94 protein-coding genes and 1 tRNA gene (2 of these 95 running past the window's edge) are annotated in these 115343 nt (G+C 58.9%); 40 read left to right on the forward strand and 55 right to left on the reverse strand.

Annotation, left to right across the window (positions count from 1 at the left end):
- The 4 genes in view from ACZ0A4_RS17940 to ACZ0A4_RS17955 are tightly spaced (at most 40 nt apart) and all read left to right on the forward strand, a layout consistent with a single transcriptional unit that may run on beyond the window.
- Nucleotides 1-1329, forward strand: partial view of a putative bifunctional diguanylate cyclase/phosphodiesterase gene (locus ACZ0A4_RS17940; protein ID WP_463575818.1) — the 3' portion only. It extends 546 nt beyond the left edge of the window; the window shows 1329 of its 1875 coding nt (coding positions 547-1875); its start codon lies off the left edge, out of view; its stop codon occupies nt 1327-1329.
- 40 nt (nt 1330-1369) lie between these two features.
- A complete protein-coding gene (locus ACZ0A4_RS17945; RefSeq protein ID WP_463575820.1) occupies nt 1370-2323 on the forward strand; it encodes a cytochrome-c peroxidase in 954 nt (317 codons plus the stop codon).
- Complete coding sequence (locus ACZ0A4_RS17950) at nt 2320-4134, forward strand: DAHL domain-containing protein (protein ID WP_463575822.1); 1815 nt, start codon at nt 2320-2322, stop codon at nt 4132-4134. Before ACZ0A4_RS17945 ends, ACZ0A4_RS17950 begins: the two co-directional genes overlap by 4 nt.
- The gene (locus tag ACZ0A4_RS17955) at nt 4131-5534 is read left to right on the forward strand and encodes an ATP-binding protein (RefSeq protein ID WP_463575824.1); all 1404 of its coding nucleotides are present in this window, start codon (nt 4131-4133) and stop codon (nt 5532-5534) included. Before ACZ0A4_RS17950 ends, ACZ0A4_RS17955 begins: the two co-directional genes overlap by 4 nt.
- 7 nt (nt 5535-5541) lie before the next feature.
- Here ACZ0A4_RS17955 and ACZ0A4_RS17960 read toward each other — a convergent pair whose 3' ends face one another.
- A complete protein-coding gene (locus ACZ0A4_RS17960; RefSeq protein WP_463575826.1) occupies nt 5542-6867 on the reverse strand; it encodes an APC family permease in 1326 nt (441 codons plus the stop codon).
- A gap of 343 nt (nt 6868-7210) precedes the next feature.
- A complete protein-coding gene (locus tag ACZ0A4_RS17965; protein ID WP_463575827.1) occupies nt 7211-8032 on the reverse strand; it encodes a carbon-nitrogen hydrolase family protein in 822 nt (273 codons plus the stop codon).
- Between the two features lie 125 nt (nt 8033-8157).
- On the opposite strand from ACZ0A4_RS17965, the gene ACZ0A4_RS17970 reads away from it, so the two are divergent.
- Nucleotides 8158-8958: a helix-turn-helix transcriptional regulator gene (locus ACZ0A4_RS17970; protein WP_095048312.1), complete on the forward strand. Its 801-nt coding sequence runs from the start codon at nt 8158-8160 to the stop codon at nt 8956-8958.
- A 158-nt stretch (nt 8959-9116) separates the two neighbouring features.
- On the forward strand, nt 9117-10736 hold the full coding sequence (locus tag ACZ0A4_RS17975; RefSeq protein WP_463575828.1) for an FMN-binding glutamate synthase family protein: 1620 nt from the start codon (nt 9117-9119) through the stop codon (nt 10734-10736).
- 36 nt (nt 10737-10772) lie between these two features.
- Here the strand turns inward: ACZ0A4_RS17975 and ACZ0A4_RS17980 are convergent, their stop codons facing one another.
- The 3 genes from ACZ0A4_RS17980 to ACZ0A4_RS17990 all read right to left on the reverse strand — a co-directional run bounded on the left by ACZ0A4_RS17980 (nt 10773) and on the right by ACZ0A4_RS17990 (nt 14322).
- The gene (locus ACZ0A4_RS17980) at nt 10773-11135 is read right to left on the reverse strand and encodes a GtrA family protein (RefSeq protein WP_463577587.1); all 363 of its coding nucleotides are present in this window, start codon (nt 11133-11135) and stop codon (nt 10773-10775) included.
- 115 nt (nt 11136-11250) lie between these two features.
- Complete coding sequence (locus ACZ0A4_RS17985; RefSeq protein WP_463575829.1) at nt 11251-12735, reverse strand: glucosyltransferase domain-containing protein; 1485 nt, start codon at nt 12733-12735, stop codon at nt 11251-11253.
- Nucleotides 12736-12900: 165 nt separating this feature from the next.
- Complete coding sequence (locus ACZ0A4_RS17990; RefSeq protein ID WP_463575830.1) at nt 12901-14322, reverse strand: amino acid permease; 1422 nt, start codon at nt 14320-14322, stop codon at nt 12901-12903.
- A 490-nt stretch (nt 14323-14812) separates the two neighbouring features.
- Here ACZ0A4_RS17990 and ACZ0A4_RS17995 point away from each other — a divergent pair, with 490 nt between their 5' ends.
- Both ACZ0A4_RS17995 and ACZ0A4_RS18000 read left to right on the forward strand, forming a co-directional pair.
- Nucleotides 14813-17956: a transglycosylase domain-containing protein gene (locus ACZ0A4_RS17995; protein ID WP_463575832.1), complete on the forward strand. Its 3144-nt coding sequence runs from the start codon at nt 14813-14815 to the stop codon at nt 17954-17956.
- A gap of 192 nt (nt 17957-18148) precedes the next feature.
- The gene (locus ACZ0A4_RS18000) at nt 18149-23269 is read left to right on the forward strand and encodes a dermonecrotic toxin domain-containing protein (protein WP_463575833.1); all 5121 of its coding nucleotides are present in this window, start codon (nt 18149-18151) and stop codon (nt 23267-23269) included.
- 240 nt (nt 23270-23509) lie between these two features.
- Here ACZ0A4_RS18000 and ACZ0A4_RS18005 read toward each other — a convergent pair whose 3' ends face one another.
- The 5 genes from ACZ0A4_RS18005 to ACZ0A4_RS18025 form a co-directional block, all read right to left on the reverse strand.
- Nucleotides 23510-24013, reverse strand: a complete 504-nt coding sequence (locus tag ACZ0A4_RS18005) for a CS1 type fimbrial major subunit (protein WP_463575834.1) — start codon at nt 24011-24013, stop codon at nt 23510-23512.
- A gap of 33 nt (nt 24014-24046) precedes the next feature.
- The gene (locus ACZ0A4_RS18010; RefSeq protein ID WP_463575835.1) at nt 24047-24790 is read right to left on the reverse strand and encodes a molecular chaperone; all 744 of its coding nucleotides are present in this window, start codon (nt 24788-24790) and stop codon (nt 24047-24049) included.
- Nucleotides 24791-24834: 44 nt separating this feature from the next.
- Nucleotides 24835-26049 (reverse strand): hypothetical protein, encoded by a 1215-nt coding sequence (locus ACZ0A4_RS18015; protein WP_463575836.1) that lies wholly within the window; start codon nt 26047-26049, stop codon nt 24835-24837.
- Between the two features lie 4 nt (nt 26050-26053).
- The gene (locus tag ACZ0A4_RS18020) at nt 26054-28576 is read right to left on the reverse strand and encodes a CS1-pili formation C-terminal domain-containing protein (RefSeq protein ID WP_463575837.1); all 2523 of its coding nucleotides are present in this window, start codon (nt 28574-28576) and stop codon (nt 26054-26056) included.
- A 113-nt stretch (nt 28577-28689) separates the two neighbouring features.
- On the reverse strand, nt 28690-29181 hold the full coding sequence (locus ACZ0A4_RS18025; protein ID WP_463575839.1) for a CS1 type fimbrial major subunit: 492 nt from the start codon (nt 29179-29181) through the stop codon (nt 28690-28692).
- 509 nt (nt 29182-29690) lie between these two features.
- Between ACZ0A4_RS18025 and ACZ0A4_RS18030 the strand changes: the two genes are divergently transcribed.
- Together ACZ0A4_RS18030 and ACZ0A4_RS18035 are read left to right on the forward strand one after the other, a co-directional pair.
- A complete protein-coding gene (locus ACZ0A4_RS18030; protein WP_463575840.1) occupies nt 29691-30266 on the forward strand; it encodes a PadR family transcriptional regulator in 576 nt (191 codons plus the stop codon).
- Nucleotides 30263-31051 carry a siderophore-interacting protein gene (locus ACZ0A4_RS18035; protein WP_463575841.1) on the forward strand — a complete coding sequence of 263 codons (789 nt, stop codon included), beginning with the start codon at nt 30263-30265 and terminating at the stop codon, nt 31049-31051. The genes ACZ0A4_RS18030 and ACZ0A4_RS18035 overlap by 4 nt, the downstream gene beginning before the upstream one ends.
- A 102-nt stretch (nt 31052-31153) precedes the next feature.
- On the opposite strand, the gene ACZ0A4_RS18040 is transcribed toward ACZ0A4_RS18035, so the two are convergent.
- Nucleotides 31154-31792, reverse strand: coding sequence for a Pr6Pr family membrane protein (locus ACZ0A4_RS18040; protein WP_463575842.1), 639 nt, complete (start codon nt 31790-31792; stop codon nt 31154-31156).
- Between the two features lies 1 nt (nt 31793).
- Nucleotides 31794-32024 (reverse strand): VF530 family protein, encoded by a 231-nt coding sequence (locus ACZ0A4_RS18045; RefSeq protein ID WP_007916799.1) that lies wholly within the window; start codon nt 32022-32024, stop codon nt 31794-31796.
- Nucleotides 32025-32324: 300 nt separating this feature from the next.
- Here ACZ0A4_RS18045 and ACZ0A4_RS18050 point away from each other — a divergent pair, with 300 nt between their 5' ends.
- The 9 genes from ACZ0A4_RS18050 (at nt 32325) to cmoB (ending at nt 49562) form a co-directional block, all read left to right on the forward strand.
- On the forward strand, nt 32325-33686 hold the full coding sequence (locus ACZ0A4_RS18050) for a carbohydrate porin (protein WP_463575843.1): 1362 nt from the start codon (nt 32325-32327) through the stop codon (nt 33684-33686).
- A 224-nt stretch (nt 33687-33910) separates the two neighbouring features.
- Nucleotides 33911-36322 carry a glucose/quinate/shikimate family membrane-bound PQQ-dependent dehydrogenase gene (locus ACZ0A4_RS18055; RefSeq protein ID WP_463575845.1) on the forward strand — a complete coding sequence of 804 codons (2412 nt, stop codon included), beginning with the start codon at nt 33911-33913 and terminating at the stop codon, nt 36320-36322.
- A gap of 542 nt (nt 36323-36864) precedes the next feature.
- On the forward strand, nt 36865-37239 hold the full coding sequence (locus ACZ0A4_RS18060; RefSeq protein WP_463575846.1) for a DUF6124 family protein: 375 nt from the start codon (nt 36865-36867) through the stop codon (nt 37237-37239).
- 193 nt (nt 37240-37432) lie between these two features.
- Nucleotides 37433-43165: a membrane-targeted effector domain-containing toxin gene (locus ACZ0A4_RS18065; RefSeq protein WP_463575848.1), complete on the forward strand. Its 5733-nt coding sequence runs from the start codon at nt 37433-37435 to the stop codon at nt 43163-43165.
- A 790-nt stretch (nt 43166-43955) separates the two neighbouring features.
- Nucleotides 43956-46373: an endopeptidase La gene (gene lon / locus ACZ0A4_RS18070; protein WP_463575849.1), complete on the forward strand. Its 2418-nt coding sequence runs from the start codon at nt 43956-43958 to the stop codon at nt 46371-46373.
- Nucleotides 46374-46630: 257 nt separating this feature from the next.
- On the forward strand, nt 46631-47023 hold the full coding sequence (locus ACZ0A4_RS18075; RefSeq protein ID WP_007916811.1) for a protease inhibitor I42 family protein: 393 nt from the start codon (nt 46631-46633) through the stop codon (nt 47021-47023).
- 2 nt (nt 47024-47025) lie between these two features.
- Nucleotides 47026-47661, forward strand: coding sequence for a lysoplasmalogenase (locus ACZ0A4_RS18080; RefSeq protein WP_463575850.1), 636 nt, complete (start codon nt 47026-47028; stop codon nt 47659-47661).
- Between the two features lie 168 nt (nt 47662-47829).
- Entirely contained in the window at nt 47830-48609 is a 780-nt protein-coding gene (cmoA, locus tag ACZ0A4_RS18085; RefSeq protein ID WP_175559565.1) for a carboxy-S-adenosyl-L-methionine synthase CmoA, read from the forward strand.
- Nucleotides 48606-49562 (forward strand): tRNA 5-methoxyuridine(34)/uridine 5-oxyacetic acid(34) synthase CmoB, encoded by a 957-nt coding sequence (cmoB, locus tag ACZ0A4_RS18090; RefSeq protein WP_463575851.1) that lies wholly within the window; start codon nt 48606-48608, stop codon nt 49560-49562. Before cmoA ends, cmoB begins: the two co-directional genes overlap by 4 nt.
- A gap of 166 nt (nt 49563-49728) precedes the next feature.
- Here cmoB and tadA read toward each other — a convergent pair whose 3' ends face one another.
- From tadA to treP, 7 genes are all read right to left on the reverse strand, one after another.
- On the reverse strand, nt 49729-50229 hold the full coding sequence (gene tadA / locus ACZ0A4_RS18095; protein ID WP_463575852.1) for a tRNA adenosine(34) deaminase TadA: 501 nt from the start codon (nt 50227-50229) through the stop codon (nt 49729-49731).
- Nucleotides 50229-51605 (reverse strand): multicopper oxidase family protein, encoded by a 1377-nt coding sequence (locus tag ACZ0A4_RS18100; protein ID WP_463575853.1) that lies wholly within the window; start codon nt 51603-51605, stop codon nt 50229-50231. Before ACZ0A4_RS18100 ends, tadA begins: the two co-directional genes overlap by 1 nt.
- A 116-nt stretch (nt 51606-51721) precedes the next feature.
- Complete coding sequence (locus ACZ0A4_RS18105) at nt 51722-52012, reverse strand: PTS transporter subunit EIIB (protein ID WP_463575855.1); 291 nt, start codon at nt 52010-52012, stop codon at nt 51722-51724.
- A gap of 2 nt (nt 52013-52014) precedes the next feature.
- Nucleotides 52015-54543 (reverse strand): phosphoenolpyruvate--protein phosphotransferase, encoded by a 2529-nt coding sequence (gene ptsP, locus ACZ0A4_RS18110; RefSeq protein ID WP_463575856.1) that lies wholly within the window; start codon nt 54541-54543, stop codon nt 52015-52017.
- Nucleotides 54544-54605: 62 nt separating this feature from the next.
- Nucleotides 54606-55829 carry a carbohydrate porin gene (locus tag ACZ0A4_RS18115; RefSeq protein WP_463575857.1) on the reverse strand — a complete coding sequence of 408 codons (1224 nt, stop codon included), beginning with the start codon at nt 55827-55829 and terminating at the stop codon, nt 54606-54608.
- Nucleotides 55830-55936: 107 nt separating this feature from the next.
- Nucleotides 55937-57586, reverse strand: coding sequence for an alpha,alpha-phosphotrehalase (gene treC / locus ACZ0A4_RS18120; RefSeq protein WP_463575858.1), 1650 nt, complete (start codon nt 57584-57586; stop codon nt 55937-55939).
- A gap of 90 nt (nt 57587-57676) precedes the next feature.
- Nucleotides 57677-59119, reverse strand: coding sequence for a PTS system trehalose-specific EIIBC component (gene treP, locus ACZ0A4_RS18125; RefSeq protein WP_463575860.1), 1443 nt, complete (start codon nt 59117-59119; stop codon nt 57677-57679).
- A gap of 235 nt (nt 59120-59354) precedes the next feature.
- On the opposite strand from treP, the gene treR reads away from it, so the two are divergent.
- The 4 genes from treR to ACZ0A4_RS18145 all read left to right on the forward strand — a co-directional run bounded on the left by treR (nt 59355) and on the right by ACZ0A4_RS18145 (nt 66639).
- On the forward strand, nt 59355-60059 hold the full coding sequence (gene treR, locus ACZ0A4_RS18130) for a trehalose operon repressor (protein ID WP_034156275.1): 705 nt from the start codon (nt 59355-59357) through the stop codon (nt 60057-60059).
- A 101-nt stretch (nt 60060-60160) separates the two neighbouring features.
- On the forward strand, nt 60161-63247 hold the full coding sequence (locus ACZ0A4_RS18135; protein ID WP_463575861.1) for a membrane-targeted effector domain-containing toxin: 3087 nt from the start codon (nt 60161-60163) through the stop codon (nt 63245-63247).
- 255 nt (nt 63248-63502) lie between these two features.
- Entirely contained in the window at nt 63503-66394 is a 2892-nt protein-coding gene (locus ACZ0A4_RS18140; protein WP_463575862.1) for a membrane-targeted effector domain-containing toxin, read from the forward strand.
- Entirely contained in the window at nt 66349-66639 is a 291-nt protein-coding gene (locus tag ACZ0A4_RS18145; protein ID WP_463575863.1) for a hypothetical protein, read from the forward strand. Before ACZ0A4_RS18140 ends, ACZ0A4_RS18145 begins: the two co-directional genes overlap by 46 nt.
- Before the next feature lie 75 nt (nt 66640-66714).
- Here ACZ0A4_RS18145 and guaA read toward each other — a convergent pair whose 3' ends face one another.
- From guaA to ACZ0A4_RS18165, 4 genes are all read right to left on the reverse strand, one after another.
- Nucleotides 66715-68292, reverse strand: a complete 1578-nt coding sequence (gene guaA, locus ACZ0A4_RS18150) for a glutamine-hydrolyzing GMP synthase (RefSeq protein ID WP_463575865.1) — start codon at nt 68290-68292, stop codon at nt 66715-66717.
- A gap of 99 nt (nt 68293-68391) precedes the next feature.
- The gene (guaB, locus tag ACZ0A4_RS18155; protein ID WP_463575866.1) at nt 68392-69861 is read right to left on the reverse strand and encodes an IMP dehydrogenase; all 1470 of its coding nucleotides are present in this window, start codon (nt 69859-69861) and stop codon (nt 68392-68394) included.
- 116 nt (nt 69862-69977) lie between these two features.
- Entirely contained in the window at nt 69978-70526 is a 549-nt protein-coding gene (locus ACZ0A4_RS18160) for a sugar ABC transporter ATPase (protein ID WP_258675921.1), read from the reverse strand.
- Between the two features lie 138 nt (nt 70527-70664).
- A complete protein-coding gene (locus tag ACZ0A4_RS18165; protein ID WP_463575867.1) occupies nt 70665-71432 on the reverse strand; it encodes a sulfite exporter TauE/SafE family protein in 768 nt (255 codons plus the stop codon).
- 100 nt (nt 71433-71532) lie between these two features.
- Between ACZ0A4_RS18165 and ACZ0A4_RS18170 the strand changes: the two genes are divergently transcribed.
- From ACZ0A4_RS18170 to leuA, 4 genes are all read left to right on the forward strand, one after another.
- A complete protein-coding gene (locus ACZ0A4_RS18170; RefSeq protein ID WP_463575868.1) occupies nt 71533-72477 on the forward strand; it encodes a LysR family transcriptional regulator in 945 nt (314 codons plus the stop codon).
- A 75-nt stretch (nt 72478-72552) separates the two neighbouring features.
- Nucleotides 72553-73932 (forward strand): exodeoxyribonuclease VII large subunit, encoded by a 1380-nt coding sequence (gene xseA, locus ACZ0A4_RS18175; protein WP_463575869.1) that lies wholly within the window; start codon nt 72553-72555, stop codon nt 73930-73932.
- Nucleotides 73933-73935: 3 nt separating this feature from the next.
- Entirely contained in the window at nt 73936-74757 is an 822-nt protein-coding gene (locus ACZ0A4_RS18180; protein WP_463575871.1) for a peptidoglycan DD-metalloendopeptidase family protein, read from the forward strand.
- A 407-nt stretch (nt 74758-75164) separates the two neighbouring features.
- Complete coding sequence (gene leuA, locus ACZ0A4_RS18185; RefSeq protein WP_008082522.1) at nt 75165-76844, forward strand: 2-isopropylmalate synthase; 1680 nt, start codon at nt 75165-75167, stop codon at nt 76842-76844.
- Nucleotides 76845-77045: 201 nt separating this feature from the next.
- Here leuA and ACZ0A4_RS18190 read toward each other — a convergent pair whose 3' ends face one another.
- The 21 genes from ACZ0A4_RS18190 to trmJ all read right to left on the reverse strand — a co-directional run bounded on the left by ACZ0A4_RS18190 (nt 77046) and on the right by trmJ (nt 95894).
- Nucleotides 77046-77837, reverse strand: a complete 792-nt coding sequence (locus ACZ0A4_RS18190; RefSeq protein ID WP_463575872.1) for an amidohydrolase — start codon at nt 77835-77837, stop codon at nt 77046-77048.
- Nucleotides 77825-78973 carry a pyridoxal phosphate-dependent aminotransferase gene (locus ACZ0A4_RS18195; RefSeq protein WP_463575873.1) on the reverse strand — a complete coding sequence of 383 codons (1149 nt, stop codon included), beginning with the start codon at nt 78971-78973 and terminating at the stop codon, nt 77825-77827. Before ACZ0A4_RS18195 ends, ACZ0A4_RS18190 begins: the two co-directional genes overlap by 13 nt.
- A 151-nt stretch (nt 78974-79124) precedes the next feature.
- Nucleotides 79125-80594 carry a ribosome biogenesis GTPase Der gene (der, locus tag ACZ0A4_RS18200; protein WP_463575874.1) on the reverse strand — a complete coding sequence of 490 codons (1470 nt, stop codon included), beginning with the start codon at nt 80592-80594 and terminating at the stop codon, nt 79125-79127.
- 136 nt (nt 80595-80730) lie between these two features.
- Nucleotides 80731-81882 carry an outer membrane protein assembly factor BamB gene (gene bamB, locus ACZ0A4_RS18205; RefSeq protein WP_141128386.1) on the reverse strand — a complete coding sequence of 384 codons (1152 nt, stop codon included), beginning with the start codon at nt 81880-81882 and terminating at the stop codon, nt 80731-80733.
- Nucleotides 81875-82516, reverse strand: a complete 642-nt coding sequence (locus ACZ0A4_RS18210; protein ID WP_122599078.1) for a YfgM family protein — start codon at nt 82514-82516, stop codon at nt 81875-81877. Before ACZ0A4_RS18210 ends, bamB begins: the two co-directional genes overlap by 8 nt.
- A 41-nt stretch (nt 82517-82557) precedes the next feature.
- A complete protein-coding gene (hisS, locus tag ACZ0A4_RS18215; RefSeq protein WP_016984369.1) occupies nt 82558-83847 on the reverse strand; it encodes a histidine--tRNA ligase in 1290 nt (429 codons plus the stop codon).
- A 37-nt stretch (nt 83848-83884) separates the two neighbouring features.
- Complete coding sequence (gene ispG, locus ACZ0A4_RS18220; RefSeq protein ID WP_003227888.1) at nt 83885-84994, reverse strand: flavodoxin-dependent (E)-4-hydroxy-3-methylbut-2-enyl-diphosphate synthase; 1110 nt, start codon at nt 84992-84994, stop codon at nt 83885-83887.
- 3 nt (nt 84995-84997) lie between these two features.
- Entirely contained in the window at nt 84998-86041 is a 1044-nt protein-coding gene (locus tag ACZ0A4_RS18225) for a RodZ domain-containing protein (RefSeq protein ID WP_463575875.1), read from the reverse strand.
- Nucleotides 86041-86799: a type IV pilus biogenesis/stability protein PilW gene (gene pilW, locus ACZ0A4_RS18230; RefSeq protein ID WP_077574426.1), complete on the reverse strand. Its 759-nt coding sequence runs from the start codon at nt 86797-86799 to the stop codon at nt 86041-86043. Before pilW ends, ACZ0A4_RS18225 begins: the two co-directional genes overlap by 1 nt.
- Before the next feature lie 12 nt (nt 86800-86811).
- Nucleotides 86812-87960 carry a dual-specificity RNA methyltransferase RlmN gene (gene rlmN / locus ACZ0A4_RS18235; RefSeq protein WP_108226536.1) on the reverse strand — a complete coding sequence of 383 codons (1149 nt, stop codon included), beginning with the start codon at nt 87958-87960 and terminating at the stop codon, nt 86812-86814.
- 28 nt (nt 87961-87988) lie between these two features.
- Nucleotides 87989-88414, reverse strand: coding sequence for a nucleoside-diphosphate kinase (ndk, locus tag ACZ0A4_RS18240; RefSeq protein ID WP_007916882.1), 426 nt, complete (start codon nt 88412-88414; stop codon nt 87989-87991).
- Between the two features lie 88 nt (nt 88415-88502).
- A complete protein-coding gene (gene iscX / locus ACZ0A4_RS18245) occupies nt 88503-88703 on the reverse strand; it encodes a Fe-S cluster assembly protein IscX (protein WP_008084655.1) in 201 nt (66 codons plus the stop codon).
- A 14-nt stretch (nt 88704-88717) separates the two neighbouring features.
- Entirely contained in the window at nt 88718-89059 is a 342-nt protein-coding gene (gene fdx, locus ACZ0A4_RS18250; protein ID WP_463575876.1) for an ISC system 2Fe-2S type ferredoxin, read from the reverse strand.
- Nucleotides 89059-90924 (reverse strand): Fe-S protein assembly chaperone HscA, encoded by a 1866-nt coding sequence (gene hscA, locus ACZ0A4_RS18255; protein ID WP_463575877.1) that lies wholly within the window; start codon nt 90922-90924, stop codon nt 89059-89061. The genes fdx and hscA overlap by 1 nt, the downstream gene beginning before the upstream one ends.
- A gap of 51 nt (nt 90925-90975) precedes the next feature.
- Nucleotides 90976-91497, reverse strand: coding sequence for a co-chaperone HscB (gene hscB, locus ACZ0A4_RS18260; RefSeq protein ID WP_007916889.1), 522 nt, complete (start codon nt 91495-91497; stop codon nt 90976-90978).
- Between the two features lie 8 nt (nt 91498-91505).
- A complete protein-coding gene (iscA, locus tag ACZ0A4_RS18265) occupies nt 91506-91829 on the reverse strand; it encodes an iron-sulfur cluster assembly protein IscA (protein WP_003227904.1) in 324 nt (107 codons plus the stop codon).
- Between the two features lie 34 nt (nt 91830-91863).
- Nucleotides 91864-92250 carry a Fe-S cluster assembly scaffold IscU gene (gene iscU / locus ACZ0A4_RS18270; RefSeq protein WP_007916892.1) on the reverse strand — a complete coding sequence of 129 codons (387 nt, stop codon included), beginning with the start codon at nt 92248-92250 and terminating at the stop codon, nt 91864-91866.
- A gap of 101 nt (nt 92251-92351) precedes the next feature.
- Nucleotides 92352-93566 carry an IscS subfamily cysteine desulfurase gene (locus tag ACZ0A4_RS18275; protein ID WP_158960936.1) on the reverse strand — a complete coding sequence of 405 codons (1215 nt, stop codon included), beginning with the start codon at nt 93564-93566 and terminating at the stop codon, nt 92352-92354.
- A 47-nt stretch (nt 93567-93613) separates the two neighbouring features.
- Nucleotides 93614-94105 (reverse strand): Fe-S cluster assembly transcriptional regulator IscR, encoded by a 492-nt coding sequence (gene iscR / locus ACZ0A4_RS18280; RefSeq protein ID WP_003227911.1) that lies wholly within the window; start codon nt 94103-94105, stop codon nt 93614-93616.
- Nucleotides 94106-94343: 238 nt separating this feature from the next.
- The gene (cysE, locus tag ACZ0A4_RS18285) at nt 94344-95120 is read right to left on the reverse strand and encodes a serine O-acetyltransferase (RefSeq protein ID WP_463577589.1); all 777 of its coding nucleotides are present in this window, start codon (nt 95118-95120) and stop codon (nt 94344-94346) included.
- A gap of 3 nt (nt 95121-95123) precedes the next feature.
- The gene (gene trmJ, locus ACZ0A4_RS18290; RefSeq protein WP_463575878.1) at nt 95124-95894 is read right to left on the reverse strand and encodes a tRNA (cytosine(32)/uridine(32)-2'-O)-methyltransferase TrmJ; all 771 of its coding nucleotides are present in this window, start codon (nt 95892-95894) and stop codon (nt 95124-95126) included.
- 145 nt (nt 95895-96039) lie between these two features.
- On the opposite strand from trmJ, the gene suhB reads away from it, so the two are divergent.
- Entirely contained in the window at nt 96040-96858 is an 819-nt protein-coding gene (gene suhB, locus ACZ0A4_RS18295) for a type III secretion system regulator SuhB (RefSeq protein ID WP_008084666.1), read from the forward strand.
- 240 nt (nt 96859-97098) lie between these two features.
- Here suhB and ACZ0A4_RS18300 read toward each other — a convergent pair whose 3' ends face one another.
- The 6 genes from ACZ0A4_RS18300 to queA all read right to left on the reverse strand — a co-directional run bounded on the left by ACZ0A4_RS18300 (nt 97099) and on the right by queA (nt 103202).
- Entirely contained in the window at nt 97099-97647 is a 549-nt protein-coding gene (locus ACZ0A4_RS18300; protein ID WP_007956693.1) for a glycine zipper 2TM domain-containing protein, read from the reverse strand.
- Between the two features lie 121 nt (nt 97648-97768).
- Nucleotides 97769-98683 carry a protein translocase subunit SecF gene (gene secF, locus ACZ0A4_RS18305; protein WP_463575879.1) on the reverse strand — a complete coding sequence of 305 codons (915 nt, stop codon included), beginning with the start codon at nt 98681-98683 and terminating at the stop codon, nt 97769-97771.
- A 9-nt stretch (nt 98684-98692) separates the two neighbouring features.
- The gene (gene secD / locus ACZ0A4_RS18310; RefSeq protein WP_283439380.1) at nt 98693-100561 is read right to left on the reverse strand and encodes a protein translocase subunit SecD; all 1869 of its coding nucleotides are present in this window, start codon (nt 100559-100561) and stop codon (nt 98693-98695) included.
- Between the two features lie 64 nt (nt 100562-100625).
- The gene (gene yajC, locus ACZ0A4_RS18315) at nt 100626-100964 is read right to left on the reverse strand and encodes a preprotein translocase subunit YajC (protein WP_003227923.1); all 339 of its coding nucleotides are present in this window, start codon (nt 100962-100964) and stop codon (nt 100626-100628) included.
- 43 nt (nt 100965-101007) lie between these two features.
- The gene (gene tgt / locus ACZ0A4_RS18320) at nt 101008-102123 is read right to left on the reverse strand and encodes a tRNA guanosine(34) transglycosylase Tgt (RefSeq protein ID WP_163004910.1); all 1116 of its coding nucleotides are present in this window, start codon (nt 102121-102123) and stop codon (nt 101008-101010) included.
- Nucleotides 102124-102137: 14 nt separating this feature from the next.
- Complete coding sequence (queA, locus tag ACZ0A4_RS18325) at nt 102138-103202, reverse strand: tRNA preQ1(34) S-adenosylmethionine ribosyltransferase-isomerase QueA (RefSeq protein ID WP_463575880.1); 1065 nt, start codon at nt 103200-103202, stop codon at nt 102138-102140.
- Between the two features lie 107 nt (nt 103203-103309).
- Between queA and ACZ0A4_RS18330 the strand changes: the two genes are divergently transcribed.
- From ACZ0A4_RS18330 to ACZ0A4_RS18345, 4 genes are all read left to right on the forward strand, one after another.
- A tRNA-Leu gene (locus ACZ0A4_RS18330) sits at nt 103310-103394 on the forward strand.
- Nucleotides 103395-103498: 104 nt separating this feature from the next.
- Complete coding sequence (locus tag ACZ0A4_RS18335; protein WP_463575881.1) at nt 103499-104593, forward strand: GTP pyrophosphokinase; 1095 nt, start codon at nt 103499-103501, stop codon at nt 104591-104593.
- 361 nt (nt 104594-104954) lie between these two features.
- Nucleotides 104955-105671, forward strand: a complete 717-nt coding sequence (locus tag ACZ0A4_RS18340) for a hypothetical protein (protein ID WP_463575882.1) — start codon at nt 104955-104957, stop codon at nt 105669-105671.
- A gap of 422 nt (nt 105672-106093) precedes the next feature.
- A complete protein-coding gene (locus ACZ0A4_RS18345; RefSeq protein WP_025211987.1) occupies nt 106094-106294 on the forward strand; it encodes a KTSC domain-containing protein in 201 nt (66 codons plus the stop codon).
- 289 nt (nt 106295-106583) lie between these two features.
- Here ACZ0A4_RS18345 and ACZ0A4_RS18350 read toward each other — a convergent pair whose 3' ends face one another.
- A complete protein-coding gene (locus ACZ0A4_RS18350; protein ID WP_463575883.1) occupies nt 106584-106844 on the reverse strand; it encodes a DUF6429 family protein in 261 nt (86 codons plus the stop codon).
- A gap of 254 nt (nt 106845-107098) precedes the next feature.
- On the opposite strand from ACZ0A4_RS18350, the gene ACZ0A4_RS18355 reads away from it, so the two are divergent.
- On the forward strand, nt 107099-107428 hold the full coding sequence (locus ACZ0A4_RS18355) for a hypothetical protein (protein ID WP_463555621.1): 330 nt from the start codon (nt 107099-107101) through the stop codon (nt 107426-107428).
- Nucleotides 107429-107440: 12 nt separating this feature from the next.
- Here the strand turns inward: ACZ0A4_RS18355 and ACZ0A4_RS18360 are convergent, their stop codons facing one another.
- Both ACZ0A4_RS18360 and ACZ0A4_RS18365 read right to left on the reverse strand, forming a co-directional pair.
- Nucleotides 107441-107809: a PH domain-containing protein gene (locus ACZ0A4_RS18360; RefSeq protein ID WP_034156100.1), complete on the reverse strand. Its 369-nt coding sequence runs from the start codon at nt 107807-107809 to the stop codon at nt 107441-107443.
- A gap of 45 nt (nt 107810-107854) precedes the next feature.
- A complete protein-coding gene (locus ACZ0A4_RS18365) occupies nt 107855-108112 on the reverse strand; it encodes a hypothetical protein (protein ID WP_463575884.1) in 258 nt (85 codons plus the stop codon).
- 170 nt (nt 108113-108282) lie between these two features.
- On the opposite strand from ACZ0A4_RS18365, the gene ACZ0A4_RS18370 reads away from it, so the two are divergent.
- From ACZ0A4_RS18370 to ACZ0A4_RS18390, 5 genes are all read left to right on the forward strand, one after another.
- Complete coding sequence (locus tag ACZ0A4_RS18370; RefSeq protein ID WP_463577591.1) at nt 108283-108642, forward strand: hypothetical protein; 360 nt, start codon at nt 108283-108285, stop codon at nt 108640-108642.
- Between the two features lie 116 nt (nt 108643-108758).
- A complete protein-coding gene (locus tag ACZ0A4_RS18375; RefSeq protein ID WP_463575886.1) occupies nt 108759-109496 on the forward strand; it encodes a hypothetical protein in 738 nt (245 codons plus the stop codon).
- 72 nt (nt 109497-109568) lie between these two features.
- The gene (locus ACZ0A4_RS18380) at nt 109569-111488 is read left to right on the forward strand and encodes an alkaline phosphatase D family protein (protein ID WP_463575887.1); all 1920 of its coding nucleotides are present in this window, start codon (nt 109569-109571) and stop codon (nt 111486-111488) included.
- Between the two features lie 229 nt (nt 111489-111717).
- A complete protein-coding gene (locus ACZ0A4_RS18385) occupies nt 111718-111972 on the forward strand; it encodes a type II toxin-antitoxin system prevent-host-death family antitoxin (protein WP_086791676.1) in 255 nt (84 codons plus the stop codon).
- Nucleotides 111969-112223, forward strand: a complete 255-nt coding sequence (locus ACZ0A4_RS18390; RefSeq protein ID WP_108226058.1) for a Txe/YoeB family addiction module toxin — start codon at nt 111969-111971, stop codon at nt 112221-112223. Before ACZ0A4_RS18385 ends, ACZ0A4_RS18390 begins: the two co-directional genes overlap by 4 nt.
- On the opposite strand, the gene ACZ0A4_RS18395 is transcribed toward ACZ0A4_RS18390, so the two are convergent.
- Complete coding sequence (locus ACZ0A4_RS18395; protein WP_463575888.1) at nt 112201-113382, reverse strand: acetylornithine/succinylornithine family transaminase; 1182 nt, start codon at nt 113380-113382, stop codon at nt 112201-112203. The genes ACZ0A4_RS18390 and ACZ0A4_RS18395 overlap by 23 nt on opposite strands.
- A gap of 102 nt (nt 113383-113484) precedes the next feature.
- Here ACZ0A4_RS18395 and ACZ0A4_RS18400 point away from each other — a divergent pair, with 102 nt between their 5' ends.
- The gene (locus ACZ0A4_RS18400; RefSeq protein WP_463575889.1) at nt 113485-114387 is read left to right on the forward strand and encodes a LysR family transcriptional regulator; all 903 of its coding nucleotides are present in this window, start codon (nt 113485-113487) and stop codon (nt 114385-114387) included.
- Nucleotides 114388-114425: 38 nt separating this feature from the next.
- Nucleotides 114426-114830 (forward strand): GNAT family N-acetyltransferase, encoded by a 405-nt coding sequence (locus tag ACZ0A4_RS18405; protein WP_463575890.1) that lies wholly within the window; start codon nt 114426-114428, stop codon nt 114828-114830.
- Nucleotides 114831-114840: 10 nt separating this feature from the next.
- Here the strand turns inward: ACZ0A4_RS18405 and msrA are convergent, their stop codons facing one another.
- On the reverse strand, nt 114841-115343 hold the 3' portion of the coding sequence (gene msrA / locus ACZ0A4_RS18410) for a peptide-methionine (S)-S-oxide reductase MsrA (protein WP_463575892.1). Its footprint extends 196 nt past the window's final position; the window shows 503 of its 699 coding nt (coding positions 197-699); the start codon falls outside the window, past its right edge; it ends in the stop codon at nt 114841-114843.

Consider the following 115343-nt stretch of genomic DNA (forward strand, 5'->3'; position numbering starts at 1 on the left):
GAACTGCTCAAGGTCTCGCACCTGCTGCAATACGACAGCCTCACGGAGCTGCCCAACAGCACCTTGCTCGGTGATCGCCTGAGTCAGGCCATCGCCGTGTGCCGACGACATGACAAACAATTGGTGGTGATGTTTCTCGGCCTGGATCGCTTCAAGCGCATCAACAATGCGCTGGGCCATCCGGCGGGAGACGAGATGCTCAAACGGGTCGCTCGACAACTGTTGTCCTGCGTACGCGATGCGGACTCGGTGTTTCGCTACGGCTCCGATGAGTTCGTGGTGATCCTCGGCGACATCAACCACCCTCAGCAAACCTACGGCATCGCGGAAAAACTCCTCGCCGCCATTCGCCTGCCGCAGACGATTGCCGGCCACGATGTCCGCGTCACTGCCAGCGCCGGCATCAGCGTCTACCCCGAAGACGGCCTCGAAGCCACCGAGCTGATCAAGAAGGCCGAGACCGCGATGCGCAACGTCAAGGAACTGGGGCCTGACAACATCGGCTTTTTTATCGAGGCCATGAACCAGCACGCCCGCGAACAGCACAGCATCGAGTCGGGCATTCGCCGCGCCCTGCAGGAACATGAATTCGTCCTGCACTATCAGCCGAAAATCGACCTGCGCAGCGCCAACGTGGTGGGTGCCGAAGCACTGTTGCGCTGGCAGAAACCCGGGCATGGCTGGGTCTATCCGGCGGACTTCATCCCGGTGGCCGAGGACAGCGGCCTGATCGTGCCGTTGAGCAAATGGGTACTGGCCGAGGCTTGTCGACAGACCCGCGCCTGGCAACTGGCCGGGCTGCCGCCGATCCGTATCTCGGTGAACATTTCACCCATCGATTTTCGCCAGCGTGACTTCGTCGCCGGCATCGAGCGCGTACTGGAGCAGACAGGTCTGGCCCCTGAATGGCTGGAGCTGGAAATCACCGAAGGCGTGCTGATGCAAAACGTCGAGGCGACCATGACGGCGCTCAATCGCCTGAAGACGCTGGGCACGCGTCTGGCCATCGATGACTTCGGCACCGGCTATTCCAGCCTGAGCTATCTGCGGCGGTTTCCCATCGATGTGCTGAAGATCGACCAATCATTCATCCGCAACCTGTGCAACGAGCACAGCGATGCCGCGCTGGTGAGCGCAATCATCACCCTGGGCAAAAGCCTGGGCCTGAACGTCATCGCCGAGGGCATCGAAACCGCCGAACAACTGGCCCTTCTCAAGGCCCACCACTGTGAAGAAGGCCAGGGTTACTTTTTCAGTAAAGCGCTGCCGGCAGACACGTTTGCGCGTTTGCTCGCCGGTACGCAACCTGCGTCCTGGACGATTGGATGAGCACTGTGAAAGCGGCCTTGAGTCAGGGAGACAATTGCCGATGAGCCTTTTCCACCACGCGATGGCGTTGCTGCTATGCGGACTATGTGTCGGGACCCGTGCCGAGCCGCTGGACGAGCCGCTGAAACCGTTGCCCGCAGTGCCGCCGCAGGATGCCCGGCACGTGGAACTCGGTCGGCGCTTATTCCACGAGCCACGCTTGTCGATCAACAACACGCTGTCCTGCGCCAGCTGCCACCAACTGGACAAGAATGGTGCCGACAGCCGCCCCTTGTCCTTGGGCTTCGACGGTAAACCGGTGGCCGTCAACACACCGACCGTATTCAACGCGGCCCTCAACTTCCGCCAGTTCTGGGATGGCCGGGTCGAAACGCTGGTGGAACAAAGCAACCTCGTCATCACCAGCCCCCATGAAATGGGCAGCGACTGGAGCACCGTGATCGAACGCATCGGCAACGACCCCGACTACCGTCGCGATTTCGCCGCTGCCTACCCGGACGGCGTGACCCAGGCCAATGTCCAGCAGGCTCTGGCCAGTTTTGAACGTACCTTGTTGACGCCCGATTCGCGCTTCGATCAATACCTGCGGGGCAATACCGACATCCTCACCCTGGAGGAAAAGTACGGTTACCAACGCTTCAAGGAGTACGGCTGCATTGCCTGTCATCAGGGGGTGAACATCGGCGGCAACATGTTCCAGAAATTCGGTGTGTTCGGCGATTACGTTGCCGATCGCGGCAACCCGACCGTGGCCGATCAGGGCCGCTTCAACGTGACCGGCGACGAATCGGACCGGGCCGTGTTCAAGGTGCCGAGCCTGCGCAATGTCGCGATCACCGCGCCGTACTTTCACGACGGTTCGGCACCCAGCCTCGAACGCGCCGTGGATGTGATGTTCCAGTACCAGTTGGGGCGCATGCCGAGCGCTGAGGACAAACGGCTGATCATACTGTTTCTCACAACCCTGACTGGCCAAAGGGAAGACAAGCCATGATCAACATTTCGCGGCGACGCAGCCTGTTGTTGCTGACCCTGGTGGCCCTGGCGCTGGCCTCGATCCTGCTGTTCCTGTACTTCAAATCCAGCTCTGACCAGACCATGACGTACACCGAATCGCGGGATCTGATCCGGCAAATCAAACAGCAGAACTCGCTGTGGGAAAACGAGCTCCTCAAGGCGCGAGTGGCGCTCACCCACAACTACGATCCGCTGGTGTCACCGATGAACGAAATGAACCGGCTCTGGGAGCGCTTCGACGCGATCGAGTCCGGGCATGGGCGCAACGACTCGGCGCAATGGAACGACGCTCACGAGAGTTTCCTGCAGGCAATGCAGGAAAAGACCCGTCTGGTCGAGCAGTTCAAATCGCACAACGCGCTGTTGCGCAACTCTCTGGCCTTTTTGCCCACCGCTGAAGACGATATCCAACAGCAACTGGCCAGCCTGTCGGACTTCGATAAATTGCAGTTGCAAAACATCACCACCGACACCTACGACCTGCTGCTCAGCGCCCTCGAATTCGCCCAGGTCACCTCCGACGACCGGGCCGCCGACATCGAAGTTGGCCTGAACAAGCTGAAGGTCAACGCGCAACGCCTGCCGCCGGCGTTTCAAACCCCGATAAAAATCATGAGCAGCCATATTTCGCTGATTGCGCGCGAGCAGCCACTGGTCAATCAGTTGCTCGAAAGCATTGAAGGCATTCCCGTGGCCGACAGCCTCGACAACATCACCACCATGCTCGATCGCGATCAGCAGCGCGCCGATCAGGTCGACCGGCAATATCACTTCTACCTGCTGTTGTTTGCGGTTTTGCTGATGTTGTCGCTGGTGTGGCTGGCCATCCGTTTGATCGGTAGTTTCGCCGAGATCAACCGGGTCAATAACGCCCTGCAAACGGCCAATGATGTACTGGAACAAAGAGTCGAAGAACGCACCCGGGAACTGCGGGACGCCCAGAGCGAACTGCTTGACGCGGCACGTCAGGCCGGCATGGCGGAAATCGCCACCAATGTGCTGCACAACGTCGGCAACGTGCTCAACAGCGTGAACATCTCCAGCGACCTGATCACGCGCAAGCTGCGCAACAGCAAGACCCAGGGCCTGGGAAAGGCCATGCAATTGATCAACGAACACCCGGATGACCTCGGCCCGTTCCTCAGCGAAGACGCCAAGGGCAAATTGCTCCCCGGCTACCTCAACCAATTGGTGGTCGCGATTGCCCAGGAACAACAGGAAATGCTCGACGAATTGAACCAGATGAACAAAAGCGTCGATCACATCAAGGACATCGTCGCCACCCAGCAATCCTATGCCGGCGCCAACAGCATGACCGAACCGCTGTTCATCAACGAATTGCTCGAAGACGCGTTGCGCATGAACGCCGGTGCCCTGACCCGGCATCACGTCACGGTGGTCCGGGAGTACGCCGACGTGCCGCAGGTGATGGGCGACAAACACCGATTGCTACTGATCCTGATCAACCTGATCAGCAACGCCAAATACGCCATGTCCGACCTCAGCAACCGCCCCCGCACCATGACCCTGGCGGTCAGGATCGTCGATGACAACTTCCTTGAGATCAGCGTCAAGGATGACGGCGAAGGCATCGCCGCGGAAAACATGACGCGGATCTTTGCCCACGGTTTCACCACCCGCAAGGAAGGCCATGGTTTTGGTCTGCACAGCTGCGCCCTGGCCGCCATCGAGATGAACGGCCACCTCACCGCGCACAGCGATGGCCCGGGCCAGGGTGCGTTGTTCAGCTTGCAGATCCCCTTGATCAGCATCACGGAGAACGCATGAGCGAACTGTCGAACCGCCGCATTCTGCTGATCGACGACATGCCGTCGATTCATGAAGACTTTCGCAAGATTCTCGCGCCACCGGCGGCGCAGTCGGTGGAACTGGACGAGATGGAAGCGGCACTGTTTGGCGCTCAGGTGCGCGCCGAACGTCCGCCGTTCGAGCTGGACTCGGCCTATGGCGGCGAGGAAGGTCTGGGAAAACTGGTCCAGGCCTTGGTGGAACAACGCCCCTACGCGCTGGCCTTTGTCGACATGCGCATGCCCGACGGCTGGGACGGCGCGAAAACCATCGAGCATCTGTGGCAGCAGGATTCGCAGTTGCAAGTGGTGGTCTGTACTGCCTATTCGGATTATTCCTGGGATGAACTGCTGGAGCGTCTGCAGGCACATGACCGCTTGCTGATTCTGAAGAAGCCGTTCGACAACATCGAAGTGCAGCAGATGGCCAATACCCTGCTGACCAAGTGGCAGATGACCGAACGCGCCTCATTGCAAATGCATCATCTGGAACATCTGGTCGATCAACGCACGGCCCAGTTCAAGCAGGCCAGCGAAGAACTGCAGCGGGAAATCGATGAGCGCAAGCAACTGGAAAGTCAGTTGGTGCAGTCGGAAAAACTTGCGTCACTGGGGCAAATGGCGGCGGGCGTGGCCCATGAAATCAATAACCCGATCGGCTTCATCTCCTCCAACCTCGGCACCCTCGACGGCTACTTCAAACAATTGCTCAGCGTACTCGATGCCTGGCAGACGCTTGGCCCCACACCAGACAGCGAATCCGTGGCACGCCTTGAACAATTGCGCAGAGAAGCCGATCTGGATTTTCTCCTCGAAGACATCCCGGTGCTGATCCGCGAATCCAAGGAAGGCATTGGCCGGGTCGGGCAGATCGTCAAGGACCTGAAAGACTTCTCCCGGGTCGATAGCCATCAGCAATGGCAGTGGGCCAATCTGCAACAAGGCATCGAGTCGACCCTGAACATCGTCGCCAGCGAGCTCAAGTACAAGGCCGACCTGATCAAGGAGTATCAGCCACTGCCGGACATCGAGTGCCTGCCGTCGCAAATCAATCAGGTGATAATGAACCTGGTGGTCAATGCGGCGCAGGCCATGGGACCTGAACGCGGCACCATCACCTTGCGCACCGGGCAGCAACAAGACACGGCCTGGGTGGAGGTCGCCGACACCGGCGCGGGGATTGCGCCGGACATCCTGCAGAAAATCTTCGATCCGTTTTTTACCACCAAACCCGTCGGCCAGGGCACCGGGCTTGGCCTGTCCCTGTCGTACGGCATTGTGAAAAAGCACGGTGGCGACATTTCGGTACGCAGCGAACCGGGGGTGGGCACAACCTTTCGCGTCGAGTTGCCAATGCGTCAGAGCCGGCCCGCTGCGTGAGGGCGCCTCAGGTCGCTTCCTGAAAGTCCATTTCCGGCGGCTGCCGACGGAACCCCCCGGTGAGCACCGCCAGGTACACCACGCCGATCGCCAGCCAGCTCAGGCCCAGATAGACCGCCAGATGATCGAGGCTGACCATCAGCCACAAGTCCGCCACCAGTCCGATAAACGGGAAAACCAGAAACAGCAGCAGCTCACGCAGCCCCTTTTTCTCACCGCCGATCCAGTAATGGAAAATCACCGAGAGGTTGACCAGGCTGAACGCGAGGAACGCGCCGAAGTTGATGAACGAGGTCGAGGTGGTCACGTCGAGTTTCAGCGCCAGCAACGCCACCACGGCGCAGAGCAGGATGCTGTTGACCGGCGTACCGAAGCGCGAGTGCAGCGTACCGAAGAACGACTTCGGCAGGACGCCGTCGCGGCCCATGGCAAACAGCAACCGCGAGCCGCTGGCCTGCGCCGACAGCCCCGAGGCGAATTGGCCGACAATCAAGCCAATCAGAAAGATCGAGACGAACAGATCGCCACCGATGTTGCGCGCGATTTCATAGGCCGCCGAATCGACGCTGTCGAACTGGAACGACGGATGCGCGATCTGCACGAAGTATGAAACGCCGACGAAGATCAGCCCGCCGATCAAGGTGATCAGCATGATCGCGCGCGGGATGGTGCGGCGTGGGTCGAGGGTTTCTTCGGTCAAGGTGCTGACCGCATCGAAACCGAGGAACGAATAGCAGGCAATCGCCGCGCCGCTCATGATCAGCGGCATGTGCATGTCGCCGTTGAAGAACGGTTTGATCGACCACAAAGGTGTAGTCGCATCGCCACCGATGTAGTGCACGCACAGCGCGACGAAAGCGATCAGCACAAGGAATTGCACCAGCATCAGCAAGGCGTTGATGCCGTTGGCCAGTTTCAGGCCAATGATATTGATTGCGCTGGTGATGCCGATGAACGCCAGCACCCAGATCCATTGCGGGATCGACGGGAACGCCGATGCCAGATACGCCGCGCCGATCAGCCAGATCGCCATGGGCAGAAACAGGTAATCGAGCAACACCGCCCAACCGGCGATGAAGCCGAGTTTCGGGCTGATCGCCTTGCGCACATAACTGTAGGCGGAACCGGCGACGGGGAATGCGGCGGCCATGCGCCCGTAGCTCATGGCGGTGAAGAACATCGCCACCAGCGCCGCCAGATACGCGGCGGGCACCATGCCGGCGGTGGATTGGGCGAGGATGCCGAAGGTGCCGAGGACAATGATCGGCGTCATGTAGGCGATGCCGAACAGCACCACCGACCCTAATGAAAGGGTGCGTTGCAAACGAGCCATGGGCGACTTACTCCGAATTTTATTGGATTTATGGCAGAGCCGGGTTCGGCGAATGTTTTCGGGTGTGGCTTTGTTGTTCTGGTGTTGTTTGAGTTTTTTGTTCGGTTTGAAATCTTTTCCCCCTCACCCCAGCCCTCTCCCCCAAGGGGTAGAGGGGGAAAGGGAGCCGATCTCCGTGGGTTTCAAATCCTCGGGTCGGCTTGAATTCGCAGTTTCAAATCCTGAGTTCGATTCGCAGTTTCAACTCCTGAGCTCGACTCGGTATTTCAGGTCGGCGTACTTCGAACAAACCACTCGGTCAGTCCCCTCTCCCTCCGGGAGAGGGCTAGGGTGAGGGCAGCGGTCAACGGCGTGGAATCAACAATTCGCGAACACCATCGCCGCGCTCCACCACCTCCCCCGGCAACTTCAAGCGCTGATCATCCAGATAGCGGTAATCCCTGCGCGCAATCTCCAGTTGAGCGAAATCCAGCTCAACGCTGAACGTCCCTTCTTCGCGTCCGGCCTCGAACAACAGCGAACCCAGCGGATCGACCAGCGCGCTGCCACCGGCAAACATCAAACCGTCATCCCCCGCTTCCACGCGGTTGACCATCAGCGCAAACGCCTGATTCTCCTGCGCGCGGGCCATGATCGCGGTGCGGTGAGTCGGCGCGTACGGGTCCATGTTGCCGTTGGTCACGATCAGCAGCTCGGCACCCAGTTGCGCCAAGGCACGGGCCGACTCCGGAAACTCGATGTCGTAGCAAATCAGCAAGCCAACGCGCACACCGTTCCACTCACACGTGGCGTAGCGGTCGCCGGCCTCGAACACACCGCGATCCGACGCCCACAAATGCGTCTTGCGGTATTTCAGGGCGATACCTTCAGGGGTGATCAGCAGCGTGGTGTTGTAGAAACGACCGTTGTCGTTCTCGGCCATGCCGATCACCACGGCGATGTCGCGTTCGCGCGCGGCCGCCAACATCGCGCTGACGGTCGGGCCGTCCAGCGCTTCGGCGGCTTGCGCAACGGTCTCGGCCGTCGGGAAGCCCATCAGGTGGGTTTCCGGGAACACGATCAGTTGCGTGTCGGCAGCACATGCGGCGATCGCAGCAAGTGCGCGTTCGAGGTTGTATGCCGTGGCATTGTCACGGCCCGCCAGTTGGGCGAGTTCGACTTTCATGGGGATTCCTTGTTATGAGCGTCGGGCGCGGAAAATTTGCCCGGTGGCTGTCTGTGGGCCAGTATGCGCAGCAAGCGAGCGGCCAGGGAATCACGCGGCCGGGGTAACCCGATAGGGGTAGATCGATGACACTTTCGTTTGACGACATCACCTGGCACCGCGCCGTCGGGCAACTGATCGATGCGCTCGACAAGCCGAATTTCTGGGCACAACTGGTGCGTCTGCTCGACCAATACGTGCCGTTCGATAGCTGGGTGGTGCTGCTGTTCAGCGCCGATCAACACCCGCAAGTCTTCGCCGAATGCCCGGGCGCAGACGGTAACCCTGACCCGTTGTTTCAGGATTATCTGCGCGGCCTGTACCTGCTTGATCCGTTCTACATCGCCTGCCGCGAGCAAACGCGCACCGGTCTGTATCGCTTGTCCGAGGTGGCGCCGGAGCATTTCGAACTGACCGAGTATTACCAGCGATACTTTCGTCTGAATGTCGTGGCCGACGAAATCCAGTTCAATTGCCAGCTCGAAGGCGATCGCACGCTGTGTCTGTCGCTGGGCAGTGAAAAACGTTTCACTGGCGAACATATCGCCTTGCTGTCATTGATCCAGCCATGGGTGCTGGGCCTGCTGCGCCAACGACTACCCTATGAGATCAACGAAACCGTGGCGCTCGCCGCCGCCCCTGTCCGGGCAGACTGGCGGGTGCAACTGGAAGCGTCGGTGCAACAACTCAAAGGTGCGCAACTGACCGCCCGCGAGCTGGATGTCGGGCGTTTGATGCTCAGCGGTTGCTCCAGTAAAGAAATCGCCCGTAAGCTGGAAATCTCCGTAGAAACCGTGAAAGTCCATAAGAAACACATGTACAGCAAGCTGGGGATCAAATCCCAGTCCGAGCTGTTTTCGATTTTTCTTCAGGCACAAAACGCCTGACACAGCGCGATTTACGCTTTTTTGTGGGAGCGAGCTTGCTCGCGAAGGGGCCATCACATTCAACATTCATGTTGGCTGATCCACTGTATTCGCGAGCAAGCTCGCTCCCACAAAGAACTGCAGCGCTTATTATTCCGAGTCCGAACCAAGGAAACCGTATGAGCCTGTCACTCCTGAGCCGCTACGCCTTCTTTGCCGTCTGCGTGATTTTCACCCTCGCCAGCCTGCCTTTCCTCGAACACGACTGGCTGTGGCCGATCACCGCCGTCACCGGAGTGCTGAGCCTGATCGGTCTGTTCGACCTGCTGCAAAGTCCGCACGCCGTACGCCGTAACTACCCGATACTCGGCAACATCCGCTATCTGGTCGAAGGCATCCGCCCGGAGATCCGCCAGTACCTGCTGGAGTCCGACAGCGACGCCCTGCCCTTCTCCCGCGCGCAACGTTCACTGGTCTATTCGCGAGCGAAAAACGAAACCGCTGACAAGCCGTTCGGCACGCTGATCGATGTCTATCAATCCGGATTCGAATTCATCGGCCACTCGATGCGCCCGGCGCCACTGAGCGACCCGAGCAGTTTCCGCGTCACCGTCGGCGGCCCGCAGTGCAGCCAGCCGTATTCGGCGTCGGTGTTCAACATCTCGGCGATGAGCTTCGGCTCGCTCAGTGCCAACGCCATTCGCGCACTCAACCAAGGCGCGAAACTCGGCAACTTCGCCCACGACACCGGGGAAGGCAGCATCAGTCCGTATCACCGCGAACACGGCGGCGACCTGACCTGGGAATTGGGTAGCGGCTATTTTGGTTGCCGCACCAGCGACGGCCGTTTCGACCCGGAACGCTTCGCCACCCAAGCACAAAATCCGCAAGTGCGGATGATCGAAATCAAGATGAGCCAAGGCGCCAAACCCGGCCACGGCGGCATCCTGCCCAAGCACAAAGTCACCAGGGAAATCGCCGAAACCCGTGGGATCATGATGGGCGAAGACTGCGTGTCGCCATCACGCCACAGCGCGTTTTCCACGCCGCTGGAAATGATGCAGTTCATCCAGCAACTGCGCGAACTGTCCGGCGGCAAACCGGTGGGTTTCAAGTTCTGCCTCGGTCACCCGTGGGAGTTCATGGGCATCGCCAAAGCCATGCTGGAAACCGGCATCCTGCCGGACTTCATCGTCGTCGACGGCAAGGAAGGTGGCACCGGCGCCGCACCGGTCGAGTTCACCGACCACATCGGCGTGCCGATGCGCGAAGGCCTGCTGTTTGTGCACAACACACTGGTCGGCCTCAACCTGCGCGACAAGATCAAACTCGGCGCCAGCGGCAAGATCGTCAGCGCCTTCGACATCGCCAGCGTGCTGGCCATCGGCGCCGACTGGGCCAACTCCGCACGCGGTTTCATGTTTGCCATCGGCTGCATCCAGTCGCAAAGCTGCCACACCAACAAATGCCCGACCGGCGTCGCCACGCAGGATGCTCTGCGCCAACGTGCACTGGTAGTGCCGGACAAGGCGCAGCGCGTATTCAACTTCCACCGCAATACCTTGAAGGCGCTGGCGGAAATGCTCGCGGCAGCCGGGCTTGATCATCCATCACAACTGTCGGCCAAGCATCTGGTACGACGCATGTCGGCGACCGAGATCAAACTGTTCTCGCAGTTGCATGTGTTCCTGAAACCGGGGGAATTGCTCACAGGGGAAGTGAATGGCGAGTTTTACTCGCGGATGTGGCAGATGGCGCGGGCGGACAGTTTCGAGCCGCAGGAAGTGGCGGCCGCGTAACGGCCCATGCGCCAGTCTGCGCAACGGACTGGCGCGTTACTGCTGATTTTGGCGCAACAAGACAAACCGGAAAAACAGGTAGCCCGCCAATAGATTGAGCAGCGTGAAAGACGCCACGGTGACCAATCCATGCCAGTGCTGCGCATCGGCAAGCAAACCGATGGCAAAACTCACCCCGCCCATCCCGCCGATAAACAATAGATAACCAGGCACCGAAGTATTGCGCTCGAAGGTATACAGCACATTCACGTAAAACGAGAACGCCGCGGCCACGCAAAACGCGGCGAAATTACTGGCAGCCTGCGTCAGCCCCGCGGCGGTGCACAGGACAAAAAATATCTGCCAGTGAATCAGTCCATCGGCGAGGCCGATCACAGTCAATACAGAGAATCCTTTCATCTCGGTTCCTTGCCAAAGCCGTTTTTGGCGAACAGCCAACCTAGGTCATCATTCGCTGGCGGTCTACTGTCAGAAATTACAGGTGCAGGGTTGAATGCGACCAACGGTCAGCGCTTCACCACTGCAACAAACGTCCGTGCGGCGGCTCTTTCATGACGATGAAGCCGTAATCACCGATCAGAAAAATGCGGTAATAAAGACTCTCCACCAACGCGGGATACCCCCTATAGCTGACGTGAGTGGCGTTGCGTCGCTCACGTTCGGCCACCACATTGGTGATGCCCACCGAGGGCAGGTTTTCCGCGAGCATGTAGTAATCGACATTCAGCAGATAACGCAAAACCGGCATTTGCCTGAACGATCCCTCGGCACTGGCCAGCCAGCGCTCGGAGTAGTTGATCGACAGGTAAATGCGCTTCGCTTCCCGTAGCTCGCGATGAGCGGCGATGTCGTGACCTAGGCTGTACAGCGCAGCCGCGGCGAAGGTTTTCTGCATCGTCAGCACGCGGCCGTAGGCAAAGGACAGCGACAACGTCGCCAGCAGCGGGATGATCAGCAGCAAGGGCAACAAGCGGTGATGTGGCGCCAGCGCCAGACGGGCGAGATAGAACAGAAATACCAGCAGCACACCGAAGCCCATCAATGTTCGCGCGCCCTCATTGAAGTCGCGAAACAGCAACGTGATGCCCGGCACCAGCAATACCAGCACCGCGAAAGTGGCCAGGCCGAGGATCGCATAGCTCGCGTGCCGCTCCATCCCTGCGAGACGCGCCAGTCCCCAGAGCGCAAAAAGCACCAGAGCAGCAAACACCCAAAGATATCCACCTTGAAATAACAGCGCGATTTTTTCCAGCACGCGGCCCATGTTGGTGATGATTTGCAGTAATGGATGCCCTGCCCTGTCGAGCAGCTGCGCTTGCCGCGAGGCCGCCATGAACGGGTACGCGGTGACGCCATAGATTGCGACGCCAAGACCGAGCTGCGCAAGCTTGCTGCCAAGCAAATGCAGGCCCTCCGTCCTTGAGACTCGCCGGTGCAGCGCCCTGAGCAGTTCCACACAACACAAGCCAAGAAAAACGTTGACGCTGATCTGGTACAACCCGATGCCCACTGCAATCAGTGCCGACGGTACCAGCCAGCGTTGCACCCGCGTCGAACCGTGAAAGGTGATCGCGCAGATCATCGCCACCAGACTCAAGGCCATGCTCGGCCCGTCATACTGATAGGAGAAATTCTGTAGCAGGAACGGGTTGTACCAGAGCGGCAACGGCACCAGACAACAGGCCAATGTCGGTTCGGCAAAGTAGTGAAACGTCAACCGAGTCAGCGCCAGGCTCATCGCCACCGTGGCGAGAAGCAACGGCAAAGGGAAGATATCCGGCGCAGCGCCGGTGAACGTCAGTACTTGATACAGCCAGTCGGCAAACAGCCGCCCGTACCCGGCCCAGGCATTGCCCGCATCCAGCGCACGCCAGTTGTCGTCGATGTAGGGAAAGTCGGCGAGGATCAACGGCAGAACATACAACCCGGTCGCCAGCACAAAAAACAGCAGGACCTGGCGCGGGCCGAGTTCGCGAACGACGAAATCGCTGATCCTCATGTCTGCGCCTCTGTTCACGGCTGGGCGGGGAACGGTTTGTAGTAAAGATTTGAGCCGCCATGACGATTTTGTATCGCTGTTTCAGACCAGCGGTCGAGCGACAGCCGCGCCAACAAAAAAGCCCCGATCTCACGACCGGGGCTTTACTGTTTCAGTGCTTGTACCTTATGACGCCGAACGCGCCGCACCTTGCGTTACGTTGCTCGGTTGCAACTTGAACACATAGAACAACACGGTCAGTAGCACCAGGAACGCAGGCCCCACATACAGCGCCACGCGGGTGTCCGGGAAGTACGCCATCAGGCCGACCACCAGCACCAGGAATGCCAGCGCGAAGTACGAGCTGACCGGGTACAGCCACATCTTGTACTTGAGGCCGGCACGTTCGCTGGCACTCAGGCCTTTGCGGAATTTCAGCTGCGCCAGCAGGATCATCACCCAGGTCCAGATCGCGCCGAAGGTGGCAATCGAGGTCACCCAGACAAAGACTTTTTCCGGCACCAGATAGTTGAGCATTACGCCCAAGAGCAACACCGCAATCGACAGCAACAGCGCGCGACGTGGCACGCCGTTGTTCGAAGTCTTGGCAAAACCGGCCGGGGCCTGACCGTTCTGCGCCAGGCTGTAGAGCATGCGCCCGGTGCTGAAGATGCCGCCGTTGCACGACGACAAGGCTGCAGTAATCACCACGAAGTTGATGATGCCGGCGGCAGTCTTGATACCCAGACGTTCGAAGGTCATCACGAACGGGCTGCCCTGCGTGCCGATTTCGTTCCACGGGTAGATCGACAGAATCACGAACAGTGCGCCGACGTAGAACAGCAGAATCCGCCAGAACACCGAGCCGATCGCATCGGGAATGGTCTTCTGCGGGTTCTTCGCCTCACCGGCGGTCAGGCCGATCATCTCGACGCCGAGGTAGGCGAACATGACCATTTGCAGCGACATCAGCACGCCGGTCACGCCATTGGGCATGAAGCCGCCGTGGGCCCACAGGTTGGAAATCCCCAGTGCCACGCCGTCATTGCCGAAACCGAAAGCGATGATGCCGACGCCGCCGATGACCATGGCGATGATCGTGACAATCTTGATCAAGGCGAACCAGAACTCGAATTCACCAAAGGCCTTCACCGCGATCAGGTTGATCGAGCCCATGCTGATCAGTGCGGCCAGCGCCCAGATCCAGCGCGGCACATCGGGAAACCAGATGCCCATGTACACGGCCACCGCCGTGATTTCGGCGACGCAGGTCACCAGCCACAGGAACCAGTAATTCCAGCCAGTGAGAAAACCTGCCAATGGACCGAGATAGTCTTGCGCGTAGCGGCTGAAAGAACCGGCGACCGGGTTGTGCACGGCCATCTCGCCGAGGGCACGCATGATCACCAGGATTGCCAGACCACCGAGAATGTAGGACAGCATGATCGCCGGGCCGGCCATTTCGATGGCCTTGGCCGAACCCAGGAACAGACCAACGCCGATACAGGCACCGAGCGCCATCAGGCGAATATGCCGTTCGCCGAGTTCGCGTTTGAGCGGACCGCCCTGAGCGGTGTCGCCGTGAGGCAGGTGATTGCCAACTGGCATAGGGGTGCAACCTCGTCTTGTTATTGGATATGACCACCGAGTGTCGAAGCGTCGGCCGATAAGCCTTGGCTGGAGATGAAACCGCGCCTGCCTTGTGGGCAGACGCGTCTTGCAGGGCAACCTGAAAGATCAGCGGGGCGTGCAGTATAAAAAGCCTTGGGCAGGACTTTTCACTCTATAAATCACAACATTCAGCGACAACTCTCGGCAATAGCCCGGTTTGCGGAGAGGCATTACCTGCTTTACGTAGGAATATTCGCCACTGAAAAAGCCGCCGAGTATTGCACAGCATTGGTGCATCGTCATGTGTCCGCTCGTCCAGCATTGCCCTATAGAGGGCTCTGACTTGCAGGTTTTCGCCCCGGCACTGGCCGTTCAGATTTATTCAGCAACTACCCCTCGCCCATCCCGCACATTTTCTTCCCCGCCGCCAACCACCGTCTAAGCTTCAGACAAGTCCGATCAATCTGCGTGAATGGATCAATCGACTATGGGCGCTTTGTGGCAAACCGATTCGAGTAAAGCCGTGGTTCCGACTGAACGAGTGGATGAAGCGCCTGTCCCTGAAAAACCCCGCCGCAATCGGCACGGGTGGAAGGCTTTCTGGTTGTTGCTGGTGATTATCGCGATCGTGGTAGGGCTGGCCGCATCCAAGGAAATGCGCACTTCGCGCTTTCAGGCGCGCGAGCTCAGCCAATATGCCGCATCGCTGACTTACCATCTCGAACCTGGCCCCAGCGAAGCGATTCGCTATCCGGGCAATGGCCCGTTCGATCTGCGCCTGGGTTACAGCTCCCTCGATGAATTCCTTCCGCGCCTGCTCAAACGCAACTATGTCGTCACCGAGCAGACGCGGTTTTCCCCGGCGCTGCTCAGCTATACCGACAAAGGCCTGTTCGTGCCGTATTCGGAGAAGATCCAGGCCGGGCTGTCGATCACTGATTGCCGGGCTGCGCCGCTGTACAAGTACAACTATCCGCAACAGCTTTATTCGAGCTTTGAATCGATTCCGCCCGTGGTGGTCAGCAGCCTGTTGTTCATCGAAAACCGCTTTCTGCTCGACCCGAAACAACCGCTGGCCAACCCCGCCGTGGATTGGCCGCGCTTTGGCATGGCCGCATGGTCGCAAGTGGCAAAACTGCTGCACCTGCCCGGTCAATCAGCGGGCGGCAGTACGCTGGCGACGCAATTGGAAAAGTACCGGCATTCACCGGATGGCCTGACGGTGTCCGGTGCCGAGAAGCTGCGGCAGATGATGTCTGCCAGCGTGCGCGCCTATCAGCCCGGGCCGCAAACCTTGGGGGCACGGCAGAACATCGTGCGCGATTACCTCAACAGTGTGCCGCTGTCGGCGGTGCCGGGGCATGGCGAAGTGCATGGCATGGCGGAAGGTTTGCGGGTCTGGTACGGCAGCGATTTCAACAAGGCCAATGAACAACTCAACAACCCGGGCACAGATCCAAAGGCCATGGCCGAAAAAGGCCTGGCCCTGCGCGAGATGCTCTCGCTGATGATCGCCCAGCGCCGCCCTTCGTATTATCTGACCAAGGGCCGCGAGGAACTCACCGACCTCACCGACAGCCATTTGCGTCTGCTCAAGCAGAACGCTGTGATCGACAGCGCCCTGGCCGATGCCGCCCTCGCCAGCAAGGTCAGCTACCGCGACTGGCAGACCCAGCCGACCATCCAGCCCATCGAAACCAACAAGGGCATCAGCGCCGCTCGCAGTCGTCTGGCGAGCATGCTCAACCGGCCGCTGTACGATCTCGACCGCCTCGACCTCTCGGCCACCAGCACCCTGCAGGGCGATCTGCAAACCCAGGCCACCGCGTACCTGAAGAAACTCGCCGACCCGGCCTATGCCGCTGAAATCGGCCTGCTCGGCGAACGTTTGCTGACGCCGACCAGCACCACCCAAGTGCGCTACAGCTTCACCCTCTTTGAACTGACCCCCGACGGTTCCCGCGTGCGCGTGCAGACCGACAGCACCGACCAGCCATTCGACATCAACGAAGGCAGCAAGCTCGAACTCGGCTCGACCGCGAAAATGCGCGTGCTCACCACTTACCTGCAAATCATCGCCGAGCTGCACGACAAGTACGGCGCCATGAGCGTGCCCGAACTGAAGAAAGTCGACGTCCCCGATCAGGATCGCTTGAGCCAGTGGGTCATTGATTACCTGATTCAAAACAAGGATCACGACCTGTCGAAGATGCTCGGCGCAGCACTCGATCGCAAATACTCGGCCAGCCCCGGCGAGGCATTTTTCACCGGCGGCGGTTTGCATGTGTTCCACAACTTTCGCAAGGAAGACAACGGCCGCATGCCGACCTTGCGCGATGCTCTGCGCGAGTCGATCAACCTGCCGTTCATTCGCCTGATGCGCGATCTGGTGCGCTACACCACCTACTCCGGCCCCAATAGCAGTGCCGAATTGCTCAAGGATGATCGTGACCCGCGCCGGCAGGAATACCTGGCAAATTTCGCCGATCGCGAAGGCACAGCGTTTCAGCTCAAGTTCTGGAAAAAGTACAAAAACAAAGACACTCAGGCACGTCTCGATACCTTCCTCGACAGCATGCGCCCGACGCCGATTCGCATGGCCGCCGTGCATCGCTACCTGCTACCGGATGCCAGTCAGGAAGACTTCAACACCTTCGTGCGCTCACACCTCAAAGGCGCCAAGCTCACGGAAAAACTCACCGATGATCGCCTGATCCGTCTCTACGATTCCTACGGTCCCGGCAGTTACGATTTGCCCGATCAAGGTTTCATCGCCAAGGTGCACCCGCTGGACCTGTGGATGATGGGCTACCTGCTGAACCACCCGGACGCGACCTTCAGCGAGATCGTCAAGGCCAGCCATTTCGAACGTCAGGAAGTCTACAGCTGGCTGTTCAAAAGCAAGCACAAGGGCGCCCGTGACAGCCGTATTCGCACCATGCTCGAGATCGAGGCGTTCCTCGAGATCCACCAACGCTGGCAGAAAGTCGGCTACCCGTTCGATCATCTGGTGCCGTCGCTGGCCACCGCCATTGGCAGCTCCGGTGACCGCCCTGCCGCCCTGGCCGAGTTGATCGGCACCATCCTCAATGATGGCGTGCGCATGCCGACGCTACGCATCGACAGCCTGCATTTTGCTGCCGGTACGCCGTACGAAACGCAACTGGTCAACGACCCGCATGTCGGCAAACGGGTGATGCCATCCGAAGTCGCCACGGCCATGCGTGAAGCGCTGTCGCAAGTGGTCGACGCCGGTACGGCAAAACGTGTTTCCGGCAGTTTCAAACTGCCCGATGGCAGCCCACTGGCCATGGGTGGCAAAACCGGGACCGGTGACAACCGCATCGAGGCGATCGGTTCGGGCGGACGCATCCTCAGTTCCAAGTCGATCAACCGCACGGCAACCTTCGTGTTCTACATCGGCGACCACCATTTCGGCACCCTCACCGCGTTCGTGCCGGGGCGCTCGGCGGAGAACTTCAAGTTCACCTCGGCCCTGCCCGTGCAGGTGCTCAAGGGCATGGCGCCGATTCTGACGCCGTATCTGCAACCGGGCAGCGACTCGCAATGCAAGCCGACGCAGACGGCGAGCGTCGCAATGGTCGAGGCGCCACGCCCTACAGCGAGGTAACAATTCGTGTCAGGTATTTCTGCATCAGGGTGACGTTTTTTCGCTGTAGCGGGTGGTACTTATGTATTTTTCAGATTCGAATTTTCGTCGGGTTCGCCCGCCGCAGCGACGTTTGCCTCCCGATCTTTGAGCTTTTGTTTTGCCCTGCCGTGAGTAGGCTGATCATTCCTCAACAATCAAGGATGATTGGCCATGTCTCTCTCTCCCCTGCCTGCGGACAACGCGGACAAAGGACGGCACTACGAACTCATCAAGTCCGCCGTCAACGACAATTTCAAAAACGCCACCGTCAGCCGGGGTCTCGCCTTGGCCGCCACGCCTCTGAAGATTCAATCCTGGTACACCACCGCCCCCGCCGCGTACCTGAACAAACTCGTCTTCGCCAACCTCAAGGCCTGGGGTTCGCAGAACCAGGTTGACCATCTCTTGGCGAAAACCGATCTCCATGCCTTCGCCGAACCGCTGCTCAAGGCAAAAATCAAGGAGTGTCACGGCATCGAGCCGGACGTCAAAAACACCTTTCTGCGCCTGTACCTGCCGAAAGACAAACCGTGGTACACCATCGATGCTTCCGGGGGCGTCGTAACCCGCACGGTCTCGCTGCTGGATGCCGCCCTGCACAACTTCGCCAGCAGTGAAACGATCGGACGGGGCTCGGACTACATCAGCAGACCCGATGCACGAGGCTTGTTCGACGTCGTGCCGATCAAAGGTGCAATGCCCATCAGCCAGTTCCAGACGCTGTGCCGCGATCTGGACATCGGCGCACAGTATAAAAAACACCTGGAAAGTTACCTGCTGCCCGGCGGGCCGCTGGCCGAAAGCGTGCTGCAATACAAGGTGAACGAGAGTCAGAAAGACGCCCTCGCCGTCGCTGCGCATCTGGCCTTGATCAAGGAAGACATCCAGTACGACGCCTACAAGATGCTGCTGACCCTGGCCGAAGACAAACCGCAGCTGCTGCTCAATGGTCGTTCAATGCAGTGCTCCGACCTGTCGTTGCTCGGCACCCGACTGACCGGCATCCTGCTGCTGACGCATACGGTTTCGGACAGTCGCGGTGTTCGACGCCTGATCGTCTACATCCCCCACGACCCGGATCATCCGCTCAAGGAGTACGACTCTCTGAAGGCGTTCCGCGATGAATTGGTGCGCCAGTTTCGTGAAGACCGATTCAGCGAGTCGACCGGACAGACCTACCGTCAGTTCTTCAGCCAGTTCGTTGATCAGCAGCAGCGCGGGCACTTCTTTGCCGAACTGGAACAACGGCTGTTTATCGTCAGGTATCACCCGCGTCAGGATCCGATCGATCAGCGACCGGCGTGGCGCAAGGATCCGCTGGACAACCCGAACCTGCAATTCAGCCGGGTGAAATTACCGGGCGATTACTGGCGCCACGCCTACCAGCAAAAGCTCAACAAGATCCTCAACGACGCCCGGGAAATCGCCGTCTCTACCGCCGACACCGACAGCAAGGCGCGCTGGGCCTGGTGGGACAACTTCAAGAAAATCGTCTCGGACATTTTCAATGTCGCACTGTTGATCGCCACACCGTTCGTGCCGGGTCTGGGCGAACTGATGATGGCCTACACCGCTTACCAACTGACCAGCGACGTCATCGAAGGCATCGTCGATCTGGCCGAAGGCCTTTGGCAAGAGGCTGCCGGGCATGTCATCAGCGTGGTGACCGACATCATCCAGTTGGCCACCTTCGCCGCCGGCGCACAGATCGGTGAAGCCTTTCGCGTCAAGCTGTCGCCATTGGTCGACGGTATGAAACCGGTCAGGCTGCCCAATGGCCAAGAGAGTTTATGGCACCCGGACCTGACCCCGTACGAACGCAACGAGCTGATGCTCTCACCAGGCGCCAAACCTGACCGCCATGGTCTGCATCAGTACGGCAACGAAAACGTCCTGCCGCTGGAGGGCAGGCTGTACTTCGTCGAAAAAACGTCGACTGACGCGACGTCCAACACCCACCGTATCAAGCACCCGACCCGCGCCAACGCCTACAAGCCCAGGATCGAGCACAACGGCCACGGCGCCTGGGTCCATGAAGTGGAAACCCCGCAAGACTGGCCGGATGAAGCGCTGATGCGGCGATTGGGCCACAGCGTCGAACGTTTCTCCCCTACCGAGCTGGAGCAAATCCGCGTTGGCAGCGGCACCGTTCACAACGCGCTGCGCCAGATGCATATCGACAACAGCCCGCCGCCGCCACTACTGGCCGATACGGTCAAGCGCTTCAGTACCTACGACGATGTGCTCACGGCGAGTGCCGCCATTCGTCGCGGTCGCCCGATCGATGCACAGGCAGTCTGGCTGGAACCGATGCTGACCGCGTTGCCGGGCTGGCCTGACGGTAAAGCGCTGGAGGTGTTTGCCGATGCCAGCCTGAGCGGTTACTCGCGCAAGTATGGCAACCCGCAGGCGGCGCCGACCGATACGTTGAGCATCAGTCAGGGCGATCTCAACGCGGGCCGGTTGCCGGATCGGGTGGCGAACTTCCTTACCGATGGCGAATTCAACAGCCTGCTGGGGCGCGACGTTGCCAGTGACGAACGTGTTGCGGCCTTGCGCAGCCAGCTCGCGACTGCCGTGGATGAGCGCCGGGGCGCCGTCTCCCGCCATGTCTATCAAGCCTTGGAAAGATCGGACAAAGCCGACATCAAAATCGTCAAACAGACCTTCCCGGAGCTGCCGCTGCCGCTTGCCGAGAAACTTGTGGCCCAGGCCAGACCTATCGAATTGCAAAGGATTGCCGACGAACAGCACCTGCCGTTGCGCCTCAAGTCCCAGGCCCGAGAACTGGATTTCGAAGCATCCGCCGCCCGCGCCTACGATGGTTTCTATCACGATGAAATGATCACCGACGATACCGAACGTCTTGCGCTCAACACCCTCAGGCTCAACACCGACACCTTCGCCGATCTGCGCCTGGAAGTACGCGACGGTACCCATGACGGGCCACTGCGCTGCCGTGTCGGGCCAAATGAAGCCACCACCGTCAGACGCCTGATCCGCGATGAGCAAGGCCGTTATGAAGTGCTCGACATCAACAACCGTCAACTCCATGACGCGGATGACTTCTACGAGGCGATTCTGCATGCCGTGCCTGCCGAAACACTGCAGACGGTGGGTTACCAGCGTGGTCAGGGACGGCAGCTGAAACTGTCGATCATGGAGGACGCCGCCTCGCCAGCGCAGCGGCGAACCGCGCTGGCAGAACCGCCCATTCGCCCGGTGGTGACCGTTGAAACCGAAACTCTGGTGCGCGGTTGGCCATGGCCTTGGGCGGACCCGACGCCGGAGCAACGTGTCAGTCAGCTCTACCCGAAAATGAAAAAAAGAGCGGTGAACACCCTCATCGAAACCTTCAAGCGTGAGGGTGATCCCGTCGAAGCCATCGAGAAGCTGGAAAACGAACGCAAGGCGTTGCATCGCGCCTTGCAGCAATGGCGTGACGATCATCCCGCCGGCCTGGACGACGCGGGAGAACCGGTCTACGGAGCGTCTGAGGATTACATGCACAACGGAGGCAGTCACATCGAGGAAAGGTTAATCGAATGTTTCGAACGCAAAAGTGATCCGTTCGATGTGCAGAGCTTCCATCCTGAGCAAGGCTATACGCTGGACCTGACCACCGAATTCAACCGTTATGATCTTGAGCGCTGGTGGAAAGACCTGCGCAAGCGACCCGACATGAAGAGTCACTTCGATCAGATCAGCTCATTGAGACTCAACAAAACCGCTCTCTCGGCAGATCCCGGTGGACTACTGGACAGCTTCCCCCATCTACGTCAATTGAGCGCCCGCCAGTGCGATCTGAAAGAAATACCTTCCAGCGTCGGTCGGATGCGACAACTTGAGGATCTGGATCTGACCGATAACCGCATCCGCTTGACGCACCGCTCCAACGAACAACTCAAAGGACTGGTGCGCTTGCGCTCGCTGAACCTGAACGGCAATCCATTGCGTTTGCCACCGGACGTTGGACGAATGTACCGGCTGGAGGCGCTGAGCGTGGCCAGAACCGATATCCGTAGCTGGCCCGAGGGACTATTCAAAGTGGGTACCGTCAACCGGCACCGACCACGCAGTTTCATGCTCGACATGCGGCAAGCGCCGATCAACACCGTGCCCGAAGTCACGCCCGGTTCCGATCAGGCGTTCGTCCTTAGTCGTGCGCGCTTTGATACCTCGAAACTGACCAATGAGGACCGGGTGCGTTATGGCCAATACCGACAATCTTCAGGCCTGGGTTTTGTGCCGGATTATCCGTCGGCGGACGGCACCGAGCTCAGCCATTGGCAAATATCTTTCGATGCGCCTGTCGGTTTCAGTCCCTCGTCGTCTTTGAGCACATATCGCGAAGAATCCTGGCATGACCTGATGGCCGAACCGTACTCCGCCGGTTTTTTCAGCGTGATCCGCAAACTGAGAGAAAGCGCGGATTACCAGACAGATCCCGGGCAACGAAGATTGACCAAGCGCGTCTGGGAAATGGTCGAAGCCGCAACACTCGATTCAGAACTGCGCGAAAAACTGTTCAACCAGATTGTGTCCCCGAATGACTGCGGAGATCTCGGTGCGCAACTGTTCAACTCACTGGGGATGAAAGTGCTGGTGTCCAAAGCCTATACAGAGTCAACATCTGTCAGGGTTCTGGATGACACACTCGTGCGCCTGGCCCGCAGTGCCGCACGACTGGATCTTGTAAGCGACGAGGCCCGCGTGGAATACAGCCGTCAGGAACAACAGAATCTGATCGATCCGAGCAAACTTCCACCGGATGAGGTAGAGATCCATCTGGCATTTGAACGAGGGCTGGCTGACAGGCTGGAACTGCCTTGGCAATCCGATGAGATGCTCTACGAAGATCGCTCCGGCGTAACCAAAGAGGAAATCGAAACGGCTTACCGAATGATCATGAGGCGCGAACAGGGCGACGGCTTGGTCAACGCAATGATCGATCTCTCTTCAGACAATTTCTGGGAGCGTCACTTACGCAAAACCCACCCGACGCAATACGAGCACAATGATCGCCTGTTCGAGGTCAAACCCGGATTGCTGGATGAATTGCGCGATGCACAGGCGCAATGGGCCAGTCTTACCGATCCGGCACAACTCAATTCACTGACGCGAAAAATGGAAGACCTCGCGACTCAAATCGGCATCCCCCAGGCCGAGGTATTCAGCGGCGAACCGATGAGCCCGCGACGTTACGATCAATTGCTGACTGACATTGGCTACCAGCGCAAAAAACTGTCACGAGACCTGACCCGTGAAGCGATGCGACAAGCTGGCCTCTGACGGCTGGCTTTGAACCCGGTTGAAACGGCGCGGTCGCCTCGATGCCCAATGGCTTGCGCCTGACCGCCTGACCGGCGCTGTCGGTCAAGCCGTTGGGCAACGTGACACCCGGTTGAAACAAGGCGCGGATTTCCTGATTGATCGCCTGTGCCTGAGGGATATCCAACATCGCCAGCAACATCAGCCAAATGAATCTTTTCATTATTCGTCCTGCCTCTGATGAGCATGATCTGCTTTGCCTCACTCCGCACCCGGCGCCGTGGCGTTGAACATCAGCACCACATTGCCGTAGTAATCGCCTGAGCGATAACCACCCGCAGGCTCGATCGGGTCGATCTTCAACGCCACACGCTTGCCCCCGGAGGCTTCTTCTTCGGACAGGACCTGACGCGGGGTGACGTGCGAACTCAGCTCGATATCATTGAATGACACACGCAACTCGATCACTTCACCGGGCCGACCGTTCTCCAGGTACGGGTCGAAAGCCAGGCGGGCTTCAATCGCGCTGCTGTCATGGCGCACATCGAAGCTGCGCATCAGCCCGTTGAGGGTCGAGCGCGGGTAATCCCATTCAAGCCGCTGCGGCCGGTGAATCCAGCCCGGCTCCGCCGGGATGATGTAGAACGGGCGGCTGGGAATGGTCAGGGACACTTCGAAGGTGTGTTCTTCGCGCGCGGCCCACGCCCCGGTGCCGGCCAGCGCAGTGGCGGCCAACAGCGCGGCGGCGGTGCATTGCTTGATCATGTTGGTTACCCGATGCGTCAATGGAAAACAAACCTAGCGACTGGCGATCTTCATGGTTTTCTTCTCGCTGCCTTCGATCAGAAAGAAGCTGTACTGGCGGCCCTTTTCCTTGTCGAAGGCGAAAGTCTCGCCCGCCAGCACATGGTGTTTGGTGGTCGCGCCGCAGTCGCTTTCCTTGCTCAGGGCGCAGCTCTTGAACTCATCGACGATCAGCACGGTGTTGCCGTCGTTGCGCAGTTCATAGCGGCTGTCGGTCTCATTGATGACGGTGGCGAACCGCGTATTCTTGGGCCGCACGAAGAAGATCGTGCCGAAGCCGGTCATCACGTTGACCCCAGCCGAAAGAGAGTTTTTGTAGTCTTCGCGCTCTTCGCTGCTGACCACGAACTCGTCTTCCTTTTCCGGTACCACCGGGACGAAGCGCACGCGAAAATATCGCTCGCGATCACGCTCGCCCATGTACAGCAAACGCGTCCCTTGCATGCCCTGAGCCGGCACGATCAGCCGCGCCGGGCTGGCCATCACACCATTGCGCGAAGCGCCATCGGCGGCATTTGCCACGGGCACTTCCTTGGGCAGTCCATCGGCGCCGTAAATGATTTCCAGCACATTGATCTTGACGAACGCCGTGGCATCACCGCTGTTGAACACCCGTTTCAGGTAGGTACTTTTATCGGCATCAAGATAGTCGTAGACAGTGCCGACATTGATCTGGGGGCCGGCCTGCGCCGTCAGGCACAACACGCTGAGCACGCCCAGCAGAAAACCACGGTTCATCGCGTTCAACTCCATGAAAATCGAAAAGGGTCTGACGGGAGCACTCATGCGTCCGAGTCCCAGATAATGGTGATGTTGCCGCGCAGCCGGTCGTTCTTGCCGGGGCGCAGGAGGAAATCGATCGCCGACGGTTCCAGCTCGAAATGCAGCGCACCGGGTTTTCGATCCACGTACATGCCTGGCTGGAAAGGTCCCATCCAATTGTTGAAATTCAATGGAATTCTGTTGACGGGGGCATTGCCAGGGCCATCGATTCCCGCGGGCAAGGTCATCGAGACCTTGACCTGCACGGAGTCGCCCAAGGGGCTGCCGAGCATGCAGTAGGGGCCGCCGAGTGAATTGCACAGCATCATGACCTTGAAGCGCGAAGACGCAGAGAGGTAGAAGGGTTGATCGCGAAAGATCCGCTTCGGCTTGCGCCCGCTGTCGATCCATGGCGCCCAGCCGCCTTCGGGTTCCAGCGCGACTTTGGTGCCACCCGGGGGCAGATCGACTTTGAGGGTGTGCTGGACATCCAGCACAAAATCGAGGGTCAACTGGCTGTCATCCGGGTACATCATGTAGCCCATGTGGAAATCGCGCCCTGGACCCATGGTGTAAGTAATCGACCCGGTATACAGACCGCTCGACATGCTCAACGGATTGGGGGTCTTCAGCTCATAGGAAAAGTCGACCTTCTCGAACGACATCATCCGGATGCGGTAAGGGGTGGTCTTGACGCAGCTCGCGTCCACAGGCGTGAGCCAGAAAAAACGGTAGTTGAGCGGTCCGTACCCAGCCAGACCGCTACCAAGGCAAGGAGAAGGTGCATAAAGCCAACCGCTGGAAGTCCAGAGTTTGTCATGGCCTTCAGGATCACTTGTCGCTCCTGTGATTTTCTGCACTGGATCGCTCAGAATATAGTTGGAGCCTATGCCGGTAATGCGTACCTCGACGACCTCCGACTCCTGGGTATCCTGGTTAGTGATCGTCAAGCGTCGCCAGTCCGCAGGGACTTTCAGCGACACACCGTCACCGGGTATGAGCGCGCGGTGAGAGGTATAACGCACAGGCAACTCGATGCTGAACATGTTTTTTCCGGCGCATTGCACAGGATAATTTGCGCAATAGCCGCTATTGGGCGTCTGGTTGACGAACAGGTTCTTGCCCGGCTGAGAAGGATCCGGTTGAAACAGCGCGCGGACTTCCTGATTGATCGCGTGTGCCGCCGGCATGGCCAGCGCCAGCACCAATGCACAACCCCCTGTAAATATCTTCATGGAATTAACCTGCCTTCTGTTCGGTGGAGTTAACGTCGGCCAGGGTGTCCGGCGTGCAGCGCAGGTCGCCGATCATCAACACGTTGTTTTCGCTGCGGTGGTTGTTGGCATCGAGACGGAACTGGCACAGCAACTGATTGCCCTGACGCACTTCCAGGGTCGGTGACCCGGCATTCATTTCCATCGAGAAGAACCCGTCGACTTCGGTGACCCCACGGCTGGCGTGGTTGATCACGTGATGCCCCTTGAGCGGCCGCCCTTGCTCGTCGATGAGCCGGCCGAGCACGGTCAGGGTTTTCATCACCCGCACCTTGCGGTACTCCACGCCGCCCTTGTTCAGGTGATAGCGGGTGCGTGCCGGTTCGATGGTCGCCGCCGGCACGTTGTTGCCTTCGAAGTCGAAACTCACCGAGCTGTTCTGGTACGCGGTGATCGGGATGAAATTGCGCCCCGGCTTCAACGCCGCCCCGCCACCGCTGTAATCGTCGGCGCGCAGAATGATGTCCTCGATGTCCGACTCGACATCGACGATCATCCCGGCGCCACGCACTTCGCTCTGGCTGGTCATGAGCATCTGCTGCCCGCCGACCACCAGCGTGCTGTCGACGTTGAGGCCGCCGGTGAAGTTGCCGTTGTAGGAGGAACGCTGGATAAAGCCGTCGCCACTGACCGAATCGGTGCGGAAGTTGGCCAGACTGGATACGCCCACCCCGTAAGTGTCGGTGAGTGCCGTGAGCGACACGTTCTGCAGGACGTGATCCTGAAAATCCTTGCGCCAGCCGAGTGAGGCGTTGTTGTCACGCGTGCCGTCGCGGGCCGTGCGTGAACCGATACTGCCGGTGATCTGCTGGCCGGGGGCGCCGAGCGCCATGTTGATACTCAGGTCGACCCCGCGATTGCGCGCATCGCCGCTGCTGAAACTGCCCGGCCGATCGAAAACCGACAGGCGCCAACTGGCATCGCTGCCCAGCACCATCGTGCGCTGGGTCCAGCCCAGATCGACCCCCATGCCCTCGACATTGCCCTCGCTGTGCGAGACCCGCGCGTTGACCGAGCTTTTGCTGCTGAGGCGATGGTTAAGCGCCAGCGACGAGTTGCTGGTCTGGCCGATAAACACATTGCGCGGACGCACCCGAGTGCCATCGGGCAGGGTGTCGTAGGTGTTGGTGGTGTCGAGCCAACTGCGGTTGTGGCTGACAACGATGCTGCCGGCGCCATAGTTGTAGAGGCTTTGCAGATCGAGACCGGTGCCGTAGTCCTCGGTCTTGTAGACGTTGGCATACAGGCTGAGGTGATTGGCCAGGGTCCAGTCGATGGACGTGCCGTATTGCAGTTTTTCGCGAATCTGCCGCGCCGACAGGCCGAGAATCACCCGTGGATGCAGCAGGTAATTCACCGAGGCGCCTGCCGTCGGACTGCCGCTGGCCTGGGTGTCCCAGTTGCTCAGCAGTTTCTGTTCTTCGCCGGCAAACACGTTATAGCGCCAGCGCTCGTCGAGGTTGCGCCAGTTGTTGGGCTTGTACACCAACTCCTGGGTGGTGGACGTGATCTGGCCGTCTTCGATCAGCCGTACTTCGACTTCATAAATACCGCCGGGCAGTGGTCGAGTGTCGAGGGTCTGCAAACCGGCTGGCACCGATTGGGTATTGATCAGCAGGCCATCGCGCCAGATCTCCACCGAACCCTGGCGGTTGGCAGTGACGTAGATCGGATAAACGCTGGGCATCGGGCTGTTGATGGCCAGGCTGTCGGAGCTGCCATACATCACGCCGACGGCGGTGTCGGGGCTGGTGCCAAACGTACGCGGTTGGCGCGTCAGCCCTTCGGAATTGGGGGTGAAATAACCCAGACGGAAGAAACTGCCTTGCAGTTCGCGCTGGGTGTGCAGCTCTTGAATGGCGTGATAGAGCTTGTCGTCCGGACCGCCGAGACGGGCCAATTGCAGGTTGAGCGTCTGGCTCCAGTTGCCCAGGCTTGAACTGGCCTCCAGGCCGAAGCGTCCGCCGAGATCCTGGTCCTGACCGCCATTGAGATTGAGCTGGTTGCGCACCATCAAGCCATGGCTTCCGCCATCAGGCTGTTCGTAGTAACGCTTGGCCTCAACATCGCGCTCCGCATTTTCAGTGAGGATCGAGACCAGCGAGTTTTCCAGGTTGTAGTGCACCGCCAGAAACTGGTCCGGGCAGGAACCGCTGCACGCACCCAACGGCACACCGGGCTTGAGGTAGCTCGCCCACTTTTCACGTTCGGCGGGGCCAAAGCGGTTTTCGCTGGTGTCGGTGAACTCGAGCAGGGTGATGCGATCATCGCGGGACAACACCACCATGGCCTCACCCAGCGGTTGCTGGTCGACTTCGACCCGTACCGCGAGCGGCACATCAAAGAAATGCTCCTCGAAATCCGCCGGCAAACCCTTCGCCTGCGCCAGCAAACTGCGGGGTGTGGTACCGGTGGAGTTGGAAGCCACGGCTGCGCTGGCACAAAACAACAGCGCAAGCGCAGCCGCGATGGGTGTCATCGGGAACATGAACTCGTACTCTGATTTACAAACAAGGAAAGTCCGGCGGGGCAAACACTGCTGACTGCCCCGTCGGTTAACGTCACTTTTTAAAGTGCACGCTTAGTGCCTGATCAATGCGATCAGTTGCCACCAACCGGTGGCACGGCATCGAAGATCATTGCTACGGAACCGGTGTAATCGCCCGGCTGGAAGTTGCTGCCCTTGGCCAGGATCTTCAGCGGCGCGCGGTAGTTGACGTCCGACTCGGATTCGCCGACGACCATTTGTGGAGTCAGGGTCAGTTCCTTGTTATTGAGCAAGACTTGCAGGTCGATCGAAGTGTTACCGGCGACCAGTTTCGGCTGGCTTTCCAGGCTGGCGTGTACCGAGCCGTTGTTGTTACGCACATCGAAGAAGCCGTTGACGTCGCGCATCTTGCCGGTGGTTGGCTGATAGCTCATGTCCTGGTCCTTGTTGACCAGATCCGGATCCGTCGGCACCACATAGAAACCGTTGGTCGGCACATGCGCGACAAGGCTGATCGAGTGCGACGCTTCACCAGCGGCGAATGCGCCAGTGGAACCCAGTGCCAGAAGAGCCAGTGGAGCGGCGATTGCGAGTTTCTTGAACATCGTTATGTACCTGTTTTCTTGATAGGGGGATGAACATTGAAAGTTCAAATCAACTGCTGACCGAATCGCTGCCCGGTTATTCCAGGTCAACTTGAACTTTCAATGCCGGAGCATCATCGGCTGTTAACTCTGGAAAGTAAGCAGGCAACTTCCGACAACCACGTAGTTAATCAACCCTATGACCCGCAAGAAAAAAGAACAGAAAAGCGATATTTGAAAAAGTGCCTGTAAGCTCTCCCCTACAGACAGTTTAAGTTAAAAAACCATACAGCAACTTCGCCCCGACGATGCGGTAACTTGCAGTTATTTAGAACATATACTCTACAGCAAATAGAGTGATGACTTTAACTTTCAGGTTATCGATCGTGAAATCCTTTCGAGAAATTTTCGCTTGCCATTGCGCAGTGGCTGCCGCTCGTCAGCCCAGGTCATGACTCGAGGAAAAACGTCTTGCGTCAAGCTTAAGATATATCTTAAGTTGTATCTAAACACGACGAGAGAAGATTGAAATGAGAGACCATCATTCCCCCCATCGCGAGCATGGCGATGGCCGTGACGGCTTCGAGAAGCGCCCCGGACGTGAACGCGGCGGCCGTGGTCCCCGGGTGTTTGCCCCCGGTGATCTGAAATTGCTGCTACTGGCGCTGGTCGCCGAACAGCCGTGCCACGGCTACGACCTGATCCGCCAGATCGAAGGCATGTTCGACGGCGCGTACAGCCCCAGCCCCGGCGTGATCTACCCGACCCTGACCTTTCTTGAAGAGAGCGAACTGATCACCGGCGACGCTGAGGGCGGCAAAAAACGCTACAGCGTCACCGAGGCCGGTCGCGTGTCTTTGAGCGAACAAGCCGTGGCGCTGGATGGCGTGCGCATGCGTATCGACGTCAGCAAACGCTCACTGCGCGGCCATGATCGTCCGCCGGAAATCCACGAAGCCGTACACAACCTGCGTCACGCCCTGCAAATGCACCACGGCCGCTGGAGCCCGGCAGAAATCCTGCGCGTGCGTGACCTGCTCAACGACACCGCCAAAGCCATCGTCGACGGCCCCGCCGTTCAACCTGTTTCGGAGAAAAGCGAATGACTGCAGTCGATAGCCAAACCATTCACCGCGTGATGCACGAAATCAAACGCCGCAAGCTTGAGGTGTTGCGCGTGGTCGACCTGACCCCGCGCATGCGCCGCATCACCCTCGGCGGGCCGGAACTGGCCGGGTTTATCAGCCTGGGCACTGACGATCACGTCAAACTGCTGTTCCCGCAGAACGCCGAACAGGCTGCGGCCCTCGAGACGATGGTGCTCGGCGCCGGCAAGGACGATGGACCAAAACCCGAAATGCGCGACTACACGCCACGTCGCTACGACCTCGATGCGCTGGAGCTGGACATCGATTTCGTCCTGCACGGTGACGGCCCTGCATCGACCTGGGCTGAACAAGCCAAACCCGGGCAATTCCTGCACATCGGCGGCCCGCGCGGCTCGATGATCGTCCCGGATATTTTCGACAGCTATTTGCTGATCGGCGACGAAACCGCCCTGCCCGCCATCGCCCGCCGCCTCGAAGGCCTGGCGGCCAATCGCAAAGCGCTGGTGGTGATCGAAGTGGAAAACGGCGCCGAGCAGCAAGTGCTGGAGAGTGCAGCGCAGGTCAATGTGATCTGGGTGCTGCGCGAGGGTAGCAAAGACAACCTGCTGGCGACGGTGAAGCAATTGCAGGTGCCCAAAGGCAATCTGTATGCGTGGGTGGCGACGGAAACCAAGGTTTCGCGGCAGATCCGCCGGGTGCTGATCGATGAGCACGGGCTGGACGAACAACTGATCAAAGCGGTCGGCTACTGGCGCGCTGAAGGCACTCCCGAAGAAGAATGAGAACCCTGTGGGAGCGAGCCTGCTCGCGAATGCGGTCTGACATTCACCGACGATGTCGACTGATACACCGCTTTCGCGAGCAGGCTCGCTCCCACCCTGACCTTAACTTCGTACGGCTTGCCAGCGGTCGAGGCCAATGACCACCAACCCAATCAGTACAAACCCCAGCAATATCCCCCCGGCATTGACCAGCACCTGTGGATAACCCAACAGCGCCACATCGATGAACGGATACGCATACGCGCCGAGCCAATGCCCGCGCAGCAAGGCGTAGATGAAATACACCAGCGGATAGATCAGCCACACCGGCAGATGCCACCAGCGCAACGTGCCCTTGGGCACGCACAACCACCAATAGCCAAGAAACAGCAACGGCATCACGTCGTGCAGCAACTCGTCAGCGATGAATTGCCACCCTTGCGGATGCCACAAATGCCGCAGCAAAAGGCTGTAGGCGAGGCCGACCACAGCAATGCTCACGACAATCGCGCTACTCACCCACGGCTGCAAAAACCAGCGGCGCGCGGCGGATTCGCGAGCGGTCACGGCGCAGGTCAGCACCGTCGCCACCAGCGTATTGGTCAGAATCGTGAAGTAACTGAAAAAACTCACCAGCCCGCCCAACAGACTGGCGCCGACGCTCAAGCGTGCGAAGAAAATCAGGTACAGCTGAATGCCCAACCCCGCCCAGCCCAGCACGGCTGCGTAGGTGATCAGGCGTCGCCGCCAGACGGCGTCCATGTCAAAGCGGTCGCTTGGTGCGCATCAACTTCACGTACAGACGCTCGACCTTCTCCCGCGCCCACGGGGTTTTGCGCAGGAACGTCAGGCTCGACTTGATGCTCGGATCGCTCTTGAAGCAGCGAATATCGATGCGCTCGGCCAGCCCCGACCATTCGTAATGGCTCACCAGCGCATTGAGAATCTGTTCGAGGGTCACGCCGTGTAGCGGATCGGGGGTTTGTTCGTTCATGCCAGGCCTTTGGGCGAAGTGAAAATGCAGAAGCCGCGCACCTTAGCCGAGGGGGTGATCGGGTGGAAGGCCTACCTTCAAATGTAGGCCAACCCGGAAAGATCGCAGGCTGCGAACCGGCCGACAATGCGCCCGTTTGCCGCACTGTTACCGAATCCGAAACGCTGCATGTTCACAAAAGGCCTTTGTCTTTTTGTAACAGATCATTATCCTGCCGCCCTTCTGCTGAACCGCTTCACTGCCTGCGACATATTGAAGCGCTCGAATTGCACTCCCGAAAACACCAAAAAAGACTTATCCATGCCTGATTTTTCCTTCTCCCGAGATAGCGCTATCTCAGCCCTGCGCACCCTCGGCGGCTGTACTGCGCTAGGCCTCGCCACCTGCGCACAAGCAGCGCCCGCGTTCGACAGCGAATCACCGTACATGCTCGGTGACTGGAACGGCACGCGCACCGAACTCGCGGAAAAAGGCTACGACTTCAAGCTCGATTACACCGGCGAAATGGGCAGCAACCTGCACGGCGGCTACGACCACGACCGCACTGCGCGCTACAGCGATCAATTCGGTCTGGGCACGCACCTGGACCTGCAAAAGATCCTTGGCTGGGACGACGCCGAGTTTCAACTGACCATCACCAAACGCAGCGGCAACAACATCAGCAACGACCGCATCAATGACCCGCGCGTCGGCGGCTTCACCTCGGCCCAGGAAGTCTGGGGCCGTGGCCAGACCACGCGTCTGACGCAGATGTGGTATCAGCAGAAATTCTTCGATCAGAAACTCGACATCAAGGTCGGTCGTTTCGGCGAAGGCGAAGACTTCAACAGCTTCCCGTGCGACTTCCAGAACCTCGCGTTCTGCGGCTCGCAGGTCGGCAACTGGGTCGGCGGCATCTGGTACAACTGGCCGGTCAGCCAATGGGCGCTGCGCGTCAAATATCACCTGACCCCGGAACTGTACGCCCAGGTCGGCGCCTACGAGCAGAACCCGTCGAACCTCGATCGCGGCAACGGTTTCAAACTCAGCGGCAGCGGCACCCAGGGCGCAATCCTGCCGATCGAACTGGTGTGGACGCCGAAGCTCAACGGTCTGCCGGGCGAGTACCGCGCCGGTTACTACTACAGCAACGCCAAGGCCAGCGACGTCTATAAAGACAGCCACGGCCAACCAGCAGCGCTGAGCGGTGAAGCCTACCGCAGCGCGTCGAGCAAACACGGCGTGTGGCTGGGTATTCAGCAGCAGATCACCAGCATGGCCAGCGATAACTCGCGCGGCCTCAGCGTGTTCGCCAACGGCACGATGCACGACAAGAAAACCAACGCGATCGACAACTACGTGCAGGCTGGCATCACCTACAAAGGCCCGTTCGACGCGCGCGCCAAGGATGACATCGGTTTCGCCCTCGCCCGCGTGCACGTCAACCCGGCGTTCCGCAAAAACGCCGAAGCGACGAATCAGGCCAACGCCGTCTACAACTATGACGATCCGTCGTTCCTGCCGCCACAAGACACCGAATACAGCGCCGAGCTGTATTACGGCGTGCACGTGACCAACTGGCTGACCGTACGCCCGAACCTGCAATACATCCGCCACCCCGGTGGCGTGAACAACGTCGACGACGCCCTGATCGGCGGGATCAAGATCCAGTCCTCGTTCTAACCGACACCCCAAAAACCTGTGGGAGCTGGCTTGCCAGCGATAGCGATTTCACATTCGACATCAACGTCGCCTGATGCACCGCCATCGCTGGCAAGCCAGCTCCCACAGGGATCGAAGAAAATTCGTTAGCCAGACAAGTTTTTATCTGAACCATGCCCACGCCAAATCGTCATCTACAGTGACTACAGCGCGGGACTACATAAAACGTCACGGAGAATCACACTATGAGCACCGAAAGTGCTTCGAGTCGGGGCCGTTTGCTACCGAGCCTGCTCGGCATTCTGCTTCTACTGATGGGCCTGGCCATGTTGGCCGGTGGGGTCAAGCTGAGCATGCTTGGCGGCTCGCTGTACTACCTGCTGGCCGGTATCGGCATTGCGCTGAGCGGCATCCTGTTGCTGATGCGCCGTCGCGCGGCGCTGGGCCTGTACGCCATCGTATTGTTCGCCAGCACCGTCTGGGCGCTGTGGGAAGTCGGTCTGGACTGGTGGCAACTGGTGCCACGTCTGGCCCTGTGGTTCGTCCTCGGCTTCGTGATGCTGCTGCCGTGGTTCCGTCGTCCGCTGCTGCTTAACGGCCCGGCGCCGCTGGGCACTGGCGGTCTGACCGTCGCTGTGGTGCTGGCCGGCGTCACCGCTCTGGCCAGCCTGTTCACCCACCCGGGCGAAACCTTCGGCGAACTGGGCCGCGACACTGCGGACACCACCAGCACCGCACCAGCGATGCCCGATGGCGACTGGCAGGCCTATGGCCGCACCGAGTTCGGTGACCGTTACTCGCCGCTGAAGCAGATCACCCCGGCCAACGTCGGCAAGCTGCAAGAAGCCTGGCGCATCCAGACCGGCGACCTGCCAACGGCAGATGACCCGGTTGAGCTGACCAACGAAAACACCCCGCTGAAAGCCAACGGCATGATCTATGCCTGCACCGCGCACAGCAAAGTGTTGGCCCTCGACCCGGACACCGGCAAAGAACTGTGGCGCTTCGACCCACAGATCAAGAGCCCGGTCGGCTTCAAAGGCTTTGCGCACATGACTTGCCGTGGCGTGTCGTACTACGACGAAGCCGCTTACGCGAAGGCTGAAAACGCAGCCTCGGCGGTGATTTCCGAAGCTGGCAAAGCCGTTGCTCAGGCCTGCCCGCGTCGTCTGTACCTGCCAACCGCTGATGCCCGCCTGATCGCCCTGAACGCCGACACCGGCAAGATCTGCGAAGGCTTCGGCAACAAAGGCGTGGTTGACCTGACCCAAGGCATCGGCCCGTTCACCGCTGGTGGCTACTACTCCACCTCGCCGGCCGCGATTACCCGTGATCTGGTGATCATGGGCGGTCACGTCACCGACAACGAATCGACCAACGAGCCCTCGGGCGTGATCCGCGCTTTCGACGTGCGCGACGGTCACCTCGTGTGGAACTGGGACAGCGACAAGCCAGACGCCACCGAGCCTTTGGCTCCGGGCGAAACCTACAGCCGCAACTCGGCCAACATGTGGTCGCTGGCCAGCGTCGACGAAAAACTCGGCATGGTGTACCTGCCACTGGGCAACCAGACGCCAGACCAGTGGGGCGCTGACCGCACCCCGGGCGCCGAGAAATTCAGCGCCGGTGTTGTAGCCCTGGACCTGGCCACCGGTAAAGTGCGCTGGAACTACCAGTTCACCCACCACGACCTGTGGGACATGGACGTTGGCAGCCAGCCAACCCTGCTCGACATGAAAACCGCCGACGGCGTGAAACCTGCGCTGATCGCCCCGACCAAACAGGGCAGCCTGTACGTCCTCGACCGTCGTGACGGCACGCCGATCATCCCGATCAAGGAAATCCCGGTACCGCAAGGCGCCGTCAAAGGCGACCACACCGCACCGACCCAGGCCCGTTCGGACCTCAACCTGCTGGCCCCGGAACTGACCGAAAAAGCCATGTGGGGCGCGAGCCCGTTCGACCAGATGCTGTGCCGCATCCAGTTCAAGGAACTGCGTTATGAAGGCCAGTACACCCCGCCGTCGGAACAGGGCAGCCTGATCTACCCGGGTAACGTGGGTGTGTTCAACTGGGGCGGCGTCTCGGTCGATCCAGTTCGCCAAATGCTGTTCACCAGCCCGAACTACATGGCCTTCGTGTCGAAAATGGTGCCACGCGAGCAAGTCGCCGCCGGCAGCAAACGCGAAAGCGAAACCGCTGGCGTGCAACCGAACACCGGCGCGCCATACGCCGTGATCATGCACCCGTTCATGTCGCCACTCGGCGTACCGTGCCAGGCCCCGGCCTGGGGTTACGTTGCCGGTATCGACCTGACCACCGGCAAAGTCGTGTGGAAACGCAAAAACGGCACCAGCCGCGACAGCTCGCCCATCCCGATCGGCTTCACCCTCGGCGTGCCAAGCATGGGCGGCTCGATGGTCACGGCCGGCGGCGTCGGCTTCCTCAGCGGCACCCTGGACCAGTACCTGCGCGCGTACGACGTGAACAGCGGTAAAGAGCTGTGGAAATCGCGTCTGCCAGCGGGTGGCCAAGCGACGCCGATGACCTACACCGGCAAGGACGGCAAGCAATACGTGCTGCTCGTTGTCGGCGGTCACGGTTCGCTGGGCACCAAGATGGGTGACTATGTGATTGCGTACAAACTGCCGGAATAAGTTTTAACGGCGGTAAAACAAAGGCGATGCCCCGCAAGGGACATCGCCTTTTTTTGTGCGCACCCATTTTGAACCCACCGGAGAACCCTGTGGGAGCTGGCTTGCCAGCGATAGCGGTAGATCAGTCAGCAAATAGGCCGGCTGGTAGACCGCCATCGCTGGCAAGCCAGCTCCCACATTTGATCAGCGTTGGTTGTAGGAATTTTGCTCGTCCTACAGACGCTGGTGATTGCACGGAGTTTTCCGACAAGTCGCGTCGGTTGTGCCTCGGAAACTGGCTGGATAGGCTCGGGGGGTCGCTGCAAATTCAGCGAACGGGCGTCGCGGCCCGAGCAGTTCATTCGATTTGATGCATAATCGCCGGCCCAAACCGGAGCGCTCAGGTGCTTGTTGTTTGGTTTGATGGTGGCTGTGCGCGGGATACCTTCGGGTATGCCGAGATTGCCGAATGGCTCGGTCCGCGAACCTGCGTACAGCTGCCACCCTCCGTCGCGTCGCGGTGATTGAGAGTGACAGCCCCACTTATCATTCGGAGTTTCACTATGAAAAAGCCAACACCCAATCCCCCCGAAACCAACGACACCTCGCCCTACGAATCCCCCGATTCCAAGAAATTCCACGAAGCCGCCGAACGCGCCCTCGACCACTACCTCAAACCCAACGCACTCACTCTGCGCTTCCACAAACCCAGCACCATGTTCCAGGTCGCCCCCGATCAGGACAGCGAAAGCCTGCTGGTCCACGCCTGCGAATCACTGGCACAAGCCAGCCTGATGACCAGCGACATCGCCGCCTACATCGACCTGCCGCAGCGACGGACGATTCTGGCGATCCAGCAAATCATCATGCTCGCCGAACTGGCGGTGAACCGCGTGCTGGATAACCACGAAATCCCGCAATCCCCAACACACAGCTAACTCCCTGCTCGCGAAGGCGTCAGCGCATTCAGCCGTTTGGGTGATTGACACAGCGCTTTCGCGAGCAGGTCTGGGGGGGGCTGTTTGACGAAATCGAACACATCGAAAGATCACTCCCCTATACATAGATACCACCCGCCCCCCACTGCCCCTCGCCATGCTGGCCCCTCACCCTCAGCATGGAAAAACGCCCATGAACCCCGCCACAACCCCCACGTCCGAAGAGATCAAAAACGATCTCAACGCGATCGGCCATCACCTGTTTGATACACCAACGCCATTGCTTCCCGAGCAACAACCAACCACCGAAGAGGCCTTTCTGAAACGCCTCGACCAGCAATTGAAAACCTACCGCACAAGCTACCTGCAACGCAGCCGCGCGCTGTATCAGGCGTTGGATAACAGCGATCTGCAAAACGATGAAGGCAAACAGCTGATCGCCACGCTGAAAATCAGACTGACCAGCCAATTGCTCAACATGGACCAGAGCGACCGGATCGACGATAAACCGGCGAAAACCTTCCTCAAATATGATGCCGGCTTCACCGCCATCGGCCACGAAGCCAGGCAGGCTGTCACTGACCGCCTGTTGCATCCGCAAGCCGGCGATCTGCTGCAAAAGCTCGATTTGGCCCCGATGCTGCGTCCGGCCATGTACGCGCTGCAGTTCAACTATCAAGACAGCACCGTTGAGCTGGCCGGTGCCTTTGTTGTCACGGAAAAGGACACTCGCCGAGTCAAGGACTTGCAGACCGACCAGAGCATGGGTTTCGCCTTGCTGTTCACCCCCGCAAGAGGCATCGAATTTTTCAACTCCCTGGCTGATCTCGACAGCCAACTGCGTACATCGCTGAACCGGGCCAGCGGTCGCGAGGCGTTCATGTCCATGCTGCCGACACGCTTCCACGCCGTGGGCGCCGCAGGAATCTGGCCGCTGCTGCTCGCACCCATCGACAGCACACCCTTGTTCGAACACACCTACGATGCGCTGATTGAAAAACGCACGCAGGATATCGAGCGCGCCTTGAGCTTCGCCGATAACCCGCAGCAAGACCCCAAGCAATTGCTTACAGCGCTGGAGCGCGCAATTGCCGACGCACTGCCGGATCTCACGCCGCGCCTGCAATTACGTGCGCAAACCTTGTTCGAGCGCCACCTGCGCTATAGCGCACCGGACTGGTACCGCAGCGCCAGCATCGCGCAAAAAACTGCACTGGCGCAGCATCTGCATAACTACCAGCAAGCGCGACAACACCTGCTCGACTTGATGGAGCCGACAGGCAGCTTGACGGCACTGGCCCGCCAGCAATGGCGGGAACGTTTGAGCGAAGACCTGGAGATCGACGATCTCGAACCGGAAAAGTTAAGCCTTTCGACCGATCGCCGAGTGCCGGGCTACGGCGTTTATGTGCATCAATCCAGTTTGCTGGAACTGTCCTTGCGCGGCCCGCACACCGGCGATGAATTGCCGGACTCGGCGTTTTTGAAGCACACCACCCTCACCTACGATGGCGCGCCTCTGCCGCCAACCTACGCTGACGTGACGCCGGCGTGGCTGATCAAGCAAGCCGTGGAGCTGCAGCCTCGGATTGACTTCCATCACTTGCAAAAAGCGCTACAGGCCAAGCCCGCGATCAAGCCCGCCATCAGGCAGATGCTCGATCAACGTATCGTCGCCCTCGCTCACACGGCGGTGCTGCAAGGGCACCTGCTCGACAGTGACCTGCAACTGATCCAGCGCCTGCGCGACGGCAGCGATCCGCGCCTTCGGGCCGCCACCCTGTCGCTGCACGGCGCCCAGTTGCAGGACTTGTGGGTGCTGCGCCAGAACGATGCCGGCGGCGCGCTCAAACGGTTGTTGCTGTGCACGCCACAGGCGCCGCGAGACCAACAATTCCAGACCTTCGACAGTGAACGCGAATGCCAGACCCACCTGCTCGGCTGGGCCAGGCACAGTGATGTCGCCGAGAGCATGGCCGGCTACCTGATCAGCCGCGCGCCCATGCGCTTTCGCGCGAAGCTGCGCCACGTGTTGGCCGGGCTGAGTTTCAAACCTGAGGCCTTGGAGCATCAAAAGGTCACGTTCGATTACACCGACAGTCATCCCGACTGCCTGCGTGCGATGGCTGAACTGGTGCTGGCCACACGGATAGACGACTACGATTTCTGTACACCGGTGTGGTATCGCGCCACCACTGCCGCCAACCGCAGGAAGCTGACGACCCTGAGCGAAGACGCCGAAGGCGCCTTGCGTGCGTTCAACAGCCACGCCTTGTCGGGCAGTCGCTTTCCGGCGTTTGATGACTACGTGCACAAGCAAGCCAAAATCAGCTTGAACCGCTTGCTCAAGCGCACGACCAACGATGTCGATCCGGATACCGTCTGGGCTTATTCGCCGATCTCCCTCGTGCGCGCGTGGACGCCAAAACCGTTGACCTACACCACGCTTTATCGCGACGGCTACGCTGACGGCATCGGTTTTCTCGATGACAAATTTTCCCGCTCGGCGCGCTTCAGAGGCCCGCAGGGCATCGATATCAGCAACCTGAGCGCACAGAATGTCGCGCGCTCGGTCACCGGTGTATGGATCGGCCAGCGCTACATCGCCAAGGTCAAGGCTGAACTGCAAAGTTCGACGAGCGAAGGTTACGACTTCAGACGCGACGCGACCCTGGCCATTACCCAGCGCCAGATGAAAAGCGCCGCGCTGGAATGCCAACTGCAGGGCCATATCGCCAGCCATGATCTGCAATGGCTGGAACACAGTATCGACAGCATGGCTGAGACGTCCGGGTCGGTGCGCACGAAATATCCGCTCCACCGGTTGATGATCGACGGCGAATGGGTGCTCGATGCGTGGCTGTTCAGCCATGGCGACAACCCGGTTCTGCTCTACACCCCCGAGGCGCCCGACGGCGTCGCTTTGCGCGAAGCGCGGCTGTTCAATTACCTGCTTCAGCAACAGTCCGGCATGCTCGAATACCTGACCTTGCGCGTCGGCGTCAGCGCCCGGACGCGGGTTCGCACGTACCTTGAAAACATCAAGAAAGGGCTGCCCAAAGACCTCAATAAAACCACACCCAGCCCTGCACGATACGACTCGACCCGCGCGGTCGCGGCGGTCAGTGATCTGCGCACGGCCCTTTACGACATGAAACTGCAACGGCGCATCGACGACGTTAACGCCACCACCACCAGCCGAGCAGAGATGATCGCCAGTCTGGTCTGGACCAGTGTCGAATGGATCGGCGCCATTGCCACCGCGCCGTTCCCGCTGCTGAGCCTGAGCACCGGTCTGCTCCTGGCGTTCAAGGACGCCATGCTCGCCCTGCACGCGTACCGTCAAGGTGACCACGGCGAAGCCTTCCAGCATCTGCTCGGTTATCTGTTCAACAGCGCCGGCGCGGTGCTGACCGACCTGCGTCCGGCGCTGCGTTCGCTCAAGCCCGTGCGCCGGCCTTTGCGGCAGAGCCTCGCCAGCGCCAGTGCCAGCAGCGAACAACAGAATGTCATGACCGTGATCGATCAAGTGGCGCCCCAACCCGATTGGGATGACATGCGCGTGGTGGTTTTCAGAAATCAGCTGTTCTTTACCGGGAACAGTCCTGACGCACTCGGTCGTTATTTACTCTATCGGAGCAAGCCGAATTCCCCAGACCTCGTTTCTACCGGCATCCTGACCGTGCGCAACGCCGACGGGATGATGGTACGCAGCGGCATGACCGGCGGCGCGCCGAAGTACGAGGCCGTACCAGAGACACCCGGTCCGCACAAGGTCTATGGTGTGGAGCCCAGATACCGGCAGCGCATCGAAACGGTGATGAATCCGCAAAGTCGGGAGGACATCCTCATTAGCAGTCAAGACTTCATGGGCACCGATCCCCGTTTGATCCTTATCGGGTTTGTGGAAAATCTCGCCTCGACACGCACCGCCTACCTGAAGCAGGTCGAAAAGCTCAGTGCAGACGCCACCGTGCATTTCGCCGAACTTGCCCCGCTGCCAGCCCGCGCCAAAGTCCCGCCAGTCGCCGAAGACCTGTCGTTTGCCCGGTTACTGGCCAGCGACGCCGTTAAAGGAAAAAACCTGGTGATCGGCGCCCAGCCCGGTTCGATCGCCAGCAAACAATTGCTGATCGATGGTGTGGACGACCTCGTGAGCAACGGCTTCAAGCGGCTTTACGTGGAATACCTGGCGGGGGATGTTTTCAATATCAAGCTGGAAAAAATGAACAAGGGCGGAACCTGGAAACACATCAAAAAACATCTTAAAGCCGTCGACCGTGCGTTGGGACATGAGGAAAACGCGGCATTCTCTTATCTGGCACTGGTGCGTGCAGCGCGCGAAAAGGGTCTGAAAATCCATGCGCTGGATGCTTCGACCAGCTACCAACTGGAAGGAGCGATGGTAATGAACGACGTCTCGCCATTGACCCCTCGCAGCAACAGCCTCAGGAATTTCTATTCGCACAAGACGCTGGCCGCCGACATCGCCGATGCGCCTGAGGAGCGCTGGGTGGTCCTCACCGAGCAATCACGCATGAGCACCTTCAACAACACTCCCGGTCTGGCCGACCTGCACGCGGCCGTTGCCGTGCGCGTGGAAGATGTCGCCCTCGATCAGCCGGCACGCATCGCCCTCGATTCAGCCGGTGCAATTGCCGGGGATGCGGCAGCCAAGGGCGATTATCGGGTGCAATGGCCATCGGCGTACAAGGCGCCTCAGCCCGTCTCCCGGCCAGCACCGCTTGCCCCTGCTGTCGAGCATTTCAGCGAATACGATATTGCGCCCTCCATGCGTGACGATATCGCACAAATGTTGCATCAGCCCTACTCCATGGATTCACGCTACAGCCCGACCGTACCGAGTGAAAAACAGGCGTTCGATGCGTTCATCGCCAACCGCGGGCGTCTGGAGAAAAAGGCCAGGGACGCTTTTGCTCACTACACACCACCCGCAGCTGCCACGCTCCCGACGCTCACCTCAGACACCACGTTCGAGGAGTTTTTGCGGCTGCTGGCCGACGGACGCTTGAACCTGCTGATCGGCGAGGTCCATTCCCACACAGCGAGCAAAGCGCTGCTGAAAAAGCACATGAAAGCGCTTAAGCAAGCCGGGTATGACACGTTATACGTGGAACATCTGTTCACCGATTTGCACCAGGCCGATCTGGATATTTTTTACCGCACGCAGCGCATGCCGGACAGACTGAAGGATTACCTGCGCGTCCAGGACCGTGGCCACATGCCCTACCATGACGGTAACGATACGTACACAGAGGTCTGTCAGGTGGCGGCCAAATACGAAATCCGAATCAGGGCACTCGACTGCACGGCGTCCTACCACCTCAAGGGTGTGTCTGACGAAGCTATCTCGCGAAACGAGATGTTCAGCTATTTCGCCAGCCAAGTGATCGAAGCGGACCAACTGGCACACGGACCGCATAAATGGGTGGCCCTCATCGGCAATGCCCACACTAATTACAACCTGGGTGTGCCGGGTCTGGCGGATACCCTCTCGGCGGTCAGTCTCCACGTGCGCGACACTGCTCCGGAACTGGCCAGAGATATCCACCGCGGGGCGTGGGAAGTGGTGGACAGCAAACGCGGCACCAATAGCCGTGCCTTGCGCGGCGATTTCCTGATGGAAGTGGCCGTCGCCGGAACGAAGCAGCCAGACCCGACGCCGTCTGTCAGCCGCAGCCAATTGACCCAATCCGGGATGTTCATGGTCGAACGTACGGGCACGGACGGGCCCCGTCTGGTGCATCGATCCAAGAGCGGCGACATCGTTGTGACACCGATCCAGGTCAATGACCACGGCTTGTTTTTCATTGATCGCTGGGGAAAGAAAGATGAGGGTTTCAAATACCTGCGAACCTTGATCGATATGCTGGTCGATGATGTGAATTTGACCGAAGTGAAATAAACATCCGAGGTGATCTGCGCATTGCCAACAACCATCGGGCCTGATGGCCTGGTGGTTGTTTGTGGACGGATGCCACAGCTTCGCGCTTTACCCGATAGCGCAGCTCATTGGGCGCGACGTGTAGCGGGAAAAAGCCAACGCCCAATCCACCCGAAATCGACGACACCCCACCCTGCGAATTCCCGGCCTCGAAGAGATTCTACGAAGCCGCCGAACGCGCCCTCTCCCTCGGGAGAGGGCTGGGCGGGCGGCGTCCCGATGAGGGGCAACCCCACCACAAGTCCAAAGCCGACCACGCCCCGCTCTTCACCACTCAATAGGCCGAGTGTCAGCTCGCCTGCTTTTGATCTTGATCCACGGGCGACGTCGGAAGGCTGAGTGGAGGGATTGATCCGGGCGTGGGAGCGCAGCGACCGTTTGGCGTAGCCAAACACAGCGAGAGGAGGTGCAGCGAAGCAAACCGTAGGCGCTGCGCCCGGATCGATCCCGGAGCGAAGGAACCCCGAGCCCCAGCGAGCGGGCCGCACGCAGGAGCAAGCGTTTTTTTGCTTACTTTTTTGAGGCGTTTGTCAAAAAAGTGAGTCGCCGTCAGGGCGAAACCCTAAGCCGCCGCGACCGAAAAAACGGATATGCACACCAAACACCCCCAACATGGTCGGCCCAAAGGCCGCCAAGTCCAAAGCGTGAACCCTGTCAAAACCCTGAACACACAATCAGAAACACCGCCCCCCATTGAAACCACCCAGCCCCTGCCCCATCTAAGACCCATACCCCATTGCGCAGGTGCCCCATGAGCGACCAGCAAGAATTCCCGGAAAACCCAGACGACTACACCGAAGCCGAACACATCGAACACACCTCCAGCGGCAAAGGCCTGGCCCTGCCCGGCCAGAACCTGCCGGACAAGGTCTACATCATCCCGATCCACAACCGCCCGTTCTTCCCGGCCCAAGTCCTGCCGGTCATCGTCAACGAAGAACCCTGGGCCGAAACCCTCGAACTGGTCAGCAAATCCGAACACCACTCCCTGGCCCTGTTCTTCATGGACACGCCCCAGGAAGACCCGCGCCACTTCGACACCGGCGCCCTGCCGCAATACGGCACCCTGGTCAAAGTCCACCACGCCAGCCGCGAGAACGGCAAACTGCAATTCGTTGCCCAAGGCCTCAGCCGCGTACGCATCAAAACCTGGCTCAAGCACCACCGCCCACCGTACCTGGTCGAAGTCGAATACCCGCACCAGCCGACCGAGCCGACCGACGAGGTCAAGGCCTACGGCATGGCGCTGATCAACGCGATCAAGGAACTGCTGCCGCTCAACCCGCTTTACAGCGAAGAGCTGAAAAACTACCTCAACCGCTTCAGCCCCAACGACCCGTCGCCGCTGACCGACTTCGCCGCCGCCCTGACCTCCGCTACCGGCCCCGAGCTGCAAGGCGTGCTCGACTGCGTGCCGATGCTCAAGCGCATGGAAAAAGTCCTGCCGATGCTGCGCAAGGAGGTCGAAGTCGCGCGTCTGCAAAAAGAGATCTCGGCGGAAGTTAACCGCAAGATCGGCGAGCATCAGCGCGAGTTCTTCCTCAAGGAACAACTCAAGGTCATCCAGCAGGAACTCGGCCTGACCAAGGACGACCGCAGCGCCGACCTCGAACAGTTCGAACAGCGCCTCGAAGGCAAAGTCTTGCCGGCGCAGGTGCAGAAGCGCCTCGAAGAAGAAATGAACAAGCTGTCGATCCTCGAGACCGGTTCGCCGGAATACGCGGTGACCCGCAACTACCTCGATTGGGCGACCTCGGTGCCGTGGGGCGTCTACGGCGACGACAAACTCGACCTCAAGCACGCGCGCAAAATCCTCGACAAACACCACGCCGGCCTCGACGACATCAAGGATCGCATCCTCGAATTCCTCGCCGTCGGTGCTTATAAAGGCGAAATCAGCGGCTCCATCGTGCTGCTGGTCGGTCCGCCGGGCGTGGGTAAAACCAGCGTCGGCAAATCCATCGCCGAATCCCTCGGCCGACCGTTCTACCGCTTCAGCCTCGGCGGGATGCGCGACGAAGCCGAGATCAAGGGCCACCGCCGCACCTACATCGGCGCGCAGCCGGGCAAACTGGTGCAGGCGTTGAAAGACGTCGAAGTGATGAACCCGGTGATCATGCTCGACGAGATCGACAAGATGGGCCAGAGCTACCAGGGCGACCCGGCCTCGGCGCTGCTGGAAACCCTCGACCCGGAGCAGAACGTCGAATTCCTCGACCACTACCTCGACCTGCGCATGGACTTGTCTAAAGTCCTGTTCGTCTGCACCGCCAACACCCTCGATTCGATCCCCGGCCCACTGCTGGACCGGATGGAAGTGATTCGCCTGTCTGGCTACATCACCGAAGAAAAAGTCGCCATCGCCAAGCGTCACCTGTGGCCGAAACTGCTGGAAAAGGCCGGTGTGTCCAAGGGCAGCCTGAGCATCAGCGACAGCGCGCTCAAGTCCCTGATCGACGGATACGCCCGTGAAGCCGGCGTGCGCCAGCTCGAGAAACAAATGGGCAAACTGGTGCGCAAAGCGGTGATGAAGCTCATCGACGAGCCGAAAGCAGTGATCAAGCTCGGGCCGAAAGACCTCGAAGCGTCGCTGGGTCATCCGGTGTTCCGAAACGAACAAGTGCTGTCCGGCACTGGCGTCATCACAGGCCTGGCCTGGACCAGCATGGGCGGCGCGACCTTGCCGATCGAAGCCACACGGATTCACACGCTCAACCGTGGCTTCAAACTCACCGGGCAACTCGGTGATGTGATGAAGGAGTCGGCGGAGATCGCCTACAGCTACGTCAGCTCGCACCTGAAACAGTTCGGCGGCGACGCGAAGTTCTTCGACGAAGCCTTTGTCCACCTGCACGTACCGGAAGGCGCGACACCGAAGGACGGCCCGAGCGCCGGCGTGACCATGGCCAGCGCCCTGCTCTCGCTCGCGCGTAATCAGCCGCCGAAGAAAGGTGTAGCGATGACCGGCGAGCTGACGCTGACCGGGCATGTGCTGCCGATTGGCGGGGTACGCGAGAAGGTGATTGCGGCAAGAAGGCAGAAGATTTTCGAGCTGATTTTGCCGGAGCCGAATCGGGGGAATTTTGAGGAACTGCCGGATTATTTGAAGGAAGGGATTACTGTGCACTTCGCCAAGAAGTTTGCCGATGTGGCGAAGATCCTGTTCTGACAGACAGCCCCTCACCCCAGCCCTCTCCCCCAGGAGAGGGAGCCGACCGAGTTGTCTTACGCTATACATCGACCTGAAACACCGAGTCGATTATGGATTCGCTGACGCACGCTCAGGTCGGCGTACCTCGCCAATATCCCCCGGTCAGTCCCCTCTCCCTCTGGGAGAGGGCTAGGGTGAGGGCTTGGCGTTGTCACACTTTGTCTCATCTTCAGTTATGCTCGCCGTTCGTCGCCAACGCCGGAGCCGCTGACCTTATGTCCCCCACTCGCCTGTTTCTCCCCCTCGCCCTTTCGTTGCTGGCCGCTTGTGCCACGCAACCAAAACACAACGTGACCGTGGAAAAACAAAGCGAATGCCCCGTACGGCTCACCAACGGGCAAAACCTCATCATCATGCTGCCAAGCAACCCGACCACCGGTTATCGCTGGGCCATTCAGGATTCTGCTGGCGGCGTATTGCGCGCGCTCAGCCCCGAGGTCTACAGCAATCCGGAAGATGCCGGCGTGGTCGGCGCTGCGGGCTTGTCGACCTGGCGCTTCCAGGCCTTCGCCCCCGGCACCGGGCGTCTGCGCCTGACTTCGCAACAACCGTGGGCGCCAGAAGTGCTGCCGGTGGAAACCTTTGACTGCGCCATTTCGGTGAACTGATCGTGGGCTGGCTGATTCTGGCGCTGATGGGCGCAGTAACGTTTCTCTACGGTGTCAGCACCCATGCGGCGTTGCTGTGCTTGCTGGTGAAACCGCTGCCGGTGCTGGCGCTGCTCGGCTGGCTACATGATGCGCCGCCCAGCGACTATCGGCGCTGGATCAGTCTGGGTCTGATTTTCTCGTTGCTCGGTGATGTGTTGCTGGCATGGCCGGGGGATCTGTTTGTGTTTGGCCTCGGCGCGTTTCTGGTCGCGCATCTGGCTTATCTGAAGGCTTATCTGAGTGACTGCAAGCGTCTGGCGGTGCTGCCACTGGTGCTTGCTCTCGCGGTTGGTGCGGTGCTGCTGGGTCTTCTGATTTCCAGCGGTCTGGGGCCGTTGCTGGCGCCGGTGATTGTCTACGGCACGGCGATCAGCGCGATGCTCTGGCGCGCCCTCGCTCGCCTCGGCACCGATGTGCCCAAGCGTTCGGCGCTACTGGCGGCGGGGGGCGCTCTGGCGTTTGTGTTCTCCGACAGCGTCATTGGGATTGATCGTTTCGTCGCCCCTTTCCACGCCGCGCCTTACGTCATCATCCTCAGCTACTGGCTCGGCCAGTGGGGCATCGCGGCCTCGGCGTTCTCCCGGAAACCGCGCTGATTTCTTCGCGAGCAGGCTCGCTCCCACAAGGACACCGCGATCACCTGTGGGAGCGAGCCTGCTCCGGGCGGCGTTCCGACGAAAGCAATATCCCTGACAGCGATGATTCCAGCACCGTTGCGCCGCTTTATCAGACAACCCGCGCATCCCCGCGCCACTTTGGCTAAAATGCCGGCCTTTTCCACCGACACCGCCGGAACCGCCGTGAGCAAAGAACCCGATCGCATTTTCGCCAAGCCTTTGGCCCAGGTACCCGACTTCGCCTTCAACGAAGACGTGGTGCGGGTGTTCCCGGACATGATCAAGCGCTCGGTGCCGGGTTATCCGACCATCGTCGAGAACCTCGGCGTGCTCGCCGCGCAGTTCGCCCAGCCGAACAGCGTGCTCTACGACCTCGGTTCATCGCTGGGTGCGGTCACTCAAGCCCTGCGCCGCCACGTGCGTACCGACGGCTGCCGAGTGATCGCTGTGGATAACTCGGCGGCGATGGTCGAACGCTGCCGCGAATACCTCAACGGTCAGGATTCGATGTTCCAGGAGTTGCTGCCGGTGGAAGTAATCGAAGGCGACATTCTCGCCCTGGATTTCCAGCCTGCTTCGGTGGTGGCGCTGAACTTCACCCTGCAATTCATCGCCCCGGATCAGCGCACCGCGTTGCTCTCACGCATCCGCCAATCGCTGCTGCCGGGCGGCGCGTTGATCCTGTCGGAGAAGCTGCGCTTCAACGATGCCGAAGAACACGCCTTACTCACCGATCTGCACGTCGCGTTCAAACGCGCCAACGGCTACAGCGAACTGGAAATTGCCCAGAAACGCAGCGCCATCGAAAACGTCATGAAGCCCGACAGCCTCGAAGAACACCGCGAACGCCTGTTGGCCGCCGGGTTCTCGAAAGTCGTGCCGTGGTTCCAGTGTCTTAACTTTGCCTCGTTGATTGCCTTGCCATGATTGATCTGTCCCCCCTCGCCCGCCGTCTGGCCGGCACACCGCTGGCCGATTGGGCCAACACCCTGCAAGCGCAACTCGACAAGAAAATGGAGAAAGGTCACGGCGATCTGGAGCGCTGGCAAAGTGCGCTGGACGCCTTGCCGAAAATTCAGCCGAGCGAAATCGATCTGCTCAATGGCCTGAAACTTGACACCGATTGCGACGACGAAACCCGTGCGCAGATGCGTACTGCGCTGATGGGCCTGTCGCCTTGGCGCAAAGGGCCGTTTGATCTGTTTGGTGTTCACGTCGACACCGAATGGCGTTCGGACTGGAAATGGTCACGTGTTGCGCCGCATCTGGACCTGAAGGGCAAACGCATCCTCGATGTCGGCTGCGGCAACGGCTACTACATGTGGCGCATGCTCGGTGCCGGCGCGAACAGCGTGATTGGCGTTGATCCAAACTGGCTGTTTTTCTGCCAGTTCCAGGCGGTGCAGCGTTATCTGTCTGAGCCGAATGCCTGGCACCTGCCCTTCCCGTTCGAAGATTTGCCGCCGAATCTGGAAGGCTTCGACACCGTGTTTTCGATGGGCGTGTTCTATCACCGTCGCTCGCCGATCGAGCACTTGCTGGCGTTGAAGGATTGCCTGGTCAAGGGTGGTGAACTGGTGCTGGAAACGCTGGTGGTTGAAGGCGACAAGCATCAGGTGCTGGTGCCGGAAGATCGTTACGCGCAGATGCGTAACGTGTGGTTCCTGCCGTCGGTGCCGGCGCTGGAATTGTGGCTGCGCCGTGCAGGTTTTACCGACATTCGTTGCGTGGATGTGAGCACCACAACGGTCGAAGAACAGCGCGGGACTGAGTGGATGAAGTATCAGTCGTTGAGTGATTTCCTTGATCCCGAGGATCACAGCAAAACCATCGAAGGGTTGCCGGCGCCGATGCGTGCGGTGATTGTCGCCAGAAAGTAATCCAACCTCGCAGGCAACGCGGTGAGGCCACCCCTCACCCCTGCCCTCTCCCCAAGGAGAGGGAGCTGATCGTTGAGCTTTTCAAAACTTGAGTTCGACTCGGTATCTCAGGTCGGCTGACCTCGCCCATCCAATCCGGTCAGTCCCCTCTCCCTCTGGGAGAGGGTTAGGGTGAGGGGCTTTTTGCTCTTCGGGCGCGGAAGAATTCGGTCAACACCGCGCCACACTCCTCCGCCAACACCCCGCCCTCATACAACACCCGGTGGTTCAAAAAGCCCTGGGTAAAAAACTGCCCCTGACTCTGTACAATCCCCGCCTTCGGCTCCAGCGCGCCATACACCACCCGCGCCACCCGCGAATGCACGATCAGCCCGGCGCACATGCTGCACGGTTCCAGCGTCACATACAGCGTGCTGCCAGGCAGACGATAGTTATCCACGGCCTGTGCGGCCTCGCGAATGGCGACCATTTCAGCGTGGGCACTCGGGTCGCTGGTGCTGATCGGGCAGTTGAAACCGCGACCGATGATCTCGCCGTCCTGCACCAGCACCGCGCCCACCGGCACTTCACCCAGCGCCGCGCCTTGCGCGGCGAGTTTCAGGGCTGCGCGCATGAAGTCGCGGTCATGGCTGCGGTCGATGATCGCGGCAGGGCGAATCTGGCGCATCACTTCACCTCGATGGCGGCCATCAGGCCGGTTTCCATATGGTCGATCACGTGGCAGTGGAACATCCACACCCCCGGATTATCGGCCACCAGCGCCACTTGCGCGCGCTCGTTCTTGCCCAACAAATAAGTGTCGGTGAAGTACGGAATGATCTTGTGCCGGTTCGATGCGATCACCTTGAAACTCATCCCGTGCAGGTGGATCGGGTGCTGATACTGGGTCATGTTCTTCAATTCGAAGATGTAGCTCTGCCCCAGTTTCAGGCTGGCAATCGGTCGGTCGGCACAGGTTTTGTCGGTGATGTCCCAGGCCTTGCCGTTGATCTGCCACAGGCTCGGCGGCCTGCCGTTGTCGACGTTGACCGACACCGAGCCGACCCATTCGAAATTGAAGTTGAGTTTCTCGGCATTGGCCAGGTCCGGCTCAGCCACCGGGTTGGCCGGCAGTGCTTTCGGCCAGTCCGTCGGCGCATCGGTATTGGCCACCGAACGCAGGGTGCCGAGACGAACCGGGCCGTTGCGCAGCGACAATTCCTCGCCTGCCGCCGGCGCCTTGATCGCCAGGCAAATGCGCATGCCTGGGCCGAGCCAGTACTCCTTGCCCAACGGGCGCGGCTCGACCGGATTACCGTCCAGCGCATAGATCTGCGCTTCAACACCGGGAATGTTGATGCGATAAGTCAGGGTGTTATCGAGATTGAGCAAACGCACCCGGGTGATCTGCCCGGCCGGCAGTTCGATCACCGGGGTCGGCACGCCGTTGATGGTCGACAACCGCCCCGCCGTGCCGCCGCGTGCCGCTTCACGGGGAATGCTGAATTCGACGAAGTTGCCTTCGTCATCGATGTGCCAGTTTTTCAGGCTCAGGGTCTTTTCGTACCGGAAACCGGTCGGCTCACGCTCTTCGATAATCAGTGGCCCGACCAGTCCGCGCCCGAGTTCTTCGCTGCTGCTGACGTGCGGGTGATACCAGTAGCTGCCAGCATCCGGCACGCGGAACTTGTAATCGAAGTACTCCCCCGGCAGCACCGGCAGTTGCGACACGTACGGCACACCGTCCATCTCCAGCGGCAGACGAATGCCGTGCCAGTGAATGGTGGTCGCCACCGGCAAGTGGTTGATGAAGCGCACCCGCAGCCATTCGCCCTGACGCACCCGTAACTCGGTACCCGGCGCCGACGGACCGAATGCCCAGGCCTCGGTCTTGTGCCCCGGCACCAATTCGACGTCCAGCGGTGCGGCGATCAGTTCATAGTCGTGGCCCGCCTCGGCGTCGGCCATTTTGCCGAGCCAATAACGCGACGCGCCCCCCGCACCAACGCCAACGACAACAAGACCGGAAAGGCCACCGAGGATTTGGCGACGGGTAAAGGACATGAACTCAACTACCTCACGTATCAGCGACAGGCCCTGAGGCCTGCAAAAGGCGAATACGATACACCTGCGGTTGAGAAACAGTAAGGGCGACCTGAGGCCGCACATCACCTGCCGACTTAAGATCGCAGCCCGGTAATCAGGTGCACCACGCCTTCCGCCAAGGGCATCACGCCCAAGACACCGGCGGCGCTTAACGCGTGCTGGTCCATGTGCGACACATCACGCAACACCACCCGCACCCGCGTCAACGCCAGCGGTTGCTGCGACTTCAGGTTATCCACACCGCCCAGCGCCGCGACGATATCGACGCTCAATCCGTCGGTCGGATCGGCCGCTGCTATCGGTGTGTCCGCGACCAGATCCGGGGTCAAGGCTTTCCAGAATGCCTTCTGCAATTGATCGAACATCTTCAGTTCTCCAGAACCCGTAAAGTATCGACGGTTGCCTCGTGAAACAGCTGCAACGCCTCGCGCACCTGCCCGGCACTTTCCAGACCGAGCACCTGTTGGGCGATGACCTGACAGTCCGCGAGCGCAAGCTCACGCACCGTTGCCTTGACCGGCGCAATCATCGGCACGCTCACCGACAGCTCATCCACACCCAACCCCAGCAACAGCGGCACCGCCAGGCGTTCAGAGGCCATCGCCCCGCACACACCGACCCATTTGCCATGGGCGTGTGCGGCCTTCACGGTCATGGCGATCAGGCGCAATACCGAGGGATGAAAACTGTCCGCCTGACTGGCCAGGCGCGGGTGATCGCGATCCATGGCCAAGGTGTATTGCGTCAGGTCATTGGTGCCGATCGAGAAGAAATCCACCAGCGGCGCAAACAGATCCGCCATCAGCGCCGCCGCCGGCACTTCGATCATGATCCCCAGTTTCGGCCGTTGCGTTAGCCCCAGCGCCACTATTTCTTCGTCGAGCATCTGCCGTGCCAGGCGCAGCTCCGACAGCTGCGTGACCATCGGCAACATGATGTGCAAACGCGTCAGCTCGCCGCAGCCGAGCATGGCGCGGAACTGTTCACGCAATAACTGCGGGCGCTCCAGACACAAACGAATGCCGCGCACGCCGAGGAACGGATTGGTTTCGCTGTCCATCGGCACATAGGCCAGCGGTTTGTCGCCGCCGACATCGAGGGTGCGCACCACCAGATTATGCGCAGGTCCCACGCAGCGGGCGATGGCGCCGTAGGTGGCAACCTGCTCGTCATGGCTCGGCGCGTGATTGCGCCCCAGATAGAGAAATTCCGAACGCAGCAGGCCGACGCCCGCGCCTCCCAAAGCCATGGCCTGCTCGGTTTCAGACAATGAGGCGACGTTGGCCGACACCTCGACGTGATGGCCGTCACGGGTTCGCGCGGCGAGCGTTGCGTTGGCCAGTTCATGCTCGTGGCGTTGGCGCTGTTGCGCGTGGCGTGCTTGCCATTGTTTGATCGCCGCTGAGTCCGGATGCACATGCAGCTCGCCCTTGTCGGCCTCAAGCAATACTTGAGTGCCATTGCTCAGCGCGAGCATTTGCACCGGCACCCCGCAGATCGATGGCAGACCACAGGCGCGGGCGAGAATCGCCACGTGACTGGTCGCGCCGCCCCCTACCGTAGCGAAACCCAGTACCTTGCCGGTATCGATAGCGGCGGTCTGCGACGGCGTCAGTTGATCGGCAATCAGAATGCACCCTTGCGGCAGCTCCAGCGCCTGATCGCCAATCCCAAGAAGCAGCTTGAGCACGCGGCGCCCGACATCGGTCAGGTCAGCCGCCCGTTCGGCCAGAAGTGCACTGCCGAGTTGGCGAAACATGATCGCGGTTTCTTCAGTGGCGGCGCGCCAGGCGAAGGCCGCGCTTTTGCCCTCGTCGATCAACGCTTGCGCCTGATCGAGCAGACCCGGATCTTCGAGCAGTTCCTGATGAGCTTTGAATATCTCGGCTTCGGCTTCACCACCAGCGGTATCACACAAATGCTGCAAGGCCAGATCGGCTTCGATCAGGGCATTGGCGAGGGCTTCGCGCTCGACGTCCGCTCCGCCGCCGAATTCGCTGACGTCGAAGACCGGTTCGCTGATCTGCACCACTTGGCCTAATGCCGAACCGGGTGACGCACAGATGCCCCGCAGAAGCGTCAGCGTATCGATGGTGGTGATTTCTACGGGGGCCACCGCCGTCACCGTTTCACCGCAGCCCTCGACCAGTAAACGGGTCAACGCTTCAATGGCAGCGTCAGCGTCTTCGCCCACCGCACTGAGCTGCACACTGTCGTTAAACGCGGTCTGTAACGCCATGATCGCCACCAGGGATTTGGCGTTGGCTTGAGCCTGCTGCTTATGCAGGTAAATCTTTGCCGTGAAGTCCTTCGCCGCTTGCGCGAACACTGCCGCCGGGCGCGCGTGCAGACCATTGGGGTTGGGCAGTTTCAATGGTTGCGAGAAAACAGCCTGCCCCTCTGACGCCACTGTTTCCTCGCTGAGTGCCTGCGTGCTGGCTAATTCAAGCAACGGCTGACCGCTTTCGACCTGTCCGCTCGACGCGACGAGCCAGGTAAACGGCTCAGCGCTGACCACCAGCATCAACGTCATAAGGCTGCGCGCATGTCGGGCAATGTGATCGGCGTCAAACTGGATCAGCGCCTGTCCGGCCACAACCCGCTGTCCCTCTTCGACCAGGTGAGTAAAGCCTTGCCCGCCGAGGTTCACCGTGTCCAGGCCGATGTGCATCAACACCTGCACGCCGTTGTCATCTGTGATGCTCACGGCATGCCCGCTGGCCTGCACGTTGCTGATGACTCCGGCCAAGGGCGCGCACAGGGTCGACGAGGTCGGGTCGATACACAGACCGTCGCCGATCACGCGCCCGGAAAACACCGGATCGGGCACCTGCTCAAGCGCGATCAGGACACCGGACAAGGGAGCCAGCAGTTGCAATGGTTGGGGTGTGGCCATGACGTCACCTGCAGTTTTGTTCTTTGAAGTGCCCATGGAGCGCGACGCTCCATCAGCATCGCTTATTTCCACCAGTATTCGACCTGCAATCCGACATTCGCACCGTGGCGAGCGGTGCCGAAAGCGCCGGTGTCAGACAATGCCGAGCCTTTCGCCAGTTCGTTGGCCGCACGTTTCGCCGCCTCGTTCCAGGTAGCGTACGTGTAATACAGACGCACCTCGGGACGCGCCCAGAATTCCGGGCCTTTGGGTGACCAGGTCGGGGCAAACGTGAATTTGCTCAGCTTGCGGGTGCCGCCCGGTGCTTCGACTTGATCGTGACCCAGCTCGGTCACCAGCTTGAACTGTTCACTAAGCGCGTAGGCAGGCCGGACACCCAAGGAAATCCAGTTCTGACCCGCCCCGTCCGGACGAATGTCTTTCTGATACACCGCCTCGATCTGGCCGCCAAAACGCGGGGTCACCTGCCAGTCGAAAAACTCGACGATCCGGTAACTCTTGTTGCTGTCGTCCAGTTTGACGTTGCCGGTATAACCCAGCCCGGTGCCCGGCCCTTCACCGTATTGCAGCGCCAGTTTGTTCTTGCCGCCGAAAAAATTCGTTTGCACATGTTGCGTGGTGATCGCCCAGCCTCGGTGGGCATCGCGGCTGTCGGGCTTGTCGATATAGCTCAGGCCGAACTCCAGCTCACCGCCCGGGTTGGTCTTGAAACCGGCGACGTTGAAGTCATGCCGATTGATGTAGGCCTTCTGGTACAGGTTGTCCTTGCGCGAGAAGGCGTAGCTGTATTTCAGGTCGCCGATCAATACGTCTTCGACCCCGCCCCCGGTGGCGCTCTGGTTCCAGTAGTAGAAGTCGGAAATATGGATGTCATTGCGCTTGTAGTAACGGCGCCCGGCCCACAGAGAACCGCCATTGAGCGCGGGCATTGCCGACCACTGTGCGTAGGCTTGCGGCAAGCGTATCGAGCCATTGTCATCTTTGAATGCAGGGCTGCGGTCGTAGCGGTTATACAGCGAGGCCATGCCGTCGACACTCAGGACCGAACCGTCGTCGAGGGTGTACAGGTCCTGGCGCAACTCGAGTTCGCCGTACTGCTCGCATTCGTTCCCCAGACGATATTTGGTCTGCGCACCGGGTAACTGGAAGCACGACTGACCGCTGCTGTTGACCGACGTGCCGACACCACTGCGCAAGTAGCCGCCAAACTCCAGCGCTTGTGACGTCGACGGTAAGGCCAGGCAAAAACCTGCGACTGCAAGGCTGCGATTTATTGTTGTTTTCATAAGCCACCCCATTGTTTTTATTGTCTGGTTGCATGAATTCGGCGCGCAAAAATCCCCCGCGCAGTGCTCTGCGTGTTTTTTTGAAAGCTGGTTTTTTTAGTTAGATGTCAGGGATCGATCAGGTGCACGACGAATGACTCGTAAGGTCGCAACATCACAAGTCGCTTGCGCAACGGGCCGTCCGGATAATTGCTGATCAACTGTCGCTGGCTCATCGATTCACTGATGACCGTCGCCGGTAACTCCACTTCACACGGTGTCCCGTAAAAGTTGTTCACCACCAACAGGCGCTCGGCATCACCTTCACGCACATACGCCCAGACTTGCGGATGTTCCGCCAGCAATTGTCGGTACAGCCCTTCGGTGATCAACGGCTCGTGACGACGTAACGCGATCAGACGGCGGTAGTGATGCAACACCGACTCAGGGTCATCGAGCTGGTGGGCAACGTTGATCTGCGCGGCATTGGCCGGCACGCCGATCCACGGTTCGACGCTACTGAAACCGGCGTTCGGGCCGGCGTCCCAGTGCATCGGTGTACGGCCGTTATCGCGGGACTTCTGCATGATCGCCGCCATGTTGTCGGCATCGCTGCTGCCGGCTTCGCGCTTGAGGCGAAAGATGTTCAGCGTCTCGACATCGCGATAATGCTCGATCGACTCGAACCCCGGATTGGTCATGCCCAATTCTTCGCCCTGATACACGAACGGCGTGCCCTGCAGAAAGTGCAGTGCGGTGCCGAGCATCTTCGCCGACAGTTCCCGGTACTCGCCGTCATGGCCGAAGCGCGAAACCACTCGCGGTTGATCATGGTTACACCAGAACAGCGCGTTCCAGCCGCCACCGGCCTGCATGCCGGTCTGCCAGTCGGACAGAATCCCCTTGAGCTGAAGGAAATCGAAATCCGCGCGCACCCACTTTTGCAGGTTCGGATAATCGACTTTCAGGTGATGAAAGTTGAAGGTCATCGACAGTTCTTTCGACTGCGGATTCGAATAACGAATGCAGTGTTCGAGGCTGGTCGATGACATCTCGCCGACATTGATCAGCTCGTGCCCTTCGAAGACTTCGCGGTGCATCTGCTGCAAGTACGCGTGGACATTCGGTCCGTCGGTATAAAAGCGTCGGCCGTCGCTGCGGTCCTCCGGAAAGTCTTCGGGCTTGGAGATCAGATTGATCACATCGAGACGAAAACCACCCACGCCCTTGTCCCGCCAGAACTGCATCATCCGGAACACTTCGGCGCGGACCTCGGGATTGTCCCAATTCAGGTCGGCCTGGGTGTGGTCGAACAGATGCAGGTAGTACTGACCGGTCTGCGCTTCGTACTCCCAGGCGGAACCGCCGAATTTGGATTCCCAGTTGTTTGGCTGATCGCGCCAGATGTAGAAATCACGGTAAGGGTTGTCGAGGCTGCTGCGCGCCTGCTGGAACCATACGTGTTCGATCGAGGTGTGATTGACCACGATGTCGAGCATCAGCTTGATCCCGCGCTTGCCCGCTTCAGCGATCAGCAATTCACAATCGGCCATGCTGCCGTAGCTCGGATCGATGGCGTAGTAATCGCTGATGTCGTAGCCGTTATCGCGTTGCGGCGAACGCAGGAATGGCGTGATCCACAAGCAGTCGACACCCAGCCAGTGCAGGTAGTCGAGCTTGGCAACGATACCGAGCAGATCACCTGTCGGGTTGCCGGCGTGGCTATGAAAGCTCTTCGGATAAATCTGGTAGATCACCGAACGTTGCCAGTCTTGCATGGCACAACTCCTTCAATAAGTCGGTGCAGCTCGCGCCCACATTGAAATGCGATCAACTGTGGGAGCGAGCTTGCTCGCGAAAGCGCTTGATCAGGCAACCCGATAACCGGGCCGGACAATCTTCATGCTCAATGCACAGGTCAGAACAAACGGCACGAGCATGGCAATCAGCATCCCCAGCACAAACATCGGGATGTACTGCGGAATGATCGAGATGAATCCTGGCAGGCCACCGACGCCGATGGCCGAGGCCTGAACCTTGTTCAACGACAGAAACACACAGCCCAGCGCCGAGCCCGTCAACGCGGCGTAAAACGGAAACTTGTAGCGCAAATTGACGCCGAACATCGCTGGCTCGGTGATACCGAAGTAGGCGGAAATCGCCGAGGTCGATGCCATGCTCTTGTCCCGCGCATTACGGGTCATCCAGAACACCGCCAATGCATCACTGCCCTGAGCGAGGTTGGACATGACGATCATCGGCCAGATAAAAGTGCCGCCTTGGGTCGAGATCAATTGCAGATCGACCGCGAGAAACATGTGGTGCATGCCGGTGATCACCAGCGGCGCATACAGCAGGCCGAAAATCGCGCCACCCACCATCGGCGCAAGGTCAAACAACATGACCAGGCCTTCGGTGATGAAGATACCGATGTGGCGAGTCACCGGGCCGATCACCGCCAGCGCCAGCACGCCCGTAACGACGATGGTGGTGATCGGCACCACAAGCAATTGAATGGCGTTGGGCACGCGCGCGCGCAACCATTTTTCGATGACGCTCATCACATAGGCGGCCAGCAGAATCGGCAGGATCTGCCCCTGATAACCGACTTTTTCCACCTGGAACAACCCGAGAATGTCGAAGTACGGCAACTGCTGCCCATCCAGCCCGGCCACGGCCTTGCCGTAGTTCCAGGCGTTGAGCAGATCGGGGTGCACCAGCATCAGGCCGAGCACAATGCCGAGGATTTCGCTGCCGCCAAAGCGTTTGGCCGCCGACCAGCCCACCAGCGCCGGCAAAAACACGAACGAGGTGTTGGCCATCAGGTTGATCAGGCTCCACAGCCCGTCGAGTTTCGGGTAGGCATCGAGCAGGGTTTGCCCTTCGATGAACATGCCTTTGGCGCCGAGCAGATTGTTGATGCCCATCAACAGGCCGGCAATGATCAGCGCCGGCAGGATCGGCATGAACACGTCGGAAAACACCCGCACCAGCCGCTGCATGGCGTTGATCTTTTCGGCGCTTTTCTGTTTGACGTCAGCGATGGTGGACGCCGCGAGACCGGTCTGGCGACGCAGTTCGGCATAGACCTTTTCCACTTCGCCCGGACCGATTACCACCTGATACAAGCCGCCGGTGAAGAACGAGCCTTTGACCAGATCGATCTGATTGAGCGTGGCAGTGTCGACCAGGCTCGGGTCCTTCAGGGCCAGTCGCAACCGCGTGACGCAATGGGCGGCCTGCTCGAGGTTGTCACTGCCGCCGAGGCTGTGCAGCAATTGCCTGGCAATGTTCGGATAGTCGTGGCTCATGCTTGTTCTTCCGCTGTGGATTGTTGTTATTGGCAGCACGCCGAAGCGAAAAATACTCGTCTGTACGAGTTAATGCAACAACTCGTACAGACGAGTTTGTTTATGTATATTCCCGCCAGACCGAAGACGAATTTTCCTACTCAGCCCTAAGGTGATTTCCATCGTCCACATGGACAAAGCCCTACCCTGGCCTTAAGGTTCGAAGCTTTGAGCACAGTCGGCACCGAGCCTCCCCATGAGCAAATACAACCAGATCTATAGCGATCTGCTGGCCAGCATCACGACTGAGCGCCTGGAGCGCGGCGCCCGCCTGCCTTCCGAAACCGAACTGATGGACAGCTATCAGGCCAGCCGCGGCACGGTGCGCAAGGCTATCGAACTGCTTCAGGAGCGCGGCTTTGCGCAGAAAATCCACGGCAAAGGCACCTTCGTGCTTTCGACCAACCCGATCGAATTTCAGCTCGGTGGCATCGTCAGCTTTCAGGAAACCTACCCGCGTCTTGGCAACGACGTCAGCACCGAAGTGGTCGAACTGAGCCAGATCCCGCTCGAAGGCGCCCTGCTTGAGCACATCCATGCCGAACCGGGCAGCCTCATCACCCGGATCAAGCGTGTGCGGCGGATCGATGGCAAACGGGTCATCCTCGACATCAACCATTTCGTCAGCGAAGTGATTCCCGGCCTGTCCCTCGACATCGCCGAACAGTCGATCTACGCCCATATCGAACAGACCCTGCAGTTACAGATTGCCTACGCCCAACGCACCATCGAAGCGGTGCCGCGCAGCAAGGACGATCAATTGCACCTGGACCTCGACGGCCAGAGCCATGTGATCGTGGTCAGCAACCAGACCTTCCTTCAAGACGGTCGTCAGTTCGAGTACACCGAATCACGGCACACCCTCGACAAGTTCTACTTTTCCGACGTGGCACGGCGCTGACCCAGGCACGTTTTCAACGATCATGTGCGGTACATATGTAGTGCACTCCCCTTGAGCGAATCGGCCATGCTCGGCCTTCATTTCTCAAGGATGGAGAAAGCATGTACGCCACCCAACCAAGCTCTCTGCCGAACGCGGCCGACAAGGCGGCTCTGAAGCGAATCGCCTATACCGTCGTGCAGAACTGCCCCGGCCTGCAGGACGCCGCCCATGAAGCGGCCCGTGACCTGCTGGAAGCCAAAGACCTGTCCAGCCTTGATCCGGATCAGGTTTATTTTCATCGTTTCAAGACGGCCCAGAGCAGCACCCGATCGTTTACCGGATGGGAGCACCTCCGCGAAAAACCCTACGAATCGATGACCCTGACGCAGTTGGTGATTCATCGTTTTCGCGCCACCGACCAGGACAACGCCGATCTTCTCGATCTGTACGGTGGCTTCTATACGGAAGCTCCGCAGTCTGAGAATTTCGACGAAAAGAACCAGGTGCGCCTGCATGGCAATGAGGTCTTGAATGCGTTCTGGAACCTCGATTTCAGCGGGCACTACACTGCCATTCTGACGGACTTCTGGAACAGTCACGGCGAGGATTTCCGCACCTTGGCCAAGTGCAATTTCCTTAGCCGTGCGGTACAGGCTCTGGATCTTGGGCAACTCACCGGCAGTGACTTCCAATGGCTGGTGGACACGGTGGTGGGGCCTGTCAGCTGGCCGATAACCCTGAGCATGCTGCAAGCGAGTCACACGCCAACGGGGGATGTTTGCGCCTTCGACGTTGACGGGCACGTCGCCACGCAACTGCTGCGCATCGTTGACCCCGCCGGCCGGCAGGTTATCTATCTACCCAGTGAAACCAATGCGTTCGTGATCAAGGAAACCGCTGCCGACCTGCATTGGTGGCTGCTGGATCAAATGAATGACGCGAAACGTCGCCAAGCCTTTATGGATCATTTTGCCCTCGCTGATCGTCAGCACATGACTGAAAACCTCGCTGATCTGATGAATCGGCTGGTGGGCACCTGGGGCCGGGCCGACCATCACCTGATCAACCGTACAAACCTGGTGCTGACCGATGATGCATTCAGTTGGCTGCGCGACTCGACCCGCCAGGCAATGTTCGCAGAAGCCCACCTGTCCCTGACATCGAATGGTGATCTGCGCAAAAAGCTGTGGATCGGTTATCTGAGTGCGGGACTCAAGGTGTTTGGACCGATGGCCACTGTCGGTTGGCCGCTGGCGTTGCCGGTGATTGGTGCCACCGTTGCGAGCATGGGGCTGAATATCGATCAGGCACAAAACGGCAAGACTAACGCTGAACGCAAGGCCGGCGTGCTGGGTGCGGCACTAAGTGGCATCAACCTGTTATTCAACCTTCCATTGCTGATCGGCACCGGGCCGATGCTGGAGATTGGCGCCGAGGTCGAGGCGGCAGAGGCCGCAGAAATGGCCGAGTACAGTGAAGCCTTGAATCCTGACGCCGAGGCCGACACTCCACCGCAGATCATGGTGCCGGACGATGTCGACATCACCGTGCCGAATCTTGATGAAACAGTGCTGGTCCCGGCGCAGAACGCCCCACCGCCACCGGTGCCCGAACGCTATCAATGCAACGAGCTGCTCGATGGCACAGCACTCGGCGAGGAGTCCGGGAAATTCCACGGTGTCTACCGTCTCGACTCTGATCCTCCCTATGCCATTCTGATGAATGACGCGCCGTACTACGTGCGCTACTTCACCAACTCTCGCGGCAGTGGCGACTGGGCAATCGTCGACCCGGAGCGTCCCAACCAGCTCGTCCACGCCTTGCCGATCCGCCTCAATGGCGAAGGTGAATGGGAGCGCATGTCAGCACTGGGGCTCAGAGGTGGAGGCCAATGCATGGGCAAGCCATGCGCCCCTGATATCGAACTCGATACCTTCGAACCTGCATCACCGGAGACGCCCGTGCAACCAGCGGCAGAACCGCAACCCCCGACATCACGGCCCCCGCGTCCGGTGACCAGTGCCTACGACATCGACCCGCTTGTGCGCCGTTCGCTTAAAGCCTGGGCGTTGAACCTCAACGAAACCCATGCCCAGTTGCAGCCCGATGGGGCCGGCGGTTTTGGCATGGATGACCCGTTCGAGTTGTACGCCGCCGGTAAGCGCCAGCTCTTGCAGAGTTCAGCCCGAGGCTTTTTCAGGAACCTGCCGTGGATTATTCAGCCTGCGCGACCGGCAATACCCGGGATCAACCGCCTGATGCCACTGACCGAACTTGTCGATGAAATTTTTGAAAGTGCTTCAGGGCTGGTGGTGGGAGAAACCCTTGATCGCATCGCCAGCCTGCGTTTTCTGATTGAAAGCATGCCGGCGCTGTCCCGCCACGCGAAAACCCTCTACATGCGCGGGTTGCTTAGTGACTTCGCTCAGGTTGAACTGAACCGCTACTTCACCAGCGGCCAGATGACCGTGGATTTACGCAATTACCTGAACAGCCTCGGCACCGATCCTGGCGGTCGATTCAACCCACTGGAACTGGTCCAGGTTGCGCGAGCGAACGGGGTTCGGGTCCAGGCGATCGACTGCGCGGCGAGCTACAAAATGAAAACCCCGCTGCCCTCCGTCGACGAACAAATGATGAGCACCTACCTGACCAATGACATCATGACCGGCGACGTCTACCTCAACAGCCCGGAGAAATGGATCGTCGTGACGGATGCTCACAACACCAACAGCTTCAGAGGACTGCTTGGCATCAGCGAATTGAAGGGAGGAATCGGCCTGCGAATCGATGAAGTCGGCGCCGGTGCAGAGCTGGGTGTGGATGTCGATCCGGGCATTGAAGTCCCACGCGGCAGCTCGCCCGGTGGCACTGTCAGGCAAGGAAATCCGGATCTTCTGCGCGCCGACTTGCGCTTGAAAGTCCAGGCACCCGAGCTGGCCTGGAGCGAAGAGACGCTGGAGAATCTTTTATACAGGCGTGGCATGTATCTGTTCGAAAAAGCAGGCGACAGCTACACACTGATCCACCGCAGCAAACAAGGCTTGCTGCAACGCACACCGATCGCTCGATTGAATGAAGGCAAGGTCTCGCTCCACCGACCTGCGTGGCAGCGTGTGAATGACATCGAGTTCGCCAACCTGCAGGAAATGTCTCAGCGGTTGTCCGATACCGGACTGATATTGCGTAGCCGAATCCCTGATTGAGGCTCTCCGGTTAAACATGAGCAAGGGAAACCCGACAACAAAAAAATGCCCGTCAGCAAAACTGACGGGCATTTTTCATCAACCTTCCTCTGCGCTTGTGAAGCCCGCTAGCGCCTGAAGAGCGCCCTGCAAACAGTCCTCCTCCCGCACTCCCACTCTATTATCAATAGGCCGCAATCTGCGGTAGCCAGCTAGTGCACTCCCCTTGAGCGAATCGGTCATGCTCAATCTTTGTTTCTCAAGGATGAAGAACGCATGACCTCTCCCGAACGACGCCTCCTGCCAAACGCAGCGGATAAAACTGCCCTCAAAGCCATTGCCGCGACTATCGTGCAAACCTGCCCGAGTCTGCACGACGCAGCCCGTCAAGTTGCCAACGAAATCCTCGCGGACAAAGGACTGTCCGGCCTCGATCCCGACCGGATTTACTTTCACCGTTTCAAAACGGCGCAAAGCAGCGCATTGACCTTCACGGGTTGGGAACATGTGCTGGAAAAGCCTTACGAAACCCTCACTCTCACGCAGTTGGTGATCCATCGCTTTCGTGCGACCGATCAAGACAACGCAGATCTGCTTGGCCTCTACTGCGGTTTCTACTCGGATGGCCCGGAGGCGGAAAATTTCAATCAGAGCAATGAAGTGCGGTTGTTGGGTAGCGACGTGCTGAAGGCGTTCTGGGACGTCGACTTCAGCGCGCGCTACACAGGTCAACTGACGACATTCTGGCAAACCTCATCGGATGATTTCCGCGCCCTGGCAAAGTGCAATTTTCTCAGTCTGGCGGTGCAGGCGCTGCAACAGGGTGACCTTGATGGAACTGATTTTCAGCGCATCGTCGGCTCGGTCATCGGGCCCGTCACCTGGCCCGTTACCTTGCCAATGCTGCAAGCGTTACACCCGGTCGGTGCACAAGTGCGGACGCTGGACCTCGATGGCCACGTAGCCTCCAATGTGTTGCGTCTGGTGCAAGACAGTGGCCGCCAGACCCTTTACCTGCCAGGCGAAGCCCGCGCATTCCGCTTGATGGACAATGAGGCGGATCTGCATTGGTGGATGCTTGAGCAGATGAATTCAGAGGACAAACGCACGGCGTTTCTCCAGCATTTCCCCCTGGCTGATCGCAATCACATGAGCGAAAACCTCACCGATCTGATGAACCGTCTGGTGAACAGCTGGGGTCACAGCGATCACCGCATGATCAATCGCAGCAGCGTCGCGATCAGCGGTGACGCATTCACTTGGTTGAGCGAGTCGACACGCACCGGCATGGTTGCCGAGGCACACTTGGTGCTCACGTCCAACAGCGACCTGCGCAAAAAACTCTGGATCGGTTATTTGAGTGCCGGGCTGAAAGTATTCGGCCCGATGGCAGCGGTGGGCTGGCCTGTGGCGTTGCCTTTGATTGGCGCCAGCATCGCGAACATGGGATTGAACATCGATCAGGCCATCAACGGCACCACGCCAACCGAACGCAAGGCCGGTGTTACCGGCGCAGTGCTCAATGCGATCGACATTGTCTTCAACATCCCGTTTCTGATCAGCACTGGCGCGCAACTTGAAGTGGGCCCGCAGGTGGAGTTTGCCGAAGCTGAAGAAATGCGCGGGTTGATCGAGTTCACTTCGCCTGATGCCCCCTTCTTGCCGCCTCTGGACCAACCGCCAGTCACAGCGGTTAGTCCACAGGCGACCGTTGAGATGACAAACGAAATCCCCACCGAGACTACCATCGCATCCACCCGGCAGTTGGCCCCAGTTGCTGCGCGCCAAGGTTCGTCTTTTCCAAAGATTCCTGGCAAATATCGATGCAACGAGTTACTTGCAAACCGTTCTATAGAGGCAGCGCCAGGCAAATATGAGGGCATTTACCGCTTGGACAATGAGCCGGGCTATGCCATCGAAATGGATGGCGCCGCGTACTACGTGCGCTACTTTGCCGACTCCGAGGGCGCTGGCGACTGGGCCATCGTCAATCCCGAGCGACCCAATCAGTTCGCTTACTCGTTGCCGGTACGCTTCGCTAGCAGCGGCAAGTGGGAACGCATACCCGCATTGCGTCTCCGCGGAGGTGGCCAATGCGTGGGCAAGGCCTGTTTGCTGCTCAGTGACCTTTCCTCGTCCTCGGACCCGGCGTCTTTAACCCCATCAGCGGAGCTTCCCCTCGTCGAAGCGGTTTCACCCGTTGCGCGACCGCTGCGTCTGGTTACCCAGCTCAACGACATCGCAGGAATCGACATGGCGAAAATGAAAAGATGGGCAATGAACCTGCCCGAGACTTTCGCCGAGCTCTCCAGTGCAAACCGCGATAGACCATCAACCGCCGATACGTATGCGGCCTATTTCCGCGAAAGACGCACGTCCCTGCTAAACGAGGCCAAAGAGTATTACTCAGAGCTGAACTGGACCAACCTGCCCGCACGGCCAGTCATCCCGCCAATCGATCCCGAGATGCAGACGGCTGAGTTGATTGATCGCATCTTTGCCAATACCGATGGACTGGTCGTCGGCGAATCCCTTGATCGCATCGCCAGCATGCGTTTCATGATCGAAAACATGCCGGCGTTCGCACGGCATATCGACGTACTTTACGTACGGGGTTTGCTGAGCGATTTTGCCCAGGCAGAACTCAACGACTTTTACCTGACAGGAGAGATGTCAGAGGATCTTCGAGGCTACTTGTCCAGCCTCGGTACCGACCCTGATGACCGACTCAACATCCTTGAACTGATCAAGACGGCCCAGGCCAATGGCATCCGCACCCAAGGTCTTGAACTCGCGCATAGCTGCAAACTGAAGGTACCGCTGACTTCGATCGAAGAGCAGATGATCCGCGCCCGGCTCGCCTCGCAAATCATGTGGGGTGACGAGCCCTCAACAGACCAGGCAAATGGGTTGCCCTGGTCGAGGCAACGAACACCAATACTTTCAGAAATCTGCCAGGCATCAGCGAACTCAGGGGCGCCATCGGTTTACGGATCGAAGAAGCGGTGTCCACCGAAGTGGCCGGCATCAGTATTGACCCGGGTCTGGAAGTCGCTCGGGGCCCGTTTGATAACGGGGCATCAACGCGCAACTCATCGGACTTTCTATTCGCGGACCTGCGCGTGCAGATCGAAACACCTGTGCCGCAATGGACCGAGGCAACGGTGAATGCACTGCTGAATCGCAACGGCATGTTCATGTTCGAAAAAACGCAGAATGCATTCACGCTTGTGCGTCGCAACAGCGACGGCAATATTGTTCGAACAATGGTGAATCGCCGCGGGGATGGTCAGGTGTACATCTGGGCACAGTCGATGCCGCGGATCAGCGGCATCATGTTCCGTGACATCGGCGCGTTATCCCAGCGCCTGATAGAGATCGGCTTGACCCTGCAAAGTCGCTTACCCGGCTAACTGTTTTCAAGCCATGAAACGAAAAAACCCTTGGCTTCAGGCCAAGGGTTTTTCGTTAATCAACTTGTAGCGGGATCATTCCCACTCAATGGTCGCCGGCGGCTTGCTCGACACGTCGTAGGTGACGCGAGAGATGCCTTCGATTTCATTGATGATGCGGCCGGAGATGGTTTCCAGCAGTTCGTAAGGCAGGTGGGCCCAACGCGCGGTCATGAAGTCGATGGTTTCCACGGCACGCAGGGCAACCACCCAAGCGTAACGACGGCCATCGCCGACCACGCCAACCGATTTCACCGGCTGGAACACGACGAACGCCTGGCTGACTTTGTGGTACCAGTCGGCTTTACGCAGTTCTTCGATGAAGATGTGGTCAGCGCGACGCAGCAGGTCGGCGTATTCCTTTTTCACTTCACCGAGGATGCGCACGCCCAGGCCCGGGCCCGGGAACGGGTGACGGTAGACCATGTCGTACGGCAGGCCCAGTTCCAGGCCCAGACGACGGACTTCGTCCTTGAACAGTTCGCGCAGTGGCTCGACCAGTTTCAGGTTCATCTCTTCCGGCAGGCCGCCCACGTTGTGGTGCGACTTGATCACGTGGGCCTTGCCGCTTTTCGCGCCAGCCGACTCGATCACGTCCGGGTAGATGGTGCCCTGAGCGAGGTACTTGATGTTGTCCAGTTTGTTCGACTGGGCATCGAATACGTCGATGAAGGTGCGACCGATGATCTTGCGCTTCTTCTCCGGGTCGGCTTCGCCGGCCAGGTTGTTCAGGAACTGCTCTTCAGCGTTGGCGCGGATAACTTTGACGCCCATGTTCTCGGCGAACATGGCCATCACTTGCTCGCCTTCGTGCAGACGCAGCAGGCCGTTGTCGACGAAGACGCAGGTCAGTTGGTCGCCAATGGCTTTGTGCAGCAGCGCAGCAACTACAGAGGAGTCAACGCCGCCGGACAGCCCCAGCAGCACGTTGTCGGTGCCGACTTGTGCGCGGATATTGGCGATGGCGTCTTCAGCGATCTTCGACGGCGTCCACAGGGCTTCACAGCCGCAGATGTCGAGAACAAAGCGCGACAGAATGCGACCGCCCTGTTTGGTGTGGGTCACTTCCGGGTGGAACTGCACGCCGTAGTAGCCACGGTCGTCGTTGAACATGCCGGCGATGGGGCAGCTTGGGGTGCTGGCGAGGACGTGGAAGTCTTCCGGCATCCTGGTGACCTTGTCACCGTGGCTCATCCACACGTCGAGGCCGAACAGGCCGTCGGCGTCGATGTGGTCTTCGATGCCGTCGAGCAGGCGGCTCTTGCCGACCACGTCGACGCGGGCGTAACCGAACTCACGCAGCTCGGAACCTTCAACCTTGCCGCCCAGTTGCTCGGCCATGGTCTGCATGCCGTAGCAGATACCGAAAACCGGTACGCCCAGATCGAACACTGCCTGTGGGCAGCGCGGGCTGTCGGCAACGTGCACGGACTCGGGGCCGCCGGCGAGGATGACGCCTTTAGGAGCGAATTCGCGGATCGCATCTTCGTCCATGTCGAACGGGTGCAGTTCGCAGTACACACCGATCTCGCGCACGCGGCGGGCGATCAGTTGGGTGTATTGCGAACCGAAGTCGAGGATCAGGATGCGGTGAGCGTGAATATCGAGGGCCATGATTCAGTCTCGTCTAAGTCATTCAGAAACAGTCGTGATTCAGAAACAACTCGGGGCTGAATCAAACAGCCCCGGTTGCTTACTTTATTGCTTGAAGGCTCAACCTACGCGGTAGTTTGGCGCTTCTTTGGTGATCTGCACGTCGTGAACGTGGGATTCGGCCATGCCGGCACCGGTGATCCGCACGAATTCAGGCTTGGTGCGCATTTCTTCGATGTCGGCGCTGCCGGTGTAACCCATCGAGGAACGCAGACCGCCCATCAGTTGGTGAATGATCGCGCTCAGGGTGCCTTTGTACGGCACACGGCCTTCGATGCCTTCCGGAACGAGTTTCTCGGCGCCTGCCGAGGAGTCCTGGAAGTAGCGGTCGGAAGAACCCTGGGCCTGGGACATGGCGCCCAGCGAACCCATGCCGCGATAAGCCTTGTACGAACGGCCCTGGAACAGTTCGATTTCGCCCGGCGCTTCTTCGGTACCGGCGAACATCGAGCCCATCATCACGCAGGAAGCACCGGCTACGATGGCCTTGGACAGGTCACCAGAGAAACGGATGCCGCCGTCGGCGATCAACGGAACGCCAGTGCCTTCAAGGGCAGCAGCAACGTTGGCGATGGCACTGATTTGCGGCACGCCGACGCCGGCGACGATACGAGTGGTGCAGATCGAGCCCGGGCCGATACCGACCTTGACTGCGTCAGCGCCTGCTTCGGCCAGAGCCTTGGCAGCGGCGCCGGTGGCGATGTTGCCGCCGATCACCTGCACTTCAGGGAAATTCTCTTTGACCCAGCGAACACGGTCGATCACGCCTTTGGAGTGGCCGTGCGCGGTATCGACTACCACGACGTCCACACCAGCGTTGACCAGAGCAGCGACGCGATCACCGGTGTCTTTACCGGTACCGACAGCAGCGCCCACGCGCAGACGACCTTGATCGTCCTTGCTGGCCAGCGGGTAGGCTTTGGCTTTTTCGATGTCTTTGACGGTCATCATGCCTTTGAGGGCAAACTTGTCATCAACGATCAGAACTTTTTCCAGACGGTGCTTGTGCAGCAACTCGCGGACTTCGTTCTTGTCGGCGCCTTCACGCACGGTGACCAAACGCTCTTTAGGCGTCATCACTTCACGTACGGTGGCTTCCAGACGGGTTTCGAAACGCACGTCACGGGAAGTGACGATGCCGACCAGGTCGCCATCGTGCAGAACCGGAACGCCGGAAATGTTGTGCATGCGGGTCAATTCGAACAGGTCACGCACCGTGGCATCTGCCTCGATGGTGATCGGATCCTTGACGACGCCGGCTTCGAACTTCTTGACCTTACGCACTTCGGCAGCTTGCTGCTCGATGGTCATGTTCTTGTGGATAATGCCGATGCCACCTTCCTGAGCCATGGCGATTGCCAGACGGGCTTCAGTAACGGTGTCCATTGCAGCAGAAACCAGAGGAATGTTCAGCTCGATGCCACGGGTAAGGCGGGTCTTGAGACTGACTTCGTTAGGAAGCACCTCGGAATAACCAGGCACTAGGAGAATGTCGTCGAATGTCAGAGCTTCTTGGCTGATACGCAGCATCGCGGGGGCTCCCGAGCGGGAAAATGGAAGCGCGCCATTATAGTCAGACACCCCCTGCTGTTCAATGTAAAACTCAGCTTAATATCAATGTTGCTGATATACGGAGATCCCCGGCCCTACAGCTCCACCTTGACCCAAGAGACAGGTTGATCGAGCCAATCGGCAAACTCATCGATAAAGCTTTGCTTGAAGCCCGCCTCCAGCCAGTTGTTGAAGATGAAACCAAGGTTGGAAAACGCGCATTCCTGCAGATACAGGAAACCGTTGATGTCGTCTTCATGCCCGCATTCGGGGCAGGTGAAGTTGTCCGTACGGCCAGGGAACCAGTCTTCAAGGCTTTCGAACAGTGCTTCGCCGACTTCACGACGGCACTCGGCGCAACCGGCTTCTTCGAGAAAGCCTTTGGCCGGGGTGTAGATGCAGCGCTTGGTGACGATTTCCAAGCCGTTGATCGGCTCACCAAACGGCAACGCTTGCGGGTGCAGCACCACGGCACGGGCGCCATCGGCAATCGCGTAAGCCATGCGGTTACCGGTGCGGCCGCAGGTACTAAGCTCTTCCTTGACGATATTCTTGCGTACCAGCCAGCGCACGATCGCCCGGGCCCGGGGTTCGTGGACCGGCAGGGTGGAGATTTTCGGGACGATGATGCTTTGCGAATTCATGGAAAGTCCTGCGGTATGGCTTCTGACGCCTTCGCGAGCAGGCTCGCTCCCACAATGGAATGCATTTCCCACAGAGGGAGCTAGCCTGCTCGCGAAGAGGCCCTAAAGGCCGGCAGCTTAATCCCTGACGAAATCCGGTCAAGTGCTGAGGTAGCGCCCGATCAACGCCAGCCCGCTCGCCAGCACCAACCATGTCACCAAACGCACGAACGCCTCGCGTGACAGCCGCATGGTCAACCGCCGCCCGATCCACAACCCCAACGCCATGGCCGGCAAGAAACACAGAGCCAGCATCAACAAGGGTAGCTCGGCATACACACCGGCGATGGCAAACAGACTCAAACGCACCACCGTGCTGCAACTGATCAGCGCACTTTGCGTGGCCCGGGCCGCGTCTTTGGGCAAGCGGCTGTTGAGATAGATCGCATAGAGAAACCCGCCACTGCCAAACAAAGCCCCAAACAAACCGCCGACCGTGCCCATCGGCAGCGCCCACGCTGCAGACAATTGCGTCGGCCGCGCTTTCACCCACAGGCTGTAAATCGCGTAAGCGGTGACAAACAGCCCCATCAACAGCAGCAATAAATCGGATTTCAGGTTGAGCAGGAAAATCACCCCCAGCGTACAACCGATCGCCATGCACGGCAGCAACCGCAACAACTCGGGCTTCGCCACATCCCGTCGCGACGGCAGCAGGTTGCCGAACGCCGCGACAAAATCCAGCAGCACCAGCAACGGTACGATCTTCGACAACGGCATGAAAAGAATCAGGATCGGCCCCGCTACCAACGCCGTGCCGAACCCGGCGATACCGAAGACGATATACGCCAGCACAATGCCCAACCCAATGACCACCCAGCCTTCGGCGCCCCACGACCACTCACTCAACAACCCCGCCACACTCATGGGTCTTCTTCCTTAATAAGCCTGGGATGACTTTAGCCAGCGCCGAGCGTTGCGACTAATATCTTCCACGTCGCTTACTCATCTCGAAAAGGCATGACTCGTGCTCTCCACCCGTCAATTGCGTTACTTCGTCGAAATCGCCGACTGCGGCAGTTTCAGTGAGGCGGCTGAACGGCTGTTTATTGCGCAATCGGCGCTGAGCCGGCAGATCAAGGACATGGAGGCGCGCCTGCAAACATCGCTGTTCGAACGCACGGCGCGCCAGCCCCGACTGACGGCGGCGGGTGAAGCTTTTCTGCCGCGTGCAAGAAATCTGCTCAATGAGCTGAGCAAAGCCAGCGCCATGGCCACTGAAGTCGGCAATGGCCAGCTCGGCACCTTGCGCCTCAGCCATTCCAGCACCGTATCGATCAGCGGGCGCTTGCTCGCTGATATCGGCGCCTATCTGCGGCAACAACCCGGCGTATCGCTGGATATCGGCAAACTGTCTTCGGAAGCGCAACTTGAAGAGTTGGCCGAGGGCCGACTCGATATTGGCTTGCTGCGCTTGCCCGTGTTGCGCCAGCGCGAAGGTATTCAGATTGTGCCGCTGTTCACTGAGCGATTGCTGCTGGCAGTTCCCATGGATCATCGGTTGGCCGCAGCTGAGCGTGTCGACCTGGCCCAACTGAAGGACGAAGCGTTCATCTCGATTCCGCATCCACAGCGCGGTGGCCTGAGCTATCTGTGTGCTGACCTGTGCATGCGTCAGGGTTTCTTCCCGAAAGGGGCGCGGGTGATGTCGCGCAAGACCACACAGTTACAGTTGATTCAGGCCGGGTTCGGCATCGCCCTGCTGCCGGAATCGATGCAGGACATCGCCCCGCCCGGTGTACGATTTTTGCCGCTGGCCGATCCCGACTGCCAAAGCACCGTCGCCCTCGCCTACCGACAGAACCCCACCCCGCTGATCCAGCACTTCCTCCAGACTTTTACAAATCCCCCCTGTGGGAGCGAGCCTGCTCGCGAAAGCGGACTGTCAGCCACTGAAGGTATCGAAGGATAAGACGCCTTCGCGAGCAAGCTCGCTCCCACAGGGATTTATGGTGATTGATCAGCAAATGCCTTTAAACTGCGCCCCATGATTAAAGATCCCTTTGCAAGACTTGGCCTGGACCGTGAAGTCCTGACCGTCAGCCAGCTCAACGGCCGCGCGCGGGTGTTGCTCGAAGACGTGTTCAGCAACATCTGGGTCGAAGGCGAAATCTCCAACCTCGCCCGCCCGGCGTCCGGCCACATCTATTTCACCCTCAAGGACAGCGGCGCACAGGTGCGCTGCGCGCTGTTCCGGCAGAACGCCGCGCGCGTGCGTCAGGCGCTGAAGGACGGTCTGGCGGTGAAGGTGCGCGGCAAGGTCTCGTTGTTCGAAGGCCGTGGCGACTATCAACTGATCCTCGACACCGTTGAGCCTGCCGGTGACGGCGCGCTGCGCTTGGCCTTCGATGCATTGAAAGAAAAGCTCAGCGCTGAAGGCCTGTTCAGTGCCGAACGCAAAGTGCCGCTGCCGGCGCATCCGCAGCGCATCGGCATCATCAGCTCGCCAACCGGCGCGGTGATTCGCGACATCATCAGCGTGTTCCGCCGCCGTGCGCCGCAGGTGCAGTTGACGTTGATTCCGACAGCCGTGCAGGGCCGTGAAGCCACCGCGCAAATCGTCCGCGCCCTGAAAATGGCCGATGCCCGTGGTTTCGACGCATTGATCCTCGCCCGTGGCGGCGGTTCGCTGGAAGACCTCTGGTGCTTCAACGAAGAAGCCGTGGCCCGCGCGGTCGATGCCTGTGTGACGCCGATTGTCAGCGCCGTCGGCCATGAAACCGATGTGTCGATCAGTGACTTTGTCGCTGACGTACGCGCACCGACACCGTCCGCCGCCGCTGAGTTGCTCGCTCCCGATTCCAGCCACCTGATCCGTCAGGTCGAAAGCCTGCATCGCCGTTTGGTAATGCGCATGCGTGACCGTTTGATGCGTGACCGTCTGCGTCTGGAAGGCATGGCCCGTCGTCTGCGCCATCCCGGCGAACGTCTGCGCCAGCAAGCGCAGCGCCTGGATGATCTGGACATGCGCATGCGTCGGGCTTTCGAGCGTCATCTCAATACCCGTCGCGAACGCCTGATCCGCCTGGAAACCCGCCTCGCCGGGCAACATCCGGGACGACAACTGGCGATGTTGCGCCAGCGCCTCGACAGCCTCGCCGAACGCTTGCCCCGGGCCATGCGCGAAGGTCTGAAGAGCCGTCGCCTGCAACTGCACAGCCAGATGCAGACGCTGCACGTGGTCAGCCCGCTGGCAACGCTTGGCCGCGGTTACAGCATTCTCCTGGATGAGCGCGGCCATGCGATCCGCAGCGCTGCGCAGACCCACACCGGCCAGCGCCTGAAAGCCAAACTCGGCGAAGGCGAACTGCAAGTGCGCGTCGAGGACAATCACCTGACGCCTGTCACCCTTTCTTTACTGGACTGATCCATGTCGCGTTTTCTGGCTCCACTGTTTCTGCTATGCCTGACCTTCAATGCCCACGCCGACAGTTACATCACCCGGCTGCTGAACAAGCCAGTGCCTGGCGGCGTGGCGGTGGTTGATCTGGGCGCGGCCGCGCAGGCACCGAAAGCCACGTACCAGGGCAAACCAGTGCTGGTGGTCAAAGAGCAGAACAACTGGCTGGCGATTGTCGGCGTACCGTTGACCGTGAAGCCGGGTGCGCAGCAGATCAGCAGTGGCGGACGTAATCTGCCGTTCACCGTCGGTAACAAGAAATACCCGGAACAACACATCACCCTGAAGAACAAGCAGCAAGTAAACCCGGATCAGTCGAACCTCAAGCGCATCGAGGGTGAGCTGGCCGTGCAAATCAAGGCGTATCGCAGCTTCAGCCCGAATACGCCGAGCAATCTGCTGTTGGATAAACCGGTGAACGGGCCGCTGTCGAGCAAGTTTGGCGTGCGCCGTTTCTTCAATGGTGAAGAGCGCAATCCCCACGCCGGCCTCGACTTTGCCGTGCCGGCGGGTACGCCGATCAAGACCCCGGCGGCGGGCAAGGTGATCCTCACCGGCAACTACTTCTTCAACGGCAACACAGTGTTTGTCGACCATGGGCAAGGCTTTATCAGCATGTTCTGCCATATGTCGAAGATTGATGTGAAGGTCGGCGATCAACTGGCGCGTGGTGCGGTGGTCGGCAAGGTGGGTGCGACTGGCCGGGCTACCGGGCCGCACATGCACTGGAATATCAGCCTGAATGATGCGCGGGTGGATCCGGCGATTTTTATTGGCGCCTTTCAGCCTTAAGACAATCGATGGGCTGATGGCCCCTTCGCGAGCAAGCTCGCGAAGGCGGCCTAAAAAGCACATCAACACTTACTGATGGCTATAAACCTCAATTGCGCCCCTATCAAACCTCGCGCAAATATCACAACGATCAGCGATATCCAGCACAATAAAATCGCGCAAAACCCCGCTTTCCGAGTATTCCTCTCAATTTTTTCCGACTGCTTGCCATCCTCTCCCCTCGCGGTTAGGGTTGAAGGCATGAAAACCTCTCACACCCTCATTCAGCTTCGCCAGCACCGCAGCCTGTGCCTTGTCAGCGCACGACTGCCAGGCTGAATCGCGGCACCTCGTCCCACGCTTTTCCAAGAACATTCGTAACACCGGCAGGCCGCCTCTTTTCGGCCCAGACAATAAGGAATTTCCCGATGAGCATGCTCAAAGATCCGTCTTCGAAATACCGCGCGTTTCCTGTCATCAACCTGCCGGACCGCACCTGGCCGTCGAAAACCATCGACACCGCGCCGATCTGGTGCAGCTCTGACCTGCGTGACGGCAACCAGTCGCTGATCGAGCCGATGGACGCGGTAAAGAAACTGCGCTTCTGGAAAACCCTTGTTCAGGTCGGTGTGAAGGAAATCGAAGCGTCGTTCCCGGCCGCTTCGCAAACCGACTTCGACTTCGTGCGCACCCTGATCGAAGAAGGCCACATCCCGGACGACACCACCATTCAGGTGCTGACCCAGGGCCGTGAAGACTTGATCGAGCGCACCTTCGAATCCCTGCGCGGCGCGAAGAAAGCCATCGTTCACTTGTACAACGCCACCTCGCCTTCTTTCCGTCGCATCGTCTTCAACCAGGACAAGGACGGCATCAAGGCCATCGCTGTGAACGCGGCCAAGCTGTTCGTCAAATACGCCGCGATGCAGCCGGACACCGAGTGGACGTTCGAATACTCGCCGGAAACCTTCAGCGCCACCGAGCTGGAATTCGCCAAGGAAGTCTGTGATGCGGTGATCGAGGTCTGGAACCCGACGCCTGAGCACAAGATGATCCTCAACCTGCCGGCCACCGTTGAGTGCGCAACGCCGAACATCTACGCCGACCAGATCGAGTGGTTCGGCCGCAACATCAACCGTCGTGACAGCGTGATCATCAGCCTGCACACCCACAACGACCGTGGCACCGGCGTTGCCGCCACCGAACTGGGCCTGATGGCCGGCGCTGATCGCGTCGAAGGCTGCCTGTTCGGCAACGGCGAGCGTACCGGTAACGTCGACCTCGTTACTGTCGCACTGAACATGTACACCCAGGGTCTCGACCCACAACTGGACTTCTCCGACATCGACGGCGTGCGCAAGGTCGTCGAAGAGTGCAACCAGATCCAGGTTCACCCACGTCATCCGTACGTTGGCGACCTGGTGCACACCGCGTTCTCCGGCTCGCACCAGGATGCAATCCGCAAAGGCTTCTCCCAGCAGAAACCAGACGCGCTTTGGGAAGTGCCGTACTTGCCGATCGACCCGGCCGACATTGGCCGCAGCTACGAAGCGGTGATTCGCGTCAACAGCCAGTCGGGCAAGGGCGGCATCGCTTACTTGCTGGAGCAGGAATACGGCATCAGCCTGCCACGTCGCATGCAGATCGAATTCAGCCAGGTTGTGCAGCGTGAAACCGACCGTCTCGGCCTGGAAATGACTGCCAAGCAAATCCACTCGCTGTTGATCAGCGAATACTTGCAAGCCAACACCCCGTACGCGCTGGTCAGCCATCGCCTGCAGGAAGAAAACGGCAACAGCAATGTTGAAGTGGAAGTGGCGAGCAAAGGTCAGGGCGAAACCAACCTGCACTGGCGCGGCAAGGGCAACGGTGCGCTGGAAGCACTGGTCGCCGGCCTGCCAGTTCCGGTGGAGATCATGGACTACAACGAACACGCGATCGGCGCGGGCACCAACGCCAAGGCAGCGGCGTATATCGAGCTGCGGGTGAACGGCGAACGTGCGGTGCACGGCGTGGGTATCGATGAAAACATCACCACAGCCAGCTTCAAGGCCCTGTTCAGCGCGCTGAACCGCTCCCTGAGCCAGCCTGAGGCGAAAGCGGCGTAAGCCATCGCTAAATGCAGAAGGCCCCGGAGTGCGAACTTCGGGGCCTTTTTTTGCCTGATGATTTTGTGGTGTTCAATCAGGCCTCTTCGCGGGCAAGCCCGCTCCCACAGTAACCGAGGTGAACATAAATTCCGGGTACACCAAAAAACCTGTGGGAGCGGGCTTGCCCGCGAAGGCGTCCTTACAGTCACCACATCTCTGTCAGGTGAACTCGAAGGTGTCGGCATCCAGATTCGCCGGGAAACGCTCGCGATACGCCGCCAGTGAAGCCGCTTCCAAAACCACCTTGAACACGCCATCGGCCTCCCCCGCCGCCAGCAAGGTTTCACCCTGAAAATCCAGCACCTGACTGTCACCGGTGTAGGCAAAGCCCTTGCCGTCGGTGCCGACGCGATTCACCGCCGCCACATAGCAAAGGTTTTCGATAGCTCGCGCTGGCAACAGGCGATTCCAGTGCAGACGCCGCGCACCCGGCCAGTTGGCGGTGTACAGCAGCAGATCGGTGTCCTGTGCATCACGGCTCCACACCGGAAAACGCAGGTCATAGCAAATCAGCGGACGCACGCGCCAGCCCTTCAATTCGAACTGCACCTGCCGCTCGCCGGGCGTGTAGTGATTGTGTTCACCGGCCATGCGGAACAGGTGACGCTTGTCGTAATGCGAGACTTCGCCGTCCGGTCGAGCCCACAGCAGGCGATTGCGATGGCTGCCGTCAGCGGCCTGAATGATCACACTGCCGGTGATCACTGCATCGAGCTTCGCCGCCTGAACCCGCAGCCATTTGCTGGTCGGGCCGTTCTCGGCTTCGGCGAGGGTTTCGGACTCCATGGAGAATCCAGTGGTGAACATTTCCGGCAGGATGATCAGATCCGCGCCCTGCGCCTGCTCCAGCAACACCTCAAAATGCTCGAAATTGGCCTGACGATCATGCCAGGCCAAAGTGGTCTGGATCAGCGCCAGATTGAGATCGGGTAACGCACTCAGATCACGCATAGTTTTGCCGCCGCTTCACGCAGCGTCTCCTCGCGTTTGGCAAAGCACAGGCGCACCAGGCGCTGGCCTTCGGGTGGGTTCTGGTAGAACACCGAGACCGGGATACTCGCCACGCCGTGTTCGCGGGTCATCCACATGGCCATCTCGACATCGTTCAGGTCGGGACGAATCTGCGAGTAATCGACCAGTTGGAAGTAGGTGCCGGTGACTCGGGTAAAACTGAAGCGCGACGGCGCCAGCAGATCGCAGAACAGATCGCGCTTGGCCTGATAGAAACCCGGCAGCTCTTCGACGTGTTCCGGATGCTCGGCCATGTAATCGGCCAAGGCATATTGCAGCGGAGTGACACCGCAGAAACTGACGTACTGGTGGACTTTGCGCAGTTCGGCCGTCAACGCTGGCGGCGCGACGACATAGCCGGTTTTCCAGCCGGTGACGTGATAGGTCTTGCCGAACGAGCTGACCACGAAGGCGCGTTGGTAGAGCTCTTCATGGGCGAGCACGCTGACGTGCGGCACGCCGTCGAAGACCAGGTGTTCGTAGACTTCGTCGCTGATCAGGTAGATGTCGCGATCGCGGATCAGCGCCGCCAGTTGATCCAGCTCCGCACGGCTGATCAGTGCACCGCTCGGGTTATGCGGGGTATTGATGACGATCATTTTCGTGCGCGGGCTCAGGGCCGCCGCGAGTTGGTCGAAATCGATGGAGAAATCGTCCGGTTTCAACTGCACATGCACGCAACGACCGCCCGCCAATTCCGTCGCCGGTTCGTAGCTGTCGTAACAAGGATCGAACACGATGACTTCGTCGCCGCTGTGGATAACCGCCTGAATCGCACAGAAGATCGCCTGGGTGGCGCCTGGCGTGACCGTCACTTCGCTGTCGGCATCGACGTTGACGCCATAACTGCGTGCGATCTTCGCGGCGATCTGCTGACGCAGCGCCGGCAACCCGGTCATTGGCGAATATTGGTTATGACCACTGGCGATATGCCGACCGACCGCGTCACGCAATGACTGCGGACCGTCAAAATCAGGAAAACCCTGGGACAGGTTGATCGCGCCGGTCTGCGCCGCGAGCTGAGACATCTGCGTGAAAATAGTGATGCCGACATTCGGCAGCTTACTGGTGATCATCGGTAGCCCCTTGCAGGTGAGCTGCAAGTTTCAAGCGTCAAGCTGCAAGCTGCAAGCAAAAACCCTCGCCCACAAAAAAGGGCTCCTACAGAGCCCTCTTTGCTTTCACCGCTTTGACTTGAAGCTTGCAGCTTGAAACTTGAAGCTGCCGTTATTTCTTGTCGCGGCGCTTCTTGTCAGCTTTCTTGTGGTGCGACATCAAACGACGCTTCTTGTTGACCTGGCGGTCGGTCAGCGTGGTCTTGTTGCCTTCGTACGGGTTCTCGCCGCCCTTGAACTCGATGCGGATCGGCGTACCGACCAGCTTCAGCACACGACGGTAAGTGTTCTCCAGATAGCGCACGTACGACTTCGGCACTTTCTCGATCTGGTTACCGTGGATGACGATGATCGGCGGGTTGGCACCACCCAAGTGGGCGTAGCGCAGCTTGATCCGGCGGTTGTTGACCATCGGCGGCGCGTGTTCGCCAACCGCGTCTTCCAGAATCTGGGTCAGACGGTTGGTCGGCCAGCGGGTGACCGCCGACTTGAACGAGTTCTGTACGGACGCGTAGAGGTTGCCCACGCCGGTACCGTGCAGTGCCGAGATGAAGTGGATGTCGGCGTAATCAACAAAGAACAGACGACGCTGCAGCTCGACCTTGACGAAGTCGCGCTCGCTCGGCGTCATGCCGTCCCACTTGTTGATCGCGATGACCAGCGCACGACCGGACTCGATGGCGAAACCCAGCAGGTTGAGGTCGTGATCGACCACACCTTCGCGGGCGTCCATCACGAAGATCACTACGTTGGCGTCTTTGATCGCTTGCAGGGTTTTGACCACGGAGAATTTTTCGACTTCTTCGTGGATCTTGCCGCGCTTGCGCACACCGGCGGTGTCGATCAGCGTGTACTTCTCTTCATTCCGTTCGAACGGGATGTAGATACTGTCGCGCGTGGTGCCTGGCTGGTCATAAACGATTACCCGGTCTTCACCGAGCATGCGGTTGACCAGGGTCGACTTGCCGACGTTCGGCCGGCCAATGATCGCGATCTTGATCCCGTCCTTTTCGCTCGGGCCAGGAATGCGCTTGGCTTCCTCGCCTTCGGCAACGATCTCTTCTTCGCCGTCTTCCGGCTCTTCTTCGTCTTTAGGGAAATCACCCAGGGCGATTTCCAGCATCTGGGTGATGCCACGGCCGTGAGCACCGGCGATCGGGATCGCGTGACCCATGCCCAGAGGCGCGAATTCAGCGCGGGCCATTTCCGGGTCGATGTTGTCGACCTTGTTGGCGACCACGTAGGAACGCTTGTTACGTTTGCGCAGGTGTTCGGCGATCATCTGGTCGGCGGCGGTGAAACCGGCCTTGGCATCTACCAGGAACAGCACAACATCCGCTTCTTCAATGGCCAGCAGCGACTGCTCGGCCATTTTTTCGTCCATACCGTGCTCGTCACCGGAGATACCACCGGTGTCGACCAGAATGTAGGAACGCCCTTGCCACTTGGCCTCACCGTACTGGCGATCACGGGTCAGACCGGACAAGTCGCCGACGATGGCGTCGCGAGTCCTGGTCAGGCGGTTGAACAAGGTGGACTTGCCGACGTTCGGTCGGCCCACCAAGGCGATTACGGGAACCATGCGGCTCTCCACTTCGTTATTTCAGAAAATACAAAAGCCGCTGCGAGGCAGCGGCTGGTGCTCGGGGCAACGCCTGATAGCGCTGCAAGCCCCATGAATCCGGGGCCGCCTGGGGGGTTAACCCCAAGCATAGTTGTTACTTGATGGTCAGGGCTTCCAGTTTGCCGCTGTTGCCATACACATAAATCGTGTCACCCACCACCAGCGGACGGGCACGCAGGCCGTCGCTGTCGATGCGCTCACGGCCGACGAAACGACCGTCAACCTGACTCAGCAGGTGCAGATAACCTTCCAGGTCACCCACTGCAACATAGCTGGAGAACACTTCCGGGGCCGACAGTTGACGGCGAGCCAGCGAGTCGTTGCTCCACAATGCTGTGGTCGAACGCTCGTCGACGCCTTCAACGGTGCCCGAGGACAGGCTCACGTAAACGCTGCCGAAACCCTGAGCGATACCGGCGTAGCTCGACGCATCGCGCTGCCAGAGTTGACGACCACTTTCCAGATCCAGAGCCGCCACGCGACCCTGATAGCTGGCAACGTACAGTGTACCGCCGGACAGCAGCAGACCGCCGTCGATGTCGACCACGCGCTCCAGTTCCGAACGACCCTGTGGAATCGCGATCCGTTGTTCCCACACCGGCACGCCGTTGGAAATGTCCAGAGCGACCACTTTACCGGTCGACAGGCCAGCCACCGCGAGGCGGTTGGTGACCAGCGGGGCACTGGTGCCACGCAGGGTCAGTACGGCCGGAGTGCTGTCATACACCCAGCGCTGAGTACCAGTGGAGGCATCCAGACCGATCAGACGATCGTCCTGAGTCTGCACGACCACCACGTCACCATTGTTGGCCGGCGGCGCGAGAACTTCACTGGTCACACGAGCACGCCACTTCTCTTCACCATTGCTGGTGTCCAGAGCGACGACTTCGCCACGCAACGTACCAATCAGCACCAGACCATAACCAACGCCGACAGCGCCGGAGACAGGCAGGTCAAGATCCTGCTTCCACTTCACGTCGCCGTTGCTGCGATCCATGGCCATCACTACGCCGGTTACGTCAGCGGCGTAGATGGTGTCACCGTCGATCGCCGGCACCAGCATGTTGTAGGTTTCGCCCTGACCGTCACCGATCGAACGACTCCACTGCTTGTGCAGAACCACTTCTTCTTTGAAGTCGGTCAGTTCGGCCGGTGGCAATTCTTTCTTGCTGTTGCTGCTGCAACCCGCGGCCAGAAGGGCCAGAGCCAGCAATGCTGCATGCTTCCAACGGATCACGTCACGCATCCCCTTTGGCCAGGTCGTCGAGCTTGATTTGAAGGCCACCGACCGCCGCTTCATCCGACAGTGCCGCCTTGGCTTTTTGATACGCCTTGTTCGCGTCATCGGTACGGCCCAGCTGTACCAGCAGGTCGCCCTTGAGTTCTTCGCGAGTGGCCAGGAACGCTTTGTCGGCATCGCCGTCGAGCAGTTTCAGGGCGTCGTCGGCCTTGTTCTGCGCGCCGAGCACCTGCGCCAGACGCTGACGGGCGATTTCGCCCAGCGCCGGGTTGGCCGGTTTGTCGACGATGGCTTTGAGCTCGGTCGCAGCGTCATCCAGCTTGCCGCTGTCGACTGCCACTTTGGCCACGAACAGGCTGCCGTACTGCGCGTAAGCAGAACCGCCAAATTCGCTGTTGAGCTTGCCTGCCAGATCCGCAACGCGGGCCGCATCAGGCTTGCCGTCAGGCGTCAGCGTGGTTTCCAGCAATTGCTGATAGAGCACCGAGGCGCCTTGCGACTGGTTGCTCTGGTATTTGTGATAGGCCTGCCAGCCGAACACGATGACCAGCGCCAACAGGCCGCCAGTGACCAGAGGTTTGCCGTTGCGTGTCCACCAGTCCTTCAAATCCGCCAACTGTTCGTCTTCGGTACTCGACACCCCAATACTCCTTAATCGCTAAATCGGCTGTTTGGACAGCTTCAACCCTGCACGACGCAGGTGGCCAGGTGAGCGGCGAGCGCATCCCAGGCAATGCTTTGTTGTTCGCCCTGGCCACGCAGGGGTTTGAAACCTACCACTTGCTGGGCCATTTCGTCGTCACCGAGGATCAGTGCGTACAGCGCACCGCTCTTGTCGGCCTTCTTGAACTGGCTTTTGAAGCTGCCAGCGCCGGCATTGACTTGCAGGCGCAGGTTTGGAAGTTGATCACGAACACGTTCTGCCAGGGCCAGACCGGCCAGCTCGGCTTCTTCGCCGAAGGCGCACAGGTAGACATCAACCTGACGGGAGATTTCTTCCGGGATCTGTTCCAGCGTTTCCAGCATCAAAACCAGACGCTCGATGCCCATCGCGAAACCGACGCCGGTGGTCGGCTTGCCGCCCATCTGCTCGACCAGACCGTCGTAACGGCCGCCCGCGCAGACAGTGCCCTGGGCGCCGAGCTTGTCGGTGACCCATTCGAAAACGGTTTTGCTGTAGTAATCGAGGCCGCGTACCAGCTTCGGGTTGAGCACGTAAGGAATGCCGACGGCATCCAGACGCGCTTTCAAACCTTCGAAGTGCGCACGGGACTCGTCATCGAGGTAGTCGGCCATCTTCGGCGCATCGACCAGCACCGCTTGAGTGTCGGCATTTTTCGTGTCGAGCACGCGCAGCGGGTTGGTTTTCAGGCGACGCTGGCTGTCTTCGTCGAGCTTGTCGTGGTGCGCCGAGAGGTACTCGACCAGCGCTTCACGATAGCGACCACGAGACTCGCTGGTGCCGAGGCTGTTGAGTTCGAGTTTGACCGCATCACGAATGCCCAGCTCGCCCCACAGGCGCCAGGTCATGGTAATCAGCTCGGCGTCGATGTCCGGACCGTCGAGGTTGAACACCTCCAGACCGATCTGGTGGAACTGGCGATAACGGCCTTTCTGCGGACGCTCGTGGCGGAACATCGGGCCGATGTACCAGAGTTTCTGCACCTGGCCACCGCCGGTGATGCCGTGTTCGAGCACAGCACGCACGCACGCCGCAGTGCCTTCCGGACGCAGGGTCAGGGAGTCGCCGTTGCGGTCTTCGAAGGTGTACATCTCTTTTTCGACGATGTCGGTCACTTCACCGATCGAGCGCTTGAACAGCTCGGTGAACTCGACGATCGGCATGCGGATCTGCTTGTAACCGTAGTTATCCAGCAGACGCGCAACAGTGCCCTCGAAATAACGCCACAGCGGGGTCTGTTCGGGCAGGATGTCGTTCATGCCACGAATGGCTTGCAGAGACTTGCTCACTTTAAATCCTTAAATTCGTTCGGCGCTTCAGTCAGGCTCAGCCGCGCGCAATAACCGCAGCGTCAGCTTCGACCTTTTCGGCCGCTTTCTGGCGGATCAGCTTTTCCAGCTCGTCCACCAGATTGTCATTCGTCAGTTTCTGCGACGGCTTGCCGTCGATGTAAATCAGGTTTGGCGTACCGCCAGTCAAGCCGATATGGGCTTCCTTGGCTTCGCCGGGGCCGTTGACCACGCAACCGATCACCGCGACATCCAGCGGCACCAGCAGGTCTTCAAGGCGCCCTTCCAGCTCGTTCATGGTTTTCACCACATCGAAGTTCTGCCGCGAGCAGCTCGGGCAGGCGATGAAGTTGATGCCACGGGAACGCAGATGCAAAGACTTGAGAATGTCGTAACCGACCTTCACTTCCTCGACCGGGTCGGCCGCCAGCGAGATGCGGATAGTATCGCCAATCCCTTCGGCGAGCAGCATACCTAGGCCCACGGCGGATTTCACTGTGCCCGAACGCAAACCACCGGCTTCAGTGATGCCCAGGTGCAGCGGCTGGACGATTTCTTTCGCCAGCAAGCGGTAGGCTTCGACGGCCATGAACACGTCGGAGGCCTTCACGCTGACCTTGAAGTCCTGGAAGTTCAGGCGTTCAAGATGCTCAACGTGGCGCAAAGCAGATTCGACCAGTGCAGCCGGCGTCGGCTCGCCGTATTTCTTTTGCAGGTCTTTTTCCAAGGAACCTGCGTTGACGCCGATGCGGATCGGAATCCCGCGATCACGCGCGGCATCGACTACTGCGCGAACACGGTCTTCACGACCGATGTTGCCCGGGTTGATGCGCAGGCAGTCCACGCCCAGTTCGGCTACGCGCAGAGCGATCTTGTAGTCGAAGTGAATGTCGGCAACCAACGGCACCTTGACCAGTTGCTTGATCTTGCCGAACGCCTCGGCGGCGTCCATGTCCGGCACCGAAACGCGGACGATGTCGACGCCGGCGGCTTCCAGACGATTGATTTGCGCAACAGTGGCGGCCACGTCATTGGTGTCGCTGTTGGTCATGCTCTGCACCGCGATCGGCGCATCACCGCCCACCGGTACGTTGCCGACCCAGATCTTGCGCGAAACGCGACGTTTGATTGGAGATTCGCCGTGCATGACTTATTGACCCAACTTCAGGCGAGCAGTCTCGCCACTGGTGAACGGAGCGATATCGACCGGCTGGCCGTTGTAGCTGACCTGTGCGGCACGGGCAACGCCCAGACGCACGGCAAGCGGCGGCTTGCCGCTGACGGTCACATTATCGCCTTTATGCTTCAGACCGCTGAACAGCACTTTGCCACGGCCATCGGTAACCTGCGCCCAGCAATCGGCGCTGAACTGCAGTTGTACCTGACCGTCGCCTGCAACCGGCGCGGCCGCTTCTGCGGTGGCTGCCGGTGCAGCAGGAACAACCGGAGCGGTAACGGTCGGCGCTGGAGTAGCAGGAACGTTTGGCGCCGGAGTGGCCGGGTTAGCGACAACCGGCGCGGGGGTATGAACCGGGGCGGTTGGCGTGGTAGCCGGAGCAACCGGTGCTGCTGGAGCGGTCGCTGGCGCAGCGGCCTCGGCACCGGTCGATTCAGCGGTAGTTTCAGACTGAGGCAATGCCAAGGCAGTCGAACTGTCGGCCTGATTTTCCTCTACAGCCTGGTCTTCCGGCTCATCGATCGGGTGAATCTGGGTGGTGCCGTCAGCGCCTTCGACTTCAACGTGTTCAGGCGCCAGCGAAGTCAGGTCCTTGGTGCGCAGCGAGGTCTGATCCTGCCACCAGACGAAACCACCGCCGATGACTGCGATCAGCAACAGCAGGCTGACAATACGCAAAATGGTGTGGGAAACCCGCACGGGCTCTTCGATTCGACCCAGAGCGTGGACGTTGCTGCCTTGGGAATCGGTGCCGGTGGACTGGTCGAACTGCTGGACCAGAACGGTCTGGTCCATGCCGAGCAATTTGGCATAGGCGCGAATGTAACCGCGAGCGAAGGTATGCCCCGGCAGCTTGTCGAAAGCGCCGGCTTCAAGATTGCTCAGGGAAGTCACGGTGAGGTTGAGCTTGAGGGCCACTTCGGCCAGCGACCAGCCATTGCTTTCGCGGGCCTGGCGCAGGGTCTCACCGGGGTTAACGCGATTCGCTGCTACAACTTCGGGATGCGCCGCTTTCATCATTGCTCCGACAGGTATTGCTGATATTCCGGCGTACCGGGATAGAGTCGTTTTAATTGCAGGCCATAACTGGCGGCCTTGTCGCGATCTTCAAACACTTTTGCCAGCCGAACGCCGAGCAATAGACTACGTGCATTTTGTTCGGTGAGCAGGCTGAAACGGTCGTAATAGTCACGCGCGGGCACATAATGCCTGTCTTCGAAGGACAACTCAGCCATTTCCAGCAATGCGCGCGGTTGTTGGCGATTCAAGCGCAGTGCCTTTTCCAGCTGTTGCTGTGCCAGATCACGCTGACCGAGCTTTGCTGCCGTCATGCCGAGGTTCTCGAATACGCGCGAGCGCTCAGGATACAGGGTATCGGCCGCAGCCTGTTCAAAACGCTCGTAGGCTTCTTTATAACGCTGTTGTTCGTAGAGAAAACTGCCGTAGTTGTTGAGGATGCGCGCATCGGCAGGACGGGAGGACAAAGCCTTGCGGAAGTGTTCGTCGGCCAGCTCGGGCTCCATTTCTGACTGGAACACCAAGCCGAGGGCCGCATTGGCATCCGGATCGGAACCGTCGATCTCCAGCGCCTTCTTCAGCGGCACCTTGGCCCGCTCGGTCATGCCTTGCTGCAAGTACCCCAGCCCCAACTGCACATAGGCAGCCCGCGCTTCATCGCGGCCCTTGCTGGTCTTCATCGGGTTGTAGTCACCCGACAGGACACAACCAGCACACAGGCTGGTCAACAGCAACAGCAGCGCGAAGCGCAGGGACATAGAGATCCTCTCTTAATTTGTGTTCGCGGCGTTCTGTGCCAGATCGCTGTCGGCGCTCAACTCACGCACGGCGATATAACGTTCGCTGCGACGGGTGCGATCCAGCACCTGCCCTACCAATTGACCACATGCGGCGTCGATGTCTTCACCACGGGTGGTGCGGACAGTGACGTTGAAACCGGCCTGATGCAACTGATCCTGGAAACGACGGATCGCGTTGTTGCTCGGACGCTCGTACCCGGAGTGCGGGAACGGGTTGAACGGAATCAGGTTGATCTTGCACGGAATGTTCTTCAGCAGCTCGATCATCTCGACGGCGTGTTCAACCTTGTCGTTGATGTCCTTGAGCAAGGTGTACTCGATGGTCAGCACACGCTTCTCGCCAAGGGCGGACATGTAGCGCTGGCACGACTCGAGCAGCATCTTAAGCGGATATTTCTTGTTGATCGGCACCAATTGGTTACGCAATGCGTCATTCGGTGCGTGCAGGGACAACGCCAGGGAGACGTCGATGTGCTTGGCCAGCTCATCGATCATCGGCACCACACCCGAGGTGGACAGGGTCACGCGGCGCTTGGAGATCCCGTAGCCGAGGTCATCCATCATCAGATGCATGGCGGCGACGACGTTGTCGAAGTTCAGCAGTGGCTCACCCATGCCCATCATCACCACGTTGGTGATGGCACGGTCGACGGTTGCCGGGACACTGCCGAAAGATTTGTTGGCAATCCACACCTGACCGATAACTTCGGCGGCAGTGAGGTTGCTATTGAAGCCTTGCTTGCCGGTGGAGCAGAAACTGCAATCCAGGGCACAGCCTGCCTGGGACGAAACGCACAAAGTGCCGCGTTTGCCCTGGGGAATGTACACGGTCTCGACGCAGCTGCCGGACGCCACGCGCACCACCCACTTGCGGGTGCCGTCGCTGGAGATGTCCTCGCTGACCACTTCCGGACCACGGACCTCAGCAATAACCTTGAGCTTGTCGCGCAAGGCCTTGCTGACGTTCGTCATGGCGTCGAAATCATCGACGCCAAAGTGGTGAATCCATTTCATTACCTGACCGGCACGGAAACGCTTCTCCCCGATTGAGTCGAAGAATTTTTCCATTTCCTGTTGAGTCAGACCCAGCAGGTTGGTTTTTACAGTCGATGTAGTCATGGATTCACCTTCACTCTTAAGCCAATGCTTAGCGAGTGGTTACTTCAGTAGCTGCGAAGAAGTACGAGATTTCACGAGCAGCTGCGGCTTCGGAGTCCGAACCGTGAACAGCGTTGGCGTCGATGGAATCAGCGAAGTCAGCGCGGATGGTGCCGGCTGCAGCTTCTTTAGGGTTGGTAGCGCCCATCAGCTCACGGTTCAGAGCGATAGCGTTTTCGCCTTCCAGAACCTGAACAACAACAGGACCGGAGATCATGAAAGCAACCAGGTCGCCAAAGAAACCACGAGCGCTGTGCTCAGCGTAGAAGCCTTCAGCTTCAGCTTTGGACAGTTGCTTCAGTTTCGAAGCTACAACGCGCAGGCCGGCTTTTTCGAAACGGGTGGTGATTTCGCCGATGACGTTTTTTGCAACAGCGTCAGGCTTGATGATGGAGAAAGTGCGTTGAACAGCCATGGTGTAACTCCAGAAACGGTAATTTGCGAAAAATTAAACCCGCGAATTATACGCGGGTTCTTGGGTATTGCCTAACCTGCGAGGACGATCAGTCCAATTCTTCAGCCCAGAGCGTCTGAACCGCTTCCAACACCTTCTCGCCTACGCGACCAGAGGTATTGTCAAAATCCGGCAGTTCTTTGATCCATTGCTGCAAGTCGACGAAATTGACAGAAAACGGATCTACACCCGGCTTGGCCTCGGCCAATTCTTCTGCAATACGCTGAACATCATTCCAACCGTAGCTCATGACAGTCTTACCAGTCAGTGCGGCGCTTCAGCCGCATGGTTAAGCGAATATTTCGGAATTTCGACGGTGATGTCTTCTTCACCAACGATAGCCTGACAGGCCAGGCGCGAATGCGCTTCCAGGCCCCAGGCACGATCGAGGAAGTCTTCTTCCAGCTCGTCAGCCTCTTCCATCGAGTCGAAACCCTCACGGATGATGCAGTGGCAGGTGGTGCATGCACACACGCCGCCGCAGGCGCTTTCCATCTCGATGTGGTGTTCGTGGGCCAGTTCGAGAATCGATGTGCCGGGCGCAGCCTCGACCACCATGCCTTCAGGGCAGAACTTCTCGTGGGGCAGAAAAATGACCTGCGGCATCAGATATCCTCGATTTCATTCAGGTTGCGCCCCGACAGAGCGGCTTTCACCGTCAAATCCATGCGGCGGGCAGCAAAAGCATCGGTCACTTGCGACAGACGTTTGGTCTGCTGCTCGATGGCGTAACCATCAGTACCTTTCATCAGTTCGGCCAGTTCCTGCAACTGCAGGTCGATGACCATGCGCTCTTCGGCGTCGAGCAAACGCTCGCCATCAACCTCGAGAGCGCCCTGCACCGCCTCGATCAGGCGCTGGGCATCGACTTGTTGCTCGCGCAGCACGCGGGCGACCTTGTCGTCATTGGCGTGCTGGAACGAATCTTTCAGCATTTTGGCGATTTCGCCGTCGGTCAGACCGTAGGACGGTTTAACCTGAATGCTCGCCTCAACGCCCGAACCCAGTTCACGGGCAGAAACGCTGAGCAGACCGTCGGCATCGACCTGGAAGGTCACGCGAATTTTCGCTGCACCAGCGACCATCGCCGGAATGCCGCGCAATTCGAAGCGCGCCAGCGAGCGGCAGTCACTGATCAGCTCGCGTTCACCTTGCAGCACATGGATCGCCATGGCTGACTGGCCGTCTTTATAAGTGGTGAAATCTTGTGCGCGAGCGACGGGGATGGTGGTGTTACGTGGAATCACCTTCTCCATCAGGCCGCCCATGGTTTCCAGCCCCAGTGACAGCGGAATCACGTCGAGCAGCAGCAATTCGCCGCCATCGCGCTTGTTGCCAGCCAGTGTATCGGCCTGGATCGCGGCACCGATGGCCACCACTTGATCCGGGTCGATTTCAGTCAGAGGCTGACGACCGAAGGCTTCGGCAACGGCTTCGCGAACACGCGGAACGCGAGTCGAACCGCCAACCATGACCACGGCGTGCACGTCTTCCAGTTCGATACCGGAATCGCGAACGGCACGGCGGCAGGCTTTCAGGCTGCGCGCGACCATTGGCTCGATCAGCGCATCGAAGGTTTCACGGGTCAGCGGCGCCTTCCAGTCGCCATAGGCCACTTCAACGCTGGACGCATCGGTCAGGGCTTCTTTGGCCGCGCACGCGGTTTGCAGCAGATTGCGTTGTGCGCCCGGATCGAGATCGGCGGACAGACCCGCGCTCTCGATGATCCAGCCGGCAATCGCGTGATCGAAGTCATCGCCGCCCAGCGCGCTGTCGCCGCCAGTGGCCAGCACTTCGAAAACACCGCCGGTCAGACGCAGAATGGAAATATCGAAAGTACCGCCGCCCAGGTCGTAAATCGCGACCAGACCTTCAGCGTGTTGATCCAGACCGTACGCCACAGCCGCTGCGGTCGGTTCGTTGAGCAGACGCAACACGTTCAGACCGGCGAGTTTCGCCGCATCCTTGGTCGCTTGACGCTGAGCATCGTCGAAATACGCCGGAACGGTGATCACCGCGCCAACCAGCTCGCCACCCAGGGTCGCTTCAGCACGCTGACGCAGGACCTTGAGGATATCGGCGGAGACTTCGACCGGGCTTTTCGGGCCCTGCACGGTGTCGATGAACGGCATGTGCGATTCGCCACCGACAAAGCGGTAGGGCAGTTGCTCGCCCAATTGCTTGACGTCGGACAGACCACGACCCATCAAGCGCTTGACCGACAGCACGGTGTTCAAGGGATCGGAGGCGGCAGCCAGTTTGGCCGACTCGCCGACTTCGACGCGATCGGCGTGGTAACGCACGGCGGACGGCAGAATGACCTGCCCGTTTGCGTCGGCCAACGGTTCGGAAAGACCACTGCGCAACGCAGCGACCAGCGAATTGGTAGTGCCCAAGTCGATCCCCACAGCCAGACGACGCTGGTGCGGTTGAGGACTTTGGCCGGGTTCGGCGATCTGCAGTAGGGCCATCGTGATCAGGACTTATCTGTATATCAGGCGTGCGACCGGAGCGGCACTGGGTTAATCGTCGAGGCGCTCTTCTAACTGGCGCACTTCGTAGGTGAGCTTGTCGAGGAACTGCATGCGCCGCATCAGGCGTTCGGCCTGTTCGCGTTGCGCCGCATCATCCCAACAGGCTGCGAAGCTTTCATTGAGTTCTTCCTGAGCCACTTTCAAGCGTCGCTTGAACACCGCAACGCCGTCGAGGTCGGCACTGTCCTGAAGGTCTTCGAGCTCTTCGCGCCACTGCATCTGCTGCAAAAGAAACTCGGGATCATGGACCGTGACTTCCATCGGCACTTCATGCCCGCTGATGGTCAGCAGGTAGCGTGCGCGCTGGGCCGGACTCTTGAGCGTCTGATAGGCGTCGTTGAGCCGTGCAGACTGCTCGAGTGCCGAACGCTGCTCACGCTCGGAAGCGTCGGCAAAACGATCAGGATGAACGCCGCGCGCCAACTCACGATAGCGCGTGGCCAACTGCTCGAGATCCAGACGGAAACCCGGTTGCAGCTCGAATAAAGCGAAATGACAAGGAATACCCACGACAAGCCTCAGATGTTGAAGCTTTCGCCGCAGCCACATTCACCGCGTACGTTGGGGTTGTTGAACTTGAAGCCTTCGTTCAACCCTTCCTTGACGAAATCGAGCTCGGTGCCGTCCAGGTAGGCCAGGCTTTTCGGGTCGATGATCACTTTTTCGCCGTGACTCTCGAACACCTGATCCTCTGCAACCACCTCGTCGACAAACTCCAGCACGTAGGCAAGGCCGGAACAGCCTGTGGTGCGAACACCCAGACGAATCCCTTCACCTTTGCCGCGCCCGTCGAGGGAGCGCCGCACGTGTCGAGCAGCCGCTTCTGTCATGCTGATAGCCATCGGTGACTCCTTACTCGTCGCCAAATCCAGAAAGTCAGATCAAGCCTTTCTTCTGCTTGTAATCGCGAACAGCCGCTTTGATAGCGTCTTCAGCCAGTACCGAGCAGTGAATTTTCACTGGCGGCAGGGCCAGTTCTTCGGCCAGCTGAGTGTTCTTGATGGTTTCTGCTTCGTCCAGGGTCTTGCCCTTCATCCACTCGGTGGCGAGGGAGCTGGAAGCGATAGCCGAACCGCAGCCGTAGGTCTTGAACTTGGCATCTTCGATGATGCCAGCGTCGTTGACCTTGATTTGCAGACGCATCACGTCGCCGCACGCCGGAGCGCCGACCATGCCGGTGCCGACATCAGGATCTTCCGCGTTCATCTTGCCGACGTTGCGCGGGTTTTCGTAGTGGTCGATGACCTTTTCGCTGTAAGCCATGATTCTCAATCCTCACTCATCAGGGCCGCTCTTGAGACCCTGCAACTGCGCTGCGTAAACCGCCGCGTCGCTACAGGATCTGTATCTGGCGGCTTCTATATTTAGTGTGCCGCCCACTCGATTTTCGAGATATCGACGCCGTCTTTGTACATGTCCCACAGCGGCGACAGAGCGCGCAGCTTGGTAACGGCCTCGCAAACTTTCTGCGCGGCGTAGTCGATTTCTTCTTCGGTGGTGAAACGGCCGAAGGTGAAGCGGATCGAGCTGTGTGCCAGTTCGTCGTTGCGGCCCAGGGCGCGCAGTACGTACGAAGGCTCCAGCGACGCCGAGGTGCACGCCGAACCGGACGATACCGCCAGATCCTTGAGTGCCATGATCAGCGACTCGCCTTCAACGTAGTTGAAGCTCAGGTTCAGGTTGTGCGGAACGCGGGCGGTCAGGCTGCCGTTGACGTACAGCTCTTCCAGATGCTCGACCTGCTTGTAGAAGCGGTCGCTCAACGCTTTGATACGAACATTTTCGGCAGCCATGTCTTCTTTGGCTACACGGAACGCTTCGCCCATGCCGACGATCTGGTGGGTCGCCAGGGTGCCGGAACGCATGCCACGCTCGTGACCGCCGCCGTGCATGGTCGCTTCGATGCGCACACGCGGCTTGCGACTGACGTACAGCGCGCCGATGCCTTTAGGGCCGTAGGTTTTGTGAGCGGAGAACGACATCATGTCGACTTTCAGCTTCTGCAGGTCGATCTCGACCTTGCCAGTGGACTGAGCGGCGTCGACGTGGAACAGAATGCCCTTGGCGCGGAGCATTTCGCCGATCGCGGCGATGTCGTTAACGGTGCCGATTTCGTTGTTCACGTGCATCACGGAGACCAGGATGGTGTCTTCGCGCAGTGCAGCTTCAATCATCGCCGGCGTGATCAGACCGTCTTCGGTCGGCTCGAGATAGGTCACTTCGAAACCCTCACGCTCCAGTTGGCGCATGGTGTCGAGGACAGCCTTGTGCTCAATCTTCGAGGTGATCAGGTGCTTGCCCTTGGAGGCGTAGAAATGTGCCGCACCTTTGATTGCCAGGTTGTCGGATTCGGTAGCGCCCGAGGTCCAGACGATCTCGCGGGGGTCGGCGTTGACCAGATCGGCCACCTGACGACGGGCGTTTTCGACGGACTCTTCAGCTTTCCAGCCGAATACGTGGGAACGGGACGCCGGGTTACCGAAGTTTCCGTCAACCAGCAGGCATTCACTCATTTTTTGCGCAACGCGCGGATCGACCGGGGTGGTCGCAGAGTAATCAAGGTAAATCGGCAATTTCATGGACTATCTCCTAAATCAGGGCTGGCGTGCCGCTAGCTCTTCGGCTGTCATTCGACGGCGGACGCTTCAATCTTGTCCAGGCGTGGCGCCTTGCTGTTGCAACGGCGCTGGTCCTGACGCTGGGCTACTTCTTGCACCTCACGGCGAGTTACAAGATCAGCCAAGCTGATACCACTTAGAAATTCGTGAATCTGCAGGCTCAAGTCGCACCACAGATGGTGAGTCAGACAGGTGTCGCCGGAATGGCAATCGCCTTGGCCCTGGCATTTGGTGGCATCAACCGATTCGTTTACCGCATCGATCACCTGAGCAACCTGGATGCCCTGCATGTCGCGGGACAACTGGTAGCCACCACCCGGGCCGCGAACACTGGAAACCAGGTTACTGCGACGCAGCTTGGCGAACAGCTGTTCGAGGTAGGACAGGGAGATGCCTTGGCGCTCGGAGATATCGGCCAGGGACACGGGCCCGTGCTGCGCGTGCAACGCCAGGTCAAGCATGGCGGTCACGGCGTATCGGCCTTTTGTAGTCAGTCGCATGGACAGTTACCACGGAGTTCAGAATGGGGCGAGTATGCAATTCCCGAGTATTTAAGTCAACTTTAAGACCTAGTACTTTAGTCAGGATTACCCGCAAAAGAGCGCGCGCATCATAGCAAAGGCAGGCGGTATGCAGCCAGCGGTACCGCGTTATCGTTCTTCGCGAGCAGGCTCGCTCCCACATTGGAATGCATACCCCTTTTGGGAGCGAGCTTGCTCGCGAAGGCAGCGGCGCGGTTTAGCCGGCCTGACTCTGATCTTTATCCTTCACACAGGCAAAGTCTTCTTCACGCAGCTCAGGCAGATCTTTCGCACAGTAATTGCTGCCAAGATCCTTCAGCGCACCACACATACCTTCCAGCCGTCCGTCCACCGCTTGCAGGTGATCGAGCAACTGACCGATGGCGCGCGCCACTGGGTCGGGCATGTCTTCGCTGACGCCATAGGCATCGAAACCGATCTTCTCGGCCATGGCCTTGCGCTTGGCATCCTGCTCTTCGTCGGACTTGACGATGATCCGACCCGGAATGCCCACAACAGTGGCGCCCGGCGGTACTTCCTTGGTCACCACGGCATTGGAACCGACTTTGGCACCAGCGCCGACCGTGAACGGGCCGAGCACTTTGGCGCCCGCCCCGACAACCACACCATCGCCCAGCGTCGGGTGGCGCTTGCCTTTGTTCCAACTGGTGCCACCCAGGGTCACGCCCTGATATATCGTGACGTCATCGCCAATCTCGGCAGTTTCACCGATAACGATACCCATGCCGTGGTCGATAAAGAAACGACGACCGACTTTGGCGCCCGGATGAATCTCGATCCCGGTCAACCAGCGACCGAAGTTCGACACCAGCCGTGCCAGCCATTTCAGCTCGTTACGCCATAGCATTGCGGCCAATCTATGGATCCAGATCGCATGCATGCCGGGGTAGCAGGTCAGGACTTCAAAAGCGTTACGCGCCGCCGGGTCTCGATGGAACACACTCTGGATATCTTCACGCAAACGCTCAAACATCATTTAGTCCTTCCGCTTAAGAAGCTCACCACGGGCCGCTTTCTGGGTTTCCGTGAGGATGCCACGCAAAATATTCATTTCCGCCCGGCTGACCGAGCTGCGTCCGTACAACCGGCGCAGGCGCGCCATCAAGTGCCGTGGTTTTTCCGGATCGAGGAATTCGATGGCGACCAGCGTCTGCTCCAGATGCTCATAGAATCGCTCCAGCTCATCCATGGTCGCCAGCTCGGCGCTTTTCACCGAAGCCACTTCTTCTTTCTCGACCTTGCTCGGCTGACCTTGGGCGGCCAAACAGGCCATGCGCACTTCGTAGCTCAACACCTGCACCGCCGCGCCGAGGTTCAGCGAACTGAACTCAGGGTCGGAGGGGATGTGCACGTGAAAGTGACATCGCTGCAACTCTTCATTGGTCAGGCCGGAGTCTTCACGGCCGAACACCAAGGCGATTTCGGCGCCCTGCCCGGCCTCCTCGACCACTTTGGTACCGCACTCGCGCGGATCCAGCAGCGGCCAAGGAATACGGCGATCTCGGGCGCTGGTGCCAAGCACCAGATTGCAGCCGACCAAGGCATCTTCCAGGGTGGCGACGACTTGTGCGTTTTCCAGGATGTCACCGGCACCAGAGGCGCGAGCATCGGCCTCGTGGTGCGGAAACAGGCGCGGTTCGACCAGCACCAATCGCGACAGACCCATGTTTTTCATGGCGCGCGCGGCCCCGCCGATGTTGCCGGGGTGGCTGGTATTGACCAGGACGACACGAATGTTCTGCAGCAAGGGAGGCGCTCTCGGACACAGGAAAGGGGTGCAAATCTTACAGAACAGCCTACCGTTAAGCTATGAAAGCGAACAGCGTCCTTCACCTGAAGAAAAGTTCTGATAGAATGCGCGGCTTTCTTTAACAACCTTAGGTGACACATCCATGCAGCCCATGCTGAATATCGCGCTGCGCGCCGCCCGCAGCGCCAGTGAACTGATCTTCCGCTCCATCGAGCGCCTGGATACCATCAAGGTCGACGAAAAAGACGCCAAGGATTATGTATCCGAGGTCGATCGCGCCGCTGAACAGAAAATCATCGACGCGCTGCGCAAGGCTTACCCTAACCACTCGATCCGCGGTGAAGAGACCGGTATGCATGCCGGTACCGGCATCGAAGGCGAAGAGTACCTGTGGATCATCGATCCACTGGACGGCACCACCAACTTCCTGCGCGGCATTCCTCACTTCGCTGTCAGCATCGCCTGCAAATACCGTGGTCGCCTGGAACACGCTGTTGTTCTGGATCCGGTTCGCCAGGAAGAATTCACCGCCAGCCGTGGTCGCGGCGCTCAACTGAACGGTCGTCGTCTGCGCGTCAGCGGTCGCACCAGCCTCGACGGCGCCCTGCTGGGTACCGGCTTCCCGTTCCGTGACGATCAAATGGACAACCTGGAAAACTACCTGGGCATGTTCCGCGCTCTGGTTGGCCAGACTGCCGGTATCCGCCGCGCCGGTTCGGCTAGCCTGGACCTGGCGTATGTTGCTGCCGGTCGTTTCGATGCGTTCTGGGAATCGGGCTTGTCCGAGTGGGACATGGCTGCAGGCGCCCTGCTGATTCAAGAAGCTGGCGGCCTGGTGAGCGACTTCACCGGCGGTCACGACTTCCTTGAAAAAGGCCACATCGTTGCCGGCAACACCAAATGCTTCAAGGCAGTTCTGACGGCGATCCAGCCGCACCTGCCGGCTTCGCTGAAGCGCTAAGCTTCACGCGAAACGAAAAAAGCACCTTTCGGGGTGCTTTTTTTATGCCTGTATTCAGGCCGAAACAAATCCTTGTGGGAGCGAGCTTGCTCGCGAAAGCGATGGAACAGCCTACATAGATTCTGAATGCCAGACCGCATTCGCGAGCAAGCTCGCTCCCACAGGGGATCCGGGGTTAGCCAAAAATGGCGGGCACAAAAAAGCACCCCGCAGGGTGCTTCTTGTTAAAACAGTCGGTATTTACTGACCCGGCTCATTCTGCGACAGAATCAGCTTGCCTTCCTTGTCGACCGGAATCTGGTTGCCCGGATCGCGATCCATCCGCACCTTGCCTTCCTTGCCATCAAGCGAGTAACGCACGTCGTAACCGACGACCTTGTCGCTGATGTCATTGACCGTGTTGCAGCGGGTTTGCGTGGTGGTGTAGGTGTCACGCTCTTGCATGCCTTCCTGCACCTTGTTACCCGCATAACCGCCACCGACCGCACCGGCCACCGTGGCAATTTTCTTGCCGGTGCCGCCGCCAATCTGATTACCCAGCAAACCACCTGCCAGCGCACCGACGACGGTGCCGGCAATCTGGTGTTGATCTTTTACCGGTGCCTGACGAGTCACTGTCACGTCCTTGCACACTTCACGTGGAGTCTTGATCTGTGTTTTAACCGGTTCAACGGCCAATACTTGCGCATACTCAGGGCCGCTTTTAACCAGGCTGTAGGTGGCAACAGCACCCCCGGCAGTCACACCGACAGCACCCAATACCGCACCAACCAGCAACGACTTGTTCACATGAACCTCCTGACCATCACATGCGGGACGCGCCCGCGCTTCTCCCAGCCTTGGAGCATAAAAAAAGGCGCGAGTTCAACTCGCGCCTTTCTTGGGCTGACAGCCGGGAAAACGATGGCCGTTATGGACGGTCGTCGACTTCCTTCTCGGTGTTGGCCGGAGGAATCAGATCCTCGGTGCTCAGGTTCAGCCAGATCAGCACCACGTTAGCGATGTAGATCGACGAGTAGGTACCCGCCAGAACACCGATAAACAGCGCGATCGAGAAGCCGAACAGGTTGTCGCCACCGAAGAACAGCAGCGCAGCGATCGCCAGCAAGGTGGAGATCGACGTCGCCATGGTCCGCAGCAGGGTCTGGGTGGTCGAGATGTTAATGTTCTCGATCAGCGAAGCCTTGCGCAGAACACGGAAGTTCTCACGAACCCGGTCGAATACGACGATGGTGTCGTTCAGCGAGTAACCGATGATCGCCAGTACCGCCGCCAGTACCGTCAGGTCGAAGGTGATCTGGAAGAACGACAGGATACCGATGGTCACGATCACGTCGTGAATCAGCGAAACGATGGCGCCAACCGCGAACTTCCACTGAAAGCGGAACGCCAGGTAGATCAGGATGCCGCCGAGTGCCAGCAGCATGCCGAGGCCGCCCTGGTCACGCAGCTCTTCACCGACCTGCGGACCAACGAATTCGACACGCTTGACCGTCGCCGGATTGTCACCGCCGACCTTCAGCAGCGCTTCCGCCACCTGATGACCCAGTTGCGGGTCTTCGCCCGGCATGCGCACAAGCAGATCGGTAGTAGCCCCGAAGCTCTGCACGATGGCTTCGTGGTAACCCGACGTCGCCAGTTGCTCACGCACCTTGGTGACGTCAGCCGGACGCTCATAGGTCAGCTCGATGAGCGTACCGCCGGTGAAGTCCAGGCCCCAGTTCATGCCCTTGGTGGCGACGCTGAAAATAGCCAGCAACGTGAGAAACACTGTGACGCCGAACGCGAAGTTGCGAACGCCCATGAAGTTGATTGTACGTAACATGGCAGCCCCTTAAATCCACAACTTCTTGAAGTCACGTCCGCCAAAGATCAGGTTGACCATTGCGCGGGTCACCATGATGGCCGTGAACATCGAGGTAAAGATCCCGAGGGACATGGTCACTGCGAAACCTTTGACCGGGCCGGTGCCCATGGCAAAGAGAATCCCGCCGACCAGCAACGTAGTCAGGTTGGCGTCGAGAATCGCGGTGAATGCCCGGCCGAAGCCTTCGTTGATTGCACGCTGCACGGTCATGCCGGCGGCGATCTCTTCACGGATCCGCGAGAAGATCAGCACGTTGGCGTCGACCGCCATACCCATGGTCAGCACGATACCGGCGATACCCGGCAGGGTCAGCGTTGCACCCAGCAGCGACATCAGGGCCAGCAGCAACACCATGTTCACTGCCAGTGCAACAGTGGCGATGATGCCGAAGAAGCGGTAGATGGCGATGATGAACAGCGACACGAACAGCATGCCCCACAGCGACGCATCGATACCCTTGGTGATGTTGTCAGCACCCAGGCTCGGGCCGATGGTGCGCTCTTCAGCGAAGTACATCGGTGCGGCCAGACCACCGGCACGCAGCAGCAGCGCCAGTTCGGACGACTCGCCCTGACCGTTCAGGCCAGTAATGCGGAACTGAGCACCCAGCGGCGACTGAATGGTCGCCAGGCTGATGATCTTCTTCTCTTCCTTGAACGTTTGCACCGCGACGTCTTTCTCGACACCGTCGACCACTTGCTTGACGTAAGTGGTGACCGGACGCTGTTCGATGAAGATCACCGCCATGCTGCGACCGACGTTCGAACGGGTTGCGCGGCTCATCAGCTCACCACCGTGACCATCCAGACGGATGTTCACTTCAGGCGTGCCGTGTTCGCCGAAACCAGCCTTGGCGTCAGTGACTTGGTCACCAGTGATGATCAGACCACGTTCAATCTGTGCCGGCGGACGCTTGCCTTCACGGAACTCGAAGGTTTCGGAGGTGGCTTTCGAAGCGCCCGGCTCTGCAGCCAGACGGAACTCAAGGTTGGCCGTCTTGCCGAGGATACGCTTGGCTTCGGCAGTGTCCTGCACGCCCGGCAGTTCAACCACGATGCGGTTGGCACCTTGACGCTGAACGATCGGTTCGGCAACACCCAGCTCGTTGACGCGGTTACGTACCGTGGTCAAGTTCTGCTTGATGGAGTATTCACGGATTTCCGCCAGCTTGGCCGGGGTCATCGCCAGACGCAGCACCGGTTGACCGTTGAGGTCGGCCGGAACAATGTCGAAATCGTTGAAGTTCTTGCGGATCAGTGCACGGGCCTGTTCGCGGGAATCTTCATCACTGAAGCCCAGCTGAATGGCACCGCCCAGTTGCGGCAGGCTGCGATAACGCAGTTTCTCTTTGCGCAGCAGGCTCTTGACGTCGCCTTCGTAGACTTTCAGGCGTGCATCGAGGGCTTTGTCCATGTCCACTTCCAGCAGGAAGTGCACACCACCGGACAAGTCCAGACCCAGCTTCATCGGGTGCGCGCCGAGGTTGCGCAGCCATTGCGGGGTGGTCTGCGCCAGGTTCAGCGCGACGACGTAGTCATCACCCAAGGCCTTGCGTACAACGTCTTTGGCCGGCAACTGATCTTCAGCCTTGCTCAGACGGATCAGACCGCCCTTGCCGTTTGCCGCCAGCGTAGCTGCCTTGACGTTGATGCCGGACTCGTGAAGCGCGGTGCTTACGCGATCCAGATCGGCTTGATTGACCTGCAGGGCCGTGCTGGCGCCGCTGATCTGAATGGCCGGGTCATCGGGGTATAGATTCGGAGCGGAATAAATCAGACCGATCGCCAGCACCGCCAGGATCAGAATGTATTTCCACAGAGGATATTTGTTCAGCATCACGCCGCCCGTTATGACGCGGGGCGCCTTGCGCGCCCCGTCGATTGAGTAGAAGTTGTTGCCCTTAGATCGCTTTCAGCGTGCCTTTTGGCAGCGTGGCGGCGATGGCGCCTTTCTGGAACTTCATTTCCACGGTGTCGGAAACTTCCAGAACCACGAAGTCATCAGCCACTTTGGTGATCTTGCCGGCGATGCCGCCGGTGGTCACAACTTCGTCGCCTTTCGCAAGGCTGCTCAGCAGGTTCTTCTGCTCTTTGGCGCGCTTGGCCTGTGGACGCCAGATCATCAGGTAGAAGATGACCAGGAAGCCGACCAGGAAAATCCACTCGAAACCGCCGCCCATTGGGCCGGCAGCAGCCGGTGCAGCCGCGTCAGCCATGGCGTTAGAGATAAAAAAGCTCATTTAGCACTCCAGTTGCAAATGTTGAATCTTGGGGTCAGAAAACTCAGTCCAAAGGCGGAACGGGGAGCCCGCGTTTGGCGTAGAAGGCATCGACAAAGGCGGCCAATGTACCCTGTTGAATAGCCTCGCGCAAACCAGCCATCAGCACCTGATAATGGCGCAAGTTATGGATGGTATTGAGCATGCTTCCCAGCATTTCGCCGCACTTGTCCAGGTGATGCAGATAAGCGCGGGAGAAGTTCTGGCAGGTATAGCAATCGCAGGTCGGATCCAGCGGCGATTCATCATGGCGATGGAACGCGTTACGGATCTTCAGCACGCCGGTATCAATGAACAGATGCCCATTGCGGGCATTACGGGTTGGCATCACGCAATCGAACATGTCCACACCGCGGCGCACACCCTCAACCAGATCTTCCGGTTTGCCAACGCCCATAAGGTAACGAGGTTTGTCAGCCGGCATCATGCCCGGCAGATAATCCAGCACTTTGATCATTTCGTGCTTCGGCTCGCCGACCGACAGACCGCCAATGGCCAGGCCATCGAAACCGATCTTGTCGAGGCCTTCGAGCGAGCGCATGCGCAGATTCTGGTGCATGCCGCCCTGCACGATACCGAACAACGCTGCGGTGTTTTCACCGTGGGCATTTTTCGAACGCTGGGCCCAGCGCAGCGACAACTCCATCGAAACGCGCGCGACATCTTCGTCAGCCGGGTACGGCGTGCATTCGTCGAAGATCATCACGATGTCGGAACCGAGATCGCGCTGAACCTGCATCGATTCTTCCGGGCCCATGAACACTTTGGCGCCGTCGACCGGGGAGGCGAAGGTCACGCCCTCCTCCTTGATCTTGCGCATCGCGCCTAGGCTGAACACTTGGAAACCGCCGGAGTCAGTGAGGATCGGGCCTTTCCACTGCATGAAATCGTGCAGGTCACCGTGTTCCTTGATCACTTGGGTGCCGGGACGCAGCCACAGGTGGAAGGTATTGCCGAGAATGATTTCTGCGCCGGTGGCAACGATGTCACGCGGCAACATGCCCTTGACCGTGCCGTAAGTGCCTACCGGCATGAACGCCGGGGTCTCGACAGTGCCACGCGGGAAGGTCAGACGACCACGACGGGCCTTGCCATCGGTGGCAAGGAGCTCAAAGGACATGCGACATTCGCGACTCATTCTGTTTCCTCTGGGCCGGTTTTTTTAGGGGCAGTAGGGGCGGGATTACGGGTGATGAACATCGCATCACCGTAGCTGAAAAAGCGGTAACCGTTGTCGACGGCGGCCTTGTAGGCGGCCATGGTCTCGGGATAACCGGCAAATGCCGAAACCAGCATCAACAGCGTCGATTCCGGCAAATGGAAATTGGTCACCAGGGCATCGACCACATGGAACGGCCGGCCCGGGAAGATAAAGATATCGGTGTCGCCACTGAACGGCTTCAGCACGCCATCGCGTGCGGCACTTTCCAGCGAACGCACGCTGGTGGTACCCACCGCAATCACCCGACCACCGCGCGCACGGCACGCAGCGACCGCATCGACCACGTCCTGGCCGACTTCCAGCCACTCGGTGTGCATGTGGTGATCTTCAAGCTTCTCGACGCGCACCGGCTGGAACGTCCCCGCGCCCACGTGCAACGTGACAAACGTGGTCTCGACGCCCTTGGCGGCAATCGCTTCCATCAGCGACTGATCGAAATGCAGCCCGGCGGTCGGCGCCGCCACCGCGCCCAGACGCTCGGCGTACACGGTCTGATAACGCTCGCGATCCGAGCCTTCGTCCGGGCGGTCTATATAAGGAGGCAACGGCATGTGCCCTACGCGATCGAGCAGCGGCAGCACTTCTTCAGCGAAGCCCAGCTCGAACAACGCATCGTGACGCGCAAGCATTTCGGCTTCGCCACCGCCGTCGATAAGGATCTTTGAACCTGGCTTCGGCGACTTGCTGGAGCGTACATGGGCCAGCACGCGATGCGTATCGAGTACCCGCTCAACGAGGATTTCCAGCTTGCCGCCGGACGCTTTCTGCCCGAACAGCCGCGCCGGAATCACCCGGGTATTGTTGAACACCATCAAATCGCCCGGGCGCAAATGCTCAAGCAAATCAGTGAATTGACGGTGTGCAAGGGCGCCGCTCGGCCCGTCAAGGGTCAGCAGGCGACTACCGCGACGCTCGGCCAAAGGGTGGCGGGCGATCAGCGAATCAGGGAGCTCGAAAGTAAAGTCAGCAACGCGCATGATGGGGTTCGTCTAGCAGGGCCGGAAAGTCTAGCGGAAATATTGAAAATTCTCTATGTAGCTGATTGACCGACGGTAATCTCATCTCTATACTTCGCCGCCATTGAGCCCTGATGGCGGAATTGGTAGACGCGGCGGATTCAAAATCCGTTTTCGAAAGGAGTGGGAGTTCGAGTCTCCCTCGGGGCACCAAAATTAAGAAAGGTCTTGCTTAGCAAGGCCTTTTTTTACGCCTGGCGTAAAGGTGGCGTAACGAGCACGCCCCTGTCCGTCTCCAGCTAAAAAGGAATGCGATCTTGGCAAGGAAGAAGCCCCTGTCCGCTTCATCAGGCGAAAAGAAAGGTACGCCCCCACCTTCGAACCACGCCGATGACATATGGGCGAACAACACAGCCGTCATCAAGAAATTTTTGGATGCGAGGCCAGAATTCGAACAGCTTTGCGCCGAAGTAGAATACATTCTGCGAAAAAAGGTGTCGGCAGCTTCAATCGAGACATCTTTTCTGGGATCTCGAGCTAAGACTCTTAATAGTTTTCTCGAAAAACTAACTCGCAAGAACTACACAGACCCTTTCAACCAGCTAGATGACCTGGCAGGCGTCCGAGTAGTTTGCCTCTACAATAACGACATTCGAAAAGTTATTAACATAATTCGTACCGAGTTCGATATTGTCGAAGAAATTGACAAGCGAGAAGAATTAGATACTAATAAATTTGGTTACATAGGCAATCACTTTATAGTCAGGCTAAGTGAAAAATATTCGGGCGCAAGGTATGACGACCTACGAGACTTGAGATGTGAAATTCAAGTTCGCACCGTTGTACAGGATGCTTGGTCAATCATCCAACACCATATGGTTTACAAAAAAGAATCGCAAGTCCCCTCAAACTTAATTAGAAAGCTTAACGGATTAGCAGGTTTATTTGAGACCGTAGACGACCAGTTTGAATTTATCAGATTGCAGCGCGACGCCTACTTAGACGGTGTTCGAGAAAGTAAAAATGTTACGAACGAATTTCTAGAGAACGAACTGAACTACGACAGCCTTGCTGAGTTCGTACACTGGCGCTTTGATGAAGAAATCGAAGAAGACGATAGAAACATGATGTCGACAATACTCGATGCTTTGAACGACATCGGAGTTTCTACTTTAAAAGACATCGATGCCCTTCTCAGGGAAAACGAAAAGTTTACGCAACTTACGATTGACTCTTATGAAGCAGTCACAGAGCGCGAGTTACCAGAAAGCGAAATCTTCCCTGTTTGGCCTCCGCTCAAGATCGCAATAGCGGTATCTGCGAACCACGAATGGCGCAGTAAATTTCCTTGGGGAGGCTTCTGGAAAGAAGCTATCGCTACAGCGGACAGTCAAATGGAAGCTTTAAGGTAGTTTCCGCCATTTTCCTTAGGCGCAGACAACGAAGCCGCCCAATAGAGAGCATGGTTTTCTTGGAGCCTATGGATATCTCAGGGACAGACCACATTTTGAAAACGTGGTCTGTCCCTGAGGGATTCCTCAACACAAATGGCCATCATTACCGATGCGTTAACGATGACCTTTTTTCAGCAGAATTCTTTCGATTTCAATGGCTGAAATTTCAGTAACTTTGAAAACCTTCCACTAACGAATTCCCGCGGGTTTTTGACCCCGTATACTCCGGATATCTCCAGGGTCCCCGGAAAATTTTCGCTCGCAAGGCAAGGTTGCAATGACGTAATTTATTACCTCCCTACACTGACGGATCGACATCATGAGATTGCCTATGTCTTGCCACGAATGCTGCTTCAGCACTGAGCCTCAAGACATACCCTACCCGACCTATGTCGAGTTTAGAGATGACAGCCTCTATGAGTTCACCTGTGAGAAGGGGCATAAAAACCTTACGATTCTGCAACAACAAAAATTTGAGCTTCTATTTCAAATTGGAGCCTATGCAATTTTAGACGGTTACTACAGCGAGGCCGTTGCATCCTTCACTTCCAGCCTAGAGCGCTTTTATGAGTTTTTCATAAAGGCAAAACTCCTTGAGGAAGGACATACAGTGGAAACTCTAGATGCGACATGGAAGACGGTATCTTCGCAATCCGAGCGACAGCTAGGAGCATACATTTTCCTCTATACCCAATCCTTCAAGAAAGCACCACCAATCTTACCATCGGGTAAAGTGACGTTTCGTAATGAAGTGGTGCACAAAGGGAAAATACCTACACGTGATGAGGCATTGTCTTACGGACAAGCAGTATTGGATATCATCAGACCAGCTACGGAAATGACCGCGACATCCTTTCCAAATGGAGTCCAGACTTCTACTATAAATCACATCATGAAAAGCGCTCCAAACGAAGGTGCTGGCACTTCTAGCATGCCAACAATAGTGAATATTTTATCTGCTAAAGAGAGTTCTCCTCAGAAGTCTTTAATCGAAGAGATTGAAGGTCTAAAATGGTGGCGATCCAAATGGAATTAATTGATCAAGGAGTTTCGTAAACCTCTTAAACTTCCCCCAAGAACATCAAAAATTAAGAATCAAACAACCTGCACTAACTCAAAAGAAAGGCGTATAGAGTACCGAGGTGCAACTCAGTCCCCCACCGTCAAATCTTCATACCGGCAGCGAGGACAAACGTCAGCACTCTCAAGCGCCCGCCCCCTCAGTCATAGCACGCACCAGACCGATACGACAAGATTTCACCGGTAGGTGGGAACACAAACACTCCTGAATCCTGACATGTATCCCAAGTTTTGCCGTCGCTTCTGAAACACAATGGATACAGGCATCTAAAGATCGAGTTCAAATACCCCCGGCTGAACAGGCCGAATGGATATTGTGAGCTACGATGTTCAGTGATGCTGACATATCGGTTAGCTCGCCCATGAAAGGACGTCCCAATGGAAATGGTTCGCGTGAACTCAAGTGCGATCACAGCTGTAGGTTACGACCCGGCGACCAACCGAATGAAGATCACTTTCAAGCAAGGAAAAACGTACGACTTTTGCCGCGTACCATTGAACGTCTATCAGGGGCTGATTAACGCACCTTCAAAAGGGGGCTACTTCGACCGAGTAATAAAGGATCGTTACCAATGCTGAACGAGCCGCAGGTACCCGGCGACTCAGTGGAAGAGTGACTGAATGGTTTGCATGGAATCCCTGAAGCTCTTCATACTGCCCACAGCAATGGTGAGCATGTATCCCTACATGGATCCCTAGAAAGCAAACCTCTCTGGAGGCATTGAGTTTCTGGAACACTACAGTCTGCTTCGGGCTCCAAGATTAAGAAAGGTCTTGCTTAGCAAGGCCTTTTTTTCGTCTGCAATAAAGTGGATGCGCAATGCAGAACGCTCACCACTGCGCGGGCCGCAGGTGACATAGCACGGACTCAGGTGTCGGAGTCGTTTACAGGCTCAGCCTGAGCACCTCCCCCAAACAATCGCGCCGCTATCAGCCGACCTCGCTCCAGCCCCTCCTCCGTCAACCAGACCGACTTGTTCCTGCTCACCGGGTTACTGATGAAACCCTGCTCATGCAATCGGTTCATGATCTCGAAATCGAATCCTTTCCAGGCATTGCCGTCGTCGGAACTGAGCGCTGCCAACAGGGCAAGCACGGCGTCTTCCATCAGTTTGTCGTCGTATTCCATGGTCGGCACTCCATTCGTATCCAACAGTTAACGTCGAGTGTATGAAGGTTCACCATAATACTCGCCGGCCTCCGATGGAAATACCGCTCAATCCCGTGAAGGCTATTGATCGGCGTCAGTGTGACCGGCCTCGCCTTTTGGCTGCACTTGCAGATCCCTCTCCGTATAATCACGCGCCCACCGCATCTTGCACCTAACGGTGGTTGCATCCAGGTATCAACTCTCACACTGATGGACGTCGCTAAAGGCCCCCCATGGAAACGTCACTGGAAACAGTCGCCCTTTTCTCCCTCAAACTCGCTTACGAGGAAGAAGGCCTTAGCCCGATCCTGCGGGACGACATGGTCATGGGTGATTACCAGAAAGACATTTTCGAACTATTGGTGCGGCGCGGGGATGTCGAGACCATTCAGTTCAAGATGAATGAATGCCTGGGCTTGGCGATGAATGCCTTGGGCGGTGTCGAGAAACCGCTGGGGCGCGAGTTGCAGAAGTTGTCCGCTGAGTTCAGCGAGGCGCGTTCGCTGGAGCAGCTGGATCAGCCGCTCCTCGCGCTTAAGGGTTACTTGAAAGACATCTTGTAATGGGCTGAGCCGTTACAGCAGATGCTTCGAGATGTACTTGGAAATCTCCACCATCGACGTCTTCCCGGTGAATTCGAACTTCACTTTCCCCAGTGACGAGAAGTAAATCTCCAGCTCCGAGTCCAGATCGAAGGTGCCCGAGGTTTCCACGGAGTACGCGACGATGTTCTTGTACGGCAAGGAGGTGAAATCCTTCTTGCTGCCCGTAATGCCCTGAACGTTGACCGCGATGATGCGTTTGTTGGTAAACACCACGCCGTCACGCATGGCCTTGTAAGAGTCGATCACTTCCTCGCCGTCGAGCAACAGCGCGCTTACGCGTTCGGCGTACTCATCGTTTTGCTTGAGTTTGAAGAAGCCTTTGTTGTTGAAGTCGATCATCTGTCCATCCTCATCTTCAAGAAAACATCCCGGTATTTCTTTGGTTCAACGGCGGGCTTTCAGCACGCGGATATCGGTCGGAAAACCATCGGCACCGACAAGCTTTTTCCAGCCCAGATATTGAAACTCGCCCTTCTCATCAATGTAATCGCCCTTCTCCACTGATCGACCGCCAACCACCGCGACGCGTTTCACTTCGCCGCATCCGCCATCCGAAGGCCTGACGGTGTAGATCACATACGGCTTCACGTATTGCGTGGCGCGGAAGTATTGACCGCAGATTTCGTCGACAGTGGTCAACATGGTTGTCGGGCGTGCCTCGCCATCGATTTTTTCGTCCAGTTTGAGGAAGGAGATGTCGCCTGCGTCGGGCGGTGGCGCGACGCTACTATTTTGCTATCTTGCCGTCCACTGCCAGTAACGAGGTCGCCAGCGCCTCGATGGAGTCAATTTTCAGAGGGAGAAACACCTTGATGGCCGTGTTGTACTTTTTCGTCTGGGCAGCCGTTTGGGCTTGGGTCGTGCAGACCCGTGGTGCCTGGAACCTGATCCTCGCCAACCTTGCGGGTGCCGCCAGCGGCTTTATCGTAGCGATGATTTTTTCGGTGATCTGTTCAGGCCTTTTCCCGTCGCACGTACCTCCTGCACCTGAGAACCTGGCCAGTAGCGTGTTGCAAATAATCACCACGTTCGGCGTGCTGGCGGGCGTCTGGATGTGGCTGGTCAGGCGTCCTCAGCCCGAGCATCCGTTGGCGCGGCAACTTTTCGCTGGCATCTGTGGCTTGGCTGCGGGTGTGACGACGCTGGCGTTTTTCGAGCTCAATTTTCACTGAGCGCCGCTATCGCCACTGGCATTACACGCCTGTTTTGTTATCTTGCCGCCCATCGTCAGCGTTCACTGTGGGCGTGCGTTGATTTCAGGGTTTTGAAGGTTTAAGGAAAGGATCAAATGGAGTTTCTGCGTTTTCTGGCGATTGTTGCGGTTTGGGGGGTCATGTGGCGCTGGGTGGTGCAGAACCGCGGCAGCTGGAATGTTTTCTACGGCAACATCGTTGGCGCAGCGGGCGGTTTCATTGTCGCGATGGTGGTGCTGTCGATCACGTTGTCGTTGTTTCCGTCGTCGCATGACTACGAGCCGGCGCAGGCTGAAAACACGCAAGTCACCGAGTCGACCTCTCTATTGCCTGAAGCCGAGGCAGTCACACCCGCCGCCGAGCTGAAAGACGCGCCGGCTTTTGCTGCCATCGAGCCGGATGACAAGCCCTCTCCCGCCGATTCCGCACTGTTGCCGAACTACGCCAGTCGGGCACCGAAATCCATCGGGCTACAGACCGTGCTGGATCAAAGCGACTATCAGGGTCGCATGGCCCTGGCAGCGCTGAACAAGAAATTGCGCGGCGACGCACAGGCCGACAAATCGATGATCGCGTATGTCATGTGCAGCCCGTTTGTGACCAGCACGTTGCGCTTTCCCGCTTCGGCGCGTTTTGCTGACAGCAAAGCGCTGGTCAGCCACCGCTTCAAGGATCAGGTCTACACCTTCAACAACACCGTCACCGCGCGCAACATGAACGGCGACGATGTTGCCTACCGTTTCGATTGTTCCGTGCAAGAGCAGCCGCGAGTTGACGCGCTGCCTGCGCAATGGCGTTTGTTGGCGCTGAAAGTGCAAAAAGCCGACTCTTAAGGCTGATTTAAGGGTTCGAGGCGCCGGCTGCGCTATCATCGCCGGCCTGTGCGCCTTGAGCTTTGCCCTCCGATGTCCCGACACCTCGCTGATCCCTCTTCGTTGCCTGCCGTGTTGGCCGGCCCACTGCTGCGCCGGCTGGAGCCGAAGCGGTTGGTGCTGTGGTTGATCGGTACGCGCCAGCTGTCGCTGACATTGCGCCTGCAAGGTGTAGGAGACATTCCTCTCGACGCGGAGAAATGCACGGTCATTCCCGTAGGTCGTCAGGCGTTTGTTCACCTCATTGATGTTTCTCTCGATAGCGCCCTGCCCTGCGATACGCGTATCGACTATGACCTGCTGATCGACAATGCAGAGGGCATCGCCGACTGGGCGGCGCATCTGCTGTATGGCGATGCAACCAGTCCGAACTTCGTCCTGCGCTCGCGGATCGATCAACTGCTGCACGGCTCCTGCCGCAAACCGCATCACCCGGCGACGGATGGTTTGCTTTGCGTCGATCAACTGTTGGCGACGGAAACCGATCCGCAACAACGCCCCGCCCTGTTGATGATGAGCGGCGACCAGGTCTACGCCGACGACGTGGCTGGCCCGATGCTGCGGGCGATTCATGCCCTGATCGAACGTCTTGGCCTGTTCGACGAACACCTCGAAGGCGCCGTGGTCAGCGACAGCGCCAAGCTCTATGAACACCCGGCCAGTTACTACCACCGTGCGGATTTGTTACCGGCGCTGGAGAGCAACGAGACATTGCGCGAGCGATTTTTCGGCGGTGCGCGTAAGCCGATTTTCACCAGCAGCAGTGCTGATAATCATCTGGTGACGTTCGCCGAAGTCATGGCGATGTATCTGCTGGTGTGGTCGCCGACCGCCTGGTCGCTGATCGATCCGCAAGCACCCGAGTTAACGCCCGAACGCCTCAAGCGCTATGCCCTCGAACAGACTCGCATCGATGCCTTCAAGGCCGGATTGGGCAAGGTCGCCAGAGCGCTGGCGCATCTGCCGAGCCTGATGATTTTCGATGATCACGACATCACCGATGACTGGAACCTGTCCGCGCAATGGGAGGAAACGGCCTACGGCCATCCGTTCTCCAAACGCATCATCGGCAATGCGTTGATCGCCTACATGTTGTGTCAGGGCTGGGGCAACAATCCCGATGCGTTCAAGGATGTGCTGGCTAAAACCCTGGGGCTGAGCGCCAGTGGCAATGACCAGTATCTCGACAGCCCGGTGCAGGACGACTTGATCGATGAGTTGCTGCGCTTTCAACATTGGCATTTTGTGCTGCCAACCAGCCCAGCGCTGGTGGTCATCGATACCCGCACCCGACGCTGGCGTAGTGAAATGGCGCTCAAGCAGCCCTCGGGCCTGCTCGATTGGGAGGCGCTAAGCGAACTGCAACAGGAACTGCTCGATCACCCGTCGGCGATCATCGTGTCACCGGCGCCGATCTTCGGCGTGAAGCTGATTGAAACCGTGCAGAAGGTCTTCAGTTGGTGCGGTTATCCGCTGCTGGTCGACGCGGAAAACTGGATGGCCCATCGCGGTGCGGCGCAGGTGATCCTGAACATTTTCCGCCATTCACGCACTCCCGGTAACTACGTGGTTCTGTCCGGCGACGTGCATTATTCCTTCGTCTACGAAGTGCTTATCCGACACCGCAAGGCCGGTCCACGAATCTGGCAGATCACCAGCAGCGGCATCAAAAACGAATTTCCGAAAACCCTGCTGGAATGGTTCGACCGCCTCAACCGCTGGCTCTACTCGCCGCGTTCACCGTTGAACTGGTTTACCAAACGCCGGCGCATGCGCATCGTGCCGTATACGCCTGAACATGCTGAGGCAGGTGAACGCTTGTGGAATTCGGCGGGGATCGGTCAGGTGTTTTTCAATGAGCAGGGGCAGCCGCGGGAGATCATTCAGCACAATTCGAATGGCAAGGCGAAGACACGGATGCTGGCGCCGGATCTGGCGGATTATCCGGACTAGCCATAGTTTTTTCCTACACCGGGAGCGCCGGATGCCGACAACGCGGCGGTTTCTCACTGCCCGAGACCGTGGACAAGGATTACAACCTTCTCAGAAACGTCTCCAGAGTTCTTAAGTGATACTGAGCGTGCTTGCAGCAAGCCCTTCTGCGAAACAACCACTGATAGGTATCACCTTGTCATCATGTACTCATTTCTGTACGTTCTTTGCTACTAGCGAGGACTACTTCATGCAAACCATCAACTACACCACCGCCCGTGCGCATTTGGCCGAAACGATGGATCGCGTTAACGAAGACCGTGCCCCCCTTCTGGTCACACGCCAAAAAGGTGAGCCCGTCGTGATGATGTCTCTGGCTGAGTACAACGCACTCGAAGAAACAGCCTACCTGCTGCGCTCTCCGGCCAATGCCGAGCGGTTGATCAAATCGATTGGCGAAATGCGTGCCGGCAAAGCCAAAGTCAGGCAATTGATCGAAGAATGAAAATCGAGTTCACGCCATCAGGCTGGGAAGACTATTTGTGGTTTCAACAGAACGATAAGGCCGGACTCAAACGTATCAATCTGTTGATCAAAGCAATCCAGCGCGAACCGTTTGAAGGTATCGGCAAACCTGAGCCGCTCAAACACAACATGAGCGGCTTTTGGTCAAGACGAGTATCGGGTGAGCATCGTTTGGTCTACAGCATTGAAGGTGGTGAGATTTGCGTTATTAGCTGCAAATATCACTACTGACGATGTGCCCCACACCTCTGACAATCATCTCCACCTCCCGCTCATCAATCGTCAACGGTGGCAGCAGCCGTATCGTCTTGCCCCGCGTGACGTTGATCAACAGTCCATGATCCCGCGCCGCGATCAGGGTCAGATCACGCACTGGTTGTTTCAGCTCGATACCGATCATCAGGCCCTGACCACGAATCGCCAGCACATTGGGATTGTCCGCCAGCTCTGCACGCAGACGAGTTAGTAGCCGTTCCCCCAGAATCCGGGCGTTTTCCAGCAGGCCCTGTTCTTCGATGATATCCAGCACCGTGCAACCGACCCGGCACGCCAGCGGATTGCCGCCGAAGGTACTGCCATGGCTGCCGGGCGTGAACAGATCCGCCGCCCTGCCCCGCGCCAGGCAAGCGCCGATCGGCACGCCATTACCCAGTCCTTTGGCCAAAGTCATGACATCCGGGACGATGCCTTCATGTTGAAACGCAAACCAGCGCCCGGTGCGACCGATACCGGTCTGAATTTCATCGAGCATCAATAACCACGCATGGCGATTGCACAGTTCGCGCAGGGCTTTCAGGTAACCGGGCGGCGCCAGCTGCACACCGCTTTCGCCCTGGATTGGCTCGACCAGAATCGCCACGATCCGCTCGCCATGCTTTTGCTGCACCTGTTCCAGCGTCGCGAGATCACCGAACGGCACTTTGAGGAAATCCCCCGGCAATTCGTTGAAACCCAGGCGCACTGCCGGGCCATCGCTGGCCGACAAGGTGCCGAGTGTGCGGCCATGGAACGCGTTGGCCATGACCACCACCAGCGGCTGTTCTATACCTTTGCGCCAGCCGTACAAACGCGCGAGTTTCAGCGCTGTTTCATTGGCTTCAGCGCCGGAATTGTTGAAGAACGCACGCTCCATGCCCGACAGCTCAGTCAGCCGTTTGGCCAGTTGTTGCTGCCAGTCGATGCTGTACAGATTCGACGTGTGCAGCAGCAATCCTGCCTGCTCGCTGATCGCCGAAACAATCCGCGGGTGCGAGTGGCCGACATTGGTCACCGCGACACCGGCCACCGCATCCAGATACTCGCGACCGGCCTGATCCCACAGGCGAGTGCCCAGGCCCTTGGTGAAACTCAGGGCCAGTGGTTGGTAGGTGTTCATCAGGGCGGCGGTCATGACTTCAAACTCCAGTGCAGGTCGGTGTGCTGGCAGTATGGTTAGCCACCGAAACTGGATAAACTCGGAAAAACTTCATTCATTTAAAAGCAGGGCTTGATAATGGACCTGTTCCAGTCGATGAGCGTGTACGTCAAAGTCGTCGAAGCCGGGAGCATGACGGCGGCCGCGTTGCAGTGCGACATGTCGACGACCATGGTTGGCAATCACCTGCGCGCGCTGGAACAACGGCTCGGTGTGCAGCTGTTGCAGCGAACGACTCGACGGCAGCGGCTGACTGAATTTGGCAGCGTCTACTACCAGCGTTGTCTGGACGTCTTGGGACTGGTGGCCGACTCCGAACGCTTGGCGGAACAGGCACTCGATGAGCCGCGCGGCCTGCTGCGCATTACCGCGCCACTGACGTTTGGCGTAGAACGCCTGGCGCCGGCGCTCAGCGAATTTTCCCTGCAATATCCACAGGTCAAAATGGATGTGGTGCTGACCAACAGCCGTCCAGACTTGCTGGAAAGTGGTCTTGATGTGGCGTTCCGACTAGGGCATTTCGAGGAGTCGAATCTGATTGCCCGCCCTCTGATCGATTACACACTGACCGTCTGCGCCTCCCCGCAATACGTGGCCCGGCGCGGCATGCCGCAAACCCCTGAAGACCTGCAGCAACACGACTGCCTGTCGTTCGCCTACCCTGCCGGCGACGATTGGCAGTCGGTGGAGAAACGCTGGCGCCTCAGCGGCCCGGACGGGGAAATTCTCGTCGACGTCAGCGGACCGATGCTGATGAACACTTCCGCCGGGTTGCACCAGGCCGCGCGCACCGGCATGGGCATCGTGATGCTGCCCGATGCGCTGGTGGAACAGGATTTGCGCGACGGCAAACTGGTGACCGTCGTCCCCGACTATCAACCGCCCAGCCGCCCCCTGCATTTGCTTTATGCGCCGGATCGCTATCGTTTGCCGAAGCTGCGCCGCTTCGTCGAATTTGCGATGCAGACGTGGGGCAGATAATGATATCGAGCGACAACCGACAAGGAGTCGAACCGTAGATGAATAACAATCTGACCGTACGCGACCTTCTGCCTGACGAGGTGGAGCCGGTACGACTGTTCCTCGGCCAAAACGGCTGGGCTCACCGAACCGGTTCCAGCGAGCATTTCGCGCAACTCATCAAAAACTCTCAACGCACGGTGATTGCCCTGCACGACACACAGGTCGTCGGCTTCGCCCGAGGCATCAGCGATGGTTTGTGCAACGGCTATCTTTCGATGGTCGTGGTCGATGGTCAGCATCGGCGCGCAGGCATTGGCCGCAGACTGGTTAAACATGTCATGGGCGATAACCCCGACATCACCTGGATGCTACGTGCCGGACGAGAAGGCGCCGAGGCATTTTTTTCCAGCCTGGGTTTCGAGGCGTCAGTGATTGCCATGGAGCGACCGAGGCTCAAATAACGAGCCTTGATCAAGACCCGTCCTTCACCAACACCGGTTTCTCCTGATAACGCTGGGCAAACACCTGCTTCAGATTCGCCACCTTCGGCATGTCGTTGATCACGATGTAGGGATAGCTCGGATGCTCGGTCAGGAAGTCCTGGTGATAGTCCTCCGCCGGGTAAAAGCCGTTGTAGCTTTCCAGCTTGGTGACGATAGGTTTGTTGAAGGCATGGGCCGCATCAAGTTGCGCGATGTAAGCCTGCGCGATCTTCTGCTGATCAGCGTTGACCGGGAACAGCGCCGAGCGATATTGCGAGCCGCTGTCCGGCCCCTGGCGGTTGAGTTCGGTTGGGTTGTGCGCTACCGAGAAGTAGATCTGCAACAGGCTGCCGTAGCTGACCTGCGTCGGGTCGAAGGTCACCTGAACGGACTCTGCGTGGCCGGTATCGCCTTCGCTGACTCGTTCATATTGCGCCGTATCGGCCGCGCCTCCGGCATAACCGGAAACCGCTTTCTGCACGCCTTTGACGT

The sequence above is a fragment of the Pseudomonas sp. AC172 genome, assembly GCF_979258595.1.

Coding starts and splice junctions, on each gene's coding strand:
- der (WP_463575874.1), bottom strand. CDS start 80,594: ATGGTTCCCGTAATCGCCTTGGTGGGCCGACCGAACGTCGGCAAGTCC.
- ACZ0A4_RS18050 (WP_463575843.1), top strand. CDS start 32,325: ATGCCTGATTTTTCCTTCTCCCGAGATAGCGCTATCTCAGCCCTGCGC.
- ACZ0A4_RS17960 (WP_463575826.1), bottom strand. CDS start 6,867: ATGGCTCGTTTGCAACGCACCCTTTCATTAGGGTCGGTGGTGCTGTTC.
- treR (WP_034156275.1), top strand. CDS start 59,355: ATGAGCAAATACAACCAGATCTATAGCGATCTGCTGGCCAGCATCACG.
- ACZ0A4_RS18345 (WP_025211987.1), top strand. CDS start 106,094: ATGGAAATGGTTCGCGTGAACTCAAGTGCGATCACAGCTGTAGGTTAC.
- cmoA (WP_175559565.1), top strand. CDS start 47,830: ATGCCGGCCTTTTCCACCGACACCGCCGGAACCGCCGTGAGCAAAGAA.
- ACZ0A4_RS18015 (WP_463575836.1), bottom strand. CDS start 26,049: ATGAAGATATTTACAGGGGGTTGTGCATTGGTGCTGGCGCTGGCCATG.
- queA (WP_463575880.1), bottom strand. CDS start 103,202: ATGCGCGTTGCTGACTTTACTTTCGAGCTCCCTGATTCGCTGATCGCC.
- ACZ0A4_RS18225 (WP_463575875.1), bottom strand. CDS start 86,041: ATGAAAGCGGCGCATCCCGAAGTTGTAGCAGCGAATCGCGTTAACCCC.
- ACZ0A4_RS18190 (WP_463575872.1), bottom strand. CDS start 77,837: ATGCGTGATCTGAGTGCGTTACCCGATCTCAATCTGGCGCTGATCCAG.
- ACZ0A4_RS18055 (WP_463575845.1), top strand. CDS start 33,911: ATGAGCACCGAAAGTGCTTCGAGTCGGGGCCGTTTGCTACCGAGCCTG.
- ACZ0A4_RS18340 (WP_463575882.1), top strand. CDS start 104,955: ATGAGATTGCCTATGTCTTGCCACGAATGCTGCTTCAGCACTGAGCCT.
- iscR (WP_003227911.1), bottom strand. CDS start 94,105: ATGCGACTGACTACAAAAGGCCGATACGCCGTGACCGCCATGCTTGAC.
- ACZ0A4_RS18405 (WP_463575890.1), top strand. CDS start 114,426: ATGAATAACAATCTGACCGTACGCGACCTTCTGCCTGACGAGGTGGAG.
- suhB (WP_008084666.1), top strand. CDS start 96,040: ATGCAGCCCATGCTGAATATCGCGCTGCGCGCCGCCCGCAGCGCCAGT.
- treP (WP_463575860.1), bottom strand. CDS start 59,119: ATGAGCCACGACTATCCGAACATTGCCAGGCAATTGCTGCACAGCCTC.
- ptsP (WP_463575856.1), bottom strand. CDS start 54,543: ATGGCCACACCCCAACCATTGCAACTGCTGGCTCCCTTGTCCGGTGTC.
- iscA (WP_003227904.1), bottom strand. CDS start 91,829: ATGGCTATCAGCATGACAGAAGCGGCTGCTCGACACGTGCGGCGCTCC.
- ACZ0A4_RS18040 (WP_463575842.1), bottom strand. CDS start 31,792: ATGGACGCCGTCTGGCGGCGACGCCTGATCACCTACGCAGCCGTGCTG.
- guaA (WP_463575865.1), bottom strand. CDS start 68,292: ATGGCCCTCGATATTCACGCTCACCGCATCCTGATCCTCGACTTCGGT.
- ACZ0A4_RS18075 (WP_007916811.1), top strand. CDS start 46,631: ATGTCCCCCACTCGCCTGTTTCTCCCCCTCGCCCTTTCGTTGCTGGCC.
- cysE (WP_463577589.1), bottom strand. CDS start 95,120: ATGTTTGAGCGTTTGCGTGAAGATATCCAGAGTGTGTTCCATCGAGAC.
- bamB (WP_141128386.1), bottom strand. CDS start 81,882: ATGCGTGACGTGATCCGTTGGAAGCATGCAGCATTGCTGGCTCTGGCC.
- ACZ0A4_RS18180 (WP_463575871.1), top strand. CDS start 73,936: ATGTCGCGTTTTCTGGCTCCACTGTTTCTGCTATGCCTGACCTTCAAT.
- yajC (WP_003227923.1), bottom strand. CDS start 100,964: ATGAGCTTTTTTATCTCTAACGCCATGGCTGACGCGGCTGCACCGGCT.
- ACZ0A4_RS17980 (WP_463577587.1), bottom strand. CDS start 11,135: ATGAAAGGATTCTCTGTATTGACTGTGATCGGCCTCGCCGATGGACTG.
- ACZ0A4_RS18360 (WP_034156100.1), bottom strand. CDS start 107,809: ATGATCGACTTCAACAACAAAGGCTTCTTCAAACTCAAGCAAAACGAT.
- tgt (WP_163004910.1), bottom strand. CDS start 102,123: ATGTCCTTTGAGCTCCTTGCCACCGATGGCAAGGCCCGTCGTGGTCGT.
- ACZ0A4_RS18000 (WP_463575833.1), top strand. CDS start 18,149: ATGTCTCTCTCTCCCCTGCCTGCGGACAACGCGGACAAAGGACGGCAC.
- ACZ0A4_RS17945 (WP_463575820.1), top strand. CDS start 1,370: ATGAGCCTTTTCCACCACGCGATGGCGTTGCTGCTATGCGGACTATGT.
- ACZ0A4_RS18365 (WP_463575884.1), bottom strand. CDS start 108,112: ATGTTGACCACTGTCGACGAAATCTGCGGTCAATACTTCCGCGCCACG.
- ACZ0A4_RS17950 (WP_463575822.1), top strand. CDS start 2,320: ATGATCAACATTTCGCGGCGACGCAGCCTGTTGTTGCTGACCCTGGTG.
- ACZ0A4_RS17975 (WP_463575828.1), top strand. CDS start 9,117: ATGAGCCTGTCACTCCTGAGCCGCTACGCCTTCTTTGCCGTCTGCGTG.
- ACZ0A4_RS18025 (WP_463575839.1), bottom strand. CDS start 29,181: ATGTTCAAGAAACTCGCAATCGCCGCTCCACTGGCTCTTCTGGCACTG.
- ACZ0A4_RS17970 (WP_095048312.1), top strand. CDS start 8,158: ATGACACTTTCGTTTGACGACATCACCTGGCACCGCGCCGTCGGGCAA.
- ACZ0A4_RS17985 (WP_463575829.1), bottom strand. CDS start 12,735: ATGAGGATCAGCGATTTCGTCGTTCGCGAACTCGGCCCGCGCCAGGTC.
- ACZ0A4_RS17990 (WP_463575830.1), bottom strand. CDS start 14,322: ATGCCAGTTGGCAATCACCTGCCTCACGGCGACACCGCTCAGGGCGGT.
- ACZ0A4_RS18355 (WP_463555621.1), top strand. CDS start 107,099: ATGGAAACGTCACTGGAAACAGTCGCCCTTTTCTCCCTCAAACTCGCT.
- ACZ0A4_RS18165 (WP_463575867.1), bottom strand. CDS start 71,432: ATGAGTGTGGCGGGGTTGTTGAGTGAGTGGTCGTGGGGCGCCGAAGGC.
- ACZ0A4_RS18030 (WP_463575840.1), top strand. CDS start 29,691: ATGAGAGACCATCATTCCCCCCATCGCGAGCATGGCGATGGCCGTGAC.
- iscU (WP_007916892.1), bottom strand. CDS start 92,250: ATGGCTTACAGCGAAAAGGTCATCGACCACTACGAAAACCCGCGCAAC.
- ACZ0A4_RS18400 (WP_463575889.1), top strand. CDS start 113,485: ATGGACCTGTTCCAGTCGATGAGCGTGTACGTCAAAGTCGTCGAAGCC.
- lon (WP_463575849.1), top strand. CDS start 43,956: ATGAGCGACCAGCAAGAATTCCCGGAAAACCCAGACGACTACACCGAA.
- ACZ0A4_RS18195 (WP_463575873.1), bottom strand. CDS start 78,973: ATGATCACCAGTAAGCTGCCGAATGTCGGCATCACTATTTTCACGCAG.
- ACZ0A4_RS18135 (WP_463575861.1), top strand. CDS start 60,161: ATGTACGCCACCCAACCAAGCTCTCTGCCGAACGCGGCCGACAAGGCG.
- ACZ0A4_RS17955 (WP_463575824.1), top strand. CDS start 4,131: ATGAGCGAACTGTCGAACCGCCGCATTCTGCTGATCGACGACATGCCG.
- ACZ0A4_RS18105 (WP_463575855.1), bottom strand. CDS start 52,012: ATGTTCGATCAATTGCAGAAGGCATTCTGGAAAGCCTTGACCCCGGAT.
- ACZ0A4_RS18010 (WP_463575835.1), bottom strand. CDS start 24,790: ATGAACCGTGGTTTTCTGCTGGGCGTGCTCAGCGTGTTGTGCCTGACG.
- ACZ0A4_RS18375 (WP_463575886.1), top strand. CDS start 108,759: ATGGAGTTTCTGCGTTTTCTGGCGATTGTTGCGGTTTGGGGGGTCATG.
- ACZ0A4_RS18390 (WP_108226058.1), top strand. CDS start 111,969: ATGAAAATCGAGTTCACGCCATCAGGCTGGGAAGACTATTTGTGGTTT.
- ACZ0A4_RS18160 (WP_258675921.1), bottom strand. CDS start 70,526: ATGAATTCGCAAAGCATCATCGTCCCGAAAATCTCCACCCTGCCGGTC.
- ACZ0A4_RS18275 (WP_158960936.1), bottom strand. CDS start 93,566: ATGAAATTGCCGATTTACCTTGATTACTCTGCGACCACCCCGGTCGAT.
- ACZ0A4_RS18395 (WP_463575888.1), bottom strand. CDS start 113,382: ATGACCGCCGCCCTGATGAACACCTACCAACCACTGGCCCTGAGTTTC.
- iscX (WP_008084655.1), bottom strand. CDS start 88,703: ATGAGCTACGGTTGGAATGATGTTCAGCGTATTGCAGAAGAATTGGCC.
- ispG (WP_003227888.1), bottom strand. CDS start 84,994: ATGCACGGCGAATCTCCAATCAAACGTCGCGTTTCGCGCAAGATCTGG.
- hscA (WP_463575877.1), bottom strand. CDS start 90,924: ATGGCCCTACTGCAGATCGCCGAACCCGGCCAAAGTCCTCAACCGCAC.
- rlmN (WP_108226536.1), bottom strand. CDS start 87,960: ATGACTACATCGACTGTAAAAACCAACCTGCTGGGTCTGACTCAACAG.
- ACZ0A4_RS18065 (WP_463575848.1), top strand. CDS start 37,433: ATGAACCCCGCCACAACCCCCACGTCCGAAGAGATCAAAAACGATCTC.
- ACZ0A4_RS18100 (WP_463575853.1), bottom strand. CDS start 51,605: ATGTCCTTTACCCGTCGCCAAATCCTCGGTGGCCTTTCCGGTCTTGTT.
- ACZ0A4_RS18140 (WP_463575862.1), top strand. CDS start 63,503: ATGACCTCTCCCGAACGACGCCTCCTGCCAAACGCAGCGGATAAAACT.
- ACZ0A4_RS18115 (WP_463575857.1), bottom strand. CDS start 55,829: ATGAAAACAACAATAAATCGCAGCCTTGCAGTCGCAGGTTTTTGCCTG.
- ACZ0A4_RS18005 (WP_463575834.1), bottom strand. CDS start 24,013: ATGATCAAGCAATGCACCGCCGCCGCGCTGTTGGCCGCCACTGCGCTG.
- ACZ0A4_RS18020 (WP_463575837.1), bottom strand. CDS start 28,576: ATGTTCCCGATGACACCCATCGCGGCTGCGCTTGCGCTGTTGTTTTGT.
- tadA (WP_463575852.1), bottom strand. CDS start 50,229: ATGCGCCAGATTCGCCCTGCCGCGATCATCGACCGCAGCCATGACCGC.
- ACZ0A4_RS18370 (WP_463577591.1), top strand. CDS start 108,283: ATGGCCGTGTTGTACTTTTTCGTCTGGGCAGCCGTTTGGGCTTGGGTC.
- ACZ0A4_RS18060 (WP_463575846.1), top strand. CDS start 36,865: ATGAAAAAGCCAACACCCAATCCCCCCGAAACCAACGACACCTCGCCC.
- ACZ0A4_RS18350 (WP_463575883.1), bottom strand. CDS start 106,844: ATGGAATACGACGACAAACTGATGGAAGACGCCGTGCTTGCCCTGTTG.
- secF (WP_463575879.1), bottom strand. CDS start 98,683: ATGTTACGTACAATCAACTTCATGGGCGTTCGCAACTTCGCGTTCGGC.
- ACZ0A4_RS17965 (WP_463575827.1), bottom strand. CDS start 8,032: ATGAAAGTCGAACTCGCCCAACTGGCGGGCCGTGACAATGCCACGGCA.
- xseA (WP_463575869.1), top strand. CDS start 72,553: ATGATTAAAGATCCCTTTGCAAGACTTGGCCTGGACCGTGAAGTCCTG.
- ACZ0A4_RS18035 (WP_463575841.1), top strand. CDS start 30,263: ATGACTGCAGTCGATAGCCAAACCATTCACCGCGTGATGCACGAAATC.
- guaB (WP_463575866.1), bottom strand. CDS start 69,861: ATGCTGCGTATCAGCCAAGAAGCTCTGACATTCGACGACATTCTCCTA.
- secD (WP_283439380.1), bottom strand. CDS start 100,561: ATGCTGAACAAATATCCTCTGTGGAAATACATTCTGATCCTGGCGGTG.
- cmoB (WP_463575851.1), top strand. CDS start 48,606: ATGATTGATCTGTCCCCCCTCGCCCGCCGTCTGGCCGGCACACCGCTG.
- ACZ0A4_RS18385 (WP_086791676.1), top strand. CDS start 111,718: ATGCAAACCATCAACTACACCACCGCCCGTGCGCATTTGGCCGAAACG.
- leuA (WP_008082522.1), top strand. CDS start 75,165: ATGAGCATGCTCAAAGATCCGTCTTCGAAATACCGCGCGTTTCCTGTC.
- fdx (WP_463575876.1), bottom strand. CDS start 89,059: ATGCCGCAGGTCATTTTTCTGCCCCACGAGAAGTTCTGCCCTGAAGGC.
- ACZ0A4_RS18045 (WP_007916799.1), bottom strand. CDS start 32,024: ATGAACGAACAAACCCCCGATCCGCTACACGGCGTGACCCTCGAACAG.
- treC (WP_463575858.1), bottom strand. CDS start 57,586: ATGCAAGACTGGCAACGTTCGGTGATCTACCAGATTTATCCGAAGAGC.
- ACZ0A4_RS17995 (WP_463575832.1), top strand. CDS start 14,813: ATGGGCGCTTTGTGGCAAACCGATTCGAGTAAAGCCGTGGTTCCGACT.
- ACZ0A4_RS18380 (WP_463575887.1), top strand. CDS start 109,569: ATGTCCCGACACCTCGCTGATCCCTCTTCGTTGCCTGCCGTGTTGGCC.
- ndk (WP_007916882.1), bottom strand. CDS start 88,414: ATGGCTGTTCAACGCACTTTCTCCATCATCAAGCCTGACGCTGTTGCA.
- pilW (WP_077574426.1), bottom strand. CDS start 86,799: ATGTCCCTGCGCTTCGCGCTGCTGTTGCTGTTGACCAGCCTGTGTGCT.